This is a genomic window from Actinophytocola glycyrrhizae, assembly GCF_042653545.1.
Classification (GTDB): domain Bacteria; phylum Actinomycetota; class Actinomycetes; order Mycobacteriales; family Pseudonocardiaceae; genus Actinophytocola; species Actinophytocola glycyrrhizae.
This window is the reverse complement of record NZ_JBHSIS010000022.1, coordinates 228753-340999: the sequence shown is the minus strand read 5'-3', so window position 1 is coordinate 340999 and position 112247 is coordinate 228753. Positions and strand designations below refer to the sequence as shown.

112 protein-coding genes, 3 tRNA genes and 2 pseudogenes (2 of these 117 cut by a window edge) are annotated in these 112247 nt (G+C 70.9%); 54 read left to right on the top strand and 63 right to left on the bottom strand.

Going from position 1 to position 112247, the window contains the following annotated elements:
• From clpX to ACFPCV_RS32605, 5 genes are all read right to left on the bottom strand, one after another.
• Positions 1-453 carry the beginning of an ATP-dependent Clp protease ATP-binding subunit ClpX gene (gene clpX / locus ACFPCV_RS32625; RefSeq protein WP_378060635.1) on the bottom strand. It extends 846 nt beyond the left edge of the window, so 453 of the gene's 1299 nt are visible here — the first part of the coding sequence; its start codon is at positions 451-453; the stop codon falls past the left edge of the window.
• Positions 454-687: 234 nt separating this feature from the next.
• A complete protein-coding gene (locus ACFPCV_RS32620) occupies positions 688-1320 on the bottom strand; it encodes an ATP-dependent Clp protease proteolytic subunit (RefSeq protein WP_378060633.1) in 633 nt (210 codons plus the stop codon).
• 32 nt (positions 1321-1352) lie between these two features.
• Positions 1353-1943, bottom strand: a complete 591-nt coding sequence (locus ACFPCV_RS32615) for an ATP-dependent Clp protease proteolytic subunit (protein WP_378061174.1) — start codon at positions 1941-1943, stop codon at positions 1353-1355.
• Between the two features lie 137 nt (positions 1944-2080).
• Positions 2081-3472, bottom strand: coding sequence for a trigger factor (tig, locus tag ACFPCV_RS32610; RefSeq protein ID WP_378060631.1), 1392 nt, complete (start codon positions 3470-3472; stop codon positions 2081-2083).
• Positions 3473-3598: 126 nt separating this feature from the next.
• Positions 3599-3672 (bottom strand) — tRNA-Pro (locus tag ACFPCV_RS32605).
• A gap of 78 nt (positions 3673-3750) precedes the next feature.
• Here ACFPCV_RS32605 and ACFPCV_RS32600 point away from each other — a divergent pair.
• The 3 genes from ACFPCV_RS32600 to ACFPCV_RS32590 all read left to right on the top strand — a co-directional run bounded on the left by ACFPCV_RS32600 (position 3751) and on the right by ACFPCV_RS32590 (position 6159).
• Positions 3751-3821 (top strand) — tRNA-Gly (locus tag ACFPCV_RS32600).
• Positions 3822-5008: 1187 nt separating this feature from the next.
• Positions 5009-5761, top strand: a complete 753-nt coding sequence (locus tag ACFPCV_RS32595) for an SDR family NAD(P)-dependent oxidoreductase (RefSeq protein WP_378060629.1) — start codon at positions 5009-5011, stop codon at positions 5759-5761.
• Complete coding sequence (locus tag ACFPCV_RS32590; protein WP_378060627.1) at positions 5758-6159, top strand: acyl-CoA thioesterase; 402 nt, start codon at positions 5758-5760, stop codon at positions 6157-6159. The genes ACFPCV_RS32595 and ACFPCV_RS32590 overlap by 4 nt, the downstream gene beginning before the upstream one ends.
• Here ACFPCV_RS32590 and ACFPCV_RS32585 read toward each other — a convergent pair.
• Positions 6142-6678, bottom strand: coding sequence for a GNAT family N-acetyltransferase (locus ACFPCV_RS32585; protein ID WP_378060625.1), 537 nt, complete (start codon positions 6676-6678; stop codon positions 6142-6144). The two genes, ACFPCV_RS32590 and ACFPCV_RS32585, sit on opposite strands and share 18 nt — an antisense overlap.
• A 147-nt stretch (positions 6679-6825) precedes the next feature.
• On the opposite strand from ACFPCV_RS32585, the gene ACFPCV_RS32580 reads away from it, so the two are divergent.
• Entirely contained in the window at positions 6826-7617 is a 792-nt protein-coding gene (locus tag ACFPCV_RS32580) for a hypothetical protein (protein WP_378060623.1), read from the top strand.
• 43 nt (positions 7618-7660) lie between these two features.
• Here the strand turns inward: ACFPCV_RS32580 and ACFPCV_RS32575 are convergent, their stop codons facing one another.
• Together ACFPCV_RS32575 and ACFPCV_RS32570 are read right to left on the bottom strand one after the other, a co-directional pair.
• Complete coding sequence (locus tag ACFPCV_RS32575) at positions 7661-8461, bottom strand: Fpg/Nei family DNA glycosylase (RefSeq protein ID WP_378060621.1); 801 nt, start codon at positions 8459-8461, stop codon at positions 7661-7663.
• A 3-nt stretch (positions 8462-8464) separates the two neighbouring features.
• On the bottom strand, positions 8465-8935 hold the full coding sequence (locus ACFPCV_RS32570) for a ribose-5-phosphate isomerase (protein ID WP_378060619.1): 471 nt from the start codon (positions 8933-8935) through the stop codon (positions 8465-8467).
• Between the two features lie 36 nt (positions 8936-8971).
• On the opposite strand from ACFPCV_RS32570, the gene ACFPCV_RS32565 reads away from it, so the two are divergent.
• Both ACFPCV_RS32565 and ACFPCV_RS32560 read left to right on the top strand, forming a co-directional pair.
• Positions 8972-9718 (top strand): 2-phosphosulfolactate phosphatase, encoded by a 747-nt coding sequence (locus ACFPCV_RS32565; protein WP_417281559.1) that lies wholly within the window; start codon positions 8972-8974, stop codon positions 9716-9718.
• Positions 9719-9791: 73 nt separating this feature from the next.
• Positions 9792-10487, top strand: coding sequence for an MBL fold metallo-hydrolase (locus ACFPCV_RS32560; protein WP_378060615.1), 696 nt, complete (start codon positions 9792-9794; stop codon positions 10485-10487).
• Positions 10488-10539: 52 nt separating this feature from the next.
• On the opposite strand, the gene ACFPCV_RS32555 is transcribed toward ACFPCV_RS32560, so the two are convergent.
• Positions 10540-11961 carry an aldehyde dehydrogenase family protein gene (locus tag ACFPCV_RS32555; RefSeq protein WP_378060613.1) on the bottom strand — a complete coding sequence of 474 codons (1422 nt, stop codon included), beginning with the start codon at positions 11959-11961 and terminating at the stop codon, positions 10540-10542.
• Positions 11962-12024: 63 nt separating this feature from the next.
• Positions 12025-12630, bottom strand: coding sequence for a mycothiol-dependent nitroreductase Rv2466c family protein (locus ACFPCV_RS32550; RefSeq protein WP_378060611.1), 606 nt, complete (start codon positions 12628-12630; stop codon positions 12025-12027).
• Between the two features lie 121 nt (positions 12631-12751).
• Here ACFPCV_RS32550 and pepN point away from each other — a divergent pair, with 121 nt between their 5' ends.
• A complete protein-coding gene (gene pepN / locus ACFPCV_RS32545; RefSeq protein ID WP_378060609.1) occupies positions 12752-15313 on the top strand; it encodes an aminopeptidase N in 2562 nt (853 codons plus the stop codon).
• A 219-nt stretch (positions 15314-15532) separates the two neighbouring features.
• Here the strand turns inward: pepN and ACFPCV_RS32540 are convergent, their stop codons facing one another.
• Together ACFPCV_RS32540 and ctaJ are read right to left on the bottom strand one after the other, a co-directional pair.
• A complete protein-coding gene (locus ACFPCV_RS32540; protein WP_378060607.1) occupies positions 15533-16030 on the bottom strand; it encodes a DUF5130 family protein in 498 nt (165 codons plus the stop codon).
• A complete protein-coding gene (ctaJ, locus tag ACFPCV_RS32535; RefSeq protein ID WP_378060605.1) occupies positions 16017-16259 on the bottom strand; it encodes an aa3-type cytochrome oxidase subunit CtaJ in 243 nt (80 codons plus the stop codon). Before ctaJ ends, ACFPCV_RS32540 begins: the two co-directional genes overlap by 14 nt.
• A 304-nt stretch (positions 16260-16563) precedes the next feature.
• Here ctaJ and ACFPCV_RS32530 point away from each other — a divergent pair, with 304 nt between their 5' ends.
• A complete protein-coding gene (locus ACFPCV_RS32530) occupies positions 16564-16785 on the top strand; it encodes a hypothetical protein (protein WP_378060603.1) in 222 nt (73 codons plus the stop codon).
• A gap of 34 nt (positions 16786-16819) precedes the next feature.
• Here ACFPCV_RS32530 and ACFPCV_RS32525 read toward each other — a convergent pair whose 3' ends face one another.
• On the bottom strand, positions 16820-17398 hold the full coding sequence (locus tag ACFPCV_RS32525; protein WP_378060601.1) for an HNH endonuclease: 579 nt from the start codon (positions 17396-17398) through the stop codon (positions 16820-16822).
• Positions 17399-17739: 341 nt separating this feature from the next.
• Here ACFPCV_RS32525 and ACFPCV_RS32520 point away from each other — a divergent pair, with 341 nt between their 5' ends.
• Genes ACFPCV_RS32520 through ACFPCV_RS32510 form a run of 3 tightly spaced genes read left to right on the top strand, consistent with a single transcriptional unit; the run spans position 17740 to position 20762 of the window.
• The gene (locus ACFPCV_RS32520) at positions 17740-18717 is read left to right on the top strand and encodes a mechanosensitive ion channel family protein (protein WP_378060597.1); all 978 of its coding nucleotides are present in this window, start codon (positions 17740-17742) and stop codon (positions 18715-18717) included.
• 22 nt (positions 18718-18739) lie between these two features.
• Positions 18740-19138, top strand: coding sequence for a globin (locus ACFPCV_RS32515; protein ID WP_378060595.1), 399 nt, complete (start codon positions 18740-18742; stop codon positions 19136-19138).
• 55 nt (positions 19139-19193) lie between these two features.
• Positions 19194-20762, top strand: coding sequence for a glycoside hydrolase family 13 protein (locus tag ACFPCV_RS32510; RefSeq protein ID WP_378060593.1), 1569 nt, complete (start codon positions 19194-19196; stop codon positions 20760-20762).
• A gap of 169 nt (positions 20763-20931) precedes the next feature.
• Here ACFPCV_RS32510 and ACFPCV_RS32505 read toward each other — a convergent pair whose 3' ends face one another.
• From ACFPCV_RS32505 to ACFPCV_RS32465, 9 genes are all read right to left on the bottom strand, one after another.
• Complete coding sequence (locus ACFPCV_RS32505; RefSeq protein ID WP_378060591.1) at positions 20932-21219, bottom strand: hypothetical protein; 288 nt, start codon at positions 21217-21219, stop codon at positions 20932-20934.
• A gap of 18 nt (positions 21220-21237) precedes the next feature.
• Complete coding sequence (locus ACFPCV_RS32500; RefSeq protein ID WP_378060589.1) at positions 21238-21873, bottom strand: DUF8010 domain-containing protein; 636 nt, start codon at positions 21871-21873, stop codon at positions 21238-21240.
• A complete protein-coding gene (locus ACFPCV_RS32495) occupies positions 21866-22294 on the bottom strand; it encodes an acyl-CoA thioesterase (protein WP_378060587.1) in 429 nt (142 codons plus the stop codon). Before ACFPCV_RS32495 ends, ACFPCV_RS32500 begins: the two co-directional genes overlap by 8 nt.
• Positions 22294-27252 (bottom strand): NAD-glutamate dehydrogenase, encoded by a 4959-nt coding sequence (locus tag ACFPCV_RS32490; protein WP_378060585.1) that lies wholly within the window; start codon positions 27250-27252, stop codon positions 22294-22296. Before ACFPCV_RS32490 ends, ACFPCV_RS32495 begins: the two co-directional genes overlap by 1 nt.
• A 107-nt stretch (positions 27253-27359) precedes the next feature.
• Positions 27360-31259 (bottom strand): hypothetical protein, encoded by a 3900-nt coding sequence (locus ACFPCV_RS32485; protein ID WP_378060583.1) that lies wholly within the window; start codon positions 31257-31259, stop codon positions 27360-27362.
• A gap of 12 nt (positions 31260-31271) precedes the next feature.
• Positions 31272-32948, bottom strand: coding sequence for an energy-dependent translational throttle protein EttA (ettA, locus tag ACFPCV_RS32480; RefSeq protein ID WP_378060582.1), 1677 nt, complete (start codon positions 32946-32948; stop codon positions 31272-31274).
• 191 nt (positions 32949-33139) lie between these two features.
• A complete protein-coding gene (locus tag ACFPCV_RS32475; RefSeq protein ID WP_378060580.1) occupies positions 33140-33580 on the bottom strand; it encodes a single-stranded DNA-binding protein in 441 nt (146 codons plus the stop codon).
• A 328-nt stretch (positions 33581-33908) separates the two neighbouring features.
• Complete coding sequence (locus tag ACFPCV_RS32470) at positions 33909-35900, bottom strand: bifunctional copper resistance protein CopD/cytochrome c oxidase assembly protein (RefSeq protein ID WP_378060578.1); 1992 nt, start codon at positions 35898-35900, stop codon at positions 33909-33911.
• A 23-nt stretch (positions 35901-35923) separates the two neighbouring features.
• Positions 35924-37132, bottom strand: a complete 1209-nt coding sequence (locus ACFPCV_RS32465; RefSeq protein WP_378060576.1) for an MFS transporter — start codon at positions 37130-37132, stop codon at positions 35924-35926.
• Positions 37133-37228: 96 nt separating this feature from the next.
• Here ACFPCV_RS32465 and ACFPCV_RS32460 point away from each other — a divergent pair, with 96 nt between their 5' ends.
• The 3 genes from ACFPCV_RS32460 to ACFPCV_RS32450 all read left to right on the top strand — a co-directional run bounded on the left by ACFPCV_RS32460 (position 37229) and on the right by ACFPCV_RS32450 (position 39554).
• On the top strand, positions 37229-38308 hold the full coding sequence (locus ACFPCV_RS32460) for a LacI family DNA-binding transcriptional regulator (RefSeq protein ID WP_378060574.1): 1080 nt from the start codon (positions 37229-37231) through the stop codon (positions 38306-38308).
• 95 nt (positions 38309-38403) lie between these two features.
• Positions 38404-38476 (top strand) — tRNA-Arg (locus ACFPCV_RS32455).
• Positions 38477-38696: 220 nt separating this feature from the next.
• Complete coding sequence (locus tag ACFPCV_RS32450; protein WP_465251577.1) at positions 38697-39554, top strand: hypothetical protein; 858 nt, start codon at positions 38697-38699, stop codon at positions 39552-39554.
• On the opposite strand, the gene ACFPCV_RS32445 is transcribed toward ACFPCV_RS32450, so the two are convergent.
• Complete coding sequence (locus ACFPCV_RS32445; protein WP_378060572.1) at positions 39509-40726, bottom strand: Fic family protein; 1218 nt, start codon at positions 40724-40726, stop codon at positions 39509-39511. The two genes, ACFPCV_RS32450 and ACFPCV_RS32445, sit on opposite strands and share 46 nt — an antisense overlap.
• 266 nt (positions 40727-40992) lie before the next feature.
• Positions 40993-41646, bottom strand: coding sequence for an enoyl-CoA hydratase-related protein (locus tag ACFPCV_RS32440; RefSeq protein ID WP_378060570.1), 654 nt, complete (start codon positions 41644-41646; stop codon positions 40993-40995).
• A gap of 178 nt (positions 41647-41824) precedes the next feature.
• Between ACFPCV_RS32440 and ACFPCV_RS32435 the strand changes: the two genes are divergently transcribed.
• Positions 41825-42742, top strand: coding sequence for a 1-phosphofructokinase family hexose kinase (locus ACFPCV_RS32435; RefSeq protein ID WP_378060568.1), 918 nt, complete (start codon positions 41825-41827; stop codon positions 42740-42742).
• 9 nt (positions 42743-42751) lie between these two features.
• Entirely contained in the window at positions 42752-43519 is a 768-nt protein-coding gene (gene surE, locus ACFPCV_RS32430) for a 5'/3'-nucleotidase SurE (protein WP_378060566.1), read from the top strand.
• A gap of 143 nt (positions 43520-43662) precedes the next feature.
• Here the strand turns inward: surE and ACFPCV_RS32425 are convergent, their stop codons facing one another.
• Positions 43663-44400, bottom strand: coding sequence for a copper homeostasis protein CutC (locus ACFPCV_RS32425; protein WP_378060564.1), 738 nt, complete (start codon positions 44398-44400; stop codon positions 43663-43665).
• Between the two features lie 75 nt (positions 44401-44475).
• Here ACFPCV_RS32425 and ACFPCV_RS32420 point away from each other — a divergent pair, with 75 nt between their 5' ends.
• The 5 genes from ACFPCV_RS32420 to ACFPCV_RS32400 are packed head-to-tail and all read left to right on the top strand — an operon-like array spanning position 44476 to position 48436.
• Positions 44476-45003: an RNA polymerase sigma factor gene (locus ACFPCV_RS32420; RefSeq protein ID WP_378060561.1), complete on the top strand. Its 528-nt coding sequence runs from the start codon at positions 44476-44478 to the stop codon at positions 45001-45003.
• Positions 45000-45767, top strand: a complete 768-nt coding sequence (locus ACFPCV_RS32415) for a zf-HC2 domain-containing protein (RefSeq protein ID WP_378060559.1) — start codon at positions 45000-45002, stop codon at positions 45765-45767. Before ACFPCV_RS32420 ends, ACFPCV_RS32415 begins: the two co-directional genes overlap by 4 nt.
• A 10-nt stretch (positions 45768-45777) precedes the next feature.
• A complete protein-coding gene (locus tag ACFPCV_RS32410; protein ID WP_378060557.1) occupies positions 45778-46557 on the top strand; it encodes an ABC transporter ATP-binding protein in 780 nt (259 codons plus the stop codon).
• Positions 46554-47864 (top strand): hypothetical protein, encoded by a 1311-nt coding sequence (locus tag ACFPCV_RS32405; protein ID WP_378060555.1) that lies wholly within the window; start codon positions 46554-46556, stop codon positions 47862-47864. Before ACFPCV_RS32410 ends, ACFPCV_RS32405 begins: the two co-directional genes overlap by 4 nt.
• On the top strand, positions 47861-48436 hold the full coding sequence (locus ACFPCV_RS32400) for a hypothetical protein (RefSeq protein ID WP_378060553.1): 576 nt from the start codon (positions 47861-47863) through the stop codon (positions 48434-48436). The genes ACFPCV_RS32405 and ACFPCV_RS32400 overlap by 4 nt, the downstream gene beginning before the upstream one ends.
• A gap of 62 nt (positions 48437-48498) precedes the next feature.
• On the opposite strand, the gene ACFPCV_RS32395 is transcribed toward ACFPCV_RS32400, so the two are convergent.
• The gene (locus ACFPCV_RS32395; protein WP_378060551.1) at positions 48499-49242 is read right to left on the bottom strand and encodes an AraC family transcriptional regulator; all 744 of its coding nucleotides are present in this window, start codon (positions 49240-49242) and stop codon (positions 48499-48501) included.
• 62 nt (positions 49243-49304) lie between these two features.
• Between ACFPCV_RS32395 and ACFPCV_RS32390 the strand changes: the two genes are divergently transcribed.
• Positions 49305-49865 carry a TIGR03086 family metal-binding protein gene (locus ACFPCV_RS32390; protein WP_378060549.1) on the top strand — a complete coding sequence of 187 codons (561 nt, stop codon included), beginning with the start codon at positions 49305-49307 and terminating at the stop codon, positions 49863-49865.
• Positions 49866-49980: 115 nt separating this feature from the next.
• Here ACFPCV_RS32390 and ACFPCV_RS32385 read toward each other — a convergent pair whose 3' ends face one another.
• The 6 genes from ACFPCV_RS32385 to ACFPCV_RS32360 form a co-directional block, all read right to left on the bottom strand.
• A complete protein-coding gene (locus ACFPCV_RS32385) occupies positions 49981-50367 on the bottom strand; it encodes a VOC family protein (RefSeq protein WP_378060547.1) in 387 nt (128 codons plus the stop codon).
• Between the two features lie 64 nt (positions 50368-50431).
• The gene (locus ACFPCV_RS32380; RefSeq protein WP_378060545.1) at positions 50432-51658 is read right to left on the bottom strand and encodes an RNA polymerase sigma factor; all 1227 of its coding nucleotides are present in this window, start codon (positions 51656-51658) and stop codon (positions 50432-50434) included.
• Positions 51655-52065 (bottom strand): YciI family protein, encoded by a 411-nt coding sequence (locus tag ACFPCV_RS32375; RefSeq protein WP_378061171.1) that lies wholly within the window; start codon positions 52063-52065, stop codon positions 51655-51657. Before ACFPCV_RS32375 ends, ACFPCV_RS32380 begins: the two co-directional genes overlap by 4 nt.
• Positions 52066-52161: 96 nt before the next feature.
• Positions 52162-53121, bottom strand: coding sequence for an NAD-dependent epimerase/dehydratase family protein (locus tag ACFPCV_RS32370; protein WP_378060543.1), 960 nt, complete (start codon positions 53119-53121; stop codon positions 52162-52164).
• 13 nt (positions 53122-53134) lie between these two features.
• Positions 53135-53980, bottom strand: coding sequence for a sigma-70 family RNA polymerase sigma factor (locus ACFPCV_RS32365; protein ID WP_378060541.1), 846 nt, complete (start codon positions 53978-53980; stop codon positions 53135-53137).
• 69 nt (positions 53981-54049) lie between these two features.
• Entirely contained in the window at positions 54050-55099 is a 1050-nt protein-coding gene (locus ACFPCV_RS32360; protein ID WP_378060539.1) for an aldo/keto reductase, read from the bottom strand.
• Positions 55100-55211: 112 nt separating this feature from the next.
• Between ACFPCV_RS32360 and ACFPCV_RS32355 the strand changes: the two genes are divergently transcribed.
• Positions 55212-55580 carry a Rid family hydrolase gene (locus ACFPCV_RS32355; protein ID WP_378060537.1) on the top strand — a complete coding sequence of 123 codons (369 nt, stop codon included), beginning with the start codon at positions 55212-55214 and terminating at the stop codon, positions 55578-55580.
• Here ACFPCV_RS32355 and ACFPCV_RS32350 read toward each other — a convergent pair.
• A complete protein-coding gene (locus ACFPCV_RS32350) occupies positions 55562-56089 on the bottom strand; it encodes a YceI family protein (RefSeq protein WP_378060535.1) in 528 nt (175 codons plus the stop codon). The genes ACFPCV_RS32355 and ACFPCV_RS32350 overlap by 19 nt on opposite strands.
• On the bottom strand, positions 56086-56682 hold the full coding sequence (locus ACFPCV_RS32345) for a class I SAM-dependent methyltransferase (protein WP_378060533.1): 597 nt from the start codon (positions 56680-56682) through the stop codon (positions 56086-56088). Before ACFPCV_RS32345 ends, ACFPCV_RS32350 begins: the two co-directional genes overlap by 4 nt.
• Positions 56683-56789: 107 nt before the next feature.
• On the opposite strand from ACFPCV_RS32345, the gene ACFPCV_RS32340 reads away from it, so the two are divergent.
• Entirely contained in the window at positions 56790-57908 is a 1119-nt protein-coding gene (locus tag ACFPCV_RS32340) for a sensor histidine kinase (RefSeq protein ID WP_378060531.1), read from the top strand.
• Positions 57905-58549, top strand: coding sequence for a response regulator transcription factor (locus ACFPCV_RS32335; protein WP_378060529.1), 645 nt, complete (start codon positions 57905-57907; stop codon positions 58547-58549). The genes ACFPCV_RS32340 and ACFPCV_RS32335 overlap by 4 nt, the downstream gene beginning before the upstream one ends.
• Positions 58550-58753: 204 nt before the next feature.
• On the opposite strand, the gene ACFPCV_RS32330 is transcribed toward ACFPCV_RS32335, so the two are convergent.
• Together ACFPCV_RS32330 and ACFPCV_RS32325 are read right to left on the bottom strand one after the other, a co-directional pair.
• On the bottom strand, positions 58754-59728 hold the full coding sequence (locus tag ACFPCV_RS32330; protein WP_378061170.1) for a glycerophosphodiester phosphodiesterase family protein: 975 nt from the start codon (positions 59726-59728) through the stop codon (positions 58754-58756).
• Between the two features lie 15 nt (positions 59729-59743).
• Positions 59744-60850, bottom strand: a pseudogene (locus ACFPCV_RS32325) (glycerophosphodiester phosphodiesterase family protein); the annotation flags it as partial.
• Between the two features lie 96 nt (positions 60851-60946).
• Here ACFPCV_RS32325 and ACFPCV_RS32320 point away from each other — a divergent pair.
• On the top strand, positions 60947-61723 hold the full coding sequence (locus tag ACFPCV_RS32320) for an SGNH/GDSL hydrolase family protein (protein ID WP_378060527.1): 777 nt from the start codon (positions 60947-60949) through the stop codon (positions 61721-61723).
• 51 nt (positions 61724-61774) lie between these two features.
• On the opposite strand, the gene ACFPCV_RS32315 is transcribed toward ACFPCV_RS32320, so the two are convergent.
• A complete protein-coding gene (locus tag ACFPCV_RS32315) occupies positions 61775-62764 on the bottom strand; it encodes a serine hydrolase (protein WP_378060525.1) in 990 nt (329 codons plus the stop codon).
• Between the two features lie 22 nt (positions 62765-62786).
• On the opposite strand from ACFPCV_RS32315, the gene ACFPCV_RS32310 reads away from it, so the two are divergent.
• Both ACFPCV_RS32310 and ACFPCV_RS32305 read left to right on the top strand, forming a co-directional pair.
• Positions 62787-63566: a pentapeptide repeat-containing protein gene (locus ACFPCV_RS32310; RefSeq protein ID WP_378060523.1), complete on the top strand. Its 780-nt coding sequence runs from the start codon at positions 62787-62789 to the stop codon at positions 63564-63566.
• Between the two features lie 71 nt (positions 63567-63637).
• Positions 63638-64408, top strand: a complete 771-nt coding sequence (locus tag ACFPCV_RS32305; RefSeq protein ID WP_378061168.1) for an SGNH/GDSL hydrolase family protein — start codon at positions 63638-63640, stop codon at positions 64406-64408.
• On the opposite strand, the gene ACFPCV_RS32300 is transcribed toward ACFPCV_RS32305, so the two are convergent.
• Entirely contained in the window at positions 64395-65504 is a 1110-nt protein-coding gene (locus tag ACFPCV_RS32300; protein WP_378060521.1) for a glycosyltransferase, read from the bottom strand. The two genes, ACFPCV_RS32305 and ACFPCV_RS32300, sit on opposite strands and share 14 nt — an antisense overlap.
• Positions 65501-66454 carry an acyl-CoA desaturase gene (locus ACFPCV_RS32295; protein ID WP_378061166.1) on the bottom strand — a complete coding sequence of 318 codons (954 nt, stop codon included), beginning with the start codon at positions 66452-66454 and terminating at the stop codon, positions 65501-65503. Before ACFPCV_RS32295 ends, ACFPCV_RS32300 begins: the two co-directional genes overlap by 4 nt.
• 334 nt (positions 66455-66788) lie before the next feature.
• Here ACFPCV_RS32295 and ACFPCV_RS32290 point away from each other — a divergent pair, with 334 nt between their 5' ends.
• Both ACFPCV_RS32290 and ACFPCV_RS32285 read left to right on the top strand, forming a co-directional pair.
• Entirely contained in the window at positions 66789-67190 is a 402-nt protein-coding gene (locus tag ACFPCV_RS32290; RefSeq protein WP_378060519.1) for a histone-like nucleoid-structuring protein Lsr2, read from the top strand.
• A 286-nt stretch (positions 67191-67476) separates the two neighbouring features.
• Positions 67477-67689, top strand: coding sequence for a hypothetical protein (locus ACFPCV_RS32285; protein ID WP_378060517.1), 213 nt, complete (start codon positions 67477-67479; stop codon positions 67687-67689).
• Between the two features lie 7 nt (positions 67690-67696).
• Here the strand turns inward: ACFPCV_RS32285 and ACFPCV_RS32280 are convergent, their stop codons facing one another.
• Entirely contained in the window at positions 67697-68428 is a 732-nt protein-coding gene (locus ACFPCV_RS32280; protein WP_378060515.1) for a dienelactone hydrolase family protein, read from the bottom strand.
• Complete coding sequence (locus tag ACFPCV_RS32275) at positions 68425-69276, bottom strand: class I SAM-dependent methyltransferase (RefSeq protein WP_378060513.1); 852 nt, start codon at positions 69274-69276, stop codon at positions 68425-68427. Before ACFPCV_RS32275 ends, ACFPCV_RS32280 begins: the two co-directional genes overlap by 4 nt.
• 32 nt (positions 69277-69308) lie before the next feature.
• Between ACFPCV_RS32275 and ACFPCV_RS32270 the strand changes: the two genes are divergently transcribed.
• Positions 69309-69821, top strand: a complete 513-nt coding sequence (locus ACFPCV_RS32270; protein ID WP_378060511.1) for an RNA 2'-phosphotransferase — start codon at positions 69309-69311, stop codon at positions 69819-69821.
• Between the two features lie 96 nt (positions 69822-69917).
• Here ACFPCV_RS32270 and ACFPCV_RS32265 read toward each other — a convergent pair whose 3' ends face one another.
• A complete protein-coding gene (locus ACFPCV_RS32265; protein ID WP_378060509.1) occupies positions 69918-70415 on the bottom strand; it encodes a hypothetical protein in 498 nt (165 codons plus the stop codon).
• A gap of 107 nt (positions 70416-70522) precedes the next feature.
• Positions 70523-70894 (bottom strand): hypothetical protein, encoded by a 372-nt coding sequence (locus tag ACFPCV_RS32260; protein WP_378060507.1) that lies wholly within the window; start codon positions 70892-70894, stop codon positions 70523-70525.
• Positions 70895-71302: 408 nt separating this feature from the next.
• Between ACFPCV_RS32260 and ACFPCV_RS32255 the strand changes: the two genes are divergently transcribed.
• Entirely contained in the window at positions 71303-72181 is an 879-nt protein-coding gene (locus ACFPCV_RS32255) for a TroA family protein (protein ID WP_378060505.1), read from the top strand.
• Here the strand turns inward: ACFPCV_RS32255 and ACFPCV_RS32250 are convergent.
• Together ACFPCV_RS32250 and ACFPCV_RS32245 are read right to left on the bottom strand one after the other, a co-directional pair.
• On the bottom strand, positions 72126-72821 hold the full coding sequence (locus ACFPCV_RS32250; protein WP_378060503.1) for an SRPBCC family protein: 696 nt from the start codon (positions 72819-72821) through the stop codon (positions 72126-72128). The genes ACFPCV_RS32255 and ACFPCV_RS32250 overlap by 56 nt on opposite strands.
• The gene (locus ACFPCV_RS32245; protein ID WP_378060501.1) at positions 72818-73387 is read right to left on the bottom strand and encodes an ArsR/SmtB family transcription factor; all 570 of its coding nucleotides are present in this window, start codon (positions 73385-73387) and stop codon (positions 72818-72820) included. Before ACFPCV_RS32245 ends, ACFPCV_RS32250 begins: the two co-directional genes overlap by 4 nt.
• A gap of 208 nt (positions 73388-73595) precedes the next feature.
• Between ACFPCV_RS32245 and ACFPCV_RS32240 the strand changes: the two genes are divergently transcribed.
• On the top strand, positions 73596-74252 hold the full coding sequence (locus tag ACFPCV_RS32240) for a YqeB family protein (protein ID WP_378060499.1): 657 nt from the start codon (positions 73596-73598) through the stop codon (positions 74250-74252).
• A complete protein-coding gene (locus tag ACFPCV_RS32235; RefSeq protein WP_378060497.1) occupies positions 74249-75223 on the top strand; it encodes a hypothetical protein in 975 nt (324 codons plus the stop codon). The genes ACFPCV_RS32240 and ACFPCV_RS32235 overlap by 4 nt, the downstream gene beginning before the upstream one ends.
• A 12-nt stretch (positions 75224-75235) precedes the next feature.
• Here ACFPCV_RS32235 and ACFPCV_RS32230 read toward each other — a convergent pair whose 3' ends face one another.
• From ACFPCV_RS32230 to fxlM, 3 genes are read right to left on the bottom strand one after another with little or no spacing between them, the layout of a single operon-like run.
• Positions 75236-76651 (bottom strand): pyridoxal phosphate-dependent decarboxylase family protein, encoded by a 1416-nt coding sequence (locus tag ACFPCV_RS32230; protein WP_378061164.1) that lies wholly within the window; start codon positions 76649-76651, stop codon positions 75236-75238.
• 17 nt (positions 76652-76668) lie between these two features.
• The gene (locus ACFPCV_RS32225; protein WP_378060495.1) at positions 76669-77994 is read right to left on the bottom strand and encodes an MFS transporter; all 1326 of its coding nucleotides are present in this window, start codon (positions 77992-77994) and stop codon (positions 76669-76671) included.
• Between the two features lie 48 nt (positions 77995-78042).
• Positions 78043-79236, bottom strand: a complete 1194-nt coding sequence (fxlM, locus tag ACFPCV_RS32220; protein WP_378060493.1) for a methyltransferase, FxLD system — start codon at positions 79234-79236, stop codon at positions 78043-78045.
• Positions 79237-79298: 62 nt separating this feature from the next.
• On the opposite strand from fxlM, the gene ACFPCV_RS32215 reads away from it, so the two are divergent.
• On the top strand, positions 79299-80183 hold the full coding sequence (locus ACFPCV_RS32215; protein WP_378060491.1) for a LysR family transcriptional regulator: 885 nt from the start codon (positions 79299-79301) through the stop codon (positions 80181-80183).
• A 146-nt stretch (positions 80184-80329) separates the two neighbouring features.
• Here ACFPCV_RS32215 and ACFPCV_RS32210 read toward each other — a convergent pair whose 3' ends face one another.
• Positions 80330-81301, bottom strand: a complete 972-nt coding sequence (locus ACFPCV_RS32210; protein WP_378060489.1) for a YeiH family protein — start codon at positions 81299-81301, stop codon at positions 80330-80332.
• Between the two features lie 112 nt (positions 81302-81413).
• Between ACFPCV_RS32210 and ACFPCV_RS32205 the strand changes: the two genes are divergently transcribed.
• Positions 81414-82109 (top strand): histidine phosphatase family protein, encoded by a 696-nt coding sequence (locus ACFPCV_RS32205; RefSeq protein WP_378060487.1) that lies wholly within the window; start codon positions 81414-81416, stop codon positions 82107-82109.
• A 922-nt stretch (positions 82110-83031) separates the two neighbouring features.
• Positions 83032-83289 carry a hypothetical protein gene (locus ACFPCV_RS32200; RefSeq protein WP_378060485.1) on the top strand — a complete coding sequence of 86 codons (258 nt, stop codon included), beginning with the start codon at positions 83032-83034 and terminating at the stop codon, positions 83287-83289.
• A gap of 283 nt (positions 83290-83572) precedes the next feature.
• Here ACFPCV_RS32200 and ACFPCV_RS32195 read toward each other — a convergent pair whose 3' ends face one another.
• Together ACFPCV_RS32195 and ACFPCV_RS32190 are read right to left on the bottom strand one after the other, a co-directional pair.
• Positions 83573-84496: a LamG-like jellyroll fold domain-containing protein gene (locus tag ACFPCV_RS32195; protein ID WP_378060483.1), complete on the bottom strand. Its 924-nt coding sequence runs from the start codon at positions 84494-84496 to the stop codon at positions 83573-83575.
• A gap of 2 nt (positions 84497-84498) precedes the next feature.
• Positions 84499-86568, bottom strand: coding sequence for a PQQ-dependent sugar dehydrogenase (locus tag ACFPCV_RS32190; protein ID WP_378060481.1), 2070 nt, complete (start codon positions 86566-86568; stop codon positions 84499-84501).
• Between the two features lie 172 nt (positions 86569-86740).
• Here ACFPCV_RS32190 and ACFPCV_RS32185 point away from each other — a divergent pair, with 172 nt between their 5' ends.
• The 12 genes from ACFPCV_RS32185 (at position 86741) to ACFPCV_RS32130 (ending at position 98933) form a co-directional block, all read left to right on the top strand.
• Positions 86741-87529, top strand: coding sequence for a DeoR/GlpR family DNA-binding transcription regulator (locus ACFPCV_RS32185; protein WP_378060479.1), 789 nt, complete (start codon positions 86741-86743; stop codon positions 87527-87529).
• Positions 87530-87743: 214 nt separating this feature from the next.
• Complete coding sequence (locus tag ACFPCV_RS32180; RefSeq protein ID WP_378060477.1) at positions 87744-88823, top strand: ABC transporter substrate-binding protein; 1080 nt, start codon at positions 87744-87746, stop codon at positions 88821-88823.
• A complete protein-coding gene (locus ACFPCV_RS32175; RefSeq protein ID WP_378060475.1) occupies positions 88823-90346 on the top strand; it encodes a sugar ABC transporter ATP-binding protein in 1524 nt (507 codons plus the stop codon). Before ACFPCV_RS32180 ends, ACFPCV_RS32175 begins: the two co-directional genes overlap by 1 nt.
• Positions 90336-91307: an ABC transporter permease gene (locus tag ACFPCV_RS32170; RefSeq protein ID WP_378060473.1), complete on the top strand. Its 972-nt coding sequence runs from the start codon at positions 90336-90338 to the stop codon at positions 91305-91307. Before ACFPCV_RS32175 ends, ACFPCV_RS32170 begins: the two co-directional genes overlap by 11 nt.
• A 50-nt stretch (positions 91308-91357) precedes the next feature.
• Complete coding sequence (locus ACFPCV_RS32165) at positions 91358-92311, top strand: ABC transporter permease (protein WP_378061163.1); 954 nt, start codon at positions 91358-91360, stop codon at positions 92309-92311.
• Between the two features lie 11 nt (positions 92312-92322).
• Positions 92323-94797 (top strand): LamG-like jellyroll fold domain-containing protein, encoded by a 2475-nt coding sequence (locus ACFPCV_RS32160; RefSeq protein ID WP_378060471.1) that lies wholly within the window; start codon positions 92323-92325, stop codon positions 94795-94797.
• A gap of 126 nt (positions 94798-94923) precedes the next feature.
• Positions 94924-95403, top strand: a complete 480-nt coding sequence (locus ACFPCV_RS32155; RefSeq protein WP_378060469.1) for a YbaB/EbfC family nucleoid-associated protein — start codon at positions 94924-94926, stop codon at positions 95401-95403.
• A 10-nt stretch (positions 95404-95413) separates the two neighbouring features.
• Complete coding sequence (locus ACFPCV_RS32150) at positions 95414-95728, top strand: hypothetical protein (RefSeq protein ID WP_378060467.1); 315 nt, start codon at positions 95414-95416, stop codon at positions 95726-95728.
• Positions 95718-96689: a hypothetical protein gene (locus ACFPCV_RS32145; RefSeq protein ID WP_378060465.1), complete on the top strand. Its 972-nt coding sequence runs from the start codon at positions 95718-95720 to the stop codon at positions 96687-96689. The genes ACFPCV_RS32150 and ACFPCV_RS32145 overlap by 11 nt, the downstream gene beginning before the upstream one ends.
• A gap of 9 nt (positions 96690-96698) precedes the next feature.
• Positions 96699-97451: a hypothetical protein gene (locus tag ACFPCV_RS32140; protein ID WP_378060463.1), complete on the top strand. Its 753-nt coding sequence runs from the start codon at positions 96699-96701 to the stop codon at positions 97449-97451.
• Positions 97452-97463: 12 nt separating this feature from the next.
• On the top strand, positions 97464-97943 hold the full coding sequence (locus ACFPCV_RS32135) for a gluconokinase (protein WP_378060461.1): 480 nt from the start codon (positions 97464-97466) through the stop codon (positions 97941-97943).
• 12 nt (positions 97944-97955) lie between these two features.
• Entirely contained in the window at positions 97956-98933 is a 978-nt protein-coding gene (locus tag ACFPCV_RS32130) for an o-succinylbenzoate synthase (RefSeq protein WP_378060459.1), read from the top strand.
• Between the two features lie 243 nt (positions 98934-99176).
• On the opposite strand, the gene mgrA is transcribed toward ACFPCV_RS32130, so the two are convergent.
• A complete protein-coding gene (mgrA, locus tag ACFPCV_RS32125; protein ID WP_378060457.1) occupies positions 99177-100220 on the bottom strand; it encodes an L-glyceraldehyde 3-phosphate reductase in 1044 nt (347 codons plus the stop codon).
• 39 nt (positions 100221-100259) lie between these two features.
• Between mgrA and ACFPCV_RS32120 the strand changes: the two genes are divergently transcribed.
• On the top strand, positions 100260-100838 hold the full coding sequence (locus ACFPCV_RS32120) for a DUF1361 domain-containing protein (RefSeq protein WP_378060455.1): 579 nt from the start codon (positions 100260-100262) through the stop codon (positions 100836-100838).
• Positions 100839-100866: 28 nt separating this feature from the next.
• On the opposite strand, the gene ACFPCV_RS32115 is transcribed toward ACFPCV_RS32120, so the two are convergent.
• Complete coding sequence (locus tag ACFPCV_RS32115) at positions 100867-101514, bottom strand: TetR/AcrR family transcriptional regulator (protein ID WP_378060453.1); 648 nt, start codon at positions 101512-101514, stop codon at positions 100867-100869.
• A 68-nt stretch (positions 101515-101582) separates the two neighbouring features.
• On the opposite strand from ACFPCV_RS32115, the gene ACFPCV_RS32110 reads away from it, so the two are divergent.
• Positions 101583-102332, top strand: coding sequence for an NAD(P)-dependent oxidoreductase (locus ACFPCV_RS32110; protein ID WP_378060451.1), 750 nt, complete (start codon positions 101583-101585; stop codon positions 102330-102332).
• Here the strand turns inward: ACFPCV_RS32110 and ACFPCV_RS32105 are convergent.
• From ACFPCV_RS32105 to ACFPCV_RS32090, 4 genes are all read right to left on the bottom strand, one after another.
• A complete protein-coding gene (locus tag ACFPCV_RS32105) occupies positions 102304-103452 on the bottom strand; it encodes a WXG100 family type VII secretion target (RefSeq protein WP_378060449.1) in 1149 nt (382 codons plus the stop codon). The genes ACFPCV_RS32110 and ACFPCV_RS32105 overlap by 29 nt on opposite strands.
• An 8-nt stretch (positions 103453-103460) precedes the next feature.
• A complete protein-coding gene (locus ACFPCV_RS32100) occupies positions 103461-104078 on the bottom strand; it encodes a DUF3558 domain-containing protein (protein ID WP_378060447.1) in 618 nt (205 codons plus the stop codon).
• A 35-nt stretch (positions 104079-104113) separates the two neighbouring features.
• Positions 104114-104485: a hypothetical protein gene (locus ACFPCV_RS32095; RefSeq protein ID WP_378060445.1), complete on the bottom strand. Its 372-nt coding sequence runs from the start codon at positions 104483-104485 to the stop codon at positions 104114-104116.
• A 349-nt stretch (positions 104486-104834) separates the two neighbouring features.
• A complete protein-coding gene (locus ACFPCV_RS32090) occupies positions 104835-105311 on the bottom strand; it encodes a DUF6319 family protein (protein ID WP_378060443.1) in 477 nt (158 codons plus the stop codon).
• On the opposite strand from ACFPCV_RS32090, the pseudogene ACFPCV_RS32085 reads away from it, so the two are divergent.
• Positions 105259-105525: pseudogene (locus tag ACFPCV_RS32085) on the top strand (hypothetical protein); the annotation flags it as partial. The gene ACFPCV_RS32090 and the pseudogene ACFPCV_RS32085 overlap by 53 nt on opposite strands.
• A 120-nt stretch (positions 105526-105645) precedes the next feature.
• Here the strand turns inward: ACFPCV_RS32085 and ACFPCV_RS32080 are convergent.
• From ACFPCV_RS32080 to ACFPCV_RS32070, 3 genes are read right to left on the bottom strand one after another with little or no spacing between them, the layout of a single operon-like run.
• Positions 105646-106287 (bottom strand): LysE family translocator, encoded by a 642-nt coding sequence (locus tag ACFPCV_RS32080; RefSeq protein WP_378060441.1) that lies wholly within the window; start codon positions 106285-106287, stop codon positions 105646-105648.
• A gap of 9 nt (positions 106288-106296) precedes the next feature.
• Positions 106297-106950: a DUF998 domain-containing protein gene (locus ACFPCV_RS32075; protein WP_378060439.1), complete on the bottom strand. Its 654-nt coding sequence runs from the start codon at positions 106948-106950 to the stop codon at positions 106297-106299.
• Positions 106951-107000: 50 nt separating this feature from the next.
• Positions 107001-107765, bottom strand: coding sequence for a TetR/AcrR family transcriptional regulator (locus ACFPCV_RS32070; protein WP_378060437.1), 765 nt, complete (start codon positions 107763-107765; stop codon positions 107001-107003).
• Between the two features lie 111 nt (positions 107766-107876).
• On the opposite strand from ACFPCV_RS32070, the gene ACFPCV_RS32065 reads away from it, so the two are divergent.
• On the top strand, positions 107877-108842 hold the full coding sequence (locus ACFPCV_RS32065; protein WP_378060435.1) for an ATP-binding cassette domain-containing protein: 966 nt from the start codon (positions 107877-107879) through the stop codon (positions 108840-108842).
• Positions 108835-109614, top strand: coding sequence for an ABC transporter permease (locus ACFPCV_RS32060; protein WP_378060433.1), 780 nt, complete (start codon positions 108835-108837; stop codon positions 109612-109614). The genes ACFPCV_RS32065 and ACFPCV_RS32060 overlap by 8 nt, the downstream gene beginning before the upstream one ends.
• A gap of 334 nt (positions 109615-109948) precedes the next feature.
• On the opposite strand, the gene ACFPCV_RS32055 is transcribed toward ACFPCV_RS32060, so the two are convergent.
• The 3 genes from ACFPCV_RS32055 to ACFPCV_RS32045 form a co-directional block, all read right to left on the bottom strand.
• A complete protein-coding gene (locus ACFPCV_RS32055; protein ID WP_378060431.1) occupies positions 109949-110701 on the bottom strand; it encodes an NPP1 family protein in 753 nt (250 codons plus the stop codon).
• 100 nt (positions 110702-110801) lie between these two features.
• Positions 110802-111920, bottom strand: coding sequence for a TolB-like translocation protein (locus ACFPCV_RS32050; protein ID WP_378060429.1), 1119 nt, complete (start codon positions 111918-111920; stop codon positions 110802-110804).
• Positions 111921-112032: 112 nt separating this feature from the next.
• On the bottom strand, positions 112033-112247 hold the end of the coding sequence (locus ACFPCV_RS32045; RefSeq protein WP_378060427.1) for a carbohydrate ABC transporter permease. 628 nt of this gene lie beyond the right edge of the window; only the last 215 of its 843 coding nucleotides appear in the window; its start codon lies off the right edge, out of view — the gene reads right to left on this strand; it ends in the stop codon at positions 112033-112035.

The window sequence follows — 112247 nt, the reverse complement described above, 5'->3', positions numbered from 1 at the left end:
CGCGATGGCGAACGGCACGTTCAGCAGCTTCGCGAGCGTCTGCGCCAGGTACGTCTTGCCGCAGCCCGTTGGCCCGAGCAGCAGGATGTTGGACTTGGTGAGCTCGACGGACTCCTCGCGCTCACGGCCCTCCCTGGCCTCCGGCCGGGCACGGTCACCGGCCTGGATGCGCTTGTAGTGGTTGTAGACGGCCACGGCCAGCGTGCGCTTCGCCTCGTCCTGGCCGATCACGTACTGGTCGAGGAACTCGTCGATCTCGGCGGGCTTCGGCAGCTCGTCGAGCTTCACGTCGCCGGCCTCGGCCAGCTCTTCCTCGATGATCTCGTTGCAGAGGTCGATGCACTCGTCACAGATGTACACGCCGGGGCCGGCGATGAGTTTCTTCACCTGCTTCTGGCTCTTCCCACAGAAAGAGCACTTCAGCAGGTCTCCGCCGTCGCCGATACGCGCCATGACCGCTGACCTCTGTCCCCTCCGGCGTGCCCAGGGAGCACGCCTGGATCTTCTGGCCTGTTACGGGCCTTGAGTGGGAGTGTCCCGCACTCCACTCCAGGCCCGGTCGTGCCTGTTGCCTTCGACGGTACCTGCCAACCCCCACTCAATGGGAGAACCTGACCGCCGAGTTGTCGGATTCGGCCGATCAGGTGGCCCCGGAAAACACGGTCCGGAGCCACCTGCCCGCCGGAATCAGGGCCGGTTCGCCGACAGCTTCCGGTAAGGAAGCACGTCGTCGACGATGCCGTACGCCTTGGCCTCGTCGGCCGTCAGGATCTTGTCGCGCTCGATGTCCCTGCGGATCTGCTCGGCATCCCGGTTGGTGTGCCGCGCCAGGGTCTCCTCCATCAGACGGCGCACGCGCTGGATCTCGTTGGCCTGGATCTCCAGGTCCGAGACCTGCCCGTACACGCCCTCCATGGCGGGCTGGTGGATCAGCACACGGGCGTTGGGCAGCGCGTAACGCTTGCCGGGGGTGCCCGCCGCCAGCAGCACCGCGGCCGCGGAGGCGGCCTGGCCGAGGCAGAAGGTCTGCACGTCGGGCCGGGCGAACTGCATGGTGTCGTAGATCGCCATCAGCGACGTGAACGAACCACCTGGCGAGTTGATGTACATGGTGATGTCGCGGTCGGGGTCGACCGACTCCAGGTACAGCAGCTGCGCCATCACGTCGTTGGCCGACGCGTCGTCGATCTGCACGCCGACGAAGATGATCCGCTCTTCGAACAGCTTGTTGTACGGGTTGGACTCCTTGACCCCGTAGCTCGTGCGCTCGACGAAGGACGGCAGCACGTACCGGGACTGTGGAGAGTAAGGGTTGGTCACGGTTTCGTTCTCCTCAGGTCTCGTGACCCGCGTCAGCTGCCGCTGCCGTTGGGGGTCTGGCTCGCGCGGTTGACCACGTGGTCGATGAAGCCGTACACACGGGCTTCCTCTGCGGTGAACCAGCGGTCGCGGTCCGCGTCCTGGGTGACCCGGTCGACGGTCTGCCCGGTCTGCTCGGCGGTCAGCTCCGCCATCTCACGCTTCCACTTGTTCAGCACCTCCGCCCGGATCGCGATGTCGGAGGCCGTGCCGCCGATACCACCCGAGGGCTGGTGCATCATGATCCGCGCGTGCGGGAGGGCGTACCGCTTGCCAGGTTCGCCTGAGCTGAGCAGGAACTGGCCCATGGAGGCCGCCATGCCCATCGCCCATGTCTGGACGTCCGGCTCGATGAGCATCATCGTGTCGTAGATCGCCATGCCCGCGGAGACGGAACCGCCCGGCGAGTTGATGTAGAAGACGATGTCCTTCTCGGGGTCTTCCGCGGCGAGCAGCAGCAGCTGCGCCGTGATCCGGTTCGCGATCTCGTCGTCGACCTCGGAACCGAGGAACACGATGCGCTCACGGAGCAGCCGCTCGTACACCGAGTCGTTCAGGGTGAGCCCTGCGGTGCCCGACCGCATGGTGGGCGTCTGCCGTGGATGCGTCACGTCTGCCTGCCTTCTCCGCTCTGGTTGCGAGGTTGATCTGGTGTCACGTCCGACATTAACGAAGGCGGGCGGTATCGAATGCCCGACACCGCCCGAGTTCGCTCAGAGCGTCACTTGCTCTCGACATCCTCGACCGGCGCGTCAGCGGCCTGCTCGACCGGTGCGGCCTCCTGAGCAGCCTCGCGAGGGCCGAACAGCTCCTCGAGGTCCACCGCGTTGCCGCTCGCGTCGGTCACCGTCGCCAGACGCACCACCGAGGCCAGCGCCTTGCCGCGGCGCACGTCCGCGAAGATCGCGCCGAGCTGCCCCGACTGCTGCGCCCGCTGCACGTACTCGTCCGGGCTGATGCCGAACCGCTGCGCCTGGTAGATGATCCGCTCGGTCAGCTCGTTGTCGTCGACGCTCACGTTCTCCGCGTCGGCGATCGAGTCGAGGACGAGCTGCGTCTTGACGGCCTTCTCGGCCTCCTCCTGCACGTCCGTGTTGAACTGCTCCAGGGTCTGGCCCTGGGACGTGAGGAACTCCTCGAACTTGGCCTCGTCGTGGTCGAACGTGTGGACCGCGTCGTGCTTGCGGACCTCGACCTCGGACTCCACGACCTTCTCCGGCAGCGGCACCTCGGTCACCTCGAGCAGCGCCTCGAGGACCTTGTCGCGTGCCTGGACACCCTGCTGCATCTTCTTGACGCGGCTCAGGCGCTCCCGCAGGTCGGCCTTCAGCTCGTCGATCGAGTCGAACTCCGACGCCAGCTGGGCGAACTCGTCGTCCGGCTCCGGCAGCTCACGGACCTTGACCGAGTTCACCGTCACGGTGACCTCGGCGTCGCGACCCGCGTACTCGCCCGCCACCAGCTTCGTCGTGAACGCCTTCGACTCGCCCGCGGACGCGCCGATGATCGCCTCGTCGATGCCCTCGATCATCTCGCCGGAGCCGACCTCGTACGACAGGCCGCTGGTCCTGGCCTCCTCGACCTCCTCGCCGTCCACCGTCGCGGACAGGTCGATCGAGACGAAGTCACCGTTCTCGGCGGCGCGCTCGACACCCGCCAGCGTGCCGAAACGGGCACGCAGCTCATCCAGCTGCTCGTTCACCTCGTCGTCGGACAGCTCCAGGTCGTCCACCGTGACCGACAGCTCACCGAACGCCGGGACCGTGATCTCCGGCCGGATGTCCACCTCGGCCGTGAACGCGATGTGGTCGCCGTCCTCCAGCTTCGTGACCTCGATGTCGGGCTGGCCCAGCGTGCGGACCTCCCCCTCCGTGATCGCCTCCATGTACTTGGCCGGAATGGCCTCGTTGACGACCTCGTCGAGGATCGGCGCACGGCCGATACGCGACTCGATGACCCTGGCGGGCGCCTTGCCGGGGCGGAAGCCGGGGATACGGACCTGCGAAGCGAGTTTCTTGTACGCGCGGTCGAAGTTCGGCTTGAGCTCGTCGAACGGCACCTCGACGTTGATCCGGACCCGCGTCGGGCTCAGGTGCTCGACGGTGCTCTTCAACGTGATCTCCTGGGTAGCTGGTTGACCGGTTTGGGCTCTCGCGAGTGTATGGAACTCACAGGCAGGCCAGACAGCGGGGGCCGACCTGCTGGTCCTCGACCATCTGCAGGCCGGCCCGGCCAAGGGTCGGGATGACAGGATTTGAACCTGCGACCCTTCGCTCCCAAAGCGAATGCGCTACCAAGCTGCGCCACATCCCGGCGGTCCCAACCAGGGACACCCGCCACAGCTTAACGCGGCACGCTAGGCTGTCCTCGCGCCACCACCGGTTGGCGCACGCGGGTGTAGCTCAATGGCAGAGCCCCAGCCTTCCAAGCTGGTCATGCGGGTTCGATTCCCGTCACCCGCTCGCTCTGGGCTCCCCGTGTTCGCGGAGAGCTCTCACCCTGGTCGCTCGCCATTTCTTCGGGGGTGCAACCCCCGGGCCCCGCCCGGCGGGCTTCGCCCCCGGACCCCTCGGTGGGTCCGCTGCTTCAGTTCGTGTTCCCCCCGTTTTCCCTTCGTGGCCATCCTGGCGGGCTTCGCCCCGAACCCCTCAGCAGGTTCGCTGCCTGGATGATTGATTCCGTGAAGATCATGTGAAGCGCCCGGCGCGCAGCGCCCGGCAGGACTTCCACAGAACGGCCCAGCGCCGTGAAAGGCGCGTTCACGGCACAACAAGTGCCGTCAATGGGCCATTCACGGCGCTGAGCGCCGTCAACGCGCCTTTCACAGCACCAAAACCAGGGCGCTACGCGCCCGGGCCCCGCGAAGCGGGGCCCTTGCCCGCGAAGCGGGCCCGCAACCCCATGCAACCCCGACGGTGGCGCAAGCCCACCACCAAGGGGCTCCCTACCATCCCGTCGACCTGGCGAAGCCCGATCACACCGCGTCAAGGGGGGCCAAAGCCCGAAACACAACACGCGGAAAGCCCCCCTTGACGCGGTGTGATAGCCCCTGGGAGGTCGACGGGATGGCAGGCAGACCCGCCCAAACCGCCGCCGACATGCCCCTCCGCCACCCCCGAGACCTGCCCGTCCGGCGAGGACAAAGACCACCAGACAGACAACACCGACTTCGCGGAATCAATCGTCTGGGCGTTGTCCTACTGCTCACTCCGAGCGGTTGGACACTGTTGAGCGGCCAGCCCGCACACCGCACTGCTGCCACGCTGTGCGCACGATCTGATCTTGTTCTGGTGACGCTGACGTGCACGCCAGCACGCCGTTCCGTGACCCGAGAATGCGTTGCCCGGCGAGGCAGCGCGAAGCCGTCAGGCATCGGGAAGCAGTGGACGTGTCGCGGGCGGACGACCGTGGAGTGGCGCAGGTCCAGCATCGCTACCTCCGTGATGTTCAAGGCGATCACTGCCGTGTCTGATGCGCCCAGCGGGAGGGGGCATGACCCCTACATGTGTGACCGTGATGGCACCTGTGGACACACGACGCCAAGCACTCCCCTGGTCATCAGGAGGCGCTCGCTTTGCTGCTGTCGGTCACCCTTTGGACAAGGGGTCGTGTTGGTTTGGTGGGCCGGCTCGGCGATTACCATCCCGCCATGGAGATTCGTGGGGCCGCTCTTGTTGTCGGGGTCGACGGGGGGCTTGGGCGGGCTGTTGCTCGGCGGTTGCGGGGTGAAGGGTGTTCGCTCCTGGTCGCTGGGTGTGGAAGCGGGGTCGAGGCGTTCGCGCAGGAGGTGGACGGGGTCGGGGTGGTCGCCGATCTTGGTTCCTCCGGGGAGGTTCGGCGCGTCGTCGGCCTCGCTTCCGACGTTGACGTTCTCGTTGTGCTCGTCGGGGGTGGGGAGCCGGGTGGTCCGGGGGTGCTCGGGCTCGGGGTCGACGAGCTTGACCGGGCGGTCGACCTGAACCTGCGGGCGCCCCTACTGCTTGCGCGGCTCGCCGGGGAGCGCATGGTGGGCAAGGGGCGTGGGCACGTCGTGTTCGTGACCTCCCTCGTCGCCAAGCGGCCCGGCGGTGCGCTCGACAGTGCGACCGCGTTCGGGGTCCGGGGGTTCGCGCTCGCGCTTCGGCAGGAGTGGGAGCCGCTTGGGGTCGGGGTGTCCTGTGTGAACGTCGGCCCGGTCGAGGAGGGCGAGACGGCCGACGGCGTTGCCCTGCCCGCCGGGTTCCGGCCCAAGTCGTTCGAGGATGTTGCTCAGGCGGTGGTGCGGGCCATCCGCCACGACCGGGCCGAGGTGGACGTCGCCGACCCCGTCATGCGGGCCGGGGTCGTGTTCGGGCAGTTGGCGCCGCAGGCCGCCGCGCGGTTCAACCGGATCGCCGGGGACGACGCGGCGGGCGAGCGGTGACGGCGTTCGTCCACCGGCTGCGGGTTCGCTACAGCGAGTGTGACCAGCAGGGTGTCGTCTTCAACGGGCACTACCTGTTCTACTACGACAACGCGATCACCGAGTTGTGGCGCGAGCGGATCGGTCCCTACCAGGAGATGGTGACCCGCGGGTTCGACATCGTGGTGGCCGAGGCGACGTTGCGGTACCGCAGCCCCGCTCGGTTCGAGGACCTGCTCGACATCGCCATGCCCGTCGTGCACCTGGGGAACACCAGCATGGTCATCCGGCCGGAGTTCCGGATCGGGGACCGGCTCGTCGTGGACGGTGAGGTGCGCCACGTGTTCGTCGATCCGTCCACTTTGGTCAAGAAGCCGATGCCGGACGACCTCCGCGCCGCGTTATCTGGTGCTGCGTAAGTACTCCACCTCCAGCACCGGCCTGCCGTCGCCGAAGTCCTGTTCCCGTGTCCTGCCGGTCCTGGTGAAACCGAACGACTCGTAGAAGTGCCGCGCACGGTTCGCGCCGGTGATCGTCCACAGGTGGATCCGGCGGTACCGCGCCTCGATGGCCAGCTCCCACGCGTTGTCCATCAACGTCCACGCGACGCCGCTGCCCCACGCCGACGGGTGGGCGTACAGGTCGAAGATCTCGCCCTCCCGCACGCCGTACTCGAGCGGGCCGAGGTGGACGAACGCCACGACCCGGTCACCGCGCTCCGCCACCAGCAGGGTGTTGCGCACGAACTCACGCGACGCCATCACCGACTTCCAGCGTCCTCTGCGCTCGTCGGTGAACCTGCGCAGCCAGCGGCTCTCGAAGAGGTCCCGGTGCGCCACCCGCCACGCCTCGGCGTGCACCTCGCCGATGGCCTCCGCGTCGTCCTGGGTGGCCTCGCGCACCAGCACCGGCTCGTCCGGACCCCGGCGGAAGACCATCTCCCCAGGATAGGTCAGACCACTGCCCTGTGGCACGCATTACCGAACGGTCACCAGCCACGCGCGAGCGGAACTCCGGGCGTAGCGTCCCCGTTGTCCGTTCATAACCGCTGCCACAAGAGGCTGCATGGTCGGAAGGTGGGCGCGATGGGGACGATCGTCGTCGTGGTGCTGGTGCTTGTCGTCGTGGCACTGGCGGCGACCTACATGAAGAACCAGGCCAACGCCAAGCAGCAGCGGCTCGAGGACGCCAAGGCGGATGCCCGGCGCTGGGTCGAGCGGCTCGGCGGGCAGGTGATGAACCTGGTCGGGACGAACGAGCCGGCCAAACAGGCGCTGGCCGACGCCTCTGAGCGTTACAACGCCGCGGGTTCGCAGATGGAGCAGGCCACCACCGCGGAACAGGCCCGGCTGGTCACCAGGACAGCCATGGAAGGCCTGTACTACGTGCGTGCGGCACGGCTCGCCATGGACATGGACCCCGGCCCGGAACTGCCCGCGGACCCCGAGCGGGACCGTGCGGGCAAGGTCACCGAGGACCGCAGGGTGAACGTGGAGGGCCGCGACTTCGAGGCCTCCCCGCAGCCGGGCGACGCGACGCCGCACTACTACCCGGGCGGCCGGGTAGCGGGGCGGCCGGTGCCGCAGGGCTGGTACAGCGAGCCGTGGTGGAAGCCCGCACTGGTCGCGGGCGCCTGGGGCGTCGGGTCGATGCTGCTGTTCAGCGCGATGTTCTCCGGCATGTACGGCATCCCGGACGCGCAGGCATGGGAGCAGGGCTACGACGCGGGCCAGGCCGACGCCGCGGAAGGCGGCGACGCCGGTGACGCCGGGGGCGACTACGGCGACGGTGGTGGCGACTACGGCGGTGACTATGGCGGCGGCGACTACGGTGGCGGCGGCGACATGGGCGGCGGCTTCGACTTTGGCGGCTTCTGACCTGCCGTGAGAGGCGCGTTCGGGCCGTTCCCGGGCGCGCCTCTCACGCTTGGCAGGTCGGGCACCAGTAGAGGTTGCGGGCCGCCAGCTCGGTCTTGCGGACCGGCGTGCCGCACACCAGGCACGGCAGGTCCGTGCGGCGGTACACGTACACCTCACCGCCGTGCCGGTCCACCCTCGGTGCGCGACCCGTCACCCTCGGCAGGTGCTCGTCGCGGACCGTGTCGATGCGGCCCTTGCGGACACCGGCGCGCATCAGGTCGACCAGGTCCGCCCACATGTCCTTCCACAGCACGTCACCGAGGTCGCGGCCCGGCAGCATCGGGTTGACGCCGTGACGGAACAGCAGCTCGGCGCGGTACACGTTGCCGACACCCGCGAGGACCTTCTGCTCCATCAGCAGCGCGGCGACCGGCAGCTTCGAGCGGGTGATCCTGGCGTACGCCACCGAAGGGTCCGCGTTGCGGCGCAACGGGTCCGGACCCAGCCGCGACAGCAGCTCCCGCTGTTCGGCGACGTTCAGCACCTCGCACCGGGTCGGGCCACGCAGGTCCGTCCAGTGCGTCTCGCCCACCATGCGCATCCGCACCTGACCGACCGGCAGCGTCGTGGGCAGCGGCTGCTCGGTGAACGTGCCGTACAGCCCGAGGTGGACGTGCACGATCGCGTCCGGACCGTACACGTGGAACAGGTGCTTGCCGAACGCCTCCGCCCGCCTCAGCACCCTGCCGTCCACCACAGCGGCCGAGAACCGGCCCTGTGGACTCGACACAGAGACCGGACGTCTCCCGTACCGCTTCGTGTGCAGACGGGCGAGCCGGTGCAGCGTGTGTCCCTCCGGCACGGCTCAGGACGGCAGCGGCGGCGGGGTGCCGGTGCGCTCGTAGTCGGTCAGCATGGCGATGCGCCGGGCGTGGCGCTCCTCACCGGAGAACGGCGTGGCGAGGAACGTCTCGACGATGGCGGTGGCGTCCTCGGTGCTGTGCATCCGGCCGCCGACGGCGACGACCTGCGCGTCGTTGTGCGCACGGCCCAGCTCGGCGATCCCGGTGTTGTAGGCCAGCACGGCACGGCAGCCGGGCACCTTGTTGGCCGCGATCTGCTCGCCGTTGCCGGAACCGCCGATCACCACGCCGAGGCTGCCGGGGTCGGCGACCGTGCGGCGCGCCGTCTCGACGCAGAACGGTGGATAGTCGTCGGCGGCGTCGTACTCCGCCGGGCCGACGTCGGTGACCTCGTGACCGGCGTCGGACAGGTACTTGACGAGATGCGCCTTCAGTTCGAAGCCCGCGTGGTCGGAACCCAGGTAGACACGCACGCCCGGCATTCTGCCAGTTCTGGAAGCATGTGCCCGGTGACGGTCTTCGAACAGGACGGCTGCGACCTTCGTGTCGAGTGGGGCCTGGACGGTGTTCACGCTCTCGGTCCCCACTGCGCGGTGCTGGTCGTCGTCGACGTGCTGGTGTTCACGACCACGGTCGACGTGGCTCTCGGGCGGGGTGCGCGGGTGCTTCCGCTGCCGTGGCGCGACGAGCGGGCAGCAGCGATGGCGGAGGCCCTCGGCGCGGTGCTCACGCCACCTGGCCTCGACGAATCGTATGGTCAGCCGGGGTGGACGTTGCGGCCGTCGTCGTTGACCGACCTGCCAGCCGGCACCCTGCTGGGCATCGCCTCACCCAACGGGGCCACCCTGGCCGCGGCGGCCGCCGAGACGGGTACCGCCGTGCTGGCGGGCTGTCTGCGCAACGCCTCCGCTGTGGCCGCCGCCGCGTCGGCGATCGCGGAGGACCGGCCGGTCGGGGTGATCGCGGCCGGTGAGCGCTGGCGGCCGGAGCGGACGTTGCGGCCCTCGATCGAGGACTACCTGGGCGCGGGCGCGATCGCGGCGGCGGTGACCGGGCGGTCGGCACCGTCGTCGGAGGCGACGCTCGCGGCGGTGTCCTACCGGGCGGTCCGGGACCGGATCCCGGCGCTGCTGGGCGGTTCGATCTCCGGGCGGGAGCTGATCGCCGCCGGTGTGCCGGAGGACGTGGCGCTGGCGACCGACGTGGACGTCAGCACGGTGGTACCGGTGCTCGACAACGGTGTGTTCACCTCATGACCGGAGCCTGCGGAGGGAATCCGCAACCACAGGGCGACCGCGAGCGGCTCCCGAGCGCCTGCGAGGGGGAGTCATGAGCGGCAGATGGGTCGAGGTCGCGAACGGGGTGTACGCGCGCCGTTACGCCGAGCTGGACCAGACGCTCGGGCTCGTCGTCGGCGACACCCACTGCCTGGTGATCGACACCGGCACCGACGAGGTGCACGGCGCGTCGATGGCGGCCGCGGTGCGGTTCGTGACGCCGCTGCCGTGGATCGTGGTGATCACGCACGCGCACTTCGACCACTTCTTCGGCACGGCCGCGTTCCTGCCTGCCTCCGTGATCGCGCACGAGCGGTGCCGCTCGGTGATCCTCGCCGAGGGCGAGCGGCAGCGGCGGGTGTGGTCGGCGAAGTACCGGTCCGACGGCAAGGCGGAGCAGGCGGAACGGCTCGCCACGGCACAGCTGGTCGCGCCGACCGAGGTGCTCACGTCGTCGGTGCGGCTGGACCTGGGCGGGCGCACGGTGACGCTCGTCCACCCCGGCCCGGCACACACCGACCACGACGTGTTCGTGCACGTGCCCGACGTGGACGTGGTGTTCTCCGGCGACCTGGTCGAGCAGGGCGCGCCGCCCTCCGTCGGACCGGACTCGTACGTGTCCGACTGGCCCGCCGCGCTCGACCGGATCCTCGACCTGCGACCCGCCGTGGTCGTGCCGGGTCACGGGGACCCGGTCGACGCGGAGTTCGTACGTCTGCAACGCAACGAACTGGCCCGCAGGCGCTAGTGTCCCGCGGACCTTGATCGCGGTATTCGCGCCAAGATCCACGGGACACGCCCTAGCTCTGGATCGACTTCAGCTCGGTGAACTCCTCGAGCCCGAAGCGGCCGAACTCGCGGCCGTTGCCGGACTGCTTGAAGCCGCCGAACGGGGCCCTGGTGTTGAACGCGGCACCGTTGACGTCGACCTGCCCGGCCCGCAGCTTCCCGGCCACCGCGCGGGCGCGGTCCTGGTCGGCGCCGAAGACCCCCGCGGCCAGGCCGTACTGGGTGCCGTTCGCGATGCGCACGGCGTCGGCCTCGTCGGTGTACGGGAGCACCGACAGGACCGGGCCGAAGATCTCCTCCTGCGCGATCGTCATGTCCGGCGTGACGTTGCCGAACACCGTCGGGCGCACGTAGTAGCCAGGGCCCTCGACCGGGTCGGGACCGCCTGCCGCCAACGTCGCGCCCTCCTCGACGCCCTTGCGGATGTAGCCGACCACGCGGTCGCGCTGCGCCGCCGACACCGAGGGCCCGATGCGGGTCGTCTCCAGCGACGGGTCGCCAGGCACATACTTGGCGGCCGCCGCCGCGGCGGCCTCGACCGCCTCGTCGTGGCGGTCCGCGGGCACCAGCAGGCGGGTGAGCGAGCTGCACGCCTGGCCGTTGTTCATGAAGCAGTTGGCGACCGTGATCTTGACCGCGCGCACCAGGTCCGCGTCGTCGAGCACGACCGACGCGGACTTGCCGCCCAGTTCGAGCGCGACCCTCTTGATCGTCTCGGCGCCCACGGCGGCCACGCGGCGGCCCGCCCTGGTGGAACCGGTGAACGACACCATGTCCACGAGCGGGTGTGCCGCCAGCGCCTCGCCGACCACCGGGCCGGTGCCGTGGACCATGTTGAACACGCCTGCCGGCAGCCCGGCCTCGTCGATGATCGCGGCGAGCAGGCCCGCGGTCAGCGGCGCGACCTCGCTGGGCTTGAGCACCACCGTGTTGCCCGCGACCAGGGCGGGTGTCACCTTCGCGACCATCTGCTGCAGCGGGAAGTTCCACGGGGTGATCGCGGCGACGACACCGATCGGGTCACGCACGATCGTCGAGTTGCCGACGGTCACCGGGTCGAGCGCACCGGCCTCGACCTCCTCCAGGACCCCGGCCGTGATGCCGACCGGGTTCGTGACCTGCACCTTCGTCGCGAACATGATCGGCGAGCCGACCTCGGCGGTGATCGTCGCGGCCAGTTCGGCGGCGCGGGCCTTCAGGCCGTCGTTGATGCGCCGCACGGCGGCGACGCGCTCGGACAGCGGGGTCGCCGCCCACGCCTCGAAGGCCGACGCGGCGGCCTGTACCGCCGCGTCGGCGTCACTCGCCGTGCCCGCCGGCACCGACGCGATGACCTCTTCCGTCGCCGGGTTGATGACGTCGATCCGTTCACCGTCGCTTTCGGTGAACGATCCGTTGACGAAGTGGGCGGTGCTGACGGTGGGGGCGGCCATCGATCCTCCGTGATGTGACGCGTGCGCCGGGACTACGTCCCAGCCTGTCACATCCACACCGGGTCAGTCGAAGACCGGATCGCCGGTCCTGGTGCGCTTGAGCTCGAAGAAGTCGGGGAAACTCGCCAGTGCGACTGTGCCGTCGAACACCTTGAGCGCGTCCTCGCCGCGAGGTATCGAGTTCAGCACCGGGCCGAAGAACGCGACGCCGTTCACGTGGATGGTCGGCGTGCCGACGTCCATGCCGACCGGGTCCATGCCCTCGTGGTGGCTCTTGCGCAGCGCCTCGTCGTAGTCGCCGGTGTGCGCGGCCGCCGCGAGCGAAGCGGGCAGCCCGGCCTCGGCGAGCGCCTCCCCGATCACCGCGTCGAGATCCTTGTTGCCCTGGTTGTGGATCCGGGTACCCATCGCGGTGTACAGGTCGCGGAGAACCTCCTCCCCGTGGTGCTGCGCGGCGGCGATCGCCACCCGCACGGGACCCCACCCGTTGTCGAGCATCTCCCGGTACTCGTCGGGGAGGTCGCGGCCCTCGTTGAGCACGGAGAGGCTCATCACCCGGAACCGGAGGTCCACGTCCCGCTGCCGCTCGACCTCGAGGATCCACCTCGAGGTGACCCAGGCGAACGGGCACAGGGGGTCGAAGTAGAAGTCGATCTTCGTCTCGCTCATACCCCGGTCAACAGTGAAATCAGAAGAGTTCTTCCCTCCTGACGGGCCAAACCGTACCGCTGGGTGATTGGATGCCGATGAACAGGATTGTCAGTGCCGAACAACGACCTGAGGTGACCTAGTGGCCCCGCCCAACCTGACCCGTGACGAAGCACAACGGCGCGCCGCGCTGCTCGACGTGCGGTCCTACGACGTCGAGCTGGACCTCACGGACGGCGGCGGCAAGCCGGGCGACGCCACATTCCGGTCCACCACGACCGTGCGTTTCGCGAGCACGGACGCGGGCGCCGACAGCTGGATCGACCTCGTCGCGGTGTCCGTCGAGAACGCGACGCTGAACGGCGCCGCCGTCGACGTGTCGGAGTACCGCGAGGACAAGGGCATCGAGCTGCCCTCGCTCGCCGAGGAGAACGAGCTGACCGTCGAGGCGACCTGCCGGTACATGAACACGGGCGAGGGCCTGCACCGGTTCGTCGACCCCGTCGACGGTGGCGTGTACCTGTACACGCAGTTCGAGACCGCCGACGCGAAGCGCATGTTCACCTGCTTCGACCAGCCCGACCTGAAGGCCACGTTCCGGTTCACGGTCATCGCACCGGCGGACTGGAAGGTGATCTCGAACGCGGCCGTCGAGTCGAGCGAGGAGACCCCGGAGGGCGCGGTCCGGCACGTCTTCGAGACCACCAAGCGGATGTCGACGTACGTGACCGCGCTGGTGGCGGGCCCGTACGCGGAGTGGCGCGACGAGTACACCGACGAGCACACCACGATCCCGCTGGGCATCTACTGCCGCGCGTCGCTCGCCGAGCACATGGACGCCGAGCGCCTCTTCACCGAGACCAAGCAGGGTTTCGACTTCTACCACCGCAACTTCGGGGTGACCTACCCGTTCGGCAAGTACGACCAGTGCTTCGTGCCGGAGTTCAACGCGGGTGCCATGGAGAACGCGGGCTGCGTGACCTTCCTCGAGGACTACGTGTTCCGCAGCAGGGTCACCCGCTACGCCTACGAGCGGCGCTGCGAGACCGTGCTGCACGAGATGGCGCACATGTGGTTCGGCGACCTCGTCACCATGCGCTGGTGGAACGACCTGTGGCTGAACGAGTCGTTCGCGACGTTCGCCTCGGTGCTGGCGCAGGCGGGCGCGACCGAGTACGAGCACGCGTGGACCAGCTTCGCGAACATCGAGAAGTCGTGGGCCTACCGGCAGGACCAGCTGCCCTCGACGCACCCGGTGGCCGCGGACATCCCGGACCTGCAGGCGGTCGAGGTCAACTTCGACGGCATCACCTACGCCAAAGGCGCGAGCGTGCTCAAGCAGCTCGTCGCGTACGTCGGGCAGGAGCAGTTCCTGTCCGGGCTGCGGGTGTACTTCGCCAAGCACGCGTGGGGCAACGCGACGCTGTCCGACCTGCTCTCGGCGCTGGAGGAGGCGTCGGGGCGTGACCTGTCGTGGTGGAGCGCGCAGTGGCTGGAGACGACCGGCCTGAACTCGCTGCGGCCCTCGTTCGAGGTCGGTTCGGACGGCACGTTCACGTCGTTCGCGATCACGCAGGGTGGCGCGAAGCCGGGCGCCGGTGAGCTGCGCACGCACCGCGTGGCGGTGGGTGTCTACGACGACCGGAACGGCAGGCTGGAGCGCACGCACCGCGTCGAGCTGGACGTGACCGGCGAGCGCACCGAGGTGCCCGAGCTGGTGGGCGTGGCACGCGGCAAGCTGGTGCTGGTCAACGACGACGACCTGAGCTACTGCACGATGCGGCTCGACCCGGACTCGCTGGCGACGCTGGTGGACCGGATCGGCGACATCACCGAGCCGCTGCCGCGCACGCTGTGCTGGTCGGCGGCGTGGGAGATGACACGCGAGGCCGAGCTGAAGGCGCGTGACTTCGTCACGCTGGTGTGCCACGGACTGCCCTCGGAGTCCGAGGTCGGCGTGGTGCAGCGGCTGCTGCTGCAGACGCAGACCGCGATCAACTCGTACGCGGACCCGGCGTGGGCGCCCACCGGCTGGCGGATGTTCACCGACCGGCTGTTCGCACTGGCCGCCGATCCGGCGACCGGATCCGACCAGCAGCTGGCGTTCGTGAACGCGCTGACCGGGTCGGTGCTGGAAGCCGACCAGCTCGCGGTGCTGCGCGGCTGGCTGGACGGGTCCGCGCCGCTCGACGGGCTCGTGGTGGACACGGACCTGCGCTGGCGGCTGCTGCAGGCGCTGGTGGCGCACGACGCGGCGGCCGACGAGGAGGTCGCGACCACGCTGGAGGCGGACCCGACGGCGACCGGCCGGCGGCAGGCGGAGCGGACGCGTGCGCTGCGGCCCGCCGAGGACGTGAAGGCGCAGGCGTGGCGGCGGGCGGTGCACGACGACGAACTGCCGAACGCGATCAACGAGGCGATCATCTCGGGCTTCTCGCACCCGACGCAGAAGGAGCTGCTGGCGCCGTACGTGTCGCGGTACTTCGCGGACGTGGCGGACGTGTGGGCGCGGCGGTCCAGTGAGCGTGCGCAGTCGGTGGCGCTCGGCCTGTTCCCGTCGTGGGCGGTGTCCGAGGACACGGTCGCGGCGGCGGACGAGTGGCTGGCCGACGAGTCCCACCCACCCGCACTGCGCCGCCTGGTCTCGGAAGGCCGCGCAGGCGTCATCCGAGCCCTGACCGCCCGCACCTTCGACACCCCATAACCCCGCGAGTCCCCTGTTCAGAACCCGCGAGTCCCGTGTTCGAGACCCGCGAGTTCCCGTTTCAGGACCCGCGAGTTGACGGTTCAGGACATCCCCGAAACGTCAACTCAGCGGTCCTGAACGGGGGACTCGCGGGTTCCCAACGGGGGACTCGCGGGTTTTGTGGGTATGGGAACGCCGCGCCTTCCGGGGGTGGAGGGCGCGGCGTTTGTGTTGGTTCTAGTGTTTTGTGCCTGCCTGGTCGGTGAGCATGCGCAGGCCGCTCACCAGGCCGCCGGTCAGGTCGCCCTCCTTGAAGGACGCGACCATGCTCATGACCGCCAGGTTGCACGCGCGGTCGGGCAGGCGGCGGCTGGAGTCCGCGCCCGTCACGATCTCGACCCTGCGCTGGCCGGGTGACACGGCGATGAGCACCACGGACGGCGCGGTCTCGCCGGACTCGGCGTGCAGCTGCTCGGCCGTCGCGCGGGTGTCCTCGCCCAGCTCGCCGAGGTAGACGCTGAACCCGAGCCCCGTGGTGCGGGCGGACAGCGTCAGCGCCTCGTCGAGGCGGGCGAGCTGCACCGAGTTGAACGGCAGCTCCGGCTTGGCCGGCACGAACTCCCTCGCGACCGAAACGCGGCCGCTCGCGGTCACGACCGCGGCATGTCCGTGCTCGACGTCCTCGTCGACGACGTCACCGGGCTTGCCGTGCAGAACGAGCTCACCAGCTGCCACGAGCACCTCCCTTGGCCGTGGGGCGCGGTTTGCCGCCACCGGTCGGAACGGCGGACGCGTCAGCACCCGCGGGGTTCGCGGTCCACCAGACCGCCGGGTACTCCCATGGCTGTCCAGGGCGGTACCTCGGCGCCTTCGCGAACCTGTCCCGCAGGGTCAGCAACGCCACCAGGCCGTAAATGGCCAGCGGAATCACCGCGTAGATCAGAAGTGTCTGCACGACGCTCACGCGCGACACACTACCCAGCACCACCCGGACCGCGACACTCGGCAGCAGGCGGACCGGCGTGAGATCACAGTGGGTGACCGCTACTGCGAGCCCGGCAGCGACGTTGGGCCGTGCGCGCGCCGCCCAGTTCGTGCAACGGGCCCAGGCACGCCGGGCGAACGGCGTCAACACACAGAACGACATCGCATCGTCACGCTTTACGACTTGTCGATTACTCTCCAACCTCATAGCTTTTCACCTGTACGGCCCTTGCGGTCCCTTCCCCGCGCACTCTCCGTGCCTGTATCGCCGAGGAGTCCCCGTCATGCAGACCACCAGCCTGTCGATCATCACCCGTTCGGACCAATGCGCTGTACGCGGCACCCGCGTCACCCGAGGCACCAGGGTCACGGCAGGCACGAGGGTCACGGCAGGCACGCGGGTCACGCGCGGCACGCGGGTCACCAGGGGCACCCGCGTCACCGCGGGCACCCGCGTCACCAGGGGCACGCGGGTGACGCTGGGCACGCGGGTCACCGCGTCCTAGGTCGCGTCCTCGCCGATCGCACAGGAGAGCCGGCCTACGCGGCCGGCTCTCCCAGGTAAGGCAGCCACTGGGGATCGGTTTCCACGACGCCCGCGAGCAGCCGCCAGTGCGTCCCGCGCGGCGCTCTGGGCACCACCCGCAGCCGCCAGCCCAGCTCGGAGAGCAGCTTGTCGGCCTTGCGGTGGTTGCACTTCACACAGCACGCCACACAGTTCTGCCACGTGTGCTCGCCGCCGCGGCTGCGCGGGATCACGTGGTCGATGGTCTCCGCGCGGCCACCGCAGTAGGCGCAGCGGTGCCGGTCCCGGTGCATGAGGCCCGCCCGCGTCAGCGGCACACGGGCCCGGTAGGGCACCCGCACGTAGGTGGAGAGCCGGATCACCGACGGGACCACGACGCTGTCGCTCGCGGAGTGCAGCACGATCCCGGTCGGGTCGCCGTGGACCACCTCGGCCTTGCCGCACACCACCAGCACCACCGCTCGACGCAGCGGGAGCGCGGTGAGGGGCTCGAAGGTGGTGTTCAGCAACAGCACACGGCGCTTGCCCCAGGGCGGTACGCCACTGGGCGGCTCGGGCGCGCCTGCATCCGACGGTTCGGCATGCGGACGCATGGGCGTCCGCGACGCCGGCCCACGGGCGGCGCCGATCGGAGTCGGATGTCGGTCGGGCACGCGACCACCTCCACCGGATCTGGCATCAATAGCAGACCACAGATCACCCCCGGAACGCACGTGTGTTGTGCGACGTGTCCGGCGCGGACGCCCGCCGCTGCCCTGGACGACGCTTTTCCGGGCGTCGAGTGTTACGAAAGCGTCTTCCAGGGCATGGCGCCCCCGGAAAGCGCACGCGCTTTCGTGGTGGGGCCGGGAATCCCTTGTGGAGCCAGGGATCGCGATCTCTGTCACACCGGCCCCTGCACGGGCGTCGTTGCCGCGCCGTTATCGTCGGGCCCGTGACTGTTTCGGAGTTGTCCCTCGACCTCGACGCGCCACCCTGCGAGCTCGGCGACAACTGGTGCCACACCGTCTACAACCTGACGAAAGACCAGTGGCTCGCCTCGTCCGCGAACTGGCTCGTCGCCAAGCCGCTCACGATCATCATGATCCTCGTCGTCGCGATGGTCATCCGGTCCCTCGCCCGCAAACTGATCGACCGGCTCACCCGCGCGAGCGGCGGCAGGGTGCCCACCCTGTTGCGGCCGCTGCGGGAACGCGCGCCGCAGGCACTTGGCACGTTGCTGTCCGAACGACGAGCGCAGCGCGCGAAGACCATCGGCTCGGTGTTCAAGTCGATCACGTCGGTGCTCGTGTTCGGGATCGCGTTCATGATGATCCTGGCCGAGCTCGGCGTGAACCTCGCGCCGGTGCTCGCCTCCGCGGGCATCCTCGGCGTCGCCGTCGGGTTCGGCGCACAGAACCTCGTCCGGGACTTCCTGTCCGGCGTCTTCATGATGCTGGAGGACCAGTACGGCGTCGGCGACGTCGTCGACGTCGGTGAGGCGTCCGGCACCGTCGAGGCCGTCGGCCTGCGGATCACCACCATGCGTGACATCAACGGCACCGTCTGGTACGTCCGCAACGGCGAGATCCTCCGCGTCGGCAACTCCAGCCAGGGCTTCGCCGTCGCGGTGGTCGACGTGCCGATCGGCTACGGCGCGGACGTCGGGCAGGCCACCGACATCCTCGGCCGGGTCGCCTCCGAGGCCGCCGAGGTCGAGCCCCTTTCCAGCGACGTGCTCGAACCACCCGAGGTGCTCGGCGTCGAGCGGGTGTCCGCGACCGAGGGCATCATGCTGCGGACGACCGTCAAGGTGCGACCCGGCCGCCAGTGGGCGGTGCAGCGGCAGCTGCGGGGGCAGATCATGGCCGCCTTCGAGGACGCCGGAATCCAGGGCCCCGTGATGCACCGCTTCCCGGCCACGGAGGGCTGAACCCGGATGGCAGGATGGAAACGTGGCCACACCGACACCTGAGGAAGTAGCGAGCTTCTACGACGCCGTCGGCGGCGAGGCGGTCTTCCACCGTATCGTCGCGCGGTTCTACGAGGAGGTCGCCAGGGACGAGGTGCTGCGCCCGCTGTACCCAGAAGAGGACCTGGGGCCGGCAGAGGAGCGGCTGCGGCTGTTCCTCATGCAGTACTGGGGCGGCCCGCACACCTATTCGGAGCGCCGCGGCCACCCTCGGTTGCGGATGCGCCACGCACCGTTCGCGATCGGCCCGATCGAACGGGACGCCTGGCTGCGCTGCATGCGAACAGCGGTGGACGAGGCGGGTCTGTCCGAGGAGCATCGGCGCCAGCTGTGGGGCTACCTGGAGATGGCCGCGAACAGCCTGATGAACAGCTGGACGTAGCCGGAACGCCGAATTCCTGTTCGCGTCCCCCCGAGGACTGGCAGGATGACCCATTGTGCGTAGAGCCGGGGACACCCCAAGGGACGCCTCCGACTGGTGGCGCGACGCGACCTTCTACCAGGTCTATGTGCGTTCGTTCGCCGACTCGGACGGTGACGGCGTCGGTGACCTGGACGGCGTCCGCGACCGCCTCGGCTACCTGGAGTTGCTCGGCGTCGACGCGCTGTGGCTGACCCCGTTCTTCCGCTCCCCCATGGCCGACCACGGCTACGACGTGGCCGACCCGCGGGACGTCGACCCGCTGTTCGGTGACCTCGACGCGTTCGACCGGCTGGTCACGGACGCGCACGCCCACGGCATCAAGATCACGATCGACCTGGTGCCCAACCACACCAGCGACGAGCACGTGTGGTTCACCGAGGCGCTCGCCGACCCGTACGGCCCAGCCCGGGACCGCTACATCTTCCGGCCCGGCCGGGGCGACGGGCCGCCGAACAACTGGATCAGCGTGTTCGGGGGTCCCGCGTGGACCCGCGTCGACGACGGCCAGTGGTACCTGCACCTGTTCGACGTGCGGCAGCCCGACCTGAACTGGGCGCACCAGGAGGTCCGCGACGACCTCGAGCACACGCTGCGGTTCTGGCTCGCCCGCGGCGTGGACGGGTTCCGCATCGACGTCGCCCACGGCATGGCCAAGCCCGCCGACCTGCCGGACATGGACCTGCGCGTCGGCAACAAGATCGGCCAGCACGACCTGTTCGACCCCAGGTTCGACGACGACGGCGTGCACGACATCCACCGGCTGGTCCGCCGCGTGCTCGACGAGCACCCCGGCGCGATGGCGGTCGGCGAGATCTGGGTGACCGACAACGAGCGGCTCGCCCGCTACCTGCGGCCGGACGAGCTGCATCTCGGGTTCAACTTCCGGCTGGTGCTGGCGCCGTTCGACGCGGCCGCGCTGCGCACCGCCATCGAGGCGTCGCTGGCGACCGCGGCCACCGCCGGTGCGCCGCCGACGTGGACGCTGTCCAACCACGACGTGGCACGCGAGGTGACCCGCTACGGCGACGGGCACCAGGGCAGGCAGCGGGCGCGGGCGATGGCGCTCGTCGAGCTGGGACTGCCCGGCGTCGTGTACCTGTACAACGGCGAGGAGCTCGGCCTGCCGAACGTGGCACTGCCGGACTGGGCCATCCAGGACCCCAAGTACTTCCGGTCCGGCGGCGAGGTACGCGGCCGCGACGGCTGCCGCGTGCCGCTGCCGTGGGAGGGTGACGAGCCGCCGTTCGGCTTCTCGCCCGGCACGTCGACGTGGCTGCCGATGCCGCAGGACTGGGCGAAGCTGACCGTGGAGCGGCAGCTGGAGGACGCGGACTCGACGCTGTCGCTGTACCGGCACGCGATCGAGCTGCGCAAGACACACGCGGCGTTCGCGGGTGCGGAGCTGGAGTGGTACGGCGCGCCGGAGGGCTGCTTCGCGTACCGCCGCAAGGGCGGCGGGCTCGTGTGCGTGCTCAACGCGTCCGAGAACGCGGTGCCACTGCCGGCGGGTGAGGTGCTGCTGGCCAGCGGCGCGCTCGCCGACGGCCTGCTGCCCCCCGACACCGCCGCCTGGCTGGTCTGAGCTCGCCCGCCTCCCCGCGCTTTCAAGTGTGGGTTGCGTTCCGGCGCGGGCACAGTTACCGAGAGTGGAACGTGGCTGGGTGTCGTCACGTTCCCCTGAGGTCACTGCTGGTCAGGCTCGGGCTTTCGCACAGGGATCCGCGCAACGCGTTCCTGTGTTCTGAGGGCTTTTAGAGGCCGCTGCCCGCGTCGCCGAAGTTGCCGGACACCTCGATGTCCACGTCGTCGTCGGACAGGGCGGCACCGGCGACGAACGCCGCGCTGGGACCAACGCCCCACGCGAGGTTGCGGATCGTGCTGGTACGGCGCTGCTTGGCGCCGAACGTCTCCACTGGTTCGGGATGCTGGACGTGTCGCGGCCGCGCGGGGCCGTCGTCGGGCTCCCGGCCGTCCCATTCGTCGTGTTTCGGCACGGTCTGGTCCAGAAACCGGCGTGCCGGGTCCTCTGGCTCGCTCATACCGCTATCGAACCACGCTCAGACGAGCAGCGGCAGCAACGCGTGCCTTCTGCGCACCACCGCGCCGAACCGCGCGTCGATGCGCAGCCACGCGTCGGTCGCCGTGACGCGGACGTGCTCGTCGTCGCCGGAACCGATGAAACCCATGCCGGACATGGCGAACAGGCACCGCATCGGGATCTTCACATCGAGGCCGTCACCGGAGACCGTCAGCACCGTCTGGTCGAGCAGCGACGCGGGCGGCGTGCCGTGCGGCCCCTGGTTCTCCCGCGCGACCTCGAGGCCCCGCTCGGTCAGCTCCGACACGACCTTCGCAGGCAACTGCTCCTCGACCACCTGCCAGTGCGCCTGCGGTGGGAGCGCGGACCGCCACTGCATGTCCACCACACGGCCAGGGTCGACCCGGTCGGCCCGCGACACCGCGAGCGCCGCGAGCAGCTCGTTGCCCGACACCGTCACGTCGCCCGGTTCCATGGCGCCGAGCACGGTCCTGGTGGCGAGCACGTCGAACGGGGTCGCCACCCACGCGTCCATGCGGCCGCCGTCGCGGTTGCGCAGCCGCACCACGGTCTGCCCGTCGAGGCGCACCGCGCGGGCCACGAACGCGCCGAGGTCGTCCCGTTCGGACGGGTCGGCGAAGGTCAGCTCAGGCACCGTTACTCCCACTTCGGTACGCGGCAAGGAAGTCGCGCTCGTTCTCGGTGAGCCTGCGCGGCCTGCCGCTGGCCGTGTCGTACGGCACGAGCAGCGTCTGGGCGGTCACCGCGACCTGGTCGTCCGACTGTCCACTGTAGACCTGGTAGTCGAGGATGAACGCGGCGTGCCGCATCTCGCGCACGGACATCGCCACCCGCACCGGGGTGCCGTCCGCGACCAGCGGCACGAAGTACTCCACGACCAGCCTGGCCACCACCACACCGCGCGCCATGCCGTCGGCGCCCTGCCGCGCCGCCTCGGTGAACAACAGCGCGACGCGGGCCTCCTCCAGCAGCGTCACCGTGTTGGCGTGGTTGACGTGACCGTACGCGTCCATGTCCGACCAGCGCGGCCGCACCTCGGTGATGAAGAGACCCACTACCGAACCATACTGCGCACCTGCCGGGCGGCGACGGACAGTGTCGCGAGGTCGGGCTTGCCGACCCGCCGGATCTCCTCGAGGGACTCGCGGGACCGGGAGATGCGCCGGGAGTTGCTGCGCTCCCAGTTCTCGATCTTCTCGTCGGCCGAGGTGCCGGGGTCGCTCTGGCGCAGCACGTCGAGCGTGATCTCGCGCAGCGACGAGTACAGGTCGTCCCGCAGCGCGAGCCGTGCGAGCGCGTGCCAGCGGTTGCCCCGTTCCAGCGCACTGACCGACGTCAGCATCGAGTCGATGTTGAGGTGCTCGGACAGCGCGTAGTACAGCTCGGCGGTCTCGCGCGGGCTGTGTTCGGTGTCGAGCCCGTCGCGGTCGGCCAGCTCGGCGACCTCGGTGATGTCCAGCAGCCCGTACCCGTCGAGCAGCGCGGCGATCCGCCGGGCCAGGTGGACGGGCACGCCGTCGGCCACCAGCTCCTCGGTCCGTTGCGCGGCCTCCTCGCGTTCCGCGCCACGCTGCAGCATGGGCACCTCGGACGCGAGCTCGGCGACCACCTTGCCGAACCGGTTGATCTCGGCACCCACCGCGAGCGGCTGCGGCCGGTTGGACAGCAGCCAGCGCGACGCGCGGTCGAGCAGCCGCCTGGTCTCCAGCATCATCTCGTCGGCGACCGCCGTGGGCACCACGTTGTCCAGTGCGCGGATGTCCCGCCACAGGCCGGGCAGGTCGAAGATCTTGGTGACGGCGGTGAACGCGCGCACCGCGTCGGTCGCGGACGCGTTCATCTCCTCGGTCAGCCGGTACGCGTAGGAGACGCCGCCCCCGTCGACCACCTCGTTGACCACCAGCGTCGTCGTGATCTGGCGGCGCAGCGGGTGGTCGCCGATGGCGGCACCGAACCGGTCCCGCAGCTGCGTCGGGAAGTACTCCGGCAGCCTGCGGGCGAACACGTCCGCGTCGGGCAGCTCGGAGGCCAGCACCTCCTGCTTGAGCCGCAGCTTCACGTGCGCGAGCAACGTGGCCAGCTCGGGCGAGGTGAGGCCCTCGCCCTTCTTGTCCATGTCGCGGAACTGCGCCTTCGTCGGCAGCGCCTCCAGCCCGCGGTCCAGGCCGGACTTCGCCTCCAGGTCGTTGACCAGCCGCGCGAGGACGGTCAGCATCGACGCCGCGTGAGCGCGGCTCACGCCGAGCACCGCGTTCTGCGAGTAGTTGTCGGCCAGCACGAGGGCGGCGACCTCGTCGGTCATCTCCACGAGCAGCTCGTTGCGCTGCTCGTTCGCCAGCGTGCCGCCCGCGACCAGCTGGTCGAGCAGGATCTTGATGTTGACCTCGTGGTCGGAGCAGTCCACGCCGGCCGAGTTGTCGAGCGCGTCGGTGTTGACCTTGCCGCCCGCCTTCGCGAACTCGATGCGGCCGCGCTGCGTGAGGCCCAGGTTGCCGCCCTCGCCGACGACCTTCACCTTCAGGTCGGCGCCGTCGACGCGGATCGCGTCGTTGGCCTTGTCGCCGACGTCGGCGTGCGACTCGGTCCCGGCCTTCACGTAGGTGCCGATGCCGCCGTTCCACAGCAGGTCGACGGGCGCGAGCAGGATCGCCTTCATCAGCTCCGGCGGCGACAGCTTCGTCACGCCCTCTGGCAGGCCGAGCGCGACCCGGGCCTGCTCGCTGACGGGGATCGACTTCAGCGTGCGCGGCCACACGCCGCCGCCCTCGCTGATCAGCGACGGGTCGTAGTCCTCCCAGCTGGAGCGGGGCAGGTCGAACAGGCGCCTCCGCTCGGCGTAGGAGGTCGCCGCGTCCGGGTTCGGGTCGATGAACACGTGCATGTGGTTGAACGCCGCGACGAGGCGGATGTGCTCGGAGAGCAGCATGCCGTTGCCGAACACGTCGCCGGCCATGTCACCGATGCCGACGACCGTGAAGTCCTCGGTCTGCGTGTCCTTGCCGAGCTCGCGGAAGTGCCGCTTCACGCTCTCCCACGCGCCGCGGGCGGTGATGCCCATGGCCTTGTGGTCGTAGCCGACCGAGCCGCCGGAGGCGAACGCGTCGCCGAGCCAGAAACCGTAGCTCGCGGCGACCTCGTTCGCGATGTCGGAGAACTTCGCGGTGCCCTTGTCGGCCGCGACGACCAGGTAGGTGTCGTCCTCGTCGTAGCGGACCACGTCGCGGGCGGGCACGACCTCGCCCGCGACCAGGTTGTCGGTCAGGTCGAGCAGGCCCGAGATGAACATGCGGTAGCAGGCGATGCCCTCCGCCATGAAGGCCTCGCGGTCGTCGCCCGCGGGCGGGCGCTTGACCACGAACCCGCCCTTCGCGCCGACCGGCACGATGACCGCGTTCTTCACCGCCTGCGCCTTGACCAGGCCGAGGATCTCCGTGCGGAAGTCAGCGCGGCGGTCCGACCAGCGCAGACCGCCACGCGCGACCGGCCCGAACCGCAGGTGCACACCCTCCACCCGGGGCGAGTACACGAAGATCTCGAACTTCGGCCTCGGGTCGGGCAGGTCGATGACCTGCGCCGGGTCGAGCTTGACCGCGAGGTAGGGCCGCGGCTCGCCGCGTTCGCCGCGGACGTTGTAGTTGGTCCGCAGCGTGGCCCTGACGAGCGCGAGCAGGCTGCGCAGGATGCGGTCCGCGTCGAGGCTCTTGACCTCGTCGATCATCGAGGTGATCTCGGCGATCTGCGACTCCATCGCCCGGTCGCGCACCTCGTCGGCCTTCGCCAGGTCGAAGCGGGTCTCGAACAGCCGGACCAGCGCGATCGCGACCTCGGCGTGGTCGAGCACCGCGTCCTCGACATCGCCCTGGTCGAACGGGACGCCCGCCTGCCGCAGGTAACGGGAGTACGCCCGCAGCAGCGCGGCCTGCCGCCAGCTCAGCCCGCTGCGCAGCACGAGCGAGTTGAACCGGTCGGACTCGGCGTCACCGCGCCAGATCGCGCCGAACGCGTCCTGGAACAGGGTGCGCTGACGCTGCTGCTGCTCGGCGGTCCTCTCCTCGACGACCGCCTCGTCGACCCGCAGGCCGAAGTCGTAGATCCACCAGCGGGTGCCGTCCTCGCGGTGCAGCTCGTAGGGCCGTTCGTCGACGACCTCGACACCCATGTTCTGCAGCACCGGCAGCATCTGCGACAGCGTGACGCCCTCGCCTGCCAGGTACAGCTTGAAACGGCGCTCGCCGGGCTTCGCGTCGGCGGGCCGGTAGAACGACATGTCGAGGCCGCCCCCGGCACGCAGCCCCTCCAGCCTGCGCAGGTCGGTGAGCGCCTCGGTGGCGGAGAAGTCCTCCTTGTAGCCCTCCGGGAAGACGCTCGCGAACCGCAGGCCCTGCTCGGTGGCGGACTCGGCGCCGACGGCGACCATGTCGCCCTGGCGGCGGGCGCCGCTGTCGACCCGCTCGCGCTGCTCGGCGAACACGGCCTCGACCAGACGGTCGTCCCAGGTGCGGACGGCCTCGGTCAGCCGCTCCTGGATGCGGTTGACGTCGACGTCGGTCGACACCGCCGGGTCGGTGTGCACCGTGAAGTGGACCTGAGCCAGCGGGGTCTCGCCGATGCGGGTGGAGAACTCCAGGTTCACCCCGCCGAGCTCGTCGATGAGGACTTCCGTCATCGCGAGGCGGGAGGTGGTGGTGTAGCGGTCGCGCGGCAGGAACACCAGGCAGGAGAAGAACCGGCCGTACGGGTCGCGGCGCAGGAACAGCCGCAGGCGGCGCCGGTCGGCGAGCGCGATCACGCCGGTCGTCGTCTGGTACAGCGTGTCGGTGTTGGTGGAGAACAGTTCCGAACGGGGCCAGTTCTGGATGACCTCGAGCATCTTCTGCCCGGTGTAGGACTCCAGCGGGAAGCCCGCCCGGTGGATGACCTCGCGGACGCGGCGGCCCACGACCGGGATGTCGAGCACGTCCTCGTGCAGCGCGTTGATCGTGAACACGCCGAGGAAGCGGTGCTCGCCGGTGACGGCGCCGTCCTCGTCGAAGGTCTTGATGCCGACGTAGTACGGGTAGGTCGAGCGGTGCACCGACGACGGCGCGGACGCCTCGGTGAGCACGAGCAGGTCCGGCGAGACGGCGTCGACGCTGGCGTCCGGGCCCGCCGTGAGGTTGCGGGTGGCGAGGCTGTCCTGCCGCAGCACACCGAGGCCGCTCGCGAGGACGGCCTTGAGCGCGCGTCCACCGCTCTCGTCGCGGACCAGGTCGTAGCTGCGGTAGCCGAGGAAGGTGAAGTGGCCGTCGGCGAGCCAGCGCAGCAGTTCGGCGCCTTCGAGGGACAGGGCCTCGTCGACCGGCGGACTGGCCTCCAGCTCGTCGGCGAGTGCGCGGGCGGTGCCCGCCATGCGGTCGGTGTCCTCGACGACCTCGCGGACGTCGTTGAGGACCGAAAGGAGCCGGTTCTCGATCTCGCGGCTGCGGTCGGCGTCGGTGATGAGGTCGACCTCGATCGACATCCACGACTCCGCGAGCGCGTCCGCGGGCGGGTCGTCGGCCTCGGCGTCGGTGAGGATGTCCCGCAGGCCGCCGGTGACGTCCCGGCTGACGACCACGATCGGGTGGATGACCCGGTGCACCTGCAGGCCGCTGCGCACCAGTTCGGCGCTCACCGACTCGACCAGGTACGGCATGTCGTCGTTGACCAGCTGCACCACGGTGCCCGCGGTGCGCCAGCCGTCGGCGTCGGCGTCCGGGTTGAAGACGCGGACCGCGGGCCTGCCGGGCACCCTGCGTGCGGCAAGATCACGGTGCGTGCGCACGGTCCCGACCAGATCGACCGGATCGGTGTCGTTGACCTCCTCCGGCGGGATGTACCGGTAGTACAGCCGGATCAGGTCCGCCATGTCCGGGGCGGCCGACGCGGCCTGCTCGATGAGATCGTCCCTGCGCTGCTCGGGACTTTCCTCGGTTTCTGTCCGGTCCAACCCACCGGTTCTGTCGGTGCGGGTGCGGGTTCCGGTCGAGCTCATGTTCAGACGACTCCACGATTGGCGGCACGACGGTGTGCCACATGCGGCACACACACTAAGCGATCACGCGAGGGCGACGGGGCAACGGTACGACGGGCCCCGGCGTGTCATTCGGTCGACCGGTGCCGCCCGCTGGCCCCCGGCCGACCTCGCTCGGGGTCGTCCCCGGCGAAGGAGCCGAACCGCTCCGGAGCACCGTCGGATTCGACGTCTTCGGCCGTGGACTGGTATGCGGCGAGCGCTTCGGTCAGCAGACTCGCGATCGTCGCGGAGGACTTCTCCCCCCGCCGCAGCGGGCCCGCCGGCCGCGGTCGCGGCCCGATCGACTCGTCGTACGTTGTCTCCTGAACCGTTTCCTTGACCGGTTCTGTGACCTTTTTCTCGGCCACCCCGAACTCGGCGAAAGCGTCCCTCAGCGAGGACCGTGGCTTCGGCGTGTCGTCGGCCTCGGCCCCGAAGAGGTCGTCGGCTGGTGATTCGACCGTCGCCGCGGACCGCAGCTCGGCCCACGACTGCGCGGGCTTGCGAGCGGGCAGCTCGGGCGCGTCGTCGAACGCGGCCTGCAGTCCGGGAACGGGCCCGGTGAGCGCGTCGAAGGCAGCCATGAGCCCGGACCGCTGCCCCGGCGCGGCCGTGCGCCCCGGCTCGGGCTCCGGCGCCGTTGCTCGTTCCGGCTCGGCCGGCGGCTCCGGCTCGACTGCGGGCCGCGGCTCGGGCGTGGGCGGCCTAGGTGGCTCCGGCGGGGCAGGCGGCTCGGGGTCAGGCGAGCGGCGCGCGCCGTTGTTCCCCCGCGCGGCGAGCGACTTCGCGTTGAGGGCGGACATCATCCTGGCCAGTTCGGCCTTGGTCTCCTCGTAGGAGGACGCGGCGCCCGCACCCGACCCACGCAGAATCCCCCCACTGGACAACCCGGCAAGCCCGGACGAGACCCCACCGTCCCCGGAATCCCAGGTCACCGCCATACCCGAGGTGGCGTCGTCGGCGGAACTGCCACCCGAAGTACCAGACGCACTCTCGGCACTCGCCGACTCACCGCCAGCCGAATGCCTGGGCAGGTCCCGCCCCTCAGCGGCGTCCCCGGAACCAGGCACCGCCGACCGACCAGCAACACCGGGGGCCCCCGGCTCAGCGGCACCCGAAACGTCCGGCCCGGCAGCGGAACCCGCGTCTCCGGCAGCACCGGTGGCCGAAGCATGACGCTTCGCCCAACGACTCAAGCTGTCCGGCTCACCAGCACCCGGCACACCCACCCCAGCCGGGTCCGTCGTGGGCGAATGGCGGCTCGCCGAGCGACCGGCCACGTCCGAAGCCCCCGGCTCACCAGCGACTGAACCACTCGACCCGGCCGTGTTGCCCGCCTCCTCGGCAGCACCGGTGGCCGAAGCATGACGCTTCGCCCAACGACTCAAGCTGTCCGGCTCACCAGCACGCGGCACACCCGCCCCGGCCGCGGATCCGGCCTCCCCAGCCGGGTCCGTCGTGGGCGAATGGCGGCTCGCCGAGCGACCGGCCACGTCCGAAGCCCCCGGCTCACCAGCACCCGAACCACTCGACCCGGCCGCAGAATCCGCACTCTCGGCAGAACCGGCAGCCGAGGAGTGCCGCTTCGCCCGGCGCCCCAGGGCCGCCGGCTCAGCAGCATTCGACGCGTCCGGCCCGGCCGTGGCCCCCGCCTCACCGGCCGGGTCCGCCGTCGTCGGGGAATGACGTGTCGCCGGGCGCGTGGACACTTCTGGGGTGCCTGGGTCTTCGGCGTTCGTCGGCGCGCTCATGCTCGCGGAGGGGTCCGCTGCGTTGGGGGTCGCGGGATCGCGGACGTCGGACGAGTGCTGGTTTTCGTTGTTCGCCTGGGACGCGGTCTCGTGGTGGGGTGGGCGGCCGTGGCGAGTAGGGAGGCCGGGGCGGTTCGTGGCGGCGGCGGGCTCGGCGGTGTGGGTTTCGCTGAACGGGGGTCTTGTCGGGGTGGCCGCTCGTTTGCCCTGGCCCGGTTCTTCTGGCGGGGCCGGCCGGTCGGCCGGGGGCGGGGTGATGGGCTGGGTCGCCTCGCGGTGGGCACGGCGTTCCGCTCTCGTCCAGCGGGGGGCTTCCGCCGGTTCGGCGGGCCGGCGCGACGTCGCGCCCGGGGGTTGCTCTTCGCCTGCTCTTCTGCGGCCACCGCTGCCGGAGGTGATGCTCAGGGAACTCAGGATCGAGCGGCCTGTCTGCGTGGTCTGGTCCCCCGGTCTCGGGTGGGTCAGCGGCGTGGTCGGGGTTTCCTCCGACAGGGCCGAGCGCGGTGCCGCCGGGGTGTTCGTCAGCGGGGGCGCGTCGGGCGAGGTCTGCGCCGGGGTCAGCGCGTCGCGGGCCGCGGTCAGGATGTCCGCCGCGTCCGTTGTCGGCTGGTCTGTCTGCACCACCCCGGTGCTGATGTTCATGTCCTTGCCGCCTGCGCCGACCCAGTCGGACTCGCGGATCGTCGCCGCGAACTCCTCGGCCTGGTCCCTCGTGGTGGCGGGGAGCAGCACGGCCAGTTCACCACCGTCGGACCGGGCCACCTCCGCGTTGTCGGGGGCCATGTCGCGGACCTTGTCCGCGAGGCCGGCCATGGTGCCCGTGTCCGGGCCGCGGTCCGCCGCCTTGTCGCCGTCGTGGTTCTGCTCGAAGCGGACCAGGGTCAGCGCGACCGGCCGTTCGCCCGAGCGCAGCCTGCGGAACAGCGCCTCCCGGTCGAGCAGGCGGGTGCCTTCGTCGTCCATGGCGATCGTGCCGGCCAGTTCCGGAGCGGCCGGCACGGTCTGGGGGTCCCTGACCGGTTTGGCCTGCGCTACCTGTGCCGGTGGGGCCACCGCGGCAGGCAGCCCGGCCGGGTGCGCGAGCTGACGCATCAGCGCGGCCACCGACTGCTGTGTGGTGTCGCGGACGCCGTGGTTGGCGCCCACCTCCACCAGCACGTGCCGGGCGGCACGCGACATCGCACGCATGCGGCGGTGCTCGGCCGCGCGTGCCGTCCGCATCGCCTCCAGTGCGGCAGCGGCCCTGCCCGCCTGCTCGTCGAGGCGGGACACCTCGGTCAGCGCGTCCGCACGCAGGCCGTCGAGGGCGTGCCGTTCCGCCAGCCACGCGGCCTGGTCCAGCAGGTGCCTGCCGCGGTCGATCTGCCCGGACGGCAGGTACACCCGCGACGCCAGCGCCAGCATCAGCCTGCCGACCGACGCGGCCGACGTGGCGCGCACCGGCTCGTCGACCGTCGGGTGCGCGGCGTGTTCCGCCTCCCGCGACTCACCTTCGTCCAGCAGGCCGCACACCAGCTCCAGCGACAGCCGCGCCCGCAGCCGGTCGCTTTCCGACCGCAGGTCGGTGCGCAACCTGGTCAGCAGGTTCAGCCCCTCACGGGCCGAGGTGACCGCGTCCTCGGTGTCGCCGTACCAGCGGTGGTAGCTCGCGGACCGCACGGCGAGCCGGGCCCGCTCCATCCGCCGCACGTCCGTGCTGATCGTGTCGTCCGCGGCGAGGAGCCGGTCGGCCTCGGCGAGCGCGTCCTCCACGTCGTCGCGCCGTGCCACGTGTCCGACGCAACCGACGAGCCTGCCGAGCGCGGCCGCCCGGAGCGACGGCGGCGTGTGCGGGGCCTCCAGCACCGGACGCAGGATCGCCCCGCCCAGCAGCGGCTCGCCGACCTGCTGAGCGCACGCCGCCAAGTCGATCCGCACCTGCGCGGCGACGTCCGAAACACCGCCGGACTCGGCCAGCGCGAGTGCCGCGAACCCGGGTTCGACGGCCTTCGCGTGCTGGCTGATCCGGACCAGTCCCGATGCGAGCAGCGCCTGCGCCCGCATCGAGAGGTCCGTGGCCTCACCGATGTTGGTGGTGCCTGCCGAGGCGTCGGTGGCGCCGACCAGCAACGCGCGCCTTGCGAGCTGGACACTGAGCTCCGGCGCGCTCACGCGGAGCGCCTCCGCCGAGCTCACGAGCGCGGCGCACTCGTGCAGCCCACCGGTCGCCGGTAGGTCGTTCCAGGCCGCCGCCACCGCACCCCCAACCTAGTCGCGGGTCAACTTGCGGTAGGTGACCCGATGCGGGCGGGCGGCTTCCTCACCGAGGCGCTCGATCTTGTTCTTCTCGTAGCCCTCGAAGTTGCCCTCGAACCAGAACCACTTGGCTGGGTTCTCGTCTGTGCCCTCCCACGCGAGGATATGCGTCGCGACGCGGTCGAGGAACCACCTGTCGTGGGAGATCACCACGGCACAGCCCGGGAACTGCTCCAACGCGTTCTCAAGCGAGCCAAGAGTTTCCACGTCGAGGTCGTTCGTCGGCTCGTCGAGCAGGATCAGGTTGCCGCCCTGCTTGAGGGTGAGAGCCAGGTTGAGCCGGTTGCGCTCGCCACCGGAGAGCACGCCGGCGGGCTTCTGCTGGTCGGCACCCTTGAACCCGAACGCGCTGACGTACGCTCGGGAGGGCATCTCGACCTGGCCGACGTGGATGTAGTCCAGCCCTTCCGACACCACCTCCCACACGTTCTTCTTCGGGTCGATACCGCCCCGCTCCTGGTCGACGTACGACAGCTTCACCGTCTCGCCGACCTTGACCTCGCCCGCGTCCGGCTTCTCCAGGCCCACGATCGTCTTGAACAGCGTCGACTTGCCGACGCCGTTCGGGCCGATCACGCCGATGATGCCGTTGCGGGGCAGGTCGAACGACAGGTCCTCGATCAGGACCCGGTCACCGAAGCCCTTCTTGAGCTTGTCGACCTCGACCACGATGTTGCCCAGGCGCGGCCCCGGCGGGATCTGGATCTCCTCGAAGTCGAGCTTGCGTGTCCGCTCGGCCTCCGCCGCCATCTCCTCGTACCGGTCGAGACGGGACCTGGACTTGGTCTGCCGCGCCTTCGCGTTCGACCGCACCCACGCCAGCTCGTCCTTCAGGCGCTTCTGCAGCTTCTGGTCCTTCTTGCCCTGGACCGCGAGCCGCTCCGCCTTCTTCTCCAGGTAGGTGGAGTAGTTGCCCTCGTACGGGTGCGCGCGCCCGCGGTCGAGCTCGAGGATCCACTGCGACAGGTTGTCCAGGAAGTACCGGTCGTGTGTGACCGCGAGGACGGCGCCCGCGTACTGCGAAAGGTGCTGCTCCAGCCACAGCACGCTTTCCGCGTCCAGGTGGTTGGTCGGCTCGTCCAGCAGCAGCAGGTCCGGCTTCGACAGCAGCAGCTTGCACAGCGCCACCCTGCGGCGCTCACCACCCGACAGCACCGTCACGTCCGCGTCCGGCGGCGGGCAGCGCAGGGCGTCCATGGCCTGCTCGAGCTGCGAGTCCAGGTCCCACGCGTCCGCGTGGTCGATGTCCTCCTGGAGCTTGCTCATCTCCTCCATCAGCTCGTCCGAGTAGTCCGTCGCCATCTGCTCGGCGATCTCGTTGTAGCGGATGAGCTTCTGGTGGATCTCGCCGACGCCCTCCTGGACGTTGCCGAGGACGGTCTTGTCCTCGTTCAGCGGCGGCTCCTGCTGCAGGATGCCGACCGTGTATCCGGGGGACAGGAACGCCTCACCGTTGTTCGGCTGGTCCAACCCCGCCATGATCTTGAGCACGCTGGACTTGCCCGCGCCGTTGGGGCCCACCACCCCGATCTTCGCCCCGGGGTAGAACTGGATGTAGACGTCATCAAGGATGACCTTGTCCCCGTGCGCCTTGCGCACCTTCTTCATGGTGTAGATGAACTCGGCCATGGGCGCGATCGTAGAGCGGCCGCTGGTCGGGCATGACCGCGGTGTGGCTGTTTTGCCTCCGCGAACGATGTCGGGTCAGGCGGTCTCCTCCCGCCGGAGGGAGCCCGTCGGCAGGGGCTGCCTGATCAACTCCTTTCGGGCCCTGGGCGCTTCACCCGAGCGGGCGGAGTGCCGATGCGGGAGGCGCGACGTCAGGCCGCCTCGGCCACCTCCTCTCCCCGTCCGCCGGGTTGGCCGGGCGCGCCGAGCAGCGAGAGCTGTTCCGCGCTCACCCACGACCGGCGGTTGACGATCACGGTGTGCCAGGCCAGGTCCGGGCCCACCGCCCTGGCGTCGATCTCTGGGCCCGCACGGCGGGTGCCGTCCTCGGCGGTGTACTCGTTGACCTTCAGGCGGCCGCTCACCACCACGTGGTCGCCCTTCTCCAGTGCGCCCATTCCCTCCGCCAGCTGGCGCCAGCCGGTGACGCCGACATACAGGCGGTCGCCGTCCACCCACGTCTGCTGTTCCTTGTCGTAACGGCGTTCCTGGCACGCGATGCGGAAGCTGGACACCTTGGCTCCTGTCGAGGTCATGCGGGTGGTCACGTCGGTGACGACCCGGCCGGTCACGGTGATCGGTGTTTCGAACATGGGACCAGCGTGCCGCGGAAGGCCCTGGCTTGCCGGTGGTTACCGGCGGGTTGTGGATGAGTGGTGCGGCTGTGGACAAGTGGCGGTCGGCAGCGGGCGGCACGACGGAATAGTCGGTGGGCCGTGGTAGCCGCCCGGCATGGTTCGACAACCGCTGGTGTTCGCGACCTACGCGGTCGACGCGTCCCGCAAACCTGGTGCTCGACCTGCCCTGTGGATCTTTGTGCTGAGGTCCGCGCCTGCTCAGCAGCTACCTCAGGGAATGTGACGGCACCCGGCCACCAACCACCTGCGGTCCGCCGGTGTCGCCGGGTCGGGACCGACCCTGCTAATTCCGGGGAGGCGGACCAGACAGCTTCTTCAGCATCGCGTTGTAGGCGGCGTGGTCGGAGTCGTCGCCCTCGGCGTCGGCCCGGCGGTCGTGCCGCCGGGCCTCCCGGTCGTCCGCGCGGGCCCACTGGACCAGCAGCGCGACCAGCACGATCAGCAGCGGCAGCTCACCGGCCGCCCACGCGATCCCGCCGCCGAGCCGCTGGTCGGACAGCAGGTCGGCGTTCCACCGCAGCGCGAGCCGCTGGTAGAAACTCTCGCCGATGACCGTGTTCATGCCCATGAGGATCACGCCGAAGAACGCGTGGAACGGCAGGGACGCGAACACCATGCCCAGGCGCGCGACATGCGGCAGCCTGCGTGGCGACGGGTCGATGCCGATCACCGGCCAGTAGAAGAGGTAGCCGACCAGCAGGAAGTGGGCGTTCATCAGCAGGTGCGCCCAGTGCTTGTCCAGCGCCCAGTCGAAAAGGCCGGAGAAGTACAGCACGTAGAACGAGCCGACGAACAGCACGAGCGCGACGACCGGGTTCGTCAGGAACCGCGACAGCGGTGACCTGACCAGCGCCAGCAGCCACTCACGCGGTCCCGGCACCCCGTCCCTGCCCGCGACCGGCAGCGAACGCAGCGCCAGCGTGACCGGCCCGCCGAGCACCAGCAGCACCGGCGCCAGCATGGACAGCATCATGTGCACTTCCATGTGCACGCTGAACATGGCGGGCGCGTACCGGCCGATGCCGGACGACGTGGCGAAGAGGAGCACCGCGCAGCCCCCGAGCCAGGCCACCACCCGGCCCATCGGCCACTGGTCGCCCCTGGCCAGCAGCTTGTGCACGCCCATCAGGTACAGGACGGCCATGACGATCGCGAGTGTGCCGAAGATGAGGTCGAACCGCCACGCGGTCAGCAGGTTCACCAGCGTCGGCGGGCCCTCGATCGGGTAACCGAGCTGCAGCTCGACCTGGCCGGGCAGGTAGTCGAGCTGCGGCGGCGGGGTGCGGGCCAGCGCGACCGCGATGCCGATGGTGAGGAACATGACGAGCACCTCGACCGCGGCGAGCCGCACCAGGAGCCTGCTGGTGCCGCCTTCCCGGATGGCGCGGACGCTGTGCTCCCGGTGGACGTAGCCGAACACGCCGAGCAGCACCAGCGCGACGATCTTCGCGATCACCAGCAGGCCGTAGTGGGTGCTGAACACCTCGCTCAGTGGCACGCGCACCCAGGCGTTGATGACGCCGGAGGCCGCCATCGCGATCCAGCACACCAGCGCCACCGCGGAGAACCGGGTGGCGGCGACGGTCATCGCCGGACCGCGCTGGAACCGCCGGGCGTACATCATCAGCGCGACCAACCCGCCGACCCACAGCGACGCCGCGACCAGGTGGAACACCAGGCTGTTGCTGGCCAGGTCGTGGTTGCCGCCCGACGACGAGTGCCCGGTCATCGGCACCGGCAGCACACCGAACACGCTGAGGCCGAACAGCGCGGTCACCCAGCCCCACGACAGCACGACGAACGCCGCGATCGCGACGAACAGGGCGATCCCCGCGGTGATCAGCCACGACTTCGCCTGCTCGAGCGCTCCGACGAGCTCGAACATCAGCGCCGAGTCAGCCAGTATCACCGACACCGGGCGCCCGACCGCGTCGGCGACCAGGAACGGGACGGACGCCACCGCGCCCGCGAACCACACGAGCGCCGACCACGCCGCGGTCCGCAGCGCCGCGTAGCCACCAGCGCCGATGACGCCCGATTTCTGGGGTGCCACAAGGAATGCGGCGAACAGCAGCGACCCGACGGTCAGCACGGCACCGGCCTCGGCGGCCACCCGGACCGCCGCGCCGAACTGCACGTCCAGCGTCACGTCCGGGGCCGTGTAACTGAGGAGCACCACGGCGACCAGTGCCGCGAACGGCGCCGCTACGAAGATCAGCGGTACGACGCTGGGAATCCGCGAGTGAACGGTTTTCGCGGTGCTGTCGACGGACACGCTCTGACTGTAGTCACCGGTGCCTAGAGCGTCGCCGGTGCGACCGCCTCCCCGGCCTGCTCGGCCGCCCCGGCCTCCCGCCTGCGGGCGGCGGCCGATGCGATCGCCACCGGTGCGATCAGCAGCGCGATCACCCCGGCGAAGCCGATGGCGAACTCCAGGTTGGTCAGCTGCGCGACGCCGCCGATCATGGGCGGGCCGATCAGGAAGCCCGAGTAGGCGATGGTCGTGACGAAGCCGATCTCCCGTTCGCCACCGGTCCCGTCACCACGCCTGCCGACCGCGCCCGCGAGGTCGAGCGCCACCGGGAACGCGAACGCGAGACCGCCGCCCGCCAGCGCGAACCCGACGTAGGCGAGCCACGCCACGGGCACGATCGCGATCATGATCAGCCCGGCGCCCGCCATCAGCGAGCCGACGACCAGGACCTTCACGGCACCGAAGCGGCGCTCGATCTGCTCGCCGAACAGGCGCACCACGCCCATGGCGACGCAGAAGACCGAGAACGTGATCGCTCCTGCCGCCTCGGACATGCCGCGCTCGCGGACCCCGAACAGCGCGGACCAGTCGCCGCTGGCCCCCTCGACGATGGCGGAGAACAACGCGATGAGGCCGAGCAGCCACAGGACCGGGCGGCGCAGCATGCGGCGGTCGCGGGTGGTGTGCCCGGCGGTGCCGGCGACGGCCTCCTCGCGCGGCACGAACCTGATCACCCCGGCCGTGACCAGCACGGTGGCGACCGCCACGAGGGAGAAGTGCGGGACAAGGCCGAGGTCGTGACCCGCGGCGAACGCGGCGCCCATCGAGCCGGCGAGCGCACCGAAGCTGAACCCGGCGTGGAAGACCGGCATCAGCGGGCGTTCCGTGCGGCGGATGACGGTCACGGCGGCCACGTTCATGGCCACGTCGAGCACGCCGACCGAAGCGCCGAGCAGCACGAGGACGAGCCCGAGCTGCAGCGGTGAGCCGACCATGGCGAGGACCGGCAGGACGGCCGCGGTCGCGAGCGCCGACCCGAGGACCATCACCCTGGCGCCGAACCGCGCGCACAGGCGACCCGTGAGTGACGCGGCGGCGATCATGCCGACGCTCGCGCCCAGCAGCGCAAGCCCGAGCACGCCGGCACCGGCGCCGATCTGCTCGGCCAGCGTCGGCATGCGTGGCGCCCACGAGCCGATCACCACGCCGTTGAGCGCGAAGACGATGAACACCGACAGCCGCCCCGAACGCACCCGCAGCTCCTCCCTGTACCCCTCGCGAGCCATCGTACTGAAGCGCTTCAGCAAGCGCTACGAGTTTGCTGAAGCACCTGGTCGTAGGCTTGTGCGGTGAGCCACGACCGGGAAAGGCGACCGACGCTGGACACGATCGCCCAGCGTGTCGGCGTCTCCCGGGCAACGGTGTCGAACGCGTACAACCGGCCCGACCAGCTCTCCACCGCGCTGCGCGAACGGATCATCGCGACCGCGAAGCAGCTGGGCTACGCGGGCCCGGACCCGGTCGCGCGGAGCCTCGCCACGAAACAGGCGGGCTCGGTGGCGTTCATGCTGTGCGACGGGCTGTCCTCCGCGTTCTCCGACCCGGCCCTGTCGATCATGCTCGACGCCCTGTCCGCGACAGTGGACAGCGGAGAGCGGTCGCTGCTGCTCCTGCCCGGCCTGAACGGCGACGGACCGCGCGCACAGGCGGTGATGCGGGCGCAGACCGACGTGGTGGTGGCCTACTCGCTGCCGGACAACGCACCGGCACTCGAGGCGGTGCGGGCCCGCGACCTGCCGCTCGTGGTGGTCGACCAGCCCGCCGTACCGAGGTCGGCACGGGTGCGGGTGGACGACCGGGGCGGCGCGTACCTCGCCGCGAAGCACGTCGCCGCCCTGGGACACCGCCGGGTCGGCGTCGTCGGCCTCGGTCTGAGCGCGGACGGCGTCAGCGGGCCGGTCGGTCCACAGAGGATCGAGCAGGCGCACTTCGAGGTCACCCTCGACCGCATCGCCGGCTACCTGGAAGCCCTGGCCGAACACGGTATCGTCGCGGACGCGGTGCCGTTCTGGGAGGCGCCGGGAAGTGCGCGCGAGTTGGGCAGGGAGGGCGCCAGGTGGCTGTTCGGCCTCGAACCGAGACCGACCGCGGTGCTCTGCATGTCCGACGAGCTGGCGCTGGGCGCGATCCGCGCCGCGAACGAGCTCGGGCTGTCCGTGCCGGGAGAGGTCTCCATCGTGGGCTTCGATGACACCCCGGCCGCCAACTGGAGCGATCCGCCGCTGACCACCGTGCGACAGGACCTCGTCGCCAAGGGCAAGCAGGCCGGTGAGCTGGCATTACGCATGCTCGGCGGCGCCAGACCGGGCAGACCTGTCACCATCGGAGTGGACCTCCAGGCGCGCGGCTCGACCGCGGCGGCGATGTGACCTCGGGCCGACTTGGCCAGAAGGAGAAACGCCAGAGCGTCCACGAACGATCAGACACTGGGACAGCCATCCGCCTCGGCGGCCGGTTGTCTCATGCCCTCGTAGCTCAGCGGACAGAGCAGGAGCCTTCTAAGCTCTGGGTCGCAGGTTCGAGTCCTGCCGGGGGCACTCGCTCTGGGTGACCCGCGTTCGCGGACAGCGCGAACCGGGCCACTCGCCGCGATTCCCCGGGCAGCGACCCCAGACCCGCCTCCGTGCTCGTTGCCGTGTCGCGCGGGATGCTGTTCGAGCCGCGCCGAGGGCGTGACCTCGTCGCAAGAGTGGTCCTCGGCGACTCACCCTGTACGCCAGGCCGTCATTGACGGTGGCAGGTCGTACGGTGACGCAGGTGGGTGACATGTCGGAGCACCAACGCGTCCTCGACCTGATCCAGGCGGTGGACCTCGACGGGCAGGAGCCCGCTCGGGTCCTGGCGTGGCTCGCCGCCCGTCGGGCGGATGTGGTGGCCGCGGTCCTCGCGTGTGATCGCGAAGGAGCGCGTGGACTGGGGACGCGGCTGGCGGCGGCGGTCTGGCCCGCTGCCCGGCTCGTGCGGGAGCCGCGGTGGTGGACCGAACTGGCCGAGGCCGGGGAGGCGCTCGCCGTCGCCGACCGGGATCCGGTGGCGTTGGCCGACCTGCTGCACCTGGGTGCGGCGACGTTCGCGGAGTACGGCGACCGCGTGCGGGCCGAGGAGCGGTGGGTGCGCGCGCTCGCGGTCACGCGCCGCGAGGGGTTGCCGGGGCAGGACCGGGTGCTGAGCGCGCTGGGTTCCCTGTACCGCGACTGGGGTCGGCTGGGGAAGGCCGTCGACGCGTACCTCGGGCTCGTGGACGTGCGCCGCGGCGCCGGTGATCCGGCCGGGACGGCGGCCGGGCTGGCCGAGGTCGGCACCACGATGCACGCCGCGGGCCGGGTGCGTTCGGCCATGGACCACTTCGACCAGGCCGACGAGCTGATGGGCCGGACAGGCGCGGCGCCCGCGGACCACGCCCGCGTTCTCGTGTGGTGCGGGCGCACGCGGTGGGAGCAGGGCCACCACGCCGCCGCGCGGCGCCGGTGGAGCCGGGCACTGGCCATGCTCGTCGACGTCGACGAGGACGCGGCGAACCGGGTCCGTGCGCTGCTGGCGACCGAGCCGGAAGACGACCCGGACTTCCCCTACCTCTCGAACACCTCGTCGTCGCCCTCCGGCGGGGTCGGGTAGCTCAACTCGAAAAGGTCCAGCACGTCCGGGACCGTGAAAACCTGCGGGTGGCCGCGCCCGTTCATGCTGCGCACCACGCCGAGCCGCTGGAGTTGTTTCGTCAGGCTGGCGGCCTGTTGCACCGTGATTCCGCAGCGTTGCGCTATCTGCAGGTTCGTGGTGATCGGGGTGGCGGCGAGGTCGCGGGTGACCCGCACGATTCCGTCCATGCGCCTGCCGATCCTGCCGAGGTGTTCCTCGCAGATTCCTTCGACCCGGTCGATGAATCGCAGCTGGTTCCGGCACAGGTCCGCGACGCCCTCGGCGAAGAATACGAGGAATCCGTCGAGGTCACCCTTGTGCACCATGTCCAGAATCCGGTCCCGGTATTCGTCCCGGTGCCCGCTCAGCCATTCCGAGACGGGCAGCAGCGGGTCGGCGAGCGCGCCTTCCCGAATGAGCGCGAGCGTGATGTACAGCCGGGAGAGGTGGCCCGCGTGCGCGACCGGCGAGAGCACGGACAGCTGGTAGTGCCCCAGCGCGACCCTGGCCAGCAGCGGCGCCTCGCAGCCGGAGTCCACCCACGCCGACCACTGCATGCCACTGGTCTGCAGTTCGGCGCCCGGCGGTGCGGCGACGAGGTAGGCGTCGCCTGGATCGGGGCCACCAAGCCAACCCGGGCTAGTGCGCCACGACACCTCGGTCACCTCGTCGCCCTCGATGTGCCCCAGCGACGCTGCCGTGCCGTCGAGGATCGAGCCGAGCTGACCGAGCAACGCCAGGTTGATCGAGCCGCCCGCGCGGACCCAGGCCACCGCCTCGTCGTTGGCGCGCAGATATCGCCGCAGACCGAGGTCGACCGCCGCCGTTCCCGCCGCACCCGGCAAATCCGCGATGAGCAGTTCCCGCAATGCTCCGAACACGCCGCCGAGTTCTCCCGAACCCTGCACGTCGCGCAGCTGCGCCAACCGCACGAGCCCGGCCCGGTTGGGCAACCGCGCCGCGGCCTCGTCGAGCCTTCCAATTGCCTGTTCGGCCTCCGCGAGAATGCGGTAGGTCTGGGGCAGCAGCCGCACCATGGACGGCAATGGCCGCGGCAGGAACGCCCCTTCCATGCGCACCCGAGGGGGAATGCCGTCGATGCCTTCGGCAAGGAACCAACGACCCGTCTCGGCGGGCATTGCGTCAGGCATGGCGGAAAGACTGGCCGACCGGACCGAAAATCGGCAAACCTTTCAAAGTCCACACGCAAGATCACCATCCAGGAATCCGCACCGGTCCGGGGGCGAAGCCCGGGTGATCCACCTTCGGCGACGCCAAGGTCGCCACCACGAACGGCAGGCCCTCCCCTCCAGACCGCGCCACCAGACTCCCGCACCTAGTCGAACAAATGTTCGAGACGATGTCAAGGTCGCGGCGGATCAAGGAGGCAAGGGCACGACGGGACCGGAAGTGACCGTTACGCGGTCTCGCGCAGGGCGGCCAGCGGACCGACGTACATCCGCGCCTTGATCGCCATCAGGGTCTGCGGGTTCTTGCCCGCCAGCGGCCGGGCCCGGTCCAGCGCGGTGGTCAGCACCGCCGCCGCCGGGACCGCCGCGTCGACCAGGCCCGCCGCCGCCGCGTCCGTGCCGCCGTAGCGGCGGCCGGTCGTCATGGCCTCGTGCGCGGTCGCGGGGGTGAGCTTCGACTGGATCAATGCCGCCATGCCCGGTGTGAACGGGATGTTGATGTCCACCTCCGGCAGGCAGAAGAAGCCCCGGTCGGCACGCATCACGCGGAAGTCGTGGGCGAGGGCCAGCATGGCACCCGCGGCGAACGCGTGGCCGGGGATCGCGGCGACGGTGGGAACCGGGAACTCCAGCATTCTCGCCAGGAGGGCATGGACGCCCCTGACATAGCTCGCCAACTGCTCGCCGTGCTGCCCCAGCCAGTCGAGGTCGAGCCCGTTCGAGTAGATCTTGCCGCCGGCCGTCGTCACCAGCGGGGCCGGCGCGTTCTCGACCTCGTCCAGCGCGACGTTCACCGCCGCCAGCCAGTCCGGGTGGAAGCGGTTCTCGCCGTCTCCCAGATCGAGCACGTAGACGTCGTCATCCCGCTTGAGCGTTGGCATGCCGTCACAATACTGGCGAGTAACTTAGTCGGCCAGCATCGGCAGCCAGCGCCGTTCCCGCAGGACCCCCTGCACCGCGCTCGGGATCCGGGCAGGCGCACCGCCAGTTCGTCGCCGAGGTCGCGTCAACGGAGTAGTTCCGCGCGGGGGTGGGTATGTCCCCTTCGTGACTCAACGGGTGAGTGTGTTCGCGCCGTCCCCTCAGCTGACGGTGACGGTGGAGGATCTCGACGGCAGGCCGGACGTTCACCTGCACGCGGGCGGGCAGGGCTTCTGGCAGGCGCGGATGATCACCGCGCTCGGCACGCCCGTCACGCTGTGCTGCGCGCTCGGCGGCGAGACCGGCCGGGTGCTGCGGCACCTGCTCGCCGAGCAGGACGTCGAGGTGCGGGCGCGGGAGGTCAACGCGCGCAACGGCGCCTACGTGCACGACCGCCGCGACGGCGACCGGTCCCAGGTCGTCGAGCAGCGGCCGGACCCGCTGACCCGCCACGAGCTGGACGACCTGTACGAGCTGGCCGTGATCTCCGGGATGGACGCGGGTGTCGCGGTGCTGAGCGGCTCCGTCGGCGAGTCCTGTGACGAGGTCGTGCCCGTGTCGGTCTACGAGCGGCTGACCACCGACCTCGTGCGCAACGGCTGCCGGGTGGTCGTGGATCTGGCCGGTGGCAGGCTGTCCGCCGCGGTCGCCGGAACGCCGACCGTGGTGAAGGTCAGCCACGAGGAGCTCATCGAGGACGGCCGCGCCGACGACGACAGCGTCCGCGCGCTCACCAAGGCGGCCCGGGCGATCGTCGACGACGGGGTGGAGCTCGTGGTCGTGTCCAGGGCCGCGGAGCCCACACTCGCCGTGCGCGGGGACGCGGAACTGCTGGTCGCCGGGCCGTCGCTGGAGCCGGTGGACACCAGGGGCGGCGGCGACTCGATGACCGCGGGGATCGCGGCCGCGTTCGCGCAGGGCAAGGACTTCGAGGACGCGCTGCGGCTCGGCGCGGCGGCCGGGGCGCTCAACGTCACCCGGCACGGGCTGGGCAGTGGCAGCGGCGACGCCGTGCGAGCGCTGACAGAACGGGTAGAAATCACCTCAGCGGGGTAGCCGAGGGGTATGGGCCCGCGCGTACTGGTGACGAACGACGACGGCATCGACTCCCCCGGTCTGGTGGCGCTCGCGCGCTGTGCGAGCGACCTCGGCTGGGAAACGGTGGTGGCAGCGCCATCCGAGGAGTCCAGCGGCACGAGCGCTGGACTCACGGCGGCGAAGGACCACCGGCAGGTCGCGGTGGAACGCAGAACGCTGCCGGACCTGCCCGACGTCGAGGCGTACGCGGTGGCCGCGCACCCCGCGCTGATCGTGCTCGCCGCATGCCACGGCGGGTTCGGCGAGCGGCCGGACATCGTGCTGTCCGGGATCAACCGGGGCGGCAACGTCGGTCGCGCGGTGCTGCACTCCGGCACCGTCGGCGCCGCGCTGACCGGTGCCGTCAACGGCGCCCGCGCGTTCGCGGTGTCGCTGGACCTGCCGCTCAACCCGGACCTGAACCCGACGTGGGACCGCGCGGCGCGGGTCGCGCGGGAGCTGCTGCCGGTGGCGATGGACCTGGCGCCGGGTGCGGTGCTCAACGTCAACGTGCCGGACGTGCCGGACGTGAAACCGGCGCGGTGGGCGCGGCTCGCGAGCTACGGGCGGGTGCAGCACAAGGTCACGCAGCTCGGCGAGAGCGAGATCGAGGTCGGCAGCGTCGAGGTGGACGGCGAGCTGGAGCCCGGCACCGACGCCGCGCTGCTGGAGCAGGGGTACGCGACCGTCACGCCGCTGCGGTCCGTGCACGAGGACGAGACGCTGATGGGCGGCGCCCTGTCGCGACCCGACTAGACGATTGATTCCGTGAAGTCGCTTACGCCACCGTCGTGGCAATGCCCTGAAAGGCGCGTTCAGGGCGCTGGGCGCCCTGAACGGCCCATTCACGGCACTCGTTCTTTCACGGCGCCGGACCGGTCCGCTCGCCAAGGCCCAGGTCACCTGTTCTTCGCGGAATCAGTCGGCCAGGTCTTGCATAGTGCGGTTACCTCGTCCGGGTCGGTCTCGAAGTGGTCGTGACCGGCCGGTACCCCGGCACCCGCGTACGAGACCTCACCCCCGGCGGCGTGACCGACCGGGCGGCGCGGGGCCGCGTGCACGTCGTCGACACCGGTCGCGGCGACGACCCGGGCGGCGTTCGCGGCGCGGACCCCGCCACCCGCCATGACCTCGATCCGGCCCGCCGCCTGCGCGACCAGGTCCTTGATCACCGGGGCGCCGTCGAGCGCGGAGCGGCGGCGGCCGGACGTCAGCACTCTGGTGAAACCCAGTGACACCACGTCGTCCAGCGCCTGCCGGGAGTCGGCGCTGACGTCGATCGCGCGGTGGAACGTGGTCTGCATGCCCGCCGCGGCGGCCACGAACGCGGCACAGGCGTCGTCGACGCGGCCGTCGTCGGTGAGCGCGCCGACGACGACCCCGGTCGCCCCGTGTTCGCGCGCTACCGCGATGTCGCGGACGATCACCGCCAGCTCGTCGCGGTCGTAGCGGAAGTCGCCCGGCCGCGGCCGGACCAGCACGTGCACCTCCACCAGCGCCGACGCCGCCTCGATCAACGCGGCGCTCGGGGTGAGCCCGCCGTCGGACAGGCCGGCGCACAGCTCCACGCGTGCCGCTCCGGCCGCCGCCGCGACCCGTGCGCCCGCCACCGACTCGACACCGATCTCCACCCGCATGACGACGAGTATCCAGCGTGACGCAGGCCACATCGATTCGAGAACCTGGGGCGCGGGGTGGTCGTCTAGCCGGATATGTGTGACGAGGAGGAGCTCGTCCGGCGGGTGGCGACCGGGGACCGGGCAGCGTTCGAGCAGCTGTACCGGCGGACGTCGCCGTGGCTCGCGGTGCGGCTGCGGCGGCGCTGCGCGGACGACCAGATCGTCGCCGAGGTGCTGCAGGAGACCTACCTCGCGGTGTGGCGGGCGGCAGGCGGCTTCGCCGGTGCCGCGGTGAACGGGTCGGCGGTCGGGTGGTTGTGGACGATCGCGGCGCGGCGGCTCGTCGACGCGTTCCGCAGGCGCGCCAAGGACAGTGCGGTGCCGCTGGCCACCGAGCCGGTGGCGCCCGCAGCGGAGGACGAGGCACTGTCCGCTGTGGTCGGTGACCGGGTGGGCGGTGCGCTCGACCGGCTCGCGCCGGAGCTGCGGCAGGTGCTGCAGGCGATGGTGGTCGACGGGCTGACCGTCCGCGAGACGGCGGCGTTGCTCGGGGTGCCGGAGGGCACGGTCAAGACACGGGCACGCAGAGCGCGCCTTGCGATGCGGGAGGCACTGTCATGACGTGGCACGCGTCCGACGAACTGCTGCGCGGCTACGCGGCCGGGGACGACCTCGCCGCCGACGTCGTCTGGGCGGTCGAGGTGCACCTGGAGAGCTGCGCGGCCTGCCGGGCCCGGCTCGCGGCCGGCGCGGACGCCGTCGCCCCGCTCCTTGACCAGGTGTGGGCGAACCTCCACCCGTCGCCGGCACCGGCGCCGACGCGCCGCGGCCGGTGGCTCGCCACCTGGGCCACGCCCGCGATGGCGCCGTGGCTCGTCATGACGGCCCTGGTCACGCTGCTCGCCCTGCTCGCCGACCTGCTCATCCCGCGGCCGTTCCCGTCACTCGCCCTGCTGCTCGCGCCGATCGCGCCGGTGGCGGGAGTCGCGGCGGCGTGGGCACGCGGGCTCGACCCGGCCCACGAGCTGATCGCCGCCACCCCGAGAGCCGGGCTGTACCTGGTGCTGCGCCGCACGCTCGCGGTCCTCGCGGTGGTGATCCCGCTCCTCGCGGTCACCACGTGGACCTCGCCGCTTCGGTGGCTCCTGCCCTGCCTCGCGTTCACCGTGGCCACGCTCGCGCTCGGCGGCTTCGTCGGCGTGCGCCGCGCGGCGGTCACGCTGGTCGGCGGGTGGGGGGTGCTGGTGATCGGACCGAGCCTCGTCACGGCCCGGCCGCCCGCCGTGCTCGAACCGGCCGCACTGGGGGTCTGGGCGGCCGTCCTGGTGATCTGTGCCGCCGTCGTCCGGTTGCGCTCAGGTGTCTACACGCGACTCGAGAACTGAAGGAGTACACATGCCTCGCATGGTCAGTGCGGCCGAGGTCGCGCCGACGACCTACCCGTTCGAGATCCACGCGCAGGGGCTGCGGGTCCGGGCCGGGCGGCGGATGGCGGTCGACGGGGTGGACCTGTCGCTCGCCACCGGCGTCCACGGGCTGCTGGGCCCCAACGGCGCGGGCAAGACCACGCTGATCCGCGCGCTCGCGACCGTGCTGCGGCCGGCGGGCGGCGACCTCGCGCTGCTCGGCGGCGCGGACCTGCGTTCCGTACGCCGCAGGATCGGCTACCTGCCGCAGGAGTTCGGCTACTACCGCCGGTTCACCGTGCGCGAGTTCGTCGAGTACCTGGCCTGGCTGAAGGAGATGCCGAAGGCCGACGTGCCGGACGCGGTGCAGCGGGCGATCGACCGGGTCGGGCTGACCGACCGGGCCGACCACCGGCTGAAGACGTTGTCCGGCGGCATGGTGCGGCGGGCGGGCATCGCGCAGGCGATCGTCAACGACCCGGCGATCCTGTTGCTCGACGAGCCGACCGCCGGGCTGGATCCGGCGCAGCGCATGCAGTTCCGGCAGCTGCTGCGGGAGTTCGCTGACGACACGTGTGTCGTGGTGTCCACACACCTCGTCGAGGACGTGGCCGCCGCGTGCACCGACGTGGTGCTGCTCGACGCGGGCCGGGTCGTGTTCCAGGGCGCGGCGGCCGGGCTGGCGGCGGCGGGCACCGACGCCGACCCCGGCGACAGCCCGATGGAGCGTGGCTACTCGGCACTGCTGGCGCGGGGGGCCGGCCGATGATCCTGCGCACCGAACTGCGGCGCTCCACCGCGCCCGTGCTGGGGATCGGCCTCGTGGTCTTCTCCCTCGGCCTCGTCTACTCGCTGACCGGGCCATGGATCCACGGCACCGCGCCGTGGAACGAGCAGTGGACCGGGCTCGCCCAGTGGACCCGCTACCTCACACTGTTCCTGTGGCCGCTGGTGCTGGGGATCGGGGCGTGGCAGGGGTTGCGGGACCACCGGTCGCGGGTGACCGAGCTGTTCGCGGCCACCCCGATGGCCCCGTGGCGGCGGCCGCTGCCCACCGTCGGCGCGGTCGCGGTCGCGCTCACCGCGGGCTACCTCGTGCTGCTGGTCGTCGGCGGCGTCCAGGTGGCGGCGAACACGAGCTACTTCCACCTCAGGTGGTTGCCGGTGGCCGGGGTGATGGTGCTCGCACTGACCGGGATCGCGTTGCTGGGCTTCGGGATCGGCAGGCTACTGCCGTCGCTCGTCACGCCGCCGGTGCTGGCCGTCGCCGCGCTCGCGGCACAGATCGCGGTGCTCCAGCAGGGGTGGCCGCTGCTGCTGACGCCCGCGTTCGACGCGCCGGACATCACCGCGTTCACGACGGTTGCCGTGCCGGTGTCGCTCACACAGGCGTTGTGGTTCACGGGAATCGGCGCCACCGGCTTCCTCCTCGCGGTCGCGGTGCGGGCGCGGGCGCGGTTCGCCGCGCTACTGCCGGTCGCGCTGGCCGCCGCCGTCACCGTGCCGGTCCTGTCCGCTGTGGACAGTCCGGTGGTGGCCGACGCGGACGCGATGGCGCTGGTCTGCGACGACGACGGGCCCCGCGTGTGCGTCCGCAACGTGCACGCCGACCACCTGCCCGCCCTCACCGGACCGGCCAGGGAAGCGTTGGCGCTGCTGGGAAAGCTCCCCGCGCCGCCGACGTCGGTCACCGAGTTCCCCGCCGCCGGCGACTTCCGGTCACCGTCGCCGGAGGTGGTGCCCGTGCTCTTCTTCGCGGGACCGGTGACCGACCCGGAATGGGTCAGGCTCACCGTCCTCGCCGGTGCGGGGACCCCGCCGTGCGACAACACCACGGACTGGGAGGTGGCGAGGGACCAGGAAGCCGCACGCATCGTCGCCGCGTCGTGGTTCACCGGGGAACTGGCACCGGTGCCCGGCTCGCGGTACGTGTGGGACACCGCGCAGGACGACATCCACGCGGCGTGGCAGGGCCTGCGGTCGCTGCCCGCCGCCGAGCAGACGGCGCGGGTGGCCGCCTACCGGGACGCCGCGCTCGACTGCCGTGGCGGTCTGTCCACTCTGGTCACGCCATGAGATGGCTCGTGCTGTACGTGCGGTCCCGAGGGGCGGCGGCGAGCACGGGGATCGCGCTCGCGGCCGCCGCCGCCCTCGGCGGGCTCGCCGCGGCAGGCGAGGCGGGGTTCACCCGGACCGTGCTCACGTTGTTCGCCGTGACAGTCGTCGTGTCGGTGGCGGCGACCTCGCTCGCCGGACCGGACCCGGCGCTGGAGCGGACCGCGGCGCTGGACTGGCGGTGGCGCAGGGCCGTCCACGCGGTCGCGGTCGGGGTGCTGGCGAGTGCGGTGGCCCTGCTGGGGGTGGTCACCGACGTGCCATCGGACGTGGTCGTGCGCAACGCGACCGGGCTGGCGGGCCTGGCGGCGCTCGGCGTCACCGTGCTGGGTGGCGGGCTCGCGTGGTGCCTGCCGATGGGGTGGGCGGTCACCGCGGTGACCGCCGCGCTCGCCACGCGAACCCCGCCCGCGCCGCTGCTGACGTGGCCGGTGCAGCCGTCGGGCACCGGCGCGGCCACGGTCGCCGCGTGCGTGCTCGGCGCGGTGGGCCTCACGGCGTACGCACTGGCCGGACCATCGACGCGAAGCTAGTCCTCGCCCGCCTTCCACGGCGACCCACCCCGCAGAGTGGGTCGACTCCACCGAACCGATCGCTAATAGCGCTGGGCGTACCAGGTCGGGGGTTCGCCGAACATGCTCTTGAAGTCGCGGATGAAGTGGCCCTGGTCGGCGTAGCCGAGGTCGGCGGCGAGTGCGGCCCAGTCGATCTCGCCGCCGGCCGCCATCCGCTCGGTCACCTCGTGCAGGCGGTAGCGGCGGATCACCCATTTGGGTCCGATGCCGACGTACTCGGCGAACAGCCGCTGCAGCCCGCGCACGCTCGTGTCCAGCTGCTCGGCCAGCGTCTCGACCCGCGTCACCCCGGGCTGGTCCGCGATGGCCGCCACCGCGTCGGCGGCGGCGGCCGCACGCGGGTCGGGTGCCGGCAGGCGCGCCAGCAGGAACCGCTCCACCTCGGCGGCGTCCGGCCGCTTTGGCACGTCCGGCCCGAACACGTCGGCGGCCGGCACGACCCTGTCGGTGATCGTCGAGACCGGCGCACCGAGGAACGGCCGGAAGCAGCCGGGCCGGAACGCCACGCCGAACACGCTGCCGCGGCCTTCCAGGACCTTGATCCGGTACCCGCTGACCACGCCGTTGACGTCCGCGCGGCCCTCGCCGAACGACAGGTGCACGTTCGGGTACGGCACGATCTTCTGCCGGTAGGGCTCCTCGTAGTCCCAGTCCACGGCCCAGTACCGCGCGACCCACGGGCGCAACGCCTCGGCAGGCTCCGGGGACGCGTGCCGCTGGTACCGCGTCCACGCGCCCCCGACCTCGCGGACGTCCCTCTGCACGGACCGAGTCTATGTCGCGTTCTTCCAATACCGCCCGCGTGCCGCCGTCCTAGCCTCGCCGCATGTCACACATGTCCACCTCGGCCGACGCTCTGGCCGACATCGTCCGCGCCATCAAGCCCGGCCAGCTCACCGACCCGACGCCGTGCGCGGAGTTCGACGTGCGGGAGCTGGTCCACCACCTGCTGTACTGGGGCCCGTCACTGGAAGGCGCCGCCCGCAAGGAGAACGTGCCACCGTCCGATGTGGAGACCGCGGACTGGCGCGGCGCCCTGCTCGCGCAGCTGACCCGCACGGTGGCGGCATGGGCGCCCGCCTCGGCGTGGGAAGGCACGACGAGCATGGGGCCCGCCAGGGTGGTGGGCGAGATGGTCGTCGGCGAGTTGGTCGTGCACGCGTGGGACCTCGCGCGGGCCACCGGTCAGTCGCTCGACCTGCCCGCGGACCTGCTCGCGTACGTGTACGACGGGGTGGCGGCCGGTGCTGATCAGGGCCGCGAGATGGGACTCTACGGACCGGCGGTGCCGGTGCCACCGGATGCGCCGGTGCTCGACCGGATTCTCGGCCTGACCGGCCGCGACCCGGCCTGGGTCGGTGCCGCGGCTCCTTCGGCTGCTCGCTGACCCACACCGCCGCCGGAAATCGGCGGCGCCCGTAGCAGCACGTTCACCGGATCGGGTGCGTCCTGCGGGGCGTCGCCGAACAGCGTCCGCTGGTGGACGGTGGCCGTCCCGGTGCCTACTCCGTCATGTCCTGCGGGTACCAGCGCAACTCGACGGTGTTGCCGTCCGGGTCGGCCACGTACACCGACGTCGCCTGCCCCCGCGCGCCGGAGCGGCTGACCGGCCCCTCCAGCACGGTGAACGTGCCGGAGTCGATCACCTTCTGCCAGTCGAGCGGTTCCACCACCAGGCAGAAGTGGTCCACGTTCGATTCCCCACGCGGATTGCTCATCAGATCGAGGATCGTGTTCTCGTTCACCCGGACCGACGGGAACCGCACCTTGCCCGCTCGCCACTCGTCGACCCGCTCCGCCGCCAGGCCGAGCGGACCGGTGTAGAAGTCAAGTGATCGCTCCACATCCGTCACGTTCAGCACCAGGTGATCGAAGCCCACAACACGCATGATTTCCTCCCAGAATACGATCCCAACCGGCCCGGACTGTACAGGTGCGAGATAGACCGCCGAACTATTCCCGACCCGCGTTGTGCGCGATTGCGGCTGCCTTCATCCGCAGGTAGCGCTGTTCCTGCAAGGAATGCGTGCGCTGCGCCGCCTCCTGGTACGCGGCCAGCGCGCCCGTCATGTCCCCCGACATCTCCAGCAGGTGGGCCCTGGCCGAGTGGAGCCGGTGGTGGTCGGCGAGCCGCTTGTCGTTCGCCAGTTCCTCGACCATCGCCAGCGCGGGCGCCGGGCCGCGTGCCATGGCGACCGCCACCGCGTGGTTGAGCGCGGTCATCGGACTGCCCGTCATCGCCGTCAGCACCCCGTACAGCGCCTCGATCTGCGGCCAGTCCGTCTCCTCGGCCGTCGGCGCCTCGTCGTGGAGTGCCGCGATCGCGGCCTGCAGCTGGTACGGACCGGACGGGCCTGCCGACATCGCGGCCGTCACCAGCTCGACGCCCTCCTCGACGAAGTCCTTGTGCCACAAGGAACGGTCCTGGTCGGCGAGCGGGACGAGCACACCGTCCGCGCCGACGCGCGCGTCGGCGCGGGCGTCGGTGAGCAGCATCAGCGCGAGCAGCCCGGCCACCTCGCCGTCGCGTGGCATCAGCCGGTGGACGACGCGGGTCAGCCGGATGGCCTCCCGGGACAGCTCGGCGCGGTACGCCGACGGGCCCGCCGTGCTCGCGTAGCCCTCGGTGAAGATCAGGTACAGCACGCTCAGGACCGCCGCGAGCCGTTCGTCGCGGTCGGCGGGCATGCGGAACGGCACACCACTCGCCTTCACCCGCTGCTTGGCACGCGTGATGCGCTGCGCCATCGTGGGCTCGGGCACCAGGAACGCCCGCGCGATCTCGGTCGTGGTGAGACCGGCGACCGACCGCAGCGTGAGCGCGATCTGCTGCGCCAGCGGCAACGCGGGGTGGCAGCACATGAACAGCAGGATCAGCGTGTCGTCGGCGTCCTCCGCGTCGGCGGCGGGTGCGGCGGCAGGCAACGTCCACGTGTCCTCGCGGCGCTGCCGGGCCCGCTCGTTGCGCAGGAGGTCGGTGAGCCGCCGGGACGCGACCTTGACGAGCCACGCCTTCGGCCTGTCCGGCACGCCGGTGTCCGGCCAGGTCGTGGCCGCCGCGATCAGCGCCTCCTGCACCGCGTCCTCCGCGGTGCCGAAGTGGCCGTAGCGGCGGACGACCGCGCCGAGGACCTGCGGCGCGAGCTCACGCAACAGGCCCTCGGTCGCGGCGGCTGTCATGAGGTGATGTCCTCCATGCCGTCCATGATCGGCCGGATGTCGACGTAGCCGCGGGCCTGGACGTGGGCGGGTGCCGGGGTGGCCGCCAGTCCGGCGGCGATCTCGGTGGCCCGGTCGTAGCTCACGCAGTCGACGATCGTCAGACCGACGACGACCTCGGCGGTCTCCGCGTACGGGCCGTCGGTCACCACGGTCTCACCGTCCTTCTCGGCGACCCGCCGCGTCAGCACGGGTGCGGCGAGGCCGTGGGCCGCGACGAACTCGCCGGACTCGACCAGCTCGTTGGTCCACCTGCCCATGAACTCGCCCATCGCGGCGACCTCGTCGGCGGTCCACGCCCGGCCGGTCGCGCCGTCCTTGCCCGCCATCGCGTCGTAGTCGGCCTGCGAGGCGTAGTGGAGGATCATGTACTTCACGGCTCTGTTCTCCCATCGAAGTCGGTGTCTCGTCCGGGACGTCGAGACCACCACTCCCACGGACGACAGCTACTTGCGTGACGTAGGTCACAGAGGTGGCACGCGGTCGTGGGCCACCAGCCACTCGAGTGCCTCCCGGACCGCGTCGAGGGAGCCGTACCTCGGCCGGTAGCCCAGCAGCCGTTCCGCCTTCGCGATGCTGCTGTTCGGGCTGTGCGCGATGTGGTCCCAGGTGAGGTCGGCGACGTCCGGCTCGACGGTCTCCCGCCACCGCTCCCACGGCAGGAACGCGAGGTTCGCCGCCCTTCCGTACCAGCCCGCGACGCTCTCGGCGAAGCCACGCAGGGTCAGCGCGGCCGGTGAGACGACGTGGAAGCTCTCCCCGACCGCCACCGACCGGTTCGCCATCGCCGCGGTGAACGACTGGGCGACGTCGTCGGCGTGCACGTGGTGCAGCGTCTCCATGCCGAGGTTCGGCAACGCGACCTCGTCTCCCGCCGCCAGCGCGCGGTACACGCCGAGGTCGAGGTTGCCCGCCGGGTTGACCGGCACCCAGCCTGGGCCGCTGATGTGCCCGGGGTGCAGGAGGGTCGCCGGGAAGCCGTGCCTGCGTGCCTGGTCGAGCAGGTAGGCCTCGATCTCCGCCTTCCGCACGCCGTACTCGCCGAACGGGCGGCGCGGCGCCTCCTCGGTGGTGGGCACAGCCACGCTCGGGCCGTGCACCCAGATCGTGCCGCAGTGCAGGAAGTGCTGGACCCGGCCCGCGAGTGCCTCGACCAGGTGCCGCGCGCTGTCGGCGGTGAAGCAGATCAGGTCGATCACCACGTCGGGTTCGAGGTCGCGGACCCGTGCGCCGAACGTGCCGGCCGCCTCCTCGGCAGCCCGGTCGGCGACCACGGTCGTGACCGCCGACCACGCCCCGTCCTGCCGGTACGGTGTCGCCCTGCCCCTGGTCAGGACCGTCACCTCGTGCCCGGCCGCGACGAGCCGGGGCACGAGGTAGCCGCCGATGTGCCCGGTGCCGCCGAGCACCACAACATGTGTCATGCCGCGATCGTGCTCAGTCCTCGATGCCGATGTCCAGCCGCGCGACGGTGTCCGGGTCGGCGAGCAACTCCAGCCCGGTGACCGTGTCGCCGTCGAACGTGAAGCGGACGGCCACGCGGACCTTGCCGCGCGGCGCCCACACCGCGCCCGGCAGGCCGTCTAGCAGGGCGGGCCGCGCGTCGCGTGCCCGGCCGGAGAAGTCGCGGGCGACCGCGTCCGCGCCGACGACCTCGCGGTTGCCGCCCATGCGGACGGCCACGTCGTCGGACCGCAGCGTGGCGTCCGGGTCCAGCAGCGCGACCAGCCCGGTGAAGTCCCCGCCCCTGGACGCGGCGAGGAACGCCCGCACCACCTCGCGGCGGCGGGCGACCGGCCCACCCGGTGTGTCCGCGCCCCGCACCCGTCGCCTGGCCCGGCTCGCGAGCTGCCGCGTGGCGGCCGGGGTGCGGCCGACGACGGGCGCGATCTCGTCGAAGGGCACGGCGAACAGGTCGTGCAGGACGAACGCCAGCCGCTCGGCAGGCGCGAGCGTGTCGAGCACGACCAGCAGCGCGAGCCCGACCGAGTCGGCGAGTACGGTCTCGTCCTCCGGCCCGCCTGCCGCGGCGGGCTCCGGCAGCGACTCGACGGGCTCCTCGCGGCGCGACCTGGCCCGCAGCATGGTCAGGCACACGCGGGCGACGACGGTGGTGAGCCAGCCGGTCAGGTTCTCGACCTCGCCGGTGTCCGAGCGCGCGAACCGCAGCCACGCCTCCTGCAGGGCGTCCTCGGCCTCGCTCGCCGAGCCGAGCATCCGGTACGCCACGGCCCGCAGGTGGTCCCGGTCGGCCTCGAACCGCGCGGCCAGCTGCTCCTGCATCACACCCCCACCTTCTCGCCGGGTCATGTCATCACCCCTGACCTGCCCCGGCGAGGAAGTGTGACGGGGTCAGGCCGCCGCGCGCTCCCCTGCCGGGCGGCGGCGCAGCCGGGCCTGCGTCAGCACCGGCGGCAGCCACGCGCCGTCCGCGCGGTAGAGGTCGGTACCGGGCGGGACGATCTCGTCGACGCGGTCGAGCGTCGCGTCGTCCAGCTCGACGGACGCACCCCGCACCGTGGCCGCCAGCTGGGCCATCGTGCGCGGGCCGATGATCACCGAGGTGACGGCCGGGTGCGCGGCGGCGAACGCGACCGCGAGTTCCGGCAGCGTGCACCCCAGCCCGTCGGCGACCTCGACGAGCTGCTCCAGCGCGTCGAACTTCGCCTTGTTCTCCGGCAGCGCGGGGTCGAACCGGAACGGGGTGATCGCCGCGCGCCCCGTCGTCAGGTCGATGTCCTCGCCGCGGCGGATCCTGCCGGACAGGAACCCGGACGCGAGCGGGCTCCAGGTCAGCACGCCCAAGCCCAGCCGGGCCGCCGTCGGCAACACGGTCGTCTCGATTCCGCGTGCCAGCAACGAGTACGGCGGCTGCTCGGTGCGGAACCGGTGCAGGCCGCGGCGTTCCGCGACGTGGTGGGCCTCGACCATGTCACCTGCCGGGAACGTCGAGCTGCCGAACGCGCGGACCTTGCCCGCCCGCACGAGGTCGGTCAGCACGGACAGGGTCTCCTCGATGTCGGTCGTGTGGTCGGGGCGGTGGATCTGGTAGAGGTCGATCCAGTCGGTACCGAGCCGGCGCAGGCTCTGCTCGACCTCGTGGACGATCCAGCGCCGCGAGTTGCCGCCGCGGTTGGGTCCCTCGCCCATCGGGAAGTGGACCTTGGTGGCGAGCACGACGTCGTCCCGCCTGCCCTTGAGCGCCTTCCCGACGATCTCCTCGGACTCGCCCTTGGAGTACATGTCGGCGGTGTCGACGAAGTTGATGCCCGCGTCGAGTGCCGTGTGGATGATCCGGACGGCGTCGTCGTGGTCGGCGTTGCCGACCGAGCCGAACATCATCGCGCCAAGACAGTGGACGCTCACCTCGATGCCGGTGCCGCCGAGTACGCGGTAGCGCAACGTTCTCTCCCCTCGGGACCTGCTGTGTCCGGGGGACGGTACGAGCTGGAGCGAACTCCAGGTCAAGCGCGCGGGCCGGGGATCGTCGGCGGTGGCGGTTACCGTCTCCGGCATGCGCGAGAACTACCCCTCCGGCGGTGACTTCGAGGACGTGTACGGCTACTGCCGTGCTGTCCGCGTCGGCGACCACATCCACGTCGCCGGGACCTGCGCCCGTGCCCTCGACGGCACGGACACCTACACGCAGGCGAAGGAAGCACTGTCGATCATCGAGGCGGCGTTGGAGGAGGCGGGCAGCGGCCCGGCGGCCGTGGTGCGGACCGTGACGTACGTGACCGACATCGGTGACCGACTGGAGGTGGCCAGGGCACACGCCGAGATGTTCGGCGACGTGCGCCCGGTGGCCACCCTCGTCGAGGTCCGCGCGCTGGTCGACCCGCGCATGACGGTCGAGATCGAGGCCTATGCGATCGAGACCTGAGTCGCGGACAGCGACAACGAGAAGCGCAGCCGCCTGCCGGTCATGCCCTTCATCGCGGTGACACCCCACGCGTAGCGGTCCACCTCGGCGCTCGCCCGCAGCCGCAGGCGGTCGTCGAGCACGCGCACCTCGTCGACCCGCACGTCGAGCGGTTCCGCGCGGCCGCGCACGGTCAGCGTGCCGCGCAGCACCCAGCCGCCGTCGCGGACCACGCCGTCGGCCGTGAACGTGATGTCGGGGTGCGCCGCCACGTCGAGGTACTGCTTGGAGCGCACCGTCTTGTCGCGTGCCGCGGCGCCGGTGTCGAAGCTGGCCGCGTCGATGGTGGCCCGCACCGTCGAGGTCTCGACGGGCGATGCGACGTGCACGGTGCCGTCGCGGAGCCCGAACGTGCCACGCACCGGGCCCAGCCCGAACATGTGCCGGGTGGCGAACGAGATCGTCGACTCGCCGGGGTCGATGCGGTACGTGCCCGCGGTCGGGACCTCCACGGTCTCGGTGCTGGTCATGCGATACGTCCTTCCAGGTCGCACCGGCGCCACGCGGCGCCGGCGAGGTGCGGGATCCCGGCGCCGAGCGGCCCGGGCAGGTCGAAGCGGTGCAGGTCGACGACGTCGAACCCGGCACGGGTGATGGCAGGACCGGTCTCCCTGTTCGGCCTGCAACGCACGCCGAAGAGCCCGGTGAGCCCGGCGACGAGGTCCTGCCCGCGCCGCGTCCACGTGCCCCGTGGCGCGGCGGCGTGCTCGGCGAACAGGAACCGGCCCCCGGGCCGCAGTACGCGGTGCACCTCGGCGAGCGTGGCGGCCTGGTCGGTGACCGAGCACAGTACGAACGAGCAGACTACGGCGTCGACGCTCCCGTCGGGCAGCGCCAGCTCCTCGGCGCGGCCGTCGAGCACCCGCGCGGACAACCCGAGGCGGGTCGCGGCGGCACCGGTGCGCCTGCGTGCCGCCGCGTCGGGCTCGACGGCGACCAGCCGCACGTCCGGCTGGTAGTGCCGCAGGTTGACACCGTCGCCGGGCCCCAGTTCGAGCACGGTGCCGCGCAGTGCGCCGACCAGTGCGGGCCAGAGCGAGGTTCGCGGAACTGTCGTGGTCATGGCGGTAGCGTCGCGTGCCGGGGCGGGTGGGCACATCGACCGGCAGGCGGGTTCGGATTCGACTTTGGTCGATGGTCGCCGCACCGTCCGGCTCGTACCCTCGGTGCGTGGAGTTCCGGCTGTGCGGCCGCAAGCTGTGGCTGACGATGACGCTGATCGCCGTGTTCCTGGTGGCGATCGTGTACGGCGACGTCAAGGCCGGGAGCTCGACCGCCATGACGGCGCTGGAGATCGCGGCGGCGGTGACCGGGCTGGCGTTGTTCCCGCTGCTGTTCTCGCGGCCGATGACGGTCACGGTGGTCGTGCTGGCGCTGGCGCTGGTCGCCGCGACCGGCACGCCGTTCGCGAACATCGCGACGCTGCACATCGCGCGGAGCAGGCCGCTGCGGGTGGCGGCCGTGGTGGCGGCGGCGGGTGTCGTCGTCCACGCGGTGCGGGGGCTGTGGCAGCCGACGAGCGGGCTGTCCTACGGCTGGTGGCTGACGCTGGTGATCGTCCTGCACGCGGGCCTGGTCGGATGGGGCCAGCTGGCGGCCGCGCGGGCGGCGGTGATCTCGTCGCTGCAGGAGCGCGCCGAACGCGCGGAGGCCGAGCAGGGCAGGCGGGTCGCGGAGGCGCGGTCGGCGGAACGCGCGGCGATCGCACGGGAGATGCACGACGTGCTCGCGCACCGGCTGTCGCTGCTCGCCACCTACGCCGGTGCGCTGGAGTACCGGCCGGACCAGCCACCGGAGCGGCTGTCCCAGGCGGCCGGCGTGATCAGGACGACCGTGCACCAGGCGCTGAACGAGCTGCGGGACGTGATCGCGCTGCTGCGCGACGAGCCGGACGACCTGGCCGGCCCGGTGCCCGCGCTGGCGGACCTGCCCTCGCTGGTGGCGGAGTCGAGAGCGATCGGCACCCCGGTGGAGCTCCGCGGCGAGGTCGGCCTGAGGGAGGTGCCTGGCACGACGGGCCGGACCGCGTACCGGGTGGTGCAGGAGGCGCTGACGAACGCACGCAAACACGCGCCCGGCCAGCCGGTGCGCATCGCGCTGGACGGCGAGCCGGGTGCCCGGCTGCACATCGACGTGTCGAACCCGCTTGGCGCCACGTCGTCGATCCCGGGCACCGGCACCGGCCTGGTCGGCCTGACCGAACGGGTGCGGCTGGCGGGCGGCAGGCTCGACCACCACAGCACCACGACGGAGTTCCGGGTGTCGGCGTCACTACCGTGGCCGGCATGATCCGGGTCCTGATCGTCGACGACGACGCGCTGGTCCGCGCGGGCCTCACGTTGATGCTCGACGGCGCCGACGGCATGCGGGTGGTCGGCGAGGCTGGCGACGGCGACCAGGTCCAGGCGGCGCTGGACGCCCACCCGACCGACGTGGTGCTGATGGACATCCGCATGCCGAAGGTGAACGGCATCGCCGCCACGGCGAGGGTCCGGACCAGGACCGGCCCACCCGAGGTGATCGTCCTGACCACGTTCGACTCGGACGAGAACGTGCTGCGGGCACTACGCGCGGGCGCGAGCGGCTTCCTGCTGAAGGACGCGCCCCCGGCGGAGATCGCGGCCGCGGTCCGCAGGGTGGCGGCAGGCGAGCCGATGCTGTCGCCCGCGATCACCCGCCGCCTGATGGACCGTGCGGCGACGGAAGCGGGCGCGTACACCAGGGCCCGCACGGCGCTGGCCACCCTGTCGGCCCGCGAACACGACGTCGCGGTCGCGGTCGGCCAGGGGCGCACGAACGCGGAGATAGCAGCGGAGCTGCACGTCAGCGTGGCGACGGTGAAGTCCCACATCACGCGGGTGCTGACCAAGCTGTCGGCGGGCAACCGGACACAGATAGCCCTGCTGGTCCACGACGCCGGCCTGGTCTGAGGCCCCTCGCGGCGGCATCCGGTTGCGGAAGGTCATCCGCAACGAGTGTTCCTCGCCATTTCCGGGATCGTCGCGCTCGTCCTCGGCCTGCTGCTGATCGCGCAGCCCGCAGAAGGGGCGATCGCGCTGGTCGTCGCGATCGCCACCTTCGCCACCGTCTGGGGGCTCACCCTGGTCGTGCTCGGGTTCCGCCTCCGCCGACTGCTAACGCAGACCGGCCCGCCTAGCCACCTTCACCAGCAGCCCCGGGTCGTCGGAGATCAGGCCGTCGACACCGAGCGCGATGACGCGGTCCATCGTCGCCTCGTCGTTGACCGTGTACGGCACGACCTTCAGCCGGTACCGCTGCTGCAGGGTGGCGACCGACGGGCCGTGGTAGTACGCCGGGTCGGTGCGCAGGTACCAGTCGGGCGAGGCGAAAGGACTCTGCGCCGGGTCGTGGACCTGCCAGTTCGACGACACCGTCGACGCACCCGAGGCACGCACCAGCTTCCCGAGGTCCTGGTGCTTCCACCAGTCCAGCCCGCCGGTCCACGGGCTCCTCACCGACGGGTCGCCGTACTCCGCCCGCAGCGAGCACTCGTCGGCGAGCGACCGGCACTCGGCCGGGCCGTACTGCCACACCAGCGCGACCGTCTCGATCCTCGGGTCGAGCTGCCGCGCGTACCGGATCGTCCGCCAGTCGAACGACTGGATCGTGGCGCGCCCGGTCCAGCGGTCCAGCGCACGCACCAGCTTGCGCGTGAACTCCCGGTGGTCCGCGGTGTCCGCCACCAGCGGGCTGATCTTGGTCTCGATGTTCAGCCGGATGTCCGTGCGGGACCCGGCGAGGTCGAGCACCTCCTGCAGTGTCGGGATCCGCTCCCCCGGCACCGGCTGCTGGTCGGGCAGCTCCGGCAGCGTCTTCGACCCGCAGTCGATCGTGCGCAACTGCTTGAGCGTCAGCTCCCGGATCGTCCTGCCGACGTAGGGGAACTCCGGGTCACCCGGCGTGGCCGGCGCGGTGTCGACGCAGTGCGAGCCGTTGACGGTGCGGTCGTGGCTGACCACCAGCACGCCGTCCTGCGTGACGCCCGTGTCGAGCTCCAGCGTGGACACGCCCGGCATGGACAGTGCGTTGCGGAACGCGGCGAGCGTGTTCTCCGGCAGGACCGCGCGCCCGCCGCGGTGTGCCTGGATGTCGAACGGCGACGCGTACCCGCGCGGCAGCCTGAACCCGTTCTCGGCCGCCACCCGCCGCAGCCGGTCCGGGTAGTCGGTGATGATCCCGTCCACGCCGTCGGCGACGAGCTTGCGCAGCGTCGGGAGGTCGTTGACGGTCCACGGCACGACCTTGATCCCGTTGCGGTGCGCGTGCCGCACCATCTGTGCCGTCACGTACGGCCGGTATCCGGGGTCGGCGACGGAACCGCCCTGCGGGAAGCCGTGCACCGGCGAGAACGTGGTGGCGCCGAACGTCTTGATGGCACGGATCGGGTCGCCGCCGAAGTCGTCGATGTCGATGCCGCCGAGCCACGGCGAGGCCCCCGGCTGCCCGGTCTGCAGGAAGTCGTGGTTGGTGAGCGCGACGAGCGGCAGCCGGGACTCGACCTGGCGCATCCGCATGAGCGCGCCCCAGTCGAAGCTCTGGATCGTGACGCGGCGCAGGAACCCGGCGTCGCGGATCTCCTTCGCGACGACCCGCACGAACTGCTCACGCGGCGCGGTCTCGTGCGGTGCGCCCGCCTCGACCTTCGTCTCGACGTTCAGCCGCACGTCGTCGGCGCGGTAGCGCTTGACGAGGTCGAACACCTCGCGCAGCAACGGCATCCGGGAGCCGGGCGTGGTCTGCTGCTCCGGCCGGTCGGCGAGTTTCAGAGTGCCGCAGTCCAGGGTGCGGACCTGGGCGAGGGTCAGGTTCCGGACGTACTTGCCGACGTAGGGGAACTCGGGGTCGCCCGGCGTGACGGCTGCGGTGTCGAGGCACTTGTTCGCCGCGACCCTGCGGTCGTGGGTGACGACGGCCTGCCCGTCCTCCGTGATCTGGATGTCCAGCTCCAGTGTGGTCACGCCGAGACGGAGCGCGTTGCCGAACGAGCTGAGCGAGTTCTCGGTGCGGAGCCCGAGCCCACCGCGGTGGGCCTGGATGTCGAACTCCTTGTCGCGCCCGCGATCCGCGGTCGCGACGGCGGTGCCGCTCACCAGGAGGGCACCGGCGAGCAAGCCGATCAGTTGCCTTCTCCATGAGCGGAGCTTGCGGGGCGGATCATCGAACACGGTGCGACCGCGAGCGGCTTCCCGGAGCCTGCGAGGGGGAGTCATGAGCACACATGCTCGCCGCGGGTCCGGGCGGGCCGGGGTGCGTGAGCTTGCCCGGAGGTGAACAGATCGTGTACCGGAAGGGGTTACCTTGGACGGATGCACTACCGGAGATACGTGGCCATCGGGGACAGCTGTGCGGAGGGACTCGAGGACCCGTACCCGGACGGGCGCGGCTACCGCGGCTGGACCGACCTCGTGGCGGGCGAGCTGGCGCGGCTGTCGCCCTCGCTCGAGTACGCGAACCTCGCGGTGCGCGGCAGGCGGCTCGACCAGATCCTCACCGAGCAGGTGCCGACGGCGGTCGCGCACCGCCCGGACCTGGTGACGTTGTTCGGCGGCGGCAACGACGTGCTGCAGGGCCGCTGGCAGACGATGGCGCGGTCACTGGACGAGATCGCGGCGACCATGGCGCGGGCCGCGGACACGGTGGTGCTGTTCACGCTGCCGGACATCGCGCGGCTGCCCGGCCTGCGGCGGCTCCGCCCGCGCGTCAGCGCGCTGAACGACCTGATCACCGAGACCGCCGCGAAGTACGGCACGCTGCTGATCGACGTCCGCGACGACGAGTACTGCGACGACGAACGCCTCTACGGCGGCGACCGGCTGCACCTCGGGCCGCTGGGCCACCACCGCGTGGCGGCCCACGTGCTGACGGCACTGAAGCTGCCCGTCGACCCGGCGTGGCTGGCGCCGCTGCCGCCCGCTTGCCCGGAACCGTTGTGGCGCACGGCCTCCCGCCACTGGACGTGGCTGCGTCACCACGTCTACCCGGCCGTCCACGGCACGGTCCGCAACAAGCTCATCGGCCGTCAGCCCGGCGACGGGCTCGTCCCGAAGCGGCCCGATCCGGCTCCGGTCACGCCGATGCCCTGAAAGGCGCGTTCAGGGCGTCGGGCGCCCTGAACGCGCCTTTCAGGGCAGGAGTCAGCCGCCGTTCGACGGGCGGTAGCGCGGGGTGGGCTGCACGCGCCCGGTCGCCGGGGTGGTCGCTTCCACCGCGTCGAACAGCGTGCGGCCCAGGGCCTGCCTGGCCCCGCAGGCCGGGTGGGTGGCGCCGAAGTCGACGTCGTCGACCGTCGCGTCGCCCGTGAACGGGCCCGCCGCGAACAGCGAGTACACCGCGGCGGCCGCGCCGTCCGCCGTGAACATCACGCCCGCCTCGTTGCGGCCGGCGTTGAACCAGCCTGCCTTCGTCGCCACGCGCAGGCGTTCGGGGGTGGTCAGGCGCAGGCGGATGCCGTCGGTGAACGCGGACGTGGAACGCAGCGTGTTCAGCAGGTAGTCGGTGGACGCCGGCGACAGCAGCTCACCCGCGACCAGCCTCGACAGCAGCGTGTGCGTCTCGCGTGGCGTGGTCTGCCCGAGGAAGAACCGGTTCGGGTTGGACACCGGCACCACCTGCGTGTGCGTGAAACCCTTGCCGCGCAGGATCTCGTTCAGCTCCAGCGCCGGGCACACCAGGCCGCACAGGCGCACGGCGGTGTTGTCGGACACGGTGAGCAGGTTGGCCATCGCGTGGCCGAGGGTGATCGAGCTGGGGTAGGCGCGGTCGAGCGCGAAGATGCCGTCGGTGTCCTGGATCACGATGTCGGCGGTGACCTCGACGCGCTGGTCGAGCGTCAGCAGCCCCCGGTCGATCTTGTCGAGCACGGCGGTGGCGACCGCGATCTTGTTGACGCTGTAGGCCTCGACGACCGTGTCGGCACCGGCCTCGACCGCCGTCGTGCCGCCGACCGTGACCAGCGACGACCACGTGCCACCCGCGGCCGTGACCGCGCGGGCGTACGTGCGGGCGACGCGCCAAGCGGGGCCACCGGTCTCCTCGGCGGCCGCGGAAGTGGTCGTGGAACCGAGCACGGCCGTTGCCGTCGCGACGGTACCGAGGCTCAGTGCGGACCTGCGGTTCAGTTTCACGCGCACACGCTACCGTGGGGCCATGTCCACCTTGCGGGCCGACTGCGGCAGCTGCTTCGGCTTGTGTTGCGTCGCACCGGCGTTCGCGCGGTCCGCCGACTTCGCGATCGACAAGCCCGCCGGCAGGCCGTGCCCGAACCTGCTCGCCGACTTCCGCTGCGGCACCCACGAAACGCTGCGGCAGCAAGGCTTTCCCGGCTGCACGGTGTTCGACTGCCTTGGTGCCGGACAGAAGGTGGCACAGGTCACCTACGGCGGGGTGTCCTGGCGGGACGCACCGGACACCGCGACCGAGATGTTCGACGTGTTCGCGGTGATGCGCCAGCTGCACGAGATCCTGTGGTACCTCACGGAAGCGTCGGCGAAGGCACCCGCCGACGACGTGGCGGCCGCGCTGAGGGACGTCGAGGACCGCACCCACGGCGACCCGAGATCCTTGCTGGCGACGGATGTCGACGCGCTGCGCCACCACGTCCGCCCGCTGCTGGCCCGCACCAGCGAGAGCCTCCGGGCCGGTATCCGGGGCAAGAGGGACCACCGCGGCGCCGACCTGATCGGCGCGAAGCTGCGCAGGGCCGCGCTGCGTGGCGCCAACCTGCGTGGCGCGTACCTGATCGGCGCCGACCTGTCCGGCGCCGACCTCCGCGAAGCGGACCTGCTCGGCGCGGACCTGCGCGACGCGAACGTGCGCGGCGCCGACCTCACCGGCGCGTTGTTCCTCACCCAGTTCCAGCTGGCTGCCGCACAGGGCGACGGGGCGACCCGGTTCCCGGCCGGGCTCACCCGCCCGACGCACTGGTAGAGCCAACATTCCCCAACACGCCACCGGCCGCTCACCGCGTTCTCACCGGTTGTCCGACCGGCACGCGGATGATGCGATCCGTGCTGGTGGACGCGCCCACAACAGGGCTGGTACTCGCCGTGCTCGGCGACTCGGTCGGGGTAGGCATCGGTGATCCCGTGCTCGGCGGGGGATGGCGTGGTTTCGCACCACTGCTGGCTGAGGCGCTCGGCGGCGCGCGCCTCACCAACCTGGCGGTCAGCGGCTCGCGCATCGGCGGGGTGCTGGAGAAGCAGCTGCCCGCCGCGCTGGCGTTGCGGCCGGACGTCGCGGTGCTGCTGGTCGGCATGAACGACACGATGCGGTCGGACTTCGACCCGGAGCGGCTGCTCGCCGACCTCGACCACGTGGTCGGCACGCTCGTGGCCGCCGGGACGACCGTGATCACCGCGAAGTACCACGACCACCACCGGGTGTTCCGGCTGCCGGGACCACTAAGGAGAGCGCTTGCCTCCCGCATCGCGGCGCTCAACGACCTACTCGACACCGTTGCCCGCGAGCACCGCGTCGGGATCGTCGACCTCGGCCAGGTGCCCGGCATCTACACACAGGCGGCGTGGGCGGTGGACCGGCTGCACCCGTCCGAGCTCGGCCACCGGTTGCTCGCCCGCGCGATCGCCGCCCAGCTCGGCACGTTCGGCACCACCGTCCACAAGGAGGTCTCGCTGGTGTGCGCGGGTGGCCGCACGCCAGGCAGGCTCGCCAGGTGGGGCTGGCTCGTGTTCAAGGGCGTGCCGTGGCTGTGCCGCCGGGGCGGCGACCTCGTCCCCTACGCACTGGCTGCGCTGCTCAGACGCGCGTAGCGGTGTGCAGTTCGAGCATCGCGTCGACGGTCCGCGACCACGGGAACTGCTCGGCCCGCTCGCGTGCGGCCGCCCGCCGCCACGGCACCGGCCACGACAGCACCTCGGCCACCCCGCCCGCGAGCCCGGCCGGGGTGGCCGCGACCGCGACCCCCGCGCCGGGCGCGAGCAGCTCCGGCGCGCCGCCGGTGACCGAGGTGAGCACCGGCGTCCCGCACGCCATGGCCTCGAGGATCGACAGGCCGAAGGTCTCCGCGACGCTCGGCGCGAACGCCACGTCCGAGCCCGACAGCGCCCGCGCGAGCGCCGCCCGGTCGGACACGTGGCCGTGGAAGTCGACCGGCAGCCCGCGCGCGAGCTTGCGCAACGCGGTGTGCTCCGGGCCGTCGCCGTAGACGTCGAGCCGTACGGCGACACCGGCGGCCACCAGTTCCCGCACCGCGCCGACCACCGCACGCGGGTTCTTCTCCGGCGAGAGGCGCCCGGCGTACACCAGGCGCGCCGGTCCCCGCCGGTGGCCGGTCCGTTGTGGACGGAACGTGTCGAGGTCGACACCCAGCGGGATCCGGTGCAGCGCCCGCACGGGCAGCCCCGCGAACTCGCCTTCCGCGTACCGCGAGGTCACGACGAGGGCGTCGAAGCGGTTCACCAGCCCCCTGTTCCACCGGCGCACCGCCGGTGCCATCACCCGGCCCGCCCCGGCCCGCCACAGCCGGGGCACGCGGGCCTCGATCCACCGGTCGAGCCGCTCGTGGGACAGCAGCACGGTCGGCACCCCGCGGTCCCGCGCCCAGTCGCCGACCGCGAGCAGGGTGGTCTTGTCCGACACCTCCAGCACGAGGTCGTCGCCGAGGGCCGCGAGTTCCCCGCACACCGCGGCCGGGCGCGGCAGCATGCGGTAGCCCCCGCTCACCGGCACCCCCGGCAGCGTGATGACCAGGCCCGCGTCGGTGCGCAGGCGTTCGCGGCGCATGCCGGGCACCACCAGCACCCGTTCGTACCCGGCGGCCACGTACCCCCTGCCGAGCGTGTCGACGACGGTCCGCAGCCCACCGGACGTGGGACTGTAGAAGTTGGCCAGCTGGACGATCCTCATGCTCGTGCGCGGTTCTCCAGGGTGGCGAGGCGCTTCTGCGTCGGCCAGCGCACGTCGGTCGCCCAGCCGAACTTCTCGAAGAACCAGATGAGGCGGGCGGAGATGTCGATCTGCCCGCGCTTCACGCCGTGCCGCGCGCAGGTCGGGTCGGCGTGGTGCAGGTTGTGCCACGACTCACCCATGGACACGATCGCGAGCGGCCAGAAGTTCGCCGACCGGTCGCGCGCGGCGAACGGGCGCGAGCCGATCATGTGGCAGATCGAGTTCACCGACCACGTCACGTGGTGCAGGACCGACACCCGGACCAGCCCGGCCCAGAAGAACGCGGTGACCGCGCCCCACAGCGACCAGCTGATCAGGCCGCCGAGCACGGCGGGCGCGAGGAGCGTGACCGTGGTCCAGAGGCCGAACTGCCGGTGCACGCGGACGATGTCGCGGTCGGCGAGCAGGTCTGGCGCGAACCGCTCGGCGTTGGTGAGGTTGCGGTCGAACACCCAGCCCATGTGGGCGTGCCAGAAACCTTTCACGAGCGCCAGTGGCGACGTGCCGAACGCCCACGGCGAGTGCGGGTCGCCGTCGCGGTCGGAGAACGCGTGGTGGCGCCGGTGGTCGGCGACCCAGTGCGTGATCGGGCCCTGCAACGCCATGCTGCCCGCGATCGCGAGACCGACGCGCAATGACCGGGACGCCTTGAACGCGCGATGCGTGAAATAACGGTGGAATCCGACGGTCACGCCGAGACAGGTGGCCGCGTAGAAGAAGACGGCGAGCCCGACGTCGAGCCAGCCGAGCCCCCAGCCCCAGGTGAGCGGTATCGCGGCCAGGAGGGCGAGGAAGGGCCCCAGGATGAAGATGTATGTTCCTATCTGCGGCCACGTACCGCGCGGGGGACCGTGCAGCGGGCGCACCTCCCGTGAGCGGGCACCTGTGTTCTCGACCTCAGCCGTCATCTCCATGCGCACAAGTAAGCAGGTCCGGCTGAACAACGCCACACCCGGTACCCAAATGGGACCTCAAACACGGGCGAACAGCGGTGCGTCCCGTCACAGCACACCTCCGGCGCGACCGGGGGCGGTGCCCGGCCGCCGCGATCCGGTGACGGCGAAGAGACCGGACTCTCATTTCCGACACCGTGTCTCCATGCCATCACCCTCTGTTCCACATCGGACTGCACTCGAAACCACGTGATCACTTGCGCTTTTGACGGATTCGGCTGATTATTTGCACAGTTGCGGGCAACAAACCAGCGGGTATGCACGAATCGTGCACGTCAGGAGCGGATAGATGGCACAGCAGGTATTGGTCCAACTCGTCGACGATCTCGACGGCACGACTTCTTCCGACGTTTCCACGGTCTTGTTCAGCCTCGACGGGGTCACCTATGAGATCGACCTGTCGGAGGCGAACGCGGAACGGTTGCGGGGCGGTCTTGCCGAGTATGTCGAGGCAGCGCGGCGAGTCGGTGGCCGGATCAAGCGTGGTGGCAAGCCGGGACAGAACGGCTCCGGCGCCTCGAACGACGCCGGACTGGTCCGGCAGTGGGCGAACGAGAACGGATTCGGGCTCTCGGGCCGCGGCCGGATCCCGTCCCACGTCGTGGAGGCCTACCGCGCCGCGAAGGCGGAGCCGGAGCAGAAGGCGGCCAAGCCCGCCGCGAAGCGCCGCACCCGCGCGAAGAAGAGCTGACTCGAAACCCGGTCGGGCACGACCACCGGCGGCCGGCGCCGAACGCGCCGCCCGCCGACCCGCGGGCCTTACGCGTCTCACTTGGTGGACACGTGGGCCCGCCTGCGCAGGCTGGTTTCGCGGGTCGTGCCCGACCGGGACACGCGGAGAGGACTGTCAGCGAAATCAGTCCCCCTCGGACGCGTTCGGGTGTAGGTTGGTGGCAGCTGGGAAGCACATCGTCCGGGGTGACGAGACCTGCGGAGGCACCGGGAAATCCCGTTGAGCCGTCCCGATTGCGCCAGGTGTGGCAACGGGGCCCCAGCTTGTCCAGAAGGGACGTACGGCCATTACGACGACCACGAACGAGGAACCGGCACAGCAGGTTCCCACGGCGCTCTTCAGCCACCCGACCACCCAGTACGCCAGCGGCAAGGTCACGCAGAACAGCGGCCAGCCCGCGTACGAGAACCTCTTCCAGGAGCCGACGATTCCCACCCACCGGGAAACGCTGGACTGACGCCTGCTCAGGCGGATCCACCAACTGGTTCACCGAGGTGTTCCGCGAAGAACGCCTCGATCCGGCGCCATTCCCGGGCGGCTGTCTCCGGCTCGGGACCCGAATGCGCGGCACGGAGCAGCGGTCGCAGCCACCGCGGCCCGCTCTCCCCCTCGTTGAGGAAGGCATGCCCGGCGTCCGGGTACTCCGTGACGTCGTGCACGACACCCGCCCGCGCCAGCGCGCCCGAGAGTTTCGCGGGCGCACCGCGCAGCATGCGGTCACGGCCGCCGTAACTGGCGAGCACGGGGCACGCCCCCGCCATCACCTCGTCCGGTTTCCTCGGCGGGAAGCCGTAGTTGGCCGACACCGCGGCCATCGTGTGCACGGTGAGCAGCGCGAACCCGCCACCCATGCAGAAACCGATGGCGCCGACCCGGCCGGTGCAGTCCTCCGACGAGATGAGCCACGTCCGCGCGGCCTCGATGTCGGCGAACGCCCCGCCCTTGCCGGACATCATCGCGACCATCGTCGTCACCAGGCACCGGCGCGCACCCCCCTGGCTGTACAGGTCGGGTGCGAGCGTGAGGTAGCCGGCGCGGGCGAGCCGGTCGGCGTGCTTGCGCATCTGGTCGTCCAGGCCCCACGCCTCGTGGATCAGCACCACACCCGGCCACGGCCCCGCACCGCCGGGCCGGGCGAGGTAGCCGTGCAGCCGCTGGGAACCATCCACGCGTGGCGGTATCTCGATCCGTGTCACGCCTGCCGATCCTGCCCCGGTTCGCGCCGGTGCGCCACCGCCAGGATCGCGAGGTAGCGCCGGGTCGCGACCCCGCCGAAGTCCGTACGGACGATGTCGGCGATGCCCGTCAACAACGGCGTGCGCCGTTCCGGCGGTACCCCCAGGTAGACCGAGTAGGTCGACAGCAGGGCGGCCGCGTCGTCGGTGTCGTAGGTGGTTTCCCACTCGTACGAACGGATCACGGGCGGCGTGAACGACGCGCCGGCCCGGCTGTGCCCCGCCTTGGGTTCGGCCACCTCCCACACCGCGCCGATGTCGTCGGCCGCGGCGTGTACCCCGGCGAGGATCTCCCCCGCGGACGGCGACAACCCGAACTCGACCTCCGGCGCGTGACGGGCGTGCAGGTCCGCCGACGCCTGGTAGATGTCGTTGAAGTTGCCGCCCGCGACCGTGCGGTTGGTGACCAGCGCGAGGGCGCCACCGGGGTCGAGCACGCCGGCTGCCAGCCGCCACCGGTGCTCCGGCGCCACCCAGTGGTAGGCGGTGGCGGAGAACAGCATGTCGTAGCTGCGGTCCGGCACCCAGTCGTCGAATCTGGTCACGTCCACGGTGAACGGCTGCCCGGCCAGGTTCGCCACGGCCAGCCCGGCCAGCGCGGCGCCCGGCTCGACCGCGTGCACCCGCCAGCCCCGCGCGAGCAGGGCCCGCGTCGCGGTACCCGGCCCCGGACCGATCTCGAGCACCCGCGTACCGGCCCGCGCCCCGGCGAGCGTGGCGACGTCGTCGAACACCGCTGCCGGATAGCCGGGCCGCACCCGGTCGTAGCGTTCGGCGATGGTGTCGAAGGTCAGCCCGAGCCCGTCCATACCGGCGAGTCTGCCCGATTCGAGTCGCGGCCATGCACGACGTCCGGCTCAGCAAACGGATGTCGCACGCGTTGCGGCACGCGCCGTGGCTCTACGAGCTGGAGCTGGACGAGGCGGGCTGGACCCCGGTCGCGGACCTGCTCGCGGCGCTGGGGGTGAGCCGTGCGCAGCTGGAGCACGTGGCCCGGGACAGCCGGAAACAGCGGTTCGAACTGGCGGGGGACCGCATCCGCGCACGCTACGGACACAGCGTGCCGGGCCGGATCGTGCGCGAGCCGGGCAGCCCGCCCGCCGAGCTGTACCACGGCACGTCGGTGGCCTCGGCGGCACACATCCTGCGGGACGGGCTGCGGCCCATGCGGCGCCAGTACGTGCACCTGTCGGTGACGAGGGAGATGGCCGAGTCGGTCGGCAGCCGCAAGGGTGACGCGGTGCGGGTCCTGACCGTGGACACGCCCGCGGCGCTGGCCGCGGGCGTGGAGTTCCTCCGCGGCAACGAGGTCGTCTGGCTGACCGACCACGTGCCGCCCATGTACCTGTGTTAGATGCGGCCGGCCACGGCCCGCGGCACCGGTTCACCGGGGGACAGAGAACCGATGACGCGTCGAGTCAGGCCGCGGCCGGCCGCTTTCGCTGCCCGGTCACCTGGTGGGGGAGTCACCGGGCTTGATGTTGGTGATGACGGGTTGCTGCTGCGGCGCCGCGTGGCGCGGCGGCTGCGTCTGGCCCGCGGCGGGAGTGCCCGTGCGCGTGTCGTGGGCCACCGGAGTCCCAGCAGGCGGGGTCACCATCGTGTCGGTGTTGCTGGCCACCGGCTCGTGCCGGTGGTCCTCCTCGTGGCGGAGTTGCTCGGCGAGCTCGTCCCGCTCCTTCGCGGCACTCTTGGCCTCCCGGCGGGCCGCGCGGTAGCGGGAACGGTTCTCCTTGGCCCTGCGCCCCGCGGACAGGATCATCGAAAGCCCGATCAGGAACACCGCCGCGACCACAAGCCCTGCGATGAACGCCTGCGCCATGGTCACATCGGCCAGATCGCGACCGAACATGGTGACGGTCTGCTCGTCACCACCGTTGTTGTAGGCGATCAGCAGCACTCCAACGGCGCCACTCAGCACCACCAGCAGCAAGCCGAGGACAAGCATGCTTCCTGCACCTCCTTGAAAGGCCCTGTTGGTGATGCAGGTACCCATTGCCGCGCGATGTCAATCCTCATCTCACCGGATGATGTGAAATGTCGCGCGTGCGTGAGTCAGTCCGGGGAATCGGTGCGGCGGCGGCCGATCAGGAACATCACGAACCCGACCACCGCGCCCGCGGCGGCCACCCCGGGACTGAGTACCAGGCCGAGTACCAGCAGCACCACCACGAACACCAGCACCCGCACCAGCGCCTCGCGCAAGGTGGGCGCCCAGTCGCCGACGACCCGTTCGGCGACGCGTAAGACCCGGTCCCGCGTGGCAGGCCGGAGCGCGTGTGTCGCCGGGCGGCGCGGAGCGGGGTTCGCCGACGGCTCGGGCTCGAAGTCAGCCGCCAGCCGGACGGTTCTGCGGGCCGGTCGCTCCAGGTCCGCTGATCTTTCTTCTTCTGGTGTCATCGTGGCCTCGGGCCTTATCCTGGTCACCGTTTCGTGCTTTTCCTCTTCGTCCTCATCTGACTGGGGCACACCTGGGGCACGAAACGGACCACGTGGCTCCCTGTTCCAGCAGGGAGCCACGTTCGAGTCAACCGCCTCCGAGCCCAGGCGCTCGGCCCATCTTCTCTTATCGATCTTGTTATTCGGCCGTGACCCCACCCCGTGAGCGATGAACGGTGCGTACAAATCGGTGAGCGGACGGCTACACCCGGTCAGTCGGATTCGCTGCCGATGCAGCTGCACATGCATACGTCGAGTGCTTGTTCACCTGCGAAGTCACCACTCGCAACCCGTCCGGGTGAACCCCCAACCATCACGAACGAGTAGCCAGGTGATCACGAGCACAGTCACGTTCCGTCACGAAATCTGTCCCGGCCCCGGACGTACGCTGACCTCATGCGCGTCGTCTCGCTGCTGCCCGCGGCCACCGACATCGTCGCGTCGCTCGGCCGCGCCGCCGACCTCGTCGGCCGCACGCACGAGTGCGACTGGCCCGCCGAGGTCGCCGCCGTGCCGGTGGTGACGTCGAGCGCGATCGCCGCCGACCGGTCCAGCCGGGAGATCACCACGGCCGCGAGCCACCACGGTTCCGCGTTGTACGGACTGGACGCGACGCTGCTCGCCGATCTCGCGCCGGACCTGGTCCTGACACAGGACCTGTGCGACGTGTGCGCGGTGTCCTACCGGCGGGTCTCGGACGCGGTGCGTGCCATGGACGCCGGGCCACGCGTCCTCAGCCTGGAGCCGTCGACGATCGCGGAGGTGCTCGACTGCGTGCGCGTGGTCGGCGACGCGCTCGGCGTCCCGGCCGACGACCACATCGCCGCGCTCGCCGGGCGCCTGGCCGCGGTCCGCCGCGCGGTGGCCGGGCTGCCGAGGCCGAGGGTGGCGGCCATCGAGTGGCTGGACCCGGTGTGGCCAGCCGGGCACTGGGTGCCCGAGCAGATCGAGATCGCGGGCGGCGTGCCGCTGCTCGCCACGGCTGGCGAGCACACCCGGCCGGCCACCTGGAAGTCCGTGGTGGACGCCCGGCCGGACGTGGTGTTGCTGCTGCCGTGCGGTTTCCCGCCCGCCCGCACCCTGGCCGAGCTGCACCTGGTGCCGGAGCTGCCGAACACGTGGGTGCTCGACGGCCCCTCCTACTTCAACCGGCCCGGCCCGCGGCTCGTGCGCGGCGCGGAGGTGCTGGCGCACGTCCTGCACGGCGTGGACTTCGGCGTCACTCCGGAAGAGGCCCGTACCGTTCGGTCAACCACGCGCGCCAGCGGTTCGTGAGGTCGGCGAGCTCGTCGTCGGACAGGCCGTAGGTCGAGAGGATCGCCATCACGACCCCGTCCGGCTTGGCCTCGCCCGGCCCGCTGGACGCGACGACCAGCAGCCCGCCGCCCCACGCGTCGACCGTGACGCCCGACTGGTGCTCCGCGCGGTACCACGGTTCGGTCGTGACCTTCTCGCCGACGAGGTCGACGGTGCCCGCGGCACCGAGGCCGAGGTCCCGCGCGAGATCACGCCCGGCCTTGTTGTGCCCGCTGAGGAACACGGTGCGGCGGGGTACGCCGGGCTGCCGTTCGACCGCGAACCGCAGCTGGTGCAGGAAGGTGATCCAGCCCTCGGTGATGTCGTCGTAGTAGGCGTCCCAGTCGGGGTTCACGCCGCGGGGTGCGCGGGTGAGCGTGACGCGGGTGCCGTCGCCGTCGGGTTCGAGGCGGATGACGTCGCCCTCCTGCACGCTGAGCGTGCGGGCGGCCGGGTCCTCGGTCATGTGGTCGAAGTAGATCAGGTCGATCTCGTCGTCGAGACCGTCGAACTCCCAGCCGTGCCAGTGGCGGATGGTCTCCTTGTCCCGCAACGCGTGCCAGACGGCGTCGACGGGCGCGGCGATGGTGACCTCGATGCGGGGTGTTTCGTCGTTCATCGCGTTCCTCGGTGTTCCGGGGCCGGGTGGCCGCCCGCGATCATGCGGTAGGCGCGGCCACCCGGCGTGTCGAAGCGAGCGACGACGTCGCGGACCGCGGCGGCCAGCTCGTCGGTGAAGGCGTGCACGTCGCCGGGCTCGGCGAACCGGACCTCGGCCTCGACGGTGAAGGTGAGCAGCCGTTTCCCCTGGTCCGCGGCGGCCGCCTGCATGCGGGCGACGTCGCGGACGGTGGTGGCGGCGGCGTTGACGAGGTGCTCGGCGGCGTACTGGTCGTGGATGTGGGTGAACTCGCCGTCGATGACCGTCGGGTCGACGACGAGCGCGCCGGGCCTGGTGCGCAGGATGCGTTCGGTGCAGCCGCGGCGGGGGCGCTCCTCCACCAGCTCGATCAGGCCGGCGTCCTCGAGCGCGCGCAGGTGGTAGTTGACGCGCTGGCGAGGGAGGCCCAGCGCGGCGGCGAGCTGCGTGGCCGACGCGGGCTCGCGGAGGCGGGCGAGCAGCTGCCGCCGGATGGGCGAGAGCGCACGCCGGACCTTCTCGGGCTCGTCGAGGTAGGTGGCCACGGGCACATGCTCTCAATTGACAGTTTTTCTTGTCAATAGGCGGCCCACCTGAGCGAGGCGGCCAGGCTCGGTGCGATCAGATGCCGCTCACCAGGGACGGGCGTGCGGCCAGCAGGTGTGCGAGGCGGGCCGCTCCCGCTCGAACTCCGACGCGGGCACGGAGAACGCCACCGCGCCTTCACAGAGCGGCGAACGGCACAATGGAGCCGTGGGAGCAGCACGGGTCTCCGAGAGCACGGGCACGCGACTGGTCAGGTGGGCGGGCCTGCCGCTGGCCGGTGCGCTGGCCGGGTGGCTGCTGAAGCTGCTGGCGAACTGGGCCGTGACCCTGCGGTGGACCCCGTTCCGCGGGCCGCTGGAGCTGGTCGACTCGATCCCCGAGCCGGTGGCGACGCTCGGTGCGCTCGGTGTCGGGCTCGTCGGCGGACTGGTGCTCGCGCTGATCGCACACGGTGAACGCCTGGACGTGACGGTGTCGGCGGACCACGTCCGGCTCGTCGGCGACGAGTACGACGAGACCTTCGACCGCGCGGCGGTCACCGCGGTGTTCGTCGACCGCAACCAGTTGGTGCTGCTGGGATCCGACACCGGCGAACTGGTCCGCCGACCGTCCGAACTGGACGTCACGGCGCTGGCGGCCGCGTTCACCCGGAACGGCTACCCGTGGCGGGACGGCGACCCGCACGCGGGCGAGTACCGCAGGTGGGTGCCCGGCATCGAGGACCTGCCCACGGGTGCGAACGCGTTGCTGGCCGCGCGGGCGAAGGATTCCGACGACGCCGACGAGCTGCGCGCGGAGCTGGTGCGGCTGGGGGTGATCGTGAAGGACGAGAAGAAGAAGCAGTACTGGCGGCTGGTGCGGTGAGCGACTGGGCGCGGGTGCGCGCGCACCTGCGGGCGCACCGCTACGAGCTGGCGGTGCGGGCCGTCGAGGAGTTCCCGGACGTGCGGAAGACCGCCGGGACTCCCCTGCTCACCGACCCCGCGTGGGTGCCGCCCGCGCCGATCCCGTTGTCCGGCGTGGACCTCACGATGGCCGCCGCGCCGCCGGTGGACCTGCCGCCCGCGGCCGGCCACCCGGACTTCCCGAGCTACTCGGCGGCCATGGTCGCGCTGGACGCGCCGACCGTGTTCGAGAACCGCCCGACCTGGCGGCTGCTCGACGCGGACCTGGCGGGCCCAGCCCCGCGCCTGGTGTTCGGCGACGGCACGTACTTCGACAGCATCGACACCGGTGAGGCCGCCGCACACGAGTACGCGGCAGGCGGTGAGCGCCCGCTGCGCGAGGCCGTCGGCAACCCGTGCGACCTGGCGAAACGCCCGGCGAACATGGCGATCAGCGCGCTCACGATCCGCCGCGACCAGGCGGGGGACACCTTCCTGCTGCACTGGCGCGACCCGGCGAAGGTCGGCCACGCGGGCGGCCTGTACCAGGTGGTGCCGGTCGGCGTGTTCCAGTCCTCGGGCCCCGGCGACTTCGACCTGTGGCGGTTCCTGCTGCGCGAGTACGCGGAGGAGGTGCTCGGCGAGCCGGAGATCGAGGCACCGGACTACCCGGCGTGGCCGTTCGCGGTGGCCATGACCGACCACCCCGGCATCGACGCCCACGTGCTCGGCCTCGGCGTGGACCCGCTGACGTTCGCGACCGACCTGCTGGTGCGGGTGGTCATCGACGCGCCGGTGTTCGACGAGATCTTCGGCGCCAGGGTGGCGGTCAACGACGAGGGCGCGGTCACCACCCGCCCGTTCACCGCCGAGGCGGTCGAGGGCCTGCCGATGCAGGCCGCCGGCGCGGCGCTGGTGCGGCTGGCGCTGGCCGACGAACCGGCACGGTGACCGGAACCCTGGTCACGAAGCCGTGTACAGCACTCCCAGGAACTCGACCAGCAGTCGTTCCCGCAGAACCGGGGACGCGACCCCGAGCATCGCGTTGATCTCCGCCATCCGCTTGGGAGTACCCGAGCCCTCCAGCCCCGCCATCGCGAGCAGCCCGGCGAACTGCTCGGCGGTCAGCGCGGCCGGATCGAGCCCGGCGATGGCGGCGGTCAACTCGGCGGGCAACGTCACCGGCCCACTACGACGAGCCGCGGCGACCGCGGAAGCGAGATCGGCCAGCAGACCGGCCTCACCGCCGTGGTTGGCGGCGGTGACGGTCAGGTGCAGGTTCGCGGGCGAGGACTCGAACCCGAACTGCGGTTGCAGGTACCAGCCGCGTTCTGTCATCTCGTCGGCCACGGTGAACACGTCGAACCCGTCGTCGTCGGCGGTGACCGACAGCAGCGTCGACTGCGGCTCGCCCTGGATCCGCAGCCCGTCGATCCCGGCGATGCCCGACCGCAGCGCCTGCACCGCGGACAGCGCCTGCGCCGCGAGCGACCGGTACCCCTCGTCGCCCAGGTGGTTCAGCACGGCCCACGCCGCCGCGAGCGGGCCGCCGGACCGGGTCGACTGCATGGTCGAGTTCAGCATCGTGTAGCCCGGCCACGCGGCGCTGGCGAAGAACTGCGAGCGCCGCAGCGAGGCGTCGGCGTGCAGCAGCACGGACGTCCCCTTCGGGCAGTACGCGTACTTGTGCAGGTCGACCGAAAGGCTCGTCACGCCGGGCACCGAAAGGTCGAAGTCCGGCACCGGCTCGCCGAGCGCACGGAAGTACGGCAGCACCCAGCCGCCGATGCAGGCGTCCACATGGCACCGGACACCACGCGCGGCGGCCTGCGCGGCGACCTCGGGCACCGGGTCGATCACGCCGTGTGCGTACGACGGTGCGCTCACGACCACCAGCACCGTGCGGTCGTCGATGGCGGCGGTCATGGCGGCCGGGTCGGCCCGGAACGACGCGGGATCGACCGGCACGGTCACCGCCTCGATCCCGAAGTAGTGCGCCGCCTTGTGGAACGCGGCGTGCGCGGTCGACGCGAGCACCACCTTCGGCCGCTCGACGTCGGGACGCGCGGCCCGCGCCGCGTGCACGGCGAGCATGCAGCTCTCGGTGCCGCCGGAGGTCACGCTGCCCACCGCCGACGGGCCGCCGCCGAGCAACGCGGCAGCGGCGGCGACGATCTCGTTCTCCATGCGCAGCAGGCTGGGGAACGCGGTCGGGTCGAGCCCGTTCGCCGAGCTGGCCAGCGCGTGCGCCCGCGCGGCCAGGTCGTCGAGACCTTCGCGGCCGCTGTCGTAGACGTAGGCGAGGGTGCGCCCGCCGTGGGTGGGCAGGTCGCCCGTCCGCAGTGCGCGCAGCTCGTCGATGACCTGCTCGGCCGGCAGGCCCGTGGTAGGCAGACTCACGTAAGCAACTCCTTGCGCCGCAACAACGGCAGCGCGGCCAGGGTGAACAACGCGGGCACCAGCGCGACGCCGACGATCACCGCGGTGACCGCGCTCGACGGTTGCGCCACTGCCTCACCGCTCGACGACACGTAGCCGCCGAGCGCGAGAATTCCGCCGTACAACGCGGGGCCGAGTGCGAGGCCGAGGGTCTCCCCCGCGGTCCACACACCGGCGAACACACCGGCGCGGGCCTGACCGGTGCGGTCCGCCTCACGACCGATCACGTCCGCGAGCAGGGACAGCGGGAACACCTGCAGGCCCGCGTACCCGACCCCGGCCACGGCGACGAACAGCACGATCACGACCGGCGGGAACACCCGCGCGCCGAGGACGCCGAGCAGGCCGACGGCGAACACCAGCGTCGCGGTCACGTAGCCGGACCGCTTGCCGCGCCGGGACGCGACCCGCTGCCACAGCGGCATCACGAGCAGCGCGGGCCCGACGAACGCGGCGAACAGCAGCGGCTGCCACGACCTGTCGCCGAGGCCGAAGCGCGCGAGGTAGTCGACCCCGGCGAGCAGGGTGCCGATGCCGACGGCCTGGATCACGAACGCGGTCAGCAGCACGCGAAACGGCGGGCAGGCCCGCACGGCGGCGATCGTCTCGCGCCAGCCGGCCACCGACGGCAGCGGCGGCGCGACCCTGGTGCGCGCGGTCCCGAGGAACACCCCGATCGCGCCGACGAGGATGAGCACGCCGACCGCGATGCCCATGACCCGGTACCCGGCGAGCCCACCGACCGCGTCCCGGACCGCGGGCGCGCCGGCACCGCTGATGAGGATCGCGACGGCGAGCACCGCGATCCGCCACGCGGTGATGCTCGTCCGCTCCTTCGGGCTGGTGGTCAGCTCGGCGGGCAACGCGTTGTACGGCACCTGGAAGAACGCGAACGCCGTGGCGCACACCAGGAACACGAACGCGACGTAGAGCGCGTCGACCGTCGCGGAGCCGGTGTCCGGACCGGCGAACAGCGCGGCGAAGGTGATCGCGAGCCCGATGCCGCCGTAGAGCAGGTACGGCCTGCGCGCCCCCAGCCTGCCGGTGGTCCGGTCGCTGATCCGGCCCGCGATCGGGTTGAAGACGACGTCCCACGCCTTGGGCAGCAGCACGAGCAGCCCCGCGACCGACGCGCCGACACCGAGCGTGTCGGTCAGGTACGGGAGCAGCAGCAGACCGGGCACGGTGCCGAACGCGCCGGTCGCGAGCGAGCCGAGCGCGTAGCCGAACCGCGTGCGGACGGTCAGCCGGTCCGCGGCTGGAACGTGAGAGGTATTCGCCATTTCAGCGCGGAGCCTACGTAAGCCGACGGGACGTCGTCCACCCCGGCCCTACCAGGACAGTGCGAGCCTGCATTGGCCCTTCTCCAGCACCACGTCGCCGTGCACACCCCGCGCACCCGCCGGGTACGCGTCGATCCGCAGGCCCTCGGTGCCCGGTCTGCCCGCCGCCGCCCACGCCCGCACGTGCGCGAGCAGGTCGTCGGCGACCGCGGTGTTGCCGTGCGCGTGCACGGTGAGCCGCTCGTCGTCGACCGCGATCAGCGCGAGCCCGTCGTCGGTCAGGATCCCGGCGGTCGCGGCGGCGTCCTGCCCCCGCACCGGCGCCGCCGCGAGCCTGGCCTGGCGGGCACCCACCTGTTCGGACAGTGCGCACCAGCGCGGCTCGTGGACGGCCAGCCACAGCGTGAACCCGTCGAACAACTGCATCGGCGATGGCATCGGCCCGATGTCGCCGACGGCGTGAACCGCCGGTGACTCACCGAGCACCTCGGTGAGCGCGTCGCCGTCGACCTCGCGGGCCGTCGGCAGGCTGAGGGTGAGGTCGGTGACGGGGTCGAGCAGGTAGGTCCGTTCCGGTCCGGCGAACGGACCACGCATCCGGATGAACCCGCACATCGACACGGACCGGCTGGTCAGGCGGTCGCCGTCGCGTTCGAACGCGACCGAGCGCTGCACGCCGTTCAGGTCGAGCGGCACGACGATGCGGCCGTCGGGGGCGAGTTGCTCCAGCCAGGCCGGGGCGAGGTCCCAGACGCCGACAGTCGCGATGATCCGGTGGTACGGCGCCCCGTCCGCGTGGCCGAGCGCGCCGTCGCCGGCCACCACGACCACGTTCGGGCAGCCCGCGGCGTCGAGGTTCTCCCGTGCGTGCGCCACGGTGTCCGCGTCGAGGTCGACGCTCGTCACCGCGCCCCGCTCACCGACGATCGAGGCGAGGAGCGCGGCGTTGAACCCGGTGCCCGCGCCGATCTCGAGCACCCGCTGGCCACGCCTCGGCGCCAGCTGGTCCAGCATGATCGCCATGATCGTGGGCTGCGACGACGAGCTGACCGGGCGGCCGTCGGCGTCGCGTTTGGTCACGATGGGCTCGTCCCGGTACGCCTGGTCCGGCGGCAGGTCCGGCAGGAACAGGTGGCGTGACACGGTCCGCAGCGCCTCCGCGACGAGCGGGTCGGCGGCGGCGCCCTGCTCGCGGATGTGCGCGAACAGCTCCCTGCGCAGGGTGTTCAGCTCTGCTGGCAACGAGGTCCTCCAGTTGTCATGACGAATGCTGCCACCACACACAAGCCCCATACTTCATCGGTGTGAGCGACGAACCGGATCTCGAGTCGCTGCGCCTGTTGGTGCAGGTGGCGGAGTTGGGCAGTGTCGGGAAGGCGGCGAGGGCGGTGGGGATCGCGCAGCCGTCGGCCACCAAGCGGCTCGCCGCGCTGGAGCGACGGGCCCGCCTGCCGCTGCTGGTACGCGGCCCGCAGGGGTCGGTGCTGACCGACGACGGCAAGCTCGTGGTGGCGTGGGCGGTGAACCTGCTGGCCGCGGCGGACGAGTTCCGGACGAGCGTGTCCGCGCTGCGTACCGACCGCGCGGCGACGCTGCGGATCGCGGCGAGCATGACGATCGCGGAGGCGCTGCTGCCCAGGTGGCTGTCCGACCTGCGCGGGCAGGAACCATCGGTCCATGTCGGACTGACGGTGACGAACTCCGCCGAGGTTGCCCGGCTCGTGCTGAAAGGCACGGACACCGACGTCGGCTTCGTGGAGGGCCCCGGTGTGCTGGACGGCCTCGCGAGCCGGGTGGTCGGCACGGACGAGCTGATCGTGGTGGTCACACCGGCCCACCCGTGGGCGCGGCGCCGCCGCCCGCTGACCGCGCCGGAGCTGGCGGCGACACCGCTGGTGGTGCGGGAGGCCGGGTCGGGGACGCGGGAGACGCTGGACCGGGTGCTGGCCCGGCACGACCCGGTCACCCCGCAGCTGGCGCTGGGCTCGAACGCGGCGGTGAAGGGCGCCGCGGTCGCGGGGATCGCACCGGCAGTGCTGAGCAGGCACGCGGTGGCGGCGGAGCTGACGGCCGGGACCCTCGTACCGGTCGGGGTCGCGGACCTGAGGCTGGAGCGACGCCTGCGCGCGGTGTGGCCGAAGGGCAGACGCCTCACCGGCCCGGCGGCCGCGCTGCTCCAGGTGATCTAGTCCGCCTCCCCGGAATTCGAAGTGTTCGTCCAGACCCAGCGGTTGGTGGCCCAGTGCCGTCACGTTCCCCTGAGGTAACCGCTGATCAGGCCAAGACCTCGCACAAAGATCCGAAGGACACGCCCTGGTGTCCTGACAGGCGCCGGCTAGACCAGCAGGACGCCGACGGTCACCATGGCCAGCAGGACCGCGCTGCCCGCACCGGCGACGGCGAGCGACGGTCCACCGCTGCGGACGACCGCACGCAGGTCGACCGCCGCGCCGAGAGCGAACATGCCTGCACACAGCAGCAGGTTCGTGACCACGGCGGACAGGTCGAGCACCGGTGCCGGCACGACGTCGAGCGCCCGCACCGCCACGAGCACGACGAACCCGGTGACGAACCACGGCACGAGCGGTGGCCGGGTGCGGGTGCTCACCGGGCTCGGTCCGGTGGCCGGTGCCAGCTGCCGGTGGTAGATGCCGAGGCCGATGACGAGCGGTGCCAGCAGCACCACCCGGGCCAGCTTGATCACGACCGCGACCTGCAGCACCAGGCCGCCCGCGGCACCCCCGATCGCGACGACCTGGCCGACCTCGTGCACGCTCGCGCCGGCGACCAGCCCGAAGTCCTGGTCGGAGAGTCCGCACAGCCACGCGACCAGCGGCACGATCCCGATCGCGGCGGTGCCGAGGACGGTCACGGCGGTGACGGCCGTGGCGACGTCCTCCTCGTCACCGTCGGCCACCGCGTTCACCGCAGCGACCGCCGACGCGCCGCAGATCGACACCCCCGTCGCCAGCAGCAGCGACCTGGCCCGGCCGAGGCGGCGGCCGAGGCGCCACGTGACCGCGAACGTGACGGCCACCGACGCCAGCACCACCGCGAGCACCGCCGGTCCGAAGTGGATGACGTGGGTGACCGCGAGCTGCAACCCGAGCAGCATCACACCCGCACGCAGCAGCCAGGTCCGTGCGAACAGCAGCCCCGGCGCGAACGCCGGCCGCGGACCGGCGAACGAGCGCCACGCCACCCCGAGCAGGATGCCGACGATCAGCGCGCTGGCGGCGGGCACGAGCGTCCCGGCCACGCGGCCGACGACCGTCGCGGCCGCCACGAGCACCAGTCCGGGAAGCACACCACAAAGGATGGGCCGGTGCCCCGCCGGTGGCTAGCCACCAACCGGGCACCGCGACATAGCTTTCGGCTATGACCGCTCATAGCGGAGGAGCATCGGTTTCAATGGGTGGGTGACCAACTCAGAGGAGTACCGCCAGTTCCGCTTCACCCTGCCACCGGGCGCCACCGAGATCCTGCTGGTCAGGCACGGTGAGTCCCAGCCGGCTCGCGAGGACCGGCCGTTCCCGAAGGTCGACGGCCAGGGCGACCCGCCCCTCGCGGCCGTCGGCGAGGAGCAGGCCGAACTGGTCGCGAAGCGCCTCGAACACGAGGAGCTCGACGGCCTGTACGTGACGACCCTGCGCCGCACCCACCAGACCGCGGAACCGCTCGCCAAGCGCCTCGGCGTCACCCCCGCCGTGGAGCCGGGCATGCGGGAGATCAACCTGGGCGAGTGGGAGGGCGGGCTGTTCCGCATCCGGGTCGCGCAGCAGCACCCGCTCGCACAGCAGATGTTCGAGCGGGAACGGTGGGACGTGATCCCCGGCGCGGAGTCGACGGAGGCCTTCGCCGCGCGCGTCCGCGAGTCGCTGACCCGCATCGCCGCCGCCCACACCGACCGGCGCGTCGCGGTGTTCACCCACGGCGGCACGATCGGCCAGGTGGTCTCGATGGCCACCGGCTCCCGGCCGTTCGCGTTCATCGACGCCGACAACGCGTCGATCACGCAGCTCGTGGTGTGGGGCGAGCGCTGGGTGATCCGCCGCTTCAACGACACCGCCCACCTGGACCCGCGGTTCACGACCCGTCCGCAGCCACTGAACTAGCTTCCGTGAAGTTGGTGGGTGGGCTCGGGCGTTGTGGGGTTTGTCCTCGCCGGACGGGCAGGTCTCGGGGGTGGCGGAGGGGCCGTTGGGCTGCGGTTTGGGCGGGTCTGCCTGCCATCCCGTCGACCTCCCAGGGGCTATCACACCGCGCCGAGGGGGGGCCAGCTTTGGCCATGTTGTGCTTCGGCCGTTTTGGCCCCCCTTGACACGGCGTGATCGGGCTACGCCAGGTCGACGGGATGGCAGGGAGCCCCTATGGGTGGGGCTTGCACCACCGTCGGGGTTGCGGCGGTGCGGGCCCGGGGCGCGCAGCGCCCGGGCTTTGGTGCTGTGAAAGGCGCGTTCACGGCAGCCGCGATGCCGTCAATGGGCCTAACGGCGTCGAAGCTCGGGCGCTACGCGTCTGGGCCGTCCGGCGGGGGCACTCGTCCTACGCCGGGCGTCGTGATGGCCTTGCTCGAGTCCGTGCCACACGTCAGGCTCACTTCGCATGGTTCACGGAAGCAATCTTCTCGGTCGTCGCCGAGCGGGTGTACGACCACACGCACCACGTGCGGTACCGGGTAGGCCTGGCAGTTCGGCGCTCCGACAAGCGGGCAACTGCCGAGAAAAGAATGTCCTCGCACCGGGATCCCCAGGTGCGAGGGCATTTCTCTGCCCGGGGTTACACGCATTTTTCCGAAAGTTACACCGCTCCCCTGATCAGGTGGTCATCGCCTTTGACCCGGGTTGCAACTTGCGCACGGCAAGCCATTCCGGGCACGCTGTCGCCACACCCGCCCGGTCCCGCTCCCGCACTTCCTAGGACCGGGCAGTCTGGCGGGCGGTACGTCGTCGAGCGGTTCTCCCCCGTTGCGCTCCGGCGTGCCGTCCGCCTCCGGAAACCCTTGGGGAGTCAGTGAGTTCTGAGCACGACCGTCTCATGGCGGTGGTCGCGCCGCTTCGTGCGATCGGCTGGGTGTTCGTGCCGACGACGCTCGCCGCGCCGACCAGTCGCGGCACCGTCGACGCACTTTTCGGCCTGCGCACGCACGGCGACTTCGAAGACAACATCCAGGTGTGGGAGAAATGGGCGGTGGCGTCCCGACAGCGAAAAACTCCTGACCAGGAAACGCCGGTGTGGCAAAGTTCCGGACGCGCCGACGACATCGTCCGAGAACTACTCACACTACCCGAATGACAAACCCGCACAACCACCATCACCAAACCCCCGAAACACCGCGAGTCCCCCGTTCGGAACCCGCGAGTCCCCGGTTCGGGACTCGCGAGTCCCCCGTTCAGGACCCGCGAGTTCCCCGTTCGCGACCGGCGAGTCGACCGTTCGCGACGAACGCGAAACACCAACTCGGGGGTTCTGAGCGGAGGACTCGCGGGTCCCGAACGGGGAACTCGGGGGTTCCGAAACGGGGACTCGCGGGTTCCGAAACGGGGACTCGCGGGTTCTGAAGCGGGGACTCGCGGGGTTAGTTGCGGGTGTACTGGGTTTGGATTTCCTTGGGGGTTGCCGCTCGGTTCAGGAAGATCAGCTCGTCCATCCGGCAGTTGCACGGGTTTCGTTCGACGGTGTTCTGCGGGAAGCTGCCGCCGATCTTGATGCCGCGCGGGTCCGACGCCGTCGTCAGGTCCGGTTCCGGCTCGCCGGCCAGCGACCACGGGTCACCGGTCACCGTGTAGAAGCCGTCGAGCGCGCGACCGTTGCGGTACAACGCCATCTCGCCCGTGTCGAAGTCGAACGTCGCCGCCAGGTGCACCCACCTGCCCGGCGGCAGGACCTGCTGCCACGGCGCCGACGCCGCGAACGTCTGCGACGCGCCGCCGTCGACGCGCCTGCCCAGCGCGACCACCTTCAGCTCACCGTTCACGTTGATGACCTCGAGCAGCGCACGCACCGCGTGCCCGTCCGAGTCACCGGTGAGCACACCGGCCAGCCCGATCGCGTTGTAGTGGTCGGAAGGGTCCTCGGTCACGGTGTTGGGGCTGGGGTTGACGCCGGTCGTCTTGAACCAGCCCATGACGGTGATCTCGCGCGCCGCGTTGAACGCCCGCAGCGACGGCACGCCGGTCTCCGAGTACACCCCGGCTTTCCAGTCGTCGTTGCTCGCGACGGCCGAGTTCTGCCCGGTCTGCAACGCGTGCCGGTGCCCGTCCCGCACCCTCGGCGCGCCGTTGACCAGCCACAGGTCCGTGCCCGACCGGCCACGGTCCCGCTCGACCGCGCCGCCCGCCGCCGGGTGCTCGAAGTCGTAGTAGGCAACGAGGTTCCGTGCGAGCGACGGGACCACGCCCGGCCGGTGCCCCGCCGTCGCCGAGGTGGCGGCGGCGGGCACCGTGCCCGACAGTGTGGCGGCGAGCGCGACGCACGACAGCCCGATCAGCAGTCCGCGCATGGTCACGCCGCCGTGCCGGTGACCCGGAAGTCCCGCGCCCGCCCGATGTTGTCGAACGAGCCGAACCCGGTCCTGCCGGAGCCGAACGTGTGGTCGACGGCCGTCATCAGCAGTTCGCCGTCCACGCGGACCGAGATCTCGCCGGTGTCCGCGCAGTGGGTGACGCTCACGTCGTGCCACGCGGTGTCCGTGATCGCGGGCGGCGCGCCACGGGACATCACCTCGTTCCACTGGTCGTCGATCCGCAGCCGGTCGGCGTCGGCCACCACGAAGATGCCGTTGTGCGGGTAGATCGTGTTGTCCGTCGACACGTGCGCGTAGTAGAACTCGGTGTCGCTCTGGTAGCCGAACACCACGACCACGTCCCGGTTGGTCACCTCGACCGGGGTGTCGAGGCGGACCTTCGTGTCGACACGCACGCTCGACAGCTCCGGTCCCTTGTCCAGCACCGCGTACTCGAACGGCCGCCGCGGGCCGGGACGTGCCTCGCCTGCCTGCGCCAGGATCACGTCGCCGCCGCGGAACCGCCACTTGTCCGGCGTCACCGGCGACCACGAGTCCGCGCCACCCGACCCGGTGACCCTGGTGTGGCCGACCTTGCAGCTCGCGAACCGCTTGGCGCCGGTGACCTTGTAGACCTTGCCGTCGGCCTTCGCGACCAGGTACAGCTCACCACGCGCGTCCTGGCCGAACCGCAGGTCCACCCGGTCGTCGCCGACGAGCTCCTGGAAGTCGGTTCGCTGACCGTTCGCGTACACCTGCAGCTGGTGGATCCGCGCGGCCGGGCGACCGCGGCGCATCTCGCTCGCCTCGGTGTAGAAGATCCGCCCGTCGACGAGGTCGGTGAACACGTACTTGCCGCGCAGCTCGGGAATGGCGCCCCGGTAGACGAAACCGCCGCTGATCGCGTGCCCGGAGTCGGAGCACAGCGGGTGCCCCGGCGGCGGGTTGTGGTCGAACGCGGCGACCGGGTAGTCGTAGCCGTACCGCGCGTCGTCCGGCGGCAGCGGGTAGACCGAGCACTGCGGGTCGTTCCGCTTGTACACGAACCTGCCCTCGCGCTCACTCCAGCCGTAGTTGTCGCCTGCCCTGACCTCGTAGACCGCCTCGATGCGGTGCTCTCCGATGTGGCCGAGGTACATCCGCCCGGTCGCCGCGTCCCAGCTGAACCGGTGCGGGTCGCGCATGCCGATCGCGTAGATCTCGGCGAGCGCGCCGGGGGTGCCGACGAACGGGTTGTCGGCGGGGATGCCGAACTGCCCGCCGGTCCCGTTGCTCCCCAGCGGGTCGATCCGCAGGATCTTGCCGTACGGGTTGGAAAGCTGCTGCGGCTCGGTCGTCGTGGCGCCCGCGCCGCCGTCCCCGGAGGCGACGTAGAGGATGCCGTAGTCACGGCTTCCCTTGCGCGCGTTGGGGTTGAAGTCGATCTGCTGGATCGCGTGGACCTGACGGGCCTCCGCGATGCGCAGGACCTCGCGCCGGGTGCCGCTGAAGGTGTTCGCGCTCGGGTCCGACGCCGTCCACTCGGTGATGATCGAGTGCAGGAACGGGTTCGCGGAGTGCGACGGCCAGGTCGTCGGCTTGCTCAGCGCGGCACCGTTCTCGGTGTGCACCGTGTAGAACTTGCCGTTGCGCTTGAAGTCCGGGTGGAAGGTGACGAACCCGGAGCCGCTGCCGAGGCCGCGACCGGAGAAGAAGTCCGGGAACCGCGCCTTGAAGTCGACGTAGACGTGCTGGGTGCCCGGGGTGTCGCGGTGCGCGAGGTAGACGCGGCCGTTGAGGTCGGGCACGTAGAGGCGGCCGGAGCCGTCGGGCACCTCACCGAGGTGGTTGATCCGCGCGTGCCTGATCAGCCGGAGGTCCGGTGGCGGGTCGGGCGGCGGCGGGGTGAGCTCGGTCTTGGGGAACTGCGCGAACTCCGCGACCGTGAGCCCGAGACTCGACGGGACGGGGTCCGGCAACGGGTCTTGGATCGGTTCGTCGGCTTGTGCCACCGCACCCGGCGGCACCACGAGGCCTGCCGCGACCACCGCACCGGCGATCGCTACCAGCCACCGTCTGGGTTTCGACATATCCGCCCACTTCCCTGTGGGTTCGACGTGGTCAGGAAAGCGCTTTCCGGCAAGCGCTTTCCTGACACTACAGACGGTGTCCGCCCGTACGCAAGACTCCGCCCGACGGCGCATTCGAACGATCAAACCCGGCCAGATCCGATCATTCTCCGGCCTTCCTCGGGTTAGGGTCATGCTCGTGTTCGCCGCCGAACGTCGCCAGCGCATCCTCGACCTCGTCCGGTCCAGCGGGGCCATCTCGCTGCGCGAACTCGCGCGCCAAGTCGAGACGTCCGAGGTCACCGTGCGCCGCGACCTGCGCGCCCTTGCCGCACAGGGCCTGCTCGACCGCCACCACGGTGGCGCGGCACTCCCCGGCGGCCTGTCCCACGAGCCGACCTACTCGGAGAAGGCGCTGGTGGCGGCCGACGCGAAGGCCGCGATCGCCGGCATGGCGGCGGAACTGGTCAGCGACGGCGACGCGATCGTGGTCGGCGCGGGCACCACGACACAGGCGTTCGCCGCCCGCCTGACCCGCCACAACGAGCTGACGGTGGTGACGAACTCGCTGCTGGTGGCCACCGGCCTCGCGGGCGCGCGTGGCGTGGACGTGGTGGTGACCGGCGGCTCGCTGCGCGGCTCGATCCACGCACTGGTCGGCGGCGCGACCGAGCAGGCGCTGGCGACCGTGCAGGGCACCCGCGCGTTCATCTCGGGCAACGGCCTCACCGCGGCACGCGGTCTGTCGACACCGAACCTGACGGTCGCCGGCGTCGACCGCGCACTGGCCGCCGCCGCGGACGAGGTGGTCGTGCTCGCCGACCACACCAAGATCGGCACCGAGGCACTGCTGCAGACGGTGGCCCCCGAGGACATCCAGCACGTGGTCACGGACGACGCGTCCGACCCGGCGGAACTGGAAGCGTTGCGCGAGCTGGGAATCACGGTCCACGTGGCGGCAACAGCCGCCAATGCGTCCTGACGCCGCCGGTTTCCCGCCGATGTCCCGAAAGACGCGTTCGGGTCGATGAGCGTCCCGAAAGCGTCTTTCAGGGCAGGACGGGGATTTCGTACGAGGGCTGTACGAAGCTGTGCGGGTATTGCGAAGTCTTGACAGATAACTTTCGGTTGTGACTGAATTTGATCGGCGAGGTCGCCGGCGAGGGCGCGGCCTCTGATCGGCCAGGAGAGTGCCAATGGCGGCATCCCGTTCATTTCGCCCTGTTCGTTTCGCCGGCATCGCGGTGGTGACCGCGGCACTCACGCTCGCCGGCTGCACGAAGTCGGAGGATTCCGGCACCACTGACGCTCCCGGCACGGGTGGCGCGCAGGTCGCACAGGAAGACGCGAGTGGGCCCACCTGCACACTGGAGCAGTACGGCGGCGAGAAGATCGACCTCAAGGACGCGGTGGTCGGATTCTCCCAGTCGGAGAAGGAAGCCAACCCGTTCCGGATCGCGGAGACGCAGTCGATCAAGGACGAGGCCGCGGCGGTCGGGGTCAGGGAACTGCTGACCACGAACGCGAACTCGCAGCTGTCGAAGCAGATCTCCGATATCCAGGACATGATCAACAAGGGTGCGCAGGCGTTGATCGTCGCACCGCTCAACTCCGACGGGCTCGAGCCTGCGTTGCAGGCCGCGCGGGCCAGGAACATCCCCGTGCTGACCGTGGACCGCAAGGTGAACTCCGAGCCGTGCAAGGACTACGTGGCCTTCCTCGGCTCGGACTTCGTCGAGCAGGGCAAGCGGGCCGCGCAGGAGATGGCGGAGGCCATGGGCAACAAGGGCAAGGTCGCGATCCTGCTGGGCAGTTCCGGCAACAACGTGACCACCGACCGGACCGAGGGGTTCGTCGACGAGATGGCCAAGATCGCGCCGGACATCGAGATCGCCGCGCAGCAGACCGGTGACTTCGCCCGCGACAAGGGCCAGCAGGTCATGGAGCAGCTCATCCAGGCGCAGCCGGACCTCACCGGCGTCTACGCGGAGAACGACGAGATGGCGCTCGGCGCGCTGGTGGCGCTCAAGAGCGCGGGCAAGACGCCGGGCACCGACGTGCACGTGGTCTCGATCGACGGCACCCGCAACGCCGTGCAGAAGATCGTCGACGGTGAGATGTACGCGGTCGTGGAGTCCAACCCCCGCTTCGGGCCGCTGGCCTTCGAGACGCTGCGGAAGTTCCTCGACGGCGAGCCGGTGTCCCAGAACGTCGTCATCAGCGACAAGCTGTACGGCAAGGACAACGCCGCCGACGAGGTCTCGAACGCGTACTGATGGCACCCGTACTGTCCGCGGCCGCCGTCGGCAAGCGGTTTCCCGGGGTGGTCGCGCTTTCCGAGGTCGACCTCGACCTGGCACCGGGTGAGGTGCACGCGCTGGTCGGCGAGAACGGTGCCGGGAAGTCGACGCTGATCAAGGTGCTGACCGGCGTGCACTCCCCGGACGGCGGCACGCTGACCCACCGGGGCGAGCCGGTCTCGTTCGGCTCGCCCATGGCGGCACAGCAGGCCGGCATCGCGACCGTGTACCAGGAGGTCAACCTGGTGCCGCTGCAGTCGGTGGCGAGCAACCTGTTCCTCGGCCGCGAACCGAGGACGCGGTTCGGGTTCGTCGACTTCCGCGCCATGCGGGACCGGGCACGGGAACTGCTGCACTCCTACGGCGTCGAGGTCGACGTGACCCGTCCATTGAGGACACTCGGCATGGGGGTGCGGCAGATGGTCGCCGTCGCGCGGGCGGCGGCGACCGAAGCCCGCGTCGTGATCCTCGACGAGCCGACGTCCTCGCTGGAACCCCGTGAGGTCGACACGCTGTTCGGGATCGTCGACCGGCTCAGGGCAGCCGGCGTCGCGGTCCTGTACGTGAGCCACCGGCTCGACGAGCTGTACCGGATCTGCGACCGGGTCACCGTTCTGCGCGACGGCCGGGTCGTGCACTCCGGGCCGATGGCCGACCTGCCCAGGCTGCGGCTGGTGGCGCTCATGCTCGGGCGCGACCTGGAGGAGGTCCGGCGTGAGGGCGCGACCAGGTTCGATGGCGAGCACACCGCGGCCGACACCGTGCCCGTGCTCGCCGCGAGCGGGCTGACCAGCAGGCACCGGCTCGACCACGTGGACGTCACGGTCCGGCCCGGCGAGATCGTCGGGCTCGGCGGGCTGCTCGGCGCGGGCCGCAGCGAGACCGCGATGGCGATCGCCGGTGCGCTGCCGCTCGACTCCGGCTCGGTCGTCGTGGCAGGCAAACGTTTGCGGACCGGGTCGGTCGCCGCTGCGATGCGAGCCGGGGTGGTGATGCTGCCGGAGGACCGCAAGGCCGACGGCATCCTGCCGGACCTCTCGGTGCGCGAGAACATCGTGCTGGCCGCGCTCCCCCGCCTGTCCCGCACCGGAGTGGTGTCCCGCAGGCGGCAGGACGCCATCGTCGAGGTGTTCATGAAACGCCTGCGCATCAAGGCGTCGAGTCCGGACCAGCGGGTCGGCGACCTGTCCGGCGGCAACCAGCAGAAGGTGCTGCTCGCGCGGCTGCTGTGCACGCAGCCGAAGGTGCTGCTGCTCGACGAGCCGACCCGCGGCATCGACGTGGGCGCGAAGGCCGAGGTGCAGGGGCTGGTCGACGAGCTGGCCTCGGAAGGGCTCGGCGTCGTGCTGATCTCCTCGGAGTTCGACGAGGTGATCGAGGGTTCCGACTCGATCGTCGTGCTGCGGGAGGGCCGCGTGGTCACCGAACTGCACGGCGCACAGGTCAACGAGTCCGCGCTGCTGTCCGCGCTCGCGGAGGAGCCCGCCGATGACGACTGACCCGCTGGCACCGGCGAGGAAACGCACCGACACCCGGGTCTGGTTGCAGGACAACGGCGTCTACGTCGCGGTCGCCGTGCTCGTCGGCTACAACCTGGCGTTCACCGACAACTTCGCCACGCTGGCGAACCTGAACACGCAGCTCGTGCAGGTCGCGCCCGTGCTGATCGTCGCGCTGGGCATGGCGCTCGTGATCGGCACCGAGGGCGTCGACCTCTCGGTCGGGTCGGTCATGGCGATCGCCGCCGCGGTCCTGCCGCTCTACCTCGGCTACGGGCTGGTGCCCGCGCTCGCGCTGGCCCTGGTGGCGGGGGCGTTGTGCGGCATGGCGAACGGGACGCTGGTCGCGGTCGTCGGCATCCAGCCGATCGTCGCGACGCTCGCCCTGCTGGTCGGCGGGCGCGGGCTCGCGCTGGTGTTCGCCGACGGGCAGCTCAAGGACATCCGCAACCCCGAGGTGCTGGAACTGGGCGCGGGCAAGGCGTTCGGGGTGCCCTACGTCGTGCTGATCGCCGCGCTGCTGGCGGTGCTGGTGTGGCTGCTCGTCCGGTACACCACGTTCGGGCGGCAGCTGGTCGCGATCGGCGGCAACCGGTCGGCGAGCGCGCTGGCCGGGCTGCCGGTGCGCCGGGTGCTGATGCTGACCTACGTCATCTCGGGTGTGCTCGCGGCGGTCGCCGGAGTGCTCGCGACCGCGCGGCTCACCGCGTCCGACCCGTCCGCGATCGGCAACCTGTTCGAGCTGGCCGCGATCACCGCGGTCGTGGTCGGCGGCACGCCACTGTCCGGCGGACGGGTGCGGATCCTCGGCACGGTCGCGGGCGCGGTGCTGATGCAGCTGATCGCCGCGACGCTGATCAAACACGACCTGCCCGACTCGACCGCGCAGATCGTGCAGGCCGCGATCATCGTCGTGGCGGTCTACCTGCAGCGCTCACGAGTGCGGGGAGGCGCGACATGACCAGGACGCGGGAGCCTGCGACGAAGGAGCAGTCCGTCGCCAGCGGCGGGATGACCGGCAAGGAACCCTTCGCCGCGCTGGTGCAGCGCCGCGGCTCGCTCGTGGTGCTGGCGCTGGTGGTGCTGGTCGCGTCGTTCTCGTTCGACTCGTTCGCGACCATCGGCAACGCACGGAACATCGCGATCCAGAGTTCGTTTCTCGCGATCGTCGCACTGGGCATGACGTTCGTCATCATCTCGGGTGGCATCGACCTGTCCGTCGGCTCGGTGTACGCGCTCGGCGGCGTCCTCGCGGCGTACGGCATCCAGTGGGGCAGCCTCGTCGGCCTGCTCCTCCCCCTGGTGGTGTGCGGTGCGATCGGCCTGCTCAACGGCTGGCTCGTCGCGTACGGCAGGCTCGCGCCGTTCATCGTCACGCTGGCCACGCTGCTCGGCGCCCGCGGCCTGCTGCTCCTCATCACCGACGAGGGCTCGCAGACCAGGCTGCTCCCGCGCGAGGACTGGCTGACCAAACTCGGTCAGGGCACGTTCCTCGGCCTCGGCGTCCCCGTGTGGATCACCGTGGCACTGTTCGCGGTCGGCATCCTCGTGTTGCAGCGCACCAGGTTCGGGCACTCGACGTTCGCGATCGGCGGCAGCCGCGAGGCGGCGACGCTGATGGGGCTGCCCGTCGCCCGCAACACCATGCTGCTGTACCTGGGCAGCGGGCTGTGCGCGGGCCTCGCGGGCGCGCTGGCCGCCGCGTACTCCGCGTCCGGCGTCACGATCGTCGGCGAGGGCCTCGAACTCGACGCCATCGCGGCCGTCGTGATCGGCGGGACCCTGCTGACCGGTGGCGCGGGCACGGTCGCGGGCACGCTCGCCGGCGTGCTCCTGTTGCGCGTCATCCAGAACGTCATCAACCAGATCGGCACCCTCTCCTCCCACTACCAGTCGGTGGTGAGCGGCGCGTTCCTCGCCGTTGTCGTCGCCGTGCAGGCATATCTCAGTCGCGCGTCAAGATAAGGAGGTCATCCGTGTCTCGAAGAGCGCTCGCCGTCGTGGCGGCCACCGTCGTCGCGGCGGTACTGGCACCCGCACTGCCCGCGGTCGCGGACCCCGTGTGGGAGCCGGGAACCCCACCACTCACGACCCCGTGGACTCACCTCGTCGGCCCGGACAACGCACTGCCCGAGTATCCCCGGCCCCAGCTGACCCGCCCGGAGTGGAAGAACCTCAACGGTGTCTGGGAGTTCGCGGGCGCCGAGGAAGGCGAGGAACCGCCGATCGGCGAGGAGCTGGACGAACGCATCCTCGTGCCCTACCCGGTGGAGTCGGCGCTGTCGGGCATCCAGCGCACCGAGGAACGCATGTGGTACCGCCGCACGTTCGACGTCCCGTCGAAGTGGCGCGGCGACCGGCTGATCCTGAACTTCGGCGCGGTGGACTACGACACCCGCGTGTGGGTCAACGGCAGGCAGGTGACCACGCACCGCGGCGGCTACGACTCGTTCTCCGTCGACATCACCGCCGCGCTGAAGAAACGGGGTCCGCAGGAGATCGTCGTCGGCGTCGAGGACCTCACCGACCGGACGTGGCAGCCGGTCGGCAAGCAGCGGCAGGTGCCCGACCGCGGCATCTTCTACACCGGCAGCTCGGGCATCTGGCAGACGGTGTGGCTGGAACCCGTGCAGTCACGCCACCTCGACAAGCTCGACATGACACCGAAGCTGGCGGACAGCACGCTGCGGCTGACCGCGCGCTCGACCATCGAGGGCACGGTCGAGGCGGTCGCCTACGACAAGGGCCGCGTCGTCGGCCGGGTTCGCGGGCCGGCCAACCAGGAGCTGACGGTGCCGGTGCCGAAGGCGAAGCTGTGGTCGCCGGACTCGCCGTACCTGTACGACCTGAAGGTGACGCTGTACGACGGCCGCAAGAAGGTCGACGAGGTCGGCTCGTACTTCGGCATGCGGGAGATCGGCACCGCCCCGGGCGCGGACGGCAAGCTGCGCATGACGTTGAACGGCGAGATCCTGTTCCACATGTCCACACTGGACCAGGGTTTCTGGCCGGACGGCATCCACACCGCGCCGACCGACGCGGCACTGAGGTTCGACCTGGAGCAGCACAAGGTGCTCGGGTTCAACACGGTCCGCAAACACATCAAGGTCGAACCCGACCGCTGGTTCTACCACGCCGACAAGCTCGGTCTGCTGGTGTGGCAGGACATGCCGTCGATGAAGACGTCGAACGAGCTGCCGCCACCGGCCGCGCGCACCCAGTTCGAGCGTGAGCTGCACACCATGGTGGAAGAGCACAGGAGCTGGACGTCGCTCGTGGTCTGGGTGCCGTTCAACGAGGGCTGGGGCGAGTGGGACCGGGTCGAGACCGGCCGCATCGCCGACGAGGTGAAGGCGCAGGACCCGAGCAGGCTCGTCAACGCGCACAGCGGCGTGAACTGCTGTGCCTCCAAGGGTGACTCCGGTCGCGGCGACATGATCGACCACCACGCCTACGTCGGCCCGGCGACCCCGTCACCGGACGGGCGGCGGGTGTCGGCCGACGGCGAGCACGGCGGCTTCGGCCTCGAGGTCGAGAACCACATGTGGTTCGGCGAGGGCCACGCGTACGAGATGACGCCCGACTCCGCGACGCTGACCAGGCGGTACGTGGAGAACCAGGAGGACGTGCTGACCTCGGCGCAGCGATGCGGCATCTCCGGTGCGATCTACACGCAGATCACCGACGTGGAGCACGAGGTCAACGGCTTCTTCACCTACGACCGCCAGGTGGAGAAGATGGACTTCGCGCAGGTCAGGGCGATCAACGAGAAGATCATCCGGGAGGCCGACGGGTCGGGTGAGGGCGCGGAGCCGCCACCGCCGGGCACCCCGGGCCCGGACGGGATCGCGTACTACCCGTTCAGCGAGGGCTCCGGCACCACCACCGCCGACGAGGTCGGCGACCACGACGCCACGCTGGTGGGTGACCCGGTGTGGACGGAGGGAAGGAACGGCAACGGCCTGCGGTTCGACGGGAACGCCTACGCCGACACCGGTGCGTCGCTGGTGGACACCGCGATCGCGAACTACTCGGTGGCCGCGTGGGTGCGGCTGGACAGCCTCGGCGGGTTCGCGACCGCGGTCAGCCAGGACGGTGACAGCAACAGCGGTTACTTCCTGCAGTACTCGGGGCAGGACAACCGGTTCGCGTTCAGCTTCGTCGGGGTGCGGGCGCTCGCACCCGCGCCGCCCGACACCGGGCAGTGGTACCACCTGGTCGGCGTGCGGGACGTGACCACGGGTTCGCTGAAGCTGTACGTGGACGGCCGGCTCGCCGGCTCCGCGTCGGCGTGCGTCGGCGCCCCCGCGACCGGCAACACCGTGATCGGGCGGGCGAAGTACGGCGGCGACCAGGTCGACTTCTGGCGTGGCGGCATCGACCAGGTGCACGTCTACGACCGGGCGCTGACCGACACCGAGGTCGCCGACCTGTACTCGTCCGGGAGGTAGCCCCGCTCGTGGCTCGACTCGCGCCGGCCGTGGTCATCCCACGGCCGGCGCGACTGCGTAGATCCGTCCCGGTGACGCGTGACAATCCGGCCACCCACCGTGACCTCGTGCGTTAGCCTGCGAGGCATGGCGAACCCGTTCGACGGCCTGGACCCGGACTCGGTGCTGCGGCAGCTGCAACAGCAGGCAGAGGACCTGGAGACGAAGGCAGCCCAACTCCGCACCGAACTGTCCAACGCCAGCGCGACGGCCACGTCCCCGGACGGCGCCGTGACGGTCACGCTGGCCCCGACGGGCGCACTGCAGAACATCACGTTCGCCGCGCAGGCGGCGAAGGTCACCCCGGACAAGCTGGGCCCTCTGGTGATGAGGACGGTGCAGGCCGCCCAACGCGAGGTCTCGAACCGCGTGACGGCGTCCCTGTCCCAGCAGTTCGGCGACCCCGAGACCATGGACTTCGTCAACCGGTTCATGCCCCAACCGGAAGCCACCCCCACCAGGCGAGAACCGGCACCGGACGAGGACGGGGGCTCGGTTCTCCGCAAACGCAGAGGTGGCGGGCCGCAACAAACCGGCCCCGATGACGGCGGCTCCCTGCTGCGCTGAAAGGACCGGCATGACGAACGACGGCATCAAGGTCGTACCCGAGGAACTGGAGACGTTCGCGGGCGGGATGCACCAGCGCGGCGACGAGGTCACCGAACTCTCGGACACCGTCAAGGGCATCGACCTCGGCGTCACCTCGCTCGGGCTGTTCGCGCAGGCGTTCGCCGAGCAGGCCATCGCCTCGACGACGGAGACCGGCTTGGGCATCCGCCTGCTCGGCCTGCACCTGACCAGCGACGCCACCTACACGAACGACGCCGCGACCACGTACCGCAACAGCGACCAGGCACAGGCAGGCCGGTTCCGGAGCCCTGATGTTCACTGAGATGAACACCAGCGGCGCGGGCCTGGTCGACGCCATCGCGGAGCTGGCTGGCTCGATCGGCGACGAGAACAGCAACGGGCTCGACGGCGTGCTCGGTATCGGCAACGTGCTCATCGAAGGTCTGGGGGTCATCGCCAACCCGCTGGACGCGCTGGCGACTTCGGCGATCTCCTGGATCATCGACCACGTCGCGATCCTTCGCTGGCCGTTGGACATCACCATCGGCGACCCGCGCGTGGTCACGTCGACGGTGACGACGCTCAACGACACGGCACTGGCGCTCGACCGGCTGGCTTCCGAGCAGAACAGCTCGATCGCCAGGGAGGTGCCCACCTACCTCGAGGGCGACACGCAGTCGTCGATCGCCTTCTCGAACCACATGCGGTTCCGGGCGGCGCAGCTCTCCGGCGCGAGCCTGGCGTGCGCGGGCGCGGCACAGGCCATCGCGATGGGCGGTACCCGCATCGCGGCCGTGCGATCCGCCATCCGCGACCTCATTGCCGAATACGTGTGGAACCTGCTCGAACTCGCCGCCAAACGGTTGCCGATGGGCTTCCTGACCGCGGGTGCCGCGGTGGCCGACTTCTGTGCACGTGCCTTGTCGTGGGCCGCCACACTGATCGACAAGATCGGCGGCATGCTGCGGAAACTGCTCGACGCGCTGGCCGACATCGGCAAGCAGGTCAAGCAGATCGCCGAGATGGTGTCGAAGCTCGTGAGTCCCACCTCGGCGGCGAAGCACTGGAGACCGGGCTTGGGATTGGTACCTCGCACGGCTATGAGCTGGTCCACCGAGGCCGCGAAGGTCGACAGCACGGAGCGGGCGACCGCCGACAAGTCAGCCGCGGGGCAGGAGCGGGTCGGACACATGCATGCCGAGGAAGACGAACGGCAGGAAGACCCACCGCTCGGACCGACCCGCGAGCCCGACTGGTGGACGAGAAAAGGCAACCTGTACTAGGGAGAGTTCGTGTCCGACGCCCCTTCACTTGTCGACCGAGCACACAAGCTGCTCGCCATCAGTGCGCTCGCACCGGCTTTGGTGTTCGGCGTGGTCACCGTCGCGATGGCCGTGGCCGTGCGGGACACCGACAACATGCTGATCGCCGCCGGTGTTGCTGTCGTCTTTGCCGGTATCGGGGCGTGGACCTGGTGGGGTACCAGGAGGAAGCCGGATCAGTGGCAGCAGACGGTACCGCTCAGCGGTGTGTTCGTGGCGTTCCTCTTCGTGATGATGGCCTCGGGGAGCGAGCCCACCGGTTTGCCCGAGACCGCGTACTTCGTCGCGGTCGGTGCGGTCGCGGTCGGGTTGGCTCTGCTCGCCTGGCTGCCCGCGCGACGTGCCGCCCGGCTGGTGCTCGCCGACCTGTCGCCCGAGGTCGTGGACAGCTCGCTGGTGGTGACGTTCACTGCTCGCGGGGAGGACGCCGACACGCTCAGCGTCACGCCGGACTCGCTCGAGGTCGTGGTCAGACCGGCCTCGAAGCGCAAGACCACCAGGCACTCGTTCCCGTTGAGCGAGGTGACCGGCGTCGCCACGCGGACCGAGACCGATGACGGCGAACACCCGGTTCCCGGTGCGGATGGCACGTCGATGCGGGTGTCGCGCGGGGACGTGCTCGTCGTCGATCTCGCCTCGGGGCCGCTCGTGTTCGCCGCGAAGGACGTGCACCGGGCCAGGAGCTTCGTGGAGGCACGGCGCGCCGTTGTCGGCGCGGGATGACAACATCGGGCCATGGCACTCGTAGTCGTGATGGGCGTCAGTGGGTCCGGGAAGACCACTGTGGGGGTTGCGCTCGCGGAGCGGATGGGGGTGCCGTTCGCGGACGCGGATGACTTCCACTCCCCCGGGAACGTGGCCAAGATGCGGTCCGGGGAGCCGTTGACCGACGTCGACCGGCGGCCGTGGCTGCTCACCATCGGTACGTGGCTGGCCGAGCACGACGGCGCGGGCGCGGTCGTCACGTGTTCCGCGCTCAAGCGGGTCTACCGGGACACGCTCCGGGAGGCCGCGCCCACCGTCACCTTCCTGCACCTGCACGGTGACCGGGACATCGTGCGGAAGCGGGTCGGGGCGCGGGAGGGGCACTTCATGCCCGAGTCGCTGGTCGACTCGCAGTACGCGGACCTCGAGCCGCTCGGCCCCGACGAGCGCGGCACGGTGATCGACCTCGCGTTACCGGTCGACGTGATCGTCGACCGGTTCCTGGAGTAGCTTCGGGGCCTGATGAAGACCATGATCGATTTCGAGCTGGCCAGGGTCTACGCGATCCCGATGGTGACGCGGTTCCGCGGCATCGACGTGCGTGAGGGCGTGCTCATCGAAGGGCCTGCCGGGTGGGGCGACTTCTGTGCCTTCCCCGAGTACGACGACCGCGAGGCCGCGTCCTGGCTGACGACCGCCATCGAGGCGTGCACCGTCGGGTGGCCGGACCCGGTGCGCGGGCGGATCCCCGTCAACACCACCGTGCCCGTCGTGTCACCGAGGCGGGCGCACGAGCTGGTCACCGCGTCCGGGTGCCGCACCGCGAAGGTGAAGGTCGCCGACGGGCCCCTCGGCGACGACATCGCACGGCTCGAAGCCGTGCGGGACGCGTTGCCGGACGGGCGGATCCGCGTCGACGCGAACGGTGCCTGGGACGTCGACGCCGCGGTCGCCGCGATTCCGCTGCTGGACCGGGCCGCCGGTGGGCTGGAGTACGTGGAGCAGCCGTGCCGGACCGTCGACGAGCTGGCGCTGGTGCGGCGCAGGGTCGACGTGCGGATCGCCGCCGACGAGTCGATCCGGCGGGCCGAGGACCCGATGAAGGTCGCCGTCGCCGGGGCCGCCGACGTGGCCGTCATCAAGTGCACACCACTGGGCGGGGTGCGGCGGGCGTTGCGGGTCGCCGAGGCGTGCGGGCTGCCGTGCGTGGTGTCGTCGGCACTGGAGACCTCGGTGGGCCTCAGTGCCGGGCTCGCGCTGGCCGGGGCGCTGCCCGAGCTGGACTTCGCGTGCGGGCTCGGCACGTTGTCGCTGCTCGACGGGGACGTGGTCGGACCCGCGCGTGCGTTGACGCCGGTCGACGGGTACCTGCCGGTCGCGCCGGTCACCCCGACACCGGACCCGGCCCTGCTGGACCGCTACGAGCTGCGGGACCCCGCCCGCGTGCGGTGGTGGCGGGACCGGCTCGCGCGCCTGGTGGAACAGGGCCGGGTGCGCTAGACGATTGATTCCGTGAAGATCATGTGAAGCGAGCCCGGCGCACAGCGCCCGGCAGGCCGTCCCGGTGCCGTGAATGGGCCGTTCAGGGCGCCCAGCGCCCTGAACGCGCCTTTCAGGGCATTACCAGCGCCGTCAACGCGCAACACCAACCGGAACCAGGCAACGCACCCGACGCGACCAGCACCACGACGACCGACTCACACCGACTTCACGGAATCATCATCCAGTCCGCGGGTTCAACACCTAGCTGGTGCTGGAGCGGGCCCACAGGTTGATGCCGCTGTCGACCGCGTGCTCGTCGATCTCGGCCAGCTCCGAGTCGGTGAACTCGAGGCCGGACAGCGCGCCGAGGTTGTCGTCGAGCTGCTTGACGCTGGACGCGCCGATGAGCGTCGAGGTCATCCGGGTGTCGCGCAGCGTCCAGGCCAGCGCGAGCTGTGCCAGCGACTGGCCACGTGACCTCGCGATCTCGTCGAGCGCGCGGATGCGGGCCAGGTTCTCCTCCGACAGCATCGACTGCGACAGCGACCCGTCGCGGGCGGCGCGGGAGCCGGCGGGGATCCCGTCCAGGTAGCGGTCGGTCAGCATGCCCTGCGCGAGCGGCGAGAACCCGATGCAGCCCACGCCGAGCTCACCGAGCGCGTCCAGCAGGTCGGGCTCGATCCAGCGGTTGAGCATGGAGTACGACGGCTGGTGGATGAGCAGCCGCACACCCATGCCGGCGAGCAGCGCGTGCGCCTCGCGGGTCTTGGCCGGCGAGTACGAGGAGATGCCGACGTAGAGCGCCTTGCCCTGCTGCACGGCGGAGGCGAGCGCGCCCATGGTCTCCTCGAGCGGCGTGTCCGGGTCGTACCGGTGCGAGTAGAAGATGTCCACGTAGTCGAGGCCCATGCGGGACAGGCTCTGGTCGAGGCTCGCGAGCACGTACTTGCGGGAGCCGCCACCCTGGCCGTACGGGCCGGGCCACATGTCGTAGCCGGCCTTCGTGGAGATGACCAGCTCGTCCCGGTACGGCCGGAAGTCCTGCGCCACGAGCGCACCGAAGTTGGTCTCCGCCGAGCCGTAGGGCGGGCCGTAGTTGTTGGCCAGGTCGAAGTGGGTGACGCCGCGGTCGAACGCGCGGCGCAGGATCGCGCGGCACTGCTCCAGCGGCACCTCGGTGCCGAAGTTCTGCCACAGCCCCAGCGAGATGGCGGGCAGGCGAAGGCCGCTGTCGCCGGTCCTGCGGTAGGACATCGCGTTGTCGTAGCGGTCCTCCGCTGCCTGGTAGGCCGGCGGAATGCTCATGTGGGTCTCCTCGAAGCGCGTCGCGGGTACCGTGATGTTATGTCCGCGCTGGTGGCCAATGCCGGATGGATGGGGTGGAACGCGTTCCTCGCCCTGGTTCCGCTCGTGCTCGCGCACCTCCTGTTCGGACGCCGGCAGCGGCCCCGCTGGTTGCTGATCACCGGTGGTGCCGTGTTCGTGGCGTTCCTGCCCAACGCGCCGTACGTGCTGACCGACGTGCTGCACCTGCCGCGCGACCTGCGCCACGTCGAGAGCTGGGTGGCGGCCGGGCTGCTCACGCAGTACCTGGTGCTGTTCGCGATCGGGTTCGTCGCGTACGTGCTGTCGCTGGTGCGGCTGGAGCGCTGGCTGGCCGAGCGCGGCGTGTCCAGGCGGGCCGTGCTGCTCACGGACCTGTCGCTGCACGCGCTGTGCGCGGTGGGGATCGTCCTCGGCCGGGTGTTCCGCTTCAACTCGTGGGACCTGGTGACCAACCCCGGGGGCCTGCTCGAACTGGTCCGCGTCCCGCAGCCGAGGACCGTGCTGGTGCTGTTCGTCCTGTTCACGGTGCTGGCGGCTGGTGCGACCATCGCCCGCGCCCTGCCCACGATCATGGACCGCGCGGTGCGCATGGGTTAGAGCGTGTCTTGAATCCGCGGAGGCGGGCCTAATTCTCGTCGGGGTGCAGTGCGTCGAGGATCAGGGTGAGGCCGAACTCGAACTCGTCGCCGTAGTCGTAGCCGGGCCGCATGGCGTAGTCGGTCATCAGCTCCGTGAGGTGTGGGTAGGCGCCCTCGGGCATGGTGCGCTGGATGTCGCCCGCGACCTCGTCGAACTCGGTGCGGTTCGCGAACGGCATGCTCTCCTCCTGGAGGACGAACCCGTAGAGGTAGCTGTCGATCACGGAGAAGGCGTGCGCGGCCATCGCGACGGAGAAACCGCCCGCGCGCAGGGTGCCGAGCACGGCGTCGTGGTGTCGCAGGGTCGCCGGGCCCGGCGAGCTGCGGGAGTCCATCAGGCCGACGGCCCAGGAGTGACGGCGGAGCGCCTGGCGTGCCGAGGCGGCGCGGTCGCGCATGGCCGCCTTCCAGTCCGCGGCAGGCGCGGGCAGGTCGATCTCGCCGAACACCGCGTCGACCATGTCGTCGAGCATGTCCTCCCGGCCTGCGACGTGGTTGTAGAGCGACATCGCCTCGACCCCCAGCCTGGCGGCGACCGCCCGCATGGTGACCCCGGCTTCGCCCTTCTCGTCGGCGAGCGCCATCGCCGCGGTGATCACCCGCTCCCTGCTCAGCGGCGCCCGCTTCGACTTCATGAGACTCCTCCTTGACGTACTTACGGCGTAAGTCTAGCGTGACTTACACCGTAAGTTAGGAGCAGGACATGCAGAGGGTCTGCGTCATCGGCGCATCGGGAAAACTGGGGCAGTACATGGTCCGGCACGCACTGGACCTCGGCTACGAGGTCGTCGGCGTGTGCCGCGAACGCAGCGTCGGCAAGCTCGCCGCGCTGGCGGACCGGATCACGATCGTGCCGGGCGCCACGAACGACCGGGAGGTGATCCAGAAGGCGGTCGCCGGCTGCGACGGCGTGCTGACCGTGCTGGTCCCGTGGGGTGTGCGGCAGTACTCGTCGGGCACGGCGCAGGCGGTGCTCGACCACGCCGACCCCGGCGCACGGCTGGTGTTCTCGTGCGGCTGGCACATCACCAGGGACGGCAAGGACACGTACTCGTGGAAGTTCAGGGCGGCCCTCCGGGTCGCCGCCTGGCTGGGCAGGCTGGTGCGCGCCGTCGAGATCGACGACCAGGTGGAGGCCTGCCGGCGGATCTTCGCCAGCGACCGGCGGTGGACCGTGGTCCGCGGCAGCGACCTCGAAGAGGGCGAGAGCCAGGGCCTGCCCGTGTGGAGCCACCACGTCGACGACCCGGTCCTCGCGAGCAACCTGACACGACGCGTGGACTTCGCACTGTTCATGGTGGCGGCACTCACCGACGACACCCTCGTCCACGAGGCACCCGCGATCGTCGGCCGCCTCTCACCCAGCGCACTGGCCCACGCGGGCGACGGTCGGTCCCCCGGCGCGGGGTTGGCCGACGGTCCTGCTAGTCCTCGTACTCGTCGTCCCCGATGACCTGCGGCGCCGTGAGCGCGTCACTGCCGAACATGCCGTCCGGGTCGCCTTCGATGAGCACCTTGCGCTCGTACTCCTGGTCCTCGTCCTTGTTCCGGCCGGCGCCCAAGGGGGCGCCGACCGGGCCGGTCCCGCCGCCACGCCCCGCGGCACCTGCGACACCACGCCGGGCGGCCGCCTCGTCGGCGGCCGACGCGCCCGCACCGGCACCGCTACCGGGTCCCAACACCGGTCCACGGCTCGCGCCTGGCCCGCCGACACTGCCTGACCCGCCCGCACTGCCTTGCCCGCCCGATCCGCCTGACGTGCCCGATCCGCCCAGTCCGCCTGGTCCGCCGCCGAACCCGCCGCCACGGCCGCCCGGTGCGCCAGGGACGCCGGATTCGACGCGTCCGCCTGGCCCGCCAACCCGGATGCCGGGTCTGCCCACCTGGCCGGGGTTCCCGTCCAGATTTCCTCCGGCGACGCCATCCTCGGCAGGAGCGGTCACCACCGGCCCCGGAGCGGGCCGGTGACCACTGGGAGCGGTCCCGTCGACGGACGCCTGGTCGCGGGTGACGTCGTCCGGTCCGGCGTTCCGAGGGGTGTCGTCGACCGCGACGGTGTCGGCGGGAGTCACCGAGATGCCGCCACCGCTGTGGGTGGTGCTGCTGAACTGCCGCGGCAGATGCGTCTCGTTGTGGTTGCTGGCGTTGTCGTACCCCTCGAAGACTCGGATGTTGTGCTGCGCCTTCTGCTGGTACGCCTGCGTCTGCGCGTCGGTGTCGACGTCGAACGGCACCACCTGGTCCAGCAGGTCGGCAGCAGGCTCCGGTGGCATGGGCTCGACGTCGGCGGCCGCCCGGTGGAACGACCCGGCCTGCCGGTCGAGCAGGTCCTGTGCGATGTGGAGGTACTCCGCCCCCTCTGCCGCATGCCTGGCCAACGGCAGCGCGGCACCCTGCGCACCGTCCGCGGCGCTTCCCCGCCAACCGCTCTCGATGGTGGCCAGAAGCCGTCGAATCCGCTCGGCCCGAGCCTGCTCGGCAGCGGACTCGGCGGAGGACACGTGCTGCGCCGCCTGAAGCGTCTCCGAGCCAGGCCCGGTGGTCAGCTCCTCGTAGATCCGCTGAGGCGTCATCCAAAAACTCATTGCGCCGCCTTCATGGTCTCGAGGACCATTTCCGCCACCATGCTCCCCGTCTCACAGGGGTCCTTCTTCCCGACATTGCCCGCGGACTGCTGCAACGCGACCTCGAACGCGATCTCGTCCGACGTGCCGATCACCACTGAGCACGCACCGGCGTCCCGCTCGTCCAGTGCGCCATACGCGACGGCGGGATATCCGCCGATCGGTTCCAGTGGTTCGAAGAATGCCAGCTTCCCATCCTTCTCGGCCTGGTATATCGCACTGACCCCGTAGGGGTTTCTGTCCAGCGATGCGATCTCGACAAGTGCGAGGCGATCCGCTCGCACCCGGAATTCGCAAGCCTTGCCCAAGCTGCTGTCACGCAGCGTTCCCGGATACCGGAGTTCGAGTGTCCCAGCCTGGTCCGAGGCGAGAGCCTGACAGGGGTCTCGCTGGAAGAGCTCGGTATCCAAGGGATCGGCGACAGCAGGGGCACCGGCGTACGGCAACTGGTCGCCCGAGGACGATGGCGCCGAAGCACTGGGCTCGTTCTCAGCGCCCCCAGGCGAAGGCAGGGGACTTCCTTCGGTCGAGCTGACACACCCCGCCGCTACCACGGCGGCGATCAGTGCGGTCATCGACTTCAACGAACGAACGCGCACGACCGGATCCCCTAAATCGGATTGTCCTCTTCCGACCGCCCCGAGCTGTGGAGGGTTGCGACATTCCGTCGTTCAACCTCGAGATAATCGTCCAATGCGTTTTGGCACGACTGTGCCTGATCGACACAGTATTTGCTGTTCTGCCGCAAATAGTTCAGATAGGCGTGGCCGAAGGATTTCGCCGCCACCGCCACTGCCTCACTGGCGAAGTCGAGGCCTGGTCCCCGCACCCCCACGAGCCGCTGGGAATCACGGAACGACCGGTTGTAGTCGTCGGCCAGGTCGAGCCATTCCTTGATCAGGTCGGTCAGCGTGGCCTCGTCGTAGGCGAAGCCGCCAGCGGTGACCATGCCTTCGGTGTTGCCGCCGATGACGCCTCGCATCGTCGAACCGCGGTGTAGTTCACCAGCCATCGGACCCCCGTTCGCTGTCGGACAGTGAACGCCCGTGTGCGGGTCGTAGTAAAGACTACGACAGGGTCGCCAAGTGACAGGACAAATCGCAGCACTTGTACACGAAAGGCGCATGCGCCGGAGAAAGGCCGATGGTCAGTGCGACCTGTGGTCCACCGACAGAGTGGCGCAGTCGCGCGAGAGCAACGGTGCGTACCGCACGCGCCGCCTCGGCTCGGCTCGGCTCGGCTCGGCTCGGCTCGGCTCGGCTCGGCTCGGCACGGCACGGCACGGCACGGCACGGCACGGCCATGAGTGTCATGGCCGTGCCGCGGGTTGGTCAGCCGTCCTGCAGCTCGGCCAGAGCCTGCTTGACCTTGGACAGCTCGGCCTCCAGCTCGGCGAGGCGGGCCTGGTGCTGCTGGCGGGCGACGTCGAGCACGGACTCGATGGCCTTCGAGATGTCCTCGTGCAGTTCGGCGGCCGCGCGGGAGACGGCGGCGGCCGGGATCTGCAGGCCCTGCAGGACGCGGCTGCCCGCGTGCGACAGGTCGGCCTGCCACTCGCCGTCCATGGTGCCGGTGACCGTCAGCGTCAGCTCGACCGTGCGGGTCTTGCGTGCCGTGCTCGCCTTGCGGCCGCGCTTGGCGGGCTGTTCCGGGGCCGCCTTCTCGGGCTCGGGCTGGGACTGAGGCTGGGCCTGCACGGCCTCCGCCTGCTGCTCCTCGGCCGGGGCCTCATTCGCCGGGGCCTCGTTCGCCGGGGCCTCGTTCGCCGGGGCCTCGTTCGCCGGGGCCTCGCTCGTTGGGGACACCATCACGCTCCTTCGTCACGGGACACACCGCGGAGGCATATTAGAACACGCGTTCGTCTCGCGTGCCCGCGGTGGGTTCGGATCCTCGGTGCGCATCATCGCGTCCGCGCGCCGAGGGGAAAGCGCGGGTCAGGCGGCGTGCGTCGGCAGCGGTGCTGGTATTGGCGTGCGCCGCCCCAGGGCGTGTCCCGTGGATCTTGGTCGATGGGATTCGTGATCCATCTGGTCGCTGGCAAGGCGGAGGAAGGCCCTCGTACCGGGTTGTACTCGGGCTTTCCGACAACGCGGCCAGCGGCCAGATGGGCGCGAATACCGCGATCAAGATCCGCGGGACACCCTAGTCCCTGCGGCCGGTGGCCGCGATGCTCGCACCGACGCCGATCATCATCAGCCCGCCCGCGCCGCCGACCAGTTCCAGCCTGCGCGGGGAGCGCGAGAACCACGTCCGCGCGGTCGCGGCGAGCAGGGCCCACACGCTGTCGAGCACGAGCGCGATCACCGGGAACAGCGTGCCGAGCAACAACATCTGCACCGGCACGTGGCCCGCGGCCGGGTTCGTGAACTGCGGCAGCGCCACCACGAAGAACACGATCGACTTCGGGTTGGCCACGCCGACGACGATCCCGTCCCGCAGCGCGCGCCGCGACGGCACGACGGCAGGCATGCCCTCCGCGAGCACCTCGGTGACCTTGCGGCGGTGCCGGATCGCCTGCACGCCCAGGTAGACGAGGTACGCGGCGCCGAGGAGCTTGATCACGGTGAACACGGCGGCCGACCGCTCCACGACCACCCCGACCCCGACCGCGACCGCCACGACCTGCAGGTACACCCCGATCGCATTGCCGACCACGGTCAACAGCGCCTCGCGGCGGCCGACGGTCAGCGCCCGGCCGACGGTGAACAGCACGCTCGGCCCCGGCACGGCGACGACCACCACCGACAGCAGGGCGAAGGCGACTACCTGGCTCAGCGACATCACGCCGCGACACTAGTGTCCCGCGAGGACCACGTCCTGTGGTTTTGCCGCCCTGATCAGGCCGAGCACGAGTGTCAGTATCGCCGCGACCGCGGCCAGTGCCATGGCCCGCTCGACCAGCCCGAGCGGCACGAACCGCCACCACGGTCCGTAGCCCATGCCCATGCGGACCACCCCGACGACGATCAACCCGAACCATCCCAGTGACACGGCGGCAAAGCCGCGCGCGGCCCACCGCCACCCCGGCCGGTCCGGGAACACCCTGTGCGCCACCAGGAGCACGGCCAGCGGCAGCGACACGAACCCGACCACGCTCGCGTACCGGTGGATGGTGCCGCCGATGCTGGGGCCGACCGTCCAGTCGGTCTTCGTGAACACCACGATCACGAGCAGGCTCACCGTCCACAGCGCACCGAGCAGCACGGGCCCGGAGTACGGCCGCACCTGCCGGTGCCGCACCACCGCGTAGAACCCCAGCGCGGAGCCGAAAGCGACCAGCAGCACCGCGAGGTCGAATACCCATTTGCTCGACCCGAGCGCGTACTCGCTGAGCGTCCTGCGCAGCACGTTGATCTCGTTGGTGGGTGGCAGCACGTGCAGCGACAGCATCAGCACGGAGCCGAGCAGGAGCGTGAGAACGCTCGCCAGCGCGCTTCTGGAGGGCATGGATCGAGGCTAACCGCGGAACATGAGAGGAACGTAAGAAGACAAACCGGTCACGCGCGGCGGTTGACGAGCGCCTCGACGCCGTCGAGAACGCGCTCGAGCCCGAAGCGGAAGTCGTAGTCGAGGTCGTTCAACTCCACGTTCTCGTCGTCGAACGTGCCCGCGTCGACCACGGCGTGCAGCGCGGGGAACTCCTCGACCGTGGTCAGCTTCTTGATCAGCTCGCCGTACCTCGACATGACGCGGGCCGTCGTGGGGTCGCCCTTCCCGAGCGCCTCGGACATGTCGCTGTTGAGCATCGCGAAACTGCGGGTGAAGCTCGTGACGAGCAGGATGACCGACAGCTTCTCGCCCTCCTCCAGCCCGGTGCCGCCGAGCGCACGCAGCCCCACCTCCATGAACCGCAACTGGTTGGGCATGATCGGCGCGCCGGTGACCGGGATGCGCAGGACCCACGGGAACTGCCGGTATGCGTCCAGCTCGACCTCGGCCCACCACTTGAGCCCCTCGCGCCAGGTGCCCTCACCCGGCGCCTCGGCGTCGACCCGGCCGAACGCGCCGTCGATCATGAGTGCGAGCAGCTCGTCCTTGGACGCGACATAGCGGTAGAGCGACATGGCCGACGCGCCGAGCTCCTTCGCGACCCGGCCCATGGACACCCCGCCGATGCCCTCGGCGTTCGCGACGTCGATGCCCGCGTCGACGATCCGTTCCAGCGACAGCCCGCGTTTCGGGCCCTTGGTGGGCCGGTCGCGCACGCCCCAGACCATCTCGAAGCTCGCGGGCAGCCCGGTCTCTGTCTCTTCGCCGCTCATCCCACCCTGACCCGACCTCAGGGACATCCCTGATTTACTGTTTACGACCTACGCATTACAGTTTATCTCGTACGCAGTACTTCCGCCGTCCACGAACTCCCAGGGGGAACCATGCCCGGCGAACCAGCGATCGAGGCTACCGGCCTCACGAAGTCCTACGGCTCGGTGCGGGTGCTCACCGGTGTCGACCTGCACGTGCCACGCGGCAGCGTCTTCTCGCTGCTCGGCCCGAACGGCGCGGGCAAGACCACCACCGTGCGCATCCTGAGCACGTTGACCAGCCCCGACTCGGGGTCGGCCCGCGTCGCCGGGAACGACCTGGTGCGTGACCGGGCGAAGGTGCGCCGCAGCATCAGCCTCACCGGCCAGGACACCGCGCTCGACGAGCTGCAGACCGGCGCGGAGAACCTCCGGATGATGGGCAGGCTCAGCCGCCTGTCCCGCCGCGCCGCCGCGGCCCGCGCCGACGAGCTGCTCGAACGGTTCGACCTCGTCGAGGCAGGCAGCCGCCGCGTCGGCACCTACTCCGGTGGCATGCGCAGGCGCCTCGACCTGGCCGCGAGCCTGATCGTGCCGCCCGCGGTGATCTTCCTCGACGAGCCCACCACCGGTCTCGACCCGCGCAGCCGCGCGGGGATGTGGACGGTGATCACCGAGCTGACCCGCTCCGGCGTGACGATCTTCCTCACCACGCAGTACCTGGAGGAGGCCGACCGGCTGGCCGACCGGATCGCGCTGGTCGACGGCGGCCGGATCGTCGCGGAGGGCACCGCGGCGCAGCTCAAGCAGCAGGTGTCCGGCCACCGGCTCGACCTGACGCTCACCGGCCGCCCCGCGTTCGACGCGCTCGTCGCCCAGCTCGGGGACCGGGCGCTGCTGCCCGACGCCGAACGGCTCACCCTGTCGGCCGCGACCGACGGCAGCGCGGGCCACATCCGCGCGCTGCTCGACCAGCTGGACCCGGCCCGCACCGCGGTGGCGAGCTTCGCCGTGCACACCGCGACCCTCGACGACGTGTTCCTGGCGCTGACCGGGCACGCGACCACCACGCACGACAAGGAGCCCGTCGGTGTCTGACACCCTCACCGCCCGCCCGATCTCGCCGCTCGGCGACCTCGGGGTCATGGTCCGCCGCGCGACCACACTGTCCATCCGCAACGGCGACGCGCTGCTGACCTCGCTCGCGCTGCCGATCATGCTGATGCTGCTGTTCGTCTACCTGTTCGGCGGCGCGATCGACACCGGCACCGAGTACGTGACCTACGTGGTGCCGGGCGTGATCATGCTGTGCGCGTCGTTCGGCGCGTCGCTCACCGCGGTGGCGGTCACGAACGACATGACCAACGGGATCATGGACCGCTTCCGGTCGATGGACGTGCGCGGTGCGTCCGTGCTCGGCGGGCACGTCGCCGCGAGCACCGCACGCAACCTGGTGTCGACCGTGCTCGTGCTCGGTGTCGCGTTCCTGATCGGCTTCCGCCCCTCGGCGTCCGTCGTGGACTGGCTGGCGGCCGCGGGCCTGCTCGTGGCCGCGATCGTGGCCCTGTCGTGGGCGTCCGCGGCGGTCGGCCTGCTGGCGAAGACCCCGGAGGCGGCGAGCGGCTTCACGTTCTTCGTGATGTTCCTGCCGTACCCGAGCAGCGCGTTCGTGCCGGTGGAGACCATGCCGACGTGGATTCACGGTTTCGCGGAGAACCAGCCGTTCACGCCGCTGATCGAGTCGCTGCGCGGATTCCTGCTCGGCACCCCGGTCGGCAACAGCCCGTGGGTCGCGCTCGCGTGGTGCGCGGGCATCCTCGCGGTGTCGGTACTGGTGACGGGCAAGCTGTTCAAGCGAAGGACCGCCTGACCTACCGGCGGCCGTTCCGCGGCCGGATGACGCGGTCCCGGCCACCTCGGGCGGGCGCCTGTCCCGAAAGCGCCTTTCGAGACACGGCACCCGCCCCGCGCAGCGGCGCCGGGCGCGCAGCGCCCCTGCGGGGCCGCCCGCAGGACGAGCAAGTGCCGTCAATGGGCCGTTCAGGGCGCCCAGCGCCCTGAACGCGCCTTTCAGGGCACTACCACGCCGTCAACGCGCCTTCACAGCACCAGACCAGGGCGCTCCGCGCCCGACCCCGCGAAGCGGGAACCTGCCTGCGCAACCCCCACCCGCGATAACCGAGTCGGTTGTGGACAACTCCGTTCTACGCGTTGGGGTCGAACGGGATACCGGCTGGCTTGGCCTTCGCGAGGTTGCTCGCGAAGGCGCTGTCCTTGATGGCGAGACTGGCGCTGCCGAAGTCGGCGTTCACGAGGCGGTCGCGGATGCCGGGTGGGTAGTTGTCCCAGCTGACGAGGTCCGGGTACTGCCACGTGCCGTAGTGGTTCTCCGGTTGTTCGGTCTTGCCGGCGATCCGGAAGCAGTGCGTCGAGAGGCCGTCCTTGTGGTAGATGACCTTCGCGTGGGTGCCTTCCCAGCCGACCTGGTCGCGCGGGTAGGTCGAGTAGTTGCCGTGCGCGGACACGGACACGTACTGCGCCTGGTCGTTTCGCACCCACACCACGACGTGCTCGATGTCGTGCCGGTGGCCGCAGCAGTCCCAGCCGGGCACGGCCTGGTCCTTCTCGAAGTACAGGTCGTACAGGTAGGCGCACCAGCCGTTGTTGCACTTGCTGCGGGAGTAGGAGTTCGTGTTGTCCAGATCGGACCGGTCGCGGCAGTTGCCGTTGAGCGCGCCGGAGTTGTTCAGCCCCGGAGCGGGGGTTCCGTCGGGGCCGATGGCCGGGGTCGGGTAGCAACCGTCGCCGTCGTAGTCGAAGGCCGGTTGCCACTTGCCGTCGGCCTCGGCGTGGCTCGCGGGCAGCGCCCTCGGCGGGTCCGCCCAGGCGACGCCGGGGATCAGGATGGTGAGCAGGGTTACGGTCACGGCAACGAAAGCCGTTCTTCTTCCACGCATCGCAGGGCCCTCTCCATTGATCGCGGGGATGTCGCGTTCAACGTAAGCGGGCAGGCTCAGCGCGGGTCAACCGCCAAAAGGCCGGAAGGTGACCATCTGATCACGGTCCGTCGATGGTGAGCAGGGTGGGGTGATCCTCGCCGAGGCTGACGAGCATTCCGCCGGGCACCCAGTCGATGCTGTCGTCGTCCGCGGCACGCAGGCCCGGCTGCTCGTGGAGATCCCTTGGCGCGGCACCTGGTTTGCCAACGACCCGCAGGGTGCCGGGTGCCTCGACGTAGACGATCGCGTGCCCTTCCGGCGCCCATCCGGGGTACATGACCGCACCGTCCGCCACCGGGACCGGGTCACCACCGCGTACCGGAACCACCCGCGCCTTGCCCTCGACGGCGTTCAGCTCCTCGTCGCGTTGGTCTGCGAGCAGGAAGTTCCCGTCCGGGGAGAACGACAGCACGCGGTACTCGCCGTCCAGCACCTTGCGTGGTTGCCCGCCTGTCGTCGCGGCCACCAGGACCTCGTCGTCCCCGCCTTGCGGTGGCCCGGAAAGCCAGGCGACGGTGTCATCCGCCCACGCCACCGTCTGCAGGTCCGCCCAGGAGGTGTCGATCGTGCCGTGGCGTCGCGGCTCCCCGCCTGCCGCGGGCACCGACATCACGGCGACGGCGTTCGCGGACTCCCTGCGCAGGAAGCGGATCCGAGTGCCGTCCCCGGACCAGGACGGAGCCACGTCGACCTTCGCGTCGCGGGGGAGCTCCTGCGAGTTCATGCCGACGCGGTCGACCCCGTCGTCGGTCAGCGTCGTCAGCTCGCCGGAGGCGACGTCCAGCACCCAGAGATCGGGCTCGCTGCCCAGTGCGAGTTCGTCGGTGAACGCGAGTGTGGTGCCGTCAGGCGACCACGAAGCCGCGCTGAGGGCGAAGAGCCGGCCACCACCGTGGAAGCAGTGCTCGGCGGAGCCGCCGACGCCGCGCACGCACGGCCCGGACTCCGAGTGGTAGAGGATCGAGGTCCCGTCCGGGGACAGCCAGGCCGAGTACGCCGAGCCCAGGTCCTGCTGTCCGCTCACCCGCAACGAGGACACGTCCGTCGCCTGGAGCCGCGCAGGCGGTTCGGGTGGCCGCACGGCCTGCTCCTCGGCACACGCCGACATCACGAGAGCAACCGACACCGACAGGACGACACGACGCAACTCCCCCACCTCCGCGAGCAAGATCGTCACGGCGGGCCGCTGCGTTACCGCGGAATGCGACGGAGATGCGCCGGGGGTGCGCCGAGTCGGCGCACCCCCGGGCTGCTGGTCCGGCGGCGCCGCGGCACCACCGGCCTCCTGACTACTTCACTCCTCCGGCGGTAAGACCCGCGATGATGCGCCGCTGGAAGATCAGCACCACGATCACGAGCGGCACCGTCACGATCACACCCGCGGCCATCTTGGTTCCGAAGGGACTGTCGAACCCGGAAATGCCGGTGAACTGGGAGATCGCGACCGTCGCGGTCTTCATCTCCTTCTCGTTCACCATGGTCAGCGCGATGATGAACTCGTTCC

Coding starts and splice junctions, on each gene's coding strand:
- ACFPCV_RS32530 (WP_378060603.1), top strand. CDS start 16,564: ATGCAGACCACCAGCCTGTCGATCATCACCCGTTCGGACCAATGCGCT.
- ACFPCV_RS32420 (WP_378060561.1), top strand. CDS start 44,476: ATGTGTGACGAGGAGGAGCTCGTCCGGCGGGTGGCGACCGGGGACCGG.
- ACFPCV_RS32145 (WP_378060465.1), top strand. CDS start 95,718: ATGTTCACTGAGATGAACACCAGCGGCGCGGGCCTGGTCGACGCCATC.
- ACFPCV_RS32110 (WP_378060451.1), top strand. CDS start 101,583: ATGCAGAGGGTCTGCGTCATCGGCGCATCGGGAAAACTGGGGCAGTAC.
- ACFPCV_RS32425 (WP_378060564.1), bottom strand. CDS start 44,400: ATGCGGGTGGAGATCGGTGTCGAGTCGGTGGCGGGCGCACGGGTCGCG.
- ACFPCV_RS32385 (WP_378060547.1), bottom strand. CDS start 50,367: ATGCGTGTTGTGGGCTTCGATCACCTGGTGCTGAACGTGACGGATGTG.
- ACFPCV_RS32075 (WP_378060439.1), bottom strand. CDS start 106,950: ATGCCCTCCAGAAGCGCGCTGGCGAGCGTTCTCACGCTCCTGCTCGGC.
- ACFPCV_RS32250 (WP_378060503.1), bottom strand. CDS start 72,821: ATGAACGACGAAACACCCCGCATCGAGGTCACCATCGCCGCGCCCGTC.
- ACFPCV_RS32190 (WP_378060481.1), bottom strand. CDS start 86,568: ATGTCGAAACCCAGACGGTGGCTGGTAGCGATCGCCGGTGCGGTGGTC.
- ACFPCV_RS32405 (WP_378060555.1), top strand. CDS start 46,554: ATGATCCTGCGCACCGAACTGCGGCGCTCCACCGCGCCCGTGCTGGGG.
- ACFPCV_RS32550 (WP_378060611.1), bottom strand. CDS start 12,630: ATGAGCGAGACGAAGATCGACTTCTACTTCGACCCCCTGTGCCCGTTC.
- ACFPCV_RS32225 (WP_378060495.1), bottom strand. CDS start 77,994: ATGGCGAATACCTCTCACGTTCCAGCCGCGGACCGGCTGACCGTCCGC.
- ACFPCV_RS32410 (WP_378060557.1), top strand. CDS start 45,778: ATGCCTCGCATGGTCAGTGCGGCCGAGGTCGCGCCGACGACCTACCCG.
- ACFPCV_RS32560 (WP_378060615.1), top strand. CDS start 9,792: ATGAGCGGCAGATGGGTCGAGGTCGCGAACGGGGTGTACGCGCGCCGT.
- ACFPCV_RS32100 (WP_378060447.1), bottom strand. CDS start 104,078: ATGACCGCACTGATCGCCGCCGTGGTAGCGGCGGGGTGTGTCAGCTCG.
- ACFPCV_RS32170 (WP_378060473.1), top strand. CDS start 90,336: ATGACGACTGACCCGCTGGCACCGGCGAGGAAACGCACCGACACCCGG.
- ACFPCV_RS32580 (WP_378060623.1), top strand. CDS start 6,826: ATGGGGACGATCGTCGTCGTGGTGCTGGTGCTTGTCGTCGTGGCACTG.
- ACFPCV_RS32380 (WP_378060545.1), bottom strand. CDS start 51,658: ATGACAGCCGCCGCGACCGAGGGCCTGTTGCGTGAGCTCGCGCCGCAG.
- ACFPCV_RS32585 (WP_378060625.1), bottom strand. CDS start 6,678: ATGGTCTTCCGCCGGGGTCCGGACGAGCCGGTGCTGGTGCGCGAGGCC.
- ACFPCV_RS32365 (WP_378060541.1), bottom strand. CDS start 53,980: ATGCAGGAGCAGCTGGCCGCGCGGTTCGAGGCCGACCGGGACCACCTG.
- ACFPCV_RS32165 (WP_378061163.1), top strand. CDS start 91,358: ATGACCGGCAAGGAACCCTTCGCCGCGCTGGTGCAGCGCCGCGGCTCG.
- ACFPCV_RS32120 (WP_378060455.1), top strand. CDS start 100,260: ATGTCCGCGCTGGTGGCCAATGCCGGATGGATGGGGTGGAACGCGTTC.
- ACFPCV_RS32180 (WP_378060477.1), top strand. CDS start 87,744: ATGGCGGCATCCCGTTCATTTCGCCCTGTTCGTTTCGCCGGCATCGCG.
- ettA (WP_378060582.1), bottom strand. CDS start 32,948: ATGGCCGAGTTCATCTACACCATGAAGAAGGTGCGCAAGGCGCACGGG.
- ACFPCV_RS32065 (WP_378060435.1), top strand. CDS start 107,877: ATGCCCGGCGAACCAGCGATCGAGGCTACCGGCCTCACGAAGTCCTAC.
- ACFPCV_RS32320 (WP_378060527.1), top strand. CDS start 60,947: ATGCACTACCGGAGATACGTGGCCATCGGGGACAGCTGTGCGGAGGGA.
- ACFPCV_RS32155 (WP_378060469.1), top strand. CDS start 94,924: ATGGCGAACCCGTTCGACGGCCTGGACCCGGACTCGGTGCTGCGGCAG.
- ACFPCV_RS32130 (WP_378060459.1), top strand. CDS start 97,956: ATGAAGACCATGATCGATTTCGAGCTGGCCAGGGTCTACGCGATCCCG.
- ACFPCV_RS32305 (WP_378061168.1), top strand. CDS start 63,638: ATGCGATCCGTGCTGGTGGACGCGCCCACAACAGGGCTGGTACTCGCC.
- ACFPCV_RS32070 (WP_378060437.1), bottom strand. CDS start 107,765: ATGAGCGGCGAAGAGACAGAGACCGGGCTGCCCGCGAGCTTCGAGATG.
- ACFPCV_RS32295 (WP_378061166.1), bottom strand. CDS start 66,454: ATGACGGCTGAGGTCGAGAACACAGGTGCCCGCTCACGGGAGGTGCGC.
- mgrA (WP_378060457.1), bottom strand. CDS start 100,220: ATGAGCATTCCGCCGGCCTACCAGGCAGCGGAGGACCGCTACGACAAC.
- ACFPCV_RS32555 (WP_378060613.1), bottom strand. CDS start 11,961: ATGGCCGCCCCCACCGTCAGCACCGCCCACTTCGTCAACGGATCGTTC.
- ACFPCV_RS32095 (WP_378060445.1), bottom strand. CDS start 104,485: ATGCGAGGCGTCATCGGCGGCAACACCGAAGGCATGGTCACCGCTGGC.
- ACFPCV_RS32440 (WP_378060570.1), bottom strand. CDS start 41,646: ATGCCAACGCTCAAGCGGGATGACGACGTCTACGTGCTCGATCTGGGA.
- ACFPCV_RS32090 (WP_378060443.1), bottom strand. CDS start 105,311: ATGGTGTCCCCAACGAGCGAGGCCCCGGCGAACGAGGCCCCGGCGAAC.
- ACFPCV_RS32135 (WP_378060461.1), top strand. CDS start 97,464: ATGGCACTCGTAGTCGTGATGGGCGTCAGTGGGTCCGGGAAGACCACT.
- ACFPCV_RS32350 (WP_378060535.1), bottom strand. CDS start 56,089: ATGACCAGCACCGAGACCGTGGAGGTCCCGACCGCGGGCACGTACCGC.
- ACFPCV_RS32505 (WP_378060591.1), bottom strand. CDS start 21,219: ATGAGCGAGCCAGAGGACCCGGCACGCCGGTTTCTGGACCAGACCGTG.
- ACFPCV_RS32175 (WP_378060475.1), top strand. CDS start 88,823: ATGGCACCCGTACTGTCCGCGGCCGCCGTCGGCAAGCGGTTTCCCGGG.
- ACFPCV_RS32115 (WP_378060453.1), bottom strand. CDS start 101,514: ATGAAGTCGAAGCGGGCGCCGCTGAGCAGGGAGCGGGTGATCACCGCG.
- ACFPCV_RS32265 (WP_378060509.1), bottom strand. CDS start 70,415: ATGCTTGTCCTCGGCTTGCTGCTGGTGGTGCTGAGTGGCGCCGTTGGA.
- ACFPCV_RS32355 (WP_378060537.1), top strand. CDS start 55,212: ATGCGCGAGAACTACCCCTCCGGCGGTGACTTCGAGGACGTGTACGGC.
- ACFPCV_RS32275 (WP_378060513.1), bottom strand. CDS start 69,276: ATGGACGGGCTCGGGCTGACCTTCGACACCATCGCCGAACGCTACGAC.
- ACFPCV_RS32525 (WP_378060601.1), bottom strand. CDS start 17,398: ATGCGTCCGCATGCCGAACCGTCGGATGCAGGCGCGCCCGAGCCGCCC.
- ACFPCV_RS32300 (WP_378060521.1), bottom strand. CDS start 65,504: ATGAGGATCGTCCAGCTGGCCAACTTCTACAGTCCCACGTCCGGTGGG.
- ACFPCV_RS32415 (WP_378060559.1), top strand. CDS start 45,000: ATGACGTGGCACGCGTCCGACGAACTGCTGCGCGGCTACGCGGCCGGG.
- ACFPCV_RS32615 (WP_378061174.1), bottom strand. CDS start 1,943: ATGCGGTCGGGCACCGCAGGGCTCACCCTGAACGACTCGGTGTACGAG.
- ACFPCV_RS32390 (WP_378060549.1), top strand. CDS start 49,305: ATGTCACACATGTCCACCTCGGCCGACGCTCTGGCCGACATCGTCCGC.
- ACFPCV_RS32195 (WP_378060483.1), bottom strand. CDS start 84,496: ATGCGCGGACTGCTGATCGGGCTGTCGTGCGTCGCGCTCGCCGCCACA.
- ACFPCV_RS32270 (WP_378060511.1), top strand. CDS start 69,309: ATGCACGACGTCCGGCTCAGCAAACGGATGTCGCACGCGTTGCGGCAC.
- ACFPCV_RS32375 (WP_378061171.1), bottom strand. CDS start 52,065: ATGATCCTCCACTACGCCTCGCAGGCCGACTACGACGCGATGGCGGGC.
- ACFPCV_RS32400 (WP_378060553.1), top strand. CDS start 47,861: ATGAGATGGCTCGTGCTGTACGTGCGGTCCCGAGGGGCGGCGGCGAGC.
- ACFPCV_RS32335 (WP_378060529.1), top strand. CDS start 57,905: ATGATCCGGGTCCTGATCGTCGACGACGACGCGCTGGTCCGCGCGGGC.
- ACFPCV_RS32185 (WP_378060479.1), top strand. CDS start 86,741: ATGCTCGTGTTCGCCGCCGAACGTCGCCAGCGCATCCTCGACCTCGTC.
- ACFPCV_RS32105 (WP_378060449.1), bottom strand. CDS start 103,452: ATGACGCCTCAGCGGATCTACGAGGAGCTGACCACCGGGCCTGGCTCG.
- ACFPCV_RS32255 (WP_378060505.1), top strand. CDS start 71,303: ATGCGCGTCGTCTCGCTGCTGCCCGCGGCCACCGACATCGTCGCGTCG.
- ACFPCV_RS32310 (WP_378060523.1), top strand. CDS start 62,787: ATGTCCACCTTGCGGGCCGACTGCGGCAGCTGCTTCGGCTTGTGTTGC.
- ACFPCV_RS32490 (WP_378060585.1), bottom strand. CDS start 27,252: ATGAGCTCGACCGGAACCCGCACCCGCACCGACAGAACCGGTGGGTTG.
- ACFPCV_RS32150 (WP_378060467.1), top strand. CDS start 95,414: ATGACGAACGACGGCATCAAGGTCGTACCCGAGGAACTGGAGACGTTC.
- ACFPCV_RS32445 (WP_378060572.1), bottom strand. CDS start 40,726: ATGCCTGACGCAATGCCCGCCGAGACGGGTCGTTGGTTCCTTGCCGAA.
- ACFPCV_RS32345 (WP_378060533.1), bottom strand. CDS start 56,682: ATGACCACGACAGTTCCGCGAACCTCGCTCTGGCCCGCACTGGTCGGC.
- ACFPCV_RS32595 (WP_378060629.1), top strand. CDS start 5,009: ATGGAGATTCGTGGGGCCGCTCTTGTTGTCGGGGTCGACGGGGGGCTT.
- surE (WP_378060566.1), top strand. CDS start 42,752: ATGGGCCCGCGCGTACTGGTGACGAACGACGACGGCATCGACTCCCCC.
- ACFPCV_RS32055 (WP_378060431.1), bottom strand. CDS start 110,701: ATGCGTGGAAGAAGAACGGCTTTCGTTGCCGTGACCGTAACCCTGCTC.
- ACFPCV_RS32200 (WP_378060485.1), top strand. CDS start 83,032: ATGGCGGTGGTCGCGCCGCTTCGTGCGATCGGCTGGGTGTTCGTGCCG.
- ACFPCV_RS32370 (WP_378060543.1), bottom strand. CDS start 53,121: ATGACACATGTTGTGGTGCTCGGCGGCACCGGGCACATCGGCGGCTAC.
- ACFPCV_RS32475 (WP_378060580.1), bottom strand. CDS start 33,580: ATGTTCGAAACACCGATCACCGTGACCGGCCGGGTCGTCACCGACGTG.
- ACFPCV_RS32290 (WP_378060519.1), top strand. CDS start 66,789: ATGGCACAGCAGGTATTGGTCCAACTCGTCGACGATCTCGACGGCACG.